This is a genomic window from Micromonospora sp. NPDC005163, from assembly GCF_053599835.1.
The window spans coordinates 1-110,396 of sequence record NZ_JBSFYP010000006.1 but is presented as its reverse complement, the minus strand read 5'-3'; the positions used below and the strand labels follow the sequence as shown (position 1 = coordinate 110,396).

The 110,396-nt window shown below is 71.9% G+C and carries 109 protein-coding genes, 1 tRNA gene, 4 pseudogenes and 1 riboswitch (1 of these 115 running past the window's edge); of the genes and pseudogenes, 38 read left to right on the top strand and 76 right to left on the bottom strand.

Annotated features, from left to right (window positions below; genetic code table 11):
• From ACWD6N_RS07385 to paaA, 21 genes are all read right to left on the bottom strand, one after another.
• Positions 1-539, bottom strand: partial view of an NADH-quinone oxidoreductase subunit J gene (locus ACWD6N_RS07385; RefSeq protein ID WP_354967328.1) — the 5' portion only. 232 nt of this gene lie to the left of the window's left edge; the window shows 539 of its 771 coding nt (coding positions 1-539); it begins with the start codon at positions 537-539; its stop codon lies off the left edge, out of view.
• Positions 536-1,177: an NADH-quinone oxidoreductase subunit NuoI gene (gene nuoI / locus ACWD6N_RS07380; protein WP_121655456.1), complete on the bottom strand. Its 642-nt coding sequence runs from the start codon at positions 1,175-1,177 to the stop codon at positions 536-538. The genes ACWD6N_RS07385 and nuoI overlap by 4 nt, the downstream gene beginning before the upstream one ends.
• A gap of 1 nt (position 1,178) precedes the next feature.
• Complete coding sequence (gene nuoH, locus ACWD6N_RS07375; RefSeq protein ID WP_354967327.1) at positions 1,179-2,531, bottom strand: NADH-quinone oxidoreductase subunit NuoH; 1,353 nt, start codon at positions 2,529-2,531, stop codon at positions 1,179-1,181.
• A complete protein-coding gene (locus ACWD6N_RS07370) occupies positions 2,528-5,035 on the bottom strand; it encodes an NADH-quinone oxidoreductase subunit G (RefSeq protein ID WP_354967326.1) in 2,508 nt (835 codons plus the stop codon). Before ACWD6N_RS07370 ends, nuoH begins: the two co-directional genes overlap by 4 nt.
• Positions 5,035-6,351, bottom strand: a complete 1,317-nt coding sequence (gene nuoF, locus ACWD6N_RS07365; protein WP_354967325.1) for an NADH-quinone oxidoreductase subunit NuoF — start codon at positions 6,349-6,351, stop codon at positions 5,035-5,037. The genes ACWD6N_RS07370 and nuoF overlap by 1 nt, the downstream gene beginning before the upstream one ends.
• Positions 6,348-7,373, bottom strand: coding sequence for an NADH-quinone oxidoreductase subunit NuoE (nuoE, locus tag ACWD6N_RS07360; RefSeq protein ID WP_354967324.1), 1,026 nt, complete (start codon positions 7,371-7,373; stop codon positions 6,348-6,350). The genes nuoF and nuoE overlap by 4 nt, the downstream gene beginning before the upstream one ends.
• A complete protein-coding gene (locus ACWD6N_RS07355; protein WP_354967323.1) occupies positions 7,370-8,695 on the bottom strand; it encodes an NADH-quinone oxidoreductase subunit D in 1,326 nt (441 codons plus the stop codon). The genes nuoE and ACWD6N_RS07355 overlap by 4 nt, the downstream gene beginning before the upstream one ends.
• Positions 8,692-9,429 (bottom strand): NADH-quinone oxidoreductase subunit C, encoded by a 738-nt coding sequence (locus ACWD6N_RS07350; RefSeq protein WP_354967322.1) that lies wholly within the window; start codon positions 9,427-9,429, stop codon positions 8,692-8,694. The genes ACWD6N_RS07355 and ACWD6N_RS07350 overlap by 4 nt, the downstream gene beginning before the upstream one ends.
• The gene (locus tag ACWD6N_RS07345) at positions 9,426-10,103 is read right to left on the bottom strand and encodes a NuoB/complex I 20 kDa subunit family protein (RefSeq protein ID WP_145785918.1); all 678 of its coding nucleotides are present in this window, start codon (positions 10,101-10,103) and stop codon (positions 9,426-9,428) included. Before ACWD6N_RS07345 ends, ACWD6N_RS07350 begins: the two co-directional genes overlap by 4 nt.
• Positions 10,104-10,117: 14 nt before the next feature.
• Positions 10,118-10,483, bottom strand: a complete 366-nt coding sequence (locus ACWD6N_RS07340; RefSeq protein WP_074316036.1) for an NADH-quinone oxidoreductase subunit A — start codon at positions 10,481-10,483, stop codon at positions 10,118-10,120.
• A 134-nt stretch (positions 10,484-10,617) separates the two neighbouring features.
• The gene (locus ACWD6N_RS07335) at positions 10,618-11,895 is read right to left on the bottom strand and encodes a geranylgeranyl reductase family protein (RefSeq protein ID WP_354967321.1); all 1,278 of its coding nucleotides are present in this window, start codon (positions 11,893-11,895) and stop codon (positions 10,618-10,620) included.
• A gap of 139 nt (positions 11,896-12,034) precedes the next feature.
• Positions 12,035-12,259: a hypothetical protein gene (locus ACWD6N_RS07330; protein WP_089018103.1), complete on the bottom strand. Its 225-nt coding sequence runs from the start codon at positions 12,257-12,259 to the stop codon at positions 12,035-12,037.
• 94 nt (positions 12,260-12,353) lie between these two features.
• Positions 12,354-13,064: a demethylmenaquinone methyltransferase gene (locus tag ACWD6N_RS07325; RefSeq protein ID WP_354967320.1), complete on the bottom strand. Its 711-nt coding sequence runs from the start codon at positions 13,062-13,064 to the stop codon at positions 12,354-12,356.
• A gap of 114 nt (positions 13,065-13,178) precedes the next feature.
• Positions 13,179-14,462, bottom strand: a complete 1,284-nt coding sequence (locus ACWD6N_RS07320) for an LPXTG cell wall anchor domain-containing protein (RefSeq protein WP_354967319.1) — start codon at positions 14,460-14,462, stop codon at positions 13,179-13,181.
• A 475-nt stretch (positions 14,463-14,937) separates the two neighbouring features.
• On the bottom strand, positions 14,938-16,128 hold the full coding sequence (mqnC, locus tag ACWD6N_RS07315) for a cyclic dehypoxanthinyl futalosine synthase (protein ID WP_354967318.1): 1,191 nt from the start codon (positions 16,126-16,128) through the stop codon (positions 14,938-14,940).
• Positions 16,129-16,150: 22 nt separating this feature from the next.
• On the bottom strand, positions 16,151-16,291 hold the full coding sequence (locus tag ACWD6N_RS07310; protein WP_354967317.1) for a hypothetical protein: 141 nt from the start codon (positions 16,289-16,291) through the stop codon (positions 16,151-16,153).
• Positions 16,288-17,397, bottom strand: a complete 1,110-nt coding sequence (paaE, locus tag ACWD6N_RS07305; RefSeq protein ID WP_354967316.1) for a 1,2-phenylacetyl-CoA epoxidase subunit PaaE — start codon at positions 17,395-17,397, stop codon at positions 16,288-16,290. Before paaE ends, ACWD6N_RS07310 begins: the two co-directional genes overlap by 4 nt.
• A complete protein-coding gene (gene paaD / locus ACWD6N_RS07300; protein ID WP_354967315.1) occupies positions 17,394-17,870 on the bottom strand; it encodes a 1,2-phenylacetyl-CoA epoxidase subunit PaaD in 477 nt (158 codons plus the stop codon). Before paaD ends, paaE begins: the two co-directional genes overlap by 4 nt.
• Positions 17,867-18,592 (bottom strand): 1,2-phenylacetyl-CoA epoxidase subunit PaaC, encoded by a 726-nt coding sequence (paaC, locus tag ACWD6N_RS07295; RefSeq protein ID WP_354967314.1) that lies wholly within the window; start codon positions 18,590-18,592, stop codon positions 17,867-17,869. Before paaC ends, paaD begins: the two co-directional genes overlap by 4 nt.
• A 73-nt stretch (positions 18,593-18,665) precedes the next feature.
• Positions 18,666-18,953, bottom strand: a complete 288-nt coding sequence (gene paaB, locus ACWD6N_RS07290; RefSeq protein WP_354967313.1) for a 1,2-phenylacetyl-CoA epoxidase subunit PaaB — start codon at positions 18,951-18,953, stop codon at positions 18,666-18,668.
• The gene (gene paaA / locus ACWD6N_RS07285; RefSeq protein ID WP_354967312.1) at positions 18,950-20,017 is read right to left on the bottom strand and encodes a 1,2-phenylacetyl-CoA epoxidase subunit PaaA; all 1,068 of its coding nucleotides are present in this window, start codon (positions 20,015-20,017) and stop codon (positions 18,950-18,952) included. The genes paaB and paaA overlap by 4 nt, the downstream gene beginning before the upstream one ends.
• A gap of 374 nt (positions 20,018-20,391) precedes the next feature.
• Between paaA and ACWD6N_RS07280 the strand changes: the two genes are divergently transcribed.
• Together ACWD6N_RS07280 and ACWD6N_RS07275 are read left to right on the top strand one after the other, a co-directional pair.
• The gene (locus ACWD6N_RS07280) at positions 20,392-21,378 is read left to right on the top strand and encodes a serine hydrolase (protein WP_354967311.1); all 987 of its coding nucleotides are present in this window, start codon (positions 20,392-20,394) and stop codon (positions 21,376-21,378) included.
• The gene (locus tag ACWD6N_RS07275; RefSeq protein WP_354967310.1) at positions 21,378-22,340 is read left to right on the top strand and encodes a serine hydrolase; all 963 of its coding nucleotides are present in this window, start codon (positions 21,378-21,380) and stop codon (positions 22,338-22,340) included. The genes ACWD6N_RS07280 and ACWD6N_RS07275 overlap by 1 nt, the downstream gene beginning before the upstream one ends.
• Before the next feature lie 84 nt (positions 22,341-22,424).
• Here the strand turns inward: ACWD6N_RS07275 and ACWD6N_RS07270 are convergent, their stop codons facing one another.
• From ACWD6N_RS07270 to ACWD6N_RS07260, 3 genes are read right to left on the bottom strand one after another with little or no spacing between them, the layout of a single operon-like run.
• On the bottom strand, positions 22,425-23,276 hold the full coding sequence (locus ACWD6N_RS07270) for a menaquinone biosynthetic enzyme MqnA/MqnD family protein (RefSeq protein WP_354967309.1): 852 nt from the start codon (positions 23,274-23,276) through the stop codon (positions 22,425-22,427).
• Entirely contained in the window at positions 23,228-24,601 is a 1,374-nt protein-coding gene (locus ACWD6N_RS07265; RefSeq protein ID WP_354967308.1) for an MFS transporter, read from the bottom strand. Before ACWD6N_RS07265 ends, ACWD6N_RS07270 begins: the two co-directional genes overlap by 49 nt.
• Positions 24,602-24,642: 41 nt before the next feature.
• Complete coding sequence (locus ACWD6N_RS07260; RefSeq protein ID WP_354967307.1) at positions 24,643-25,227, bottom strand: ArsR/SmtB family transcription factor; 585 nt, start codon at positions 25,225-25,227, stop codon at positions 24,643-24,645.
• A 167-nt stretch (positions 25,228-25,394) separates the two neighbouring features.
• On the opposite strand from ACWD6N_RS07260, the gene ACWD6N_RS07255 reads away from it, so the two are divergent.
• From ACWD6N_RS07255 to ACWD6N_RS07245, 3 genes are all read left to right on the top strand, one after another.
• Positions 25,395-26,291: a DUF222 domain-containing protein gene (locus tag ACWD6N_RS07255; RefSeq protein ID WP_354967306.1), complete on the top strand. Its 897-nt coding sequence runs from the start codon at positions 25,395-25,397 to the stop codon at positions 26,289-26,291.
• Positions 26,213-26,554 (top strand): HNH endonuclease signature motif containing protein, encoded by a 342-nt coding sequence (locus ACWD6N_RS07250; RefSeq protein WP_354967305.1) that lies wholly within the window; start codon positions 26,213-26,215, stop codon positions 26,552-26,554. Before ACWD6N_RS07255 ends, ACWD6N_RS07250 begins: the two co-directional genes overlap by 79 nt.
• Positions 26,555-27,038: 484 nt before the next feature.
• Positions 27,039-29,282 (top strand): HelD family protein, encoded by a 2,244-nt coding sequence (locus ACWD6N_RS07245; RefSeq protein WP_354967304.1) that lies wholly within the window; start codon positions 27,039-27,041, stop codon positions 29,280-29,282.
• Here ACWD6N_RS07245 and ACWD6N_RS07240 read toward each other — a convergent pair.
• Genes ACWD6N_RS07240 through ACWD6N_RS07225 form a run of 4 tightly spaced genes read right to left on the bottom strand, consistent with a single transcriptional unit; the run spans position 29,262 to position 31,555 of the window.
• Positions 29,262-29,867: a hypothetical protein gene (locus tag ACWD6N_RS07240; protein ID WP_387328467.1), complete on the bottom strand. Its 606-nt coding sequence runs from the start codon at positions 29,865-29,867 to the stop codon at positions 29,262-29,264. The two genes, ACWD6N_RS07245 and ACWD6N_RS07240, sit on opposite strands and share 21 nt — an antisense overlap.
• A gap of 4 nt (positions 29,868-29,871) precedes the next feature.
• Positions 29,872-30,219, bottom strand: coding sequence for a YbaB/EbfC family nucleoid-associated protein (locus tag ACWD6N_RS07235; RefSeq protein WP_354967302.1), 348 nt, complete (start codon positions 30,217-30,219; stop codon positions 29,872-29,874).
• Positions 30,220-30,230: 11 nt separating this feature from the next.
• On the bottom strand, positions 30,231-31,157 hold the full coding sequence (locus tag ACWD6N_RS07230; protein WP_354967301.1) for a WXG100 family type VII secretion target: 927 nt from the start codon (positions 31,155-31,157) through the stop codon (positions 30,231-30,233).
• Positions 31,154-31,555, bottom strand: coding sequence for a type VII secretion target (locus tag ACWD6N_RS07225; protein ID WP_354967300.1), 402 nt, complete (start codon positions 31,553-31,555; stop codon positions 31,154-31,156). Before ACWD6N_RS07225 ends, ACWD6N_RS07230 begins: the two co-directional genes overlap by 4 nt.
• 133 nt (positions 31,556-31,688) lie before the next feature.
• Between ACWD6N_RS07225 and ACWD6N_RS07220 the strand changes: the two genes are divergently transcribed.
• The 5 genes from ACWD6N_RS07220 (at position 31,689) to ACWD6N_RS07200 (ending at position 35,201) form a co-directional block, all read left to right on the top strand.
• The gene (locus ACWD6N_RS07220; RefSeq protein WP_354967299.1) at positions 31,689-32,327 is read left to right on the top strand and encodes a transporter; all 639 of its coding nucleotides are present in this window, start codon (positions 31,689-31,691) and stop codon (positions 32,325-32,327) included.
• On the top strand, positions 32,324-32,635 hold the full coding sequence (locus ACWD6N_RS07215) for a transcriptional regulator (protein ID WP_354967298.1): 312 nt from the start codon (positions 32,324-32,326) through the stop codon (positions 32,633-32,635). The genes ACWD6N_RS07220 and ACWD6N_RS07215 overlap by 4 nt, the downstream gene beginning before the upstream one ends.
• Positions 32,632-33,582: an ABC transporter ATP-binding protein gene (locus ACWD6N_RS07210; protein WP_354967297.1), complete on the top strand. Its 951-nt coding sequence runs from the start codon at positions 32,632-32,634 to the stop codon at positions 33,580-33,582. The genes ACWD6N_RS07215 and ACWD6N_RS07210 overlap by 4 nt, the downstream gene beginning before the upstream one ends.
• Before the next feature lie 14 nt (positions 33,583-33,596).
• Entirely contained in the window at positions 33,597-34,334 is a 738-nt protein-coding gene (locus ACWD6N_RS07205; RefSeq protein ID WP_354967296.1) for an ABC transporter permease, read from the top strand.
• A gap of 93 nt (positions 34,335-34,427) precedes the next feature.
• Entirely contained in the window at positions 34,428-35,201 is a 774-nt protein-coding gene (locus ACWD6N_RS07200) for a VOC family protein (protein WP_354967295.1), read from the top strand.
• A 10-nt stretch (positions 35,202-35,211) separates the two neighbouring features.
• Here the strand turns inward: ACWD6N_RS07200 and ACWD6N_RS07195 are convergent, their stop codons facing one another.
• The 4 genes from ACWD6N_RS07195 to ACWD6N_RS07180 all read right to left on the bottom strand — a co-directional run bounded on the left by ACWD6N_RS07195 (position 35,212) and on the right by ACWD6N_RS07180 (position 40,401).
• Positions 35,212-36,027, bottom strand: a complete 816-nt coding sequence (locus ACWD6N_RS07195) for an ABC transporter ATP-binding protein (RefSeq protein WP_450004533.1) — start codon at positions 36,025-36,027, stop codon at positions 35,212-35,214.
• Entirely contained in the window at positions 36,024-37,121 is a 1,098-nt protein-coding gene (locus tag ACWD6N_RS07190) for a FecCD family ABC transporter permease (RefSeq protein ID WP_354967366.1), read from the bottom strand. The genes ACWD6N_RS07195 and ACWD6N_RS07190 overlap by 4 nt, the downstream gene beginning before the upstream one ends.
• Before the next feature lie 91 nt (positions 37,122-37,212).
• Positions 37,213-38,148, bottom strand: coding sequence for an ABC transporter substrate-binding protein (locus ACWD6N_RS07185; RefSeq protein ID WP_354967294.1), 936 nt, complete (start codon positions 38,146-38,148; stop codon positions 37,213-37,215).
• A 111-nt stretch (positions 38,149-38,259) separates the two neighbouring features.
• A riboswitch (cobalamin riboswitch) is annotated at positions 38,260-38,325 on the bottom strand.
• A gap of 198 nt (positions 38,326-38,523) precedes the next feature.
• On the bottom strand, positions 38,524-40,401 hold the full coding sequence (locus ACWD6N_RS07180) for a M14 family zinc carboxypeptidase (protein WP_354967293.1): 1,878 nt from the start codon (positions 40,399-40,401) through the stop codon (positions 38,524-38,526).
• Positions 40,402-40,612: 211 nt separating this feature from the next.
• Here ACWD6N_RS07180 and ACWD6N_RS07175 point away from each other — a divergent pair, with 211 nt between their 5' ends.
• The gene (locus ACWD6N_RS07175; RefSeq protein ID WP_354967292.1) at positions 40,613-41,968 is read left to right on the top strand and encodes a C39 family peptidase; all 1,356 of its coding nucleotides are present in this window, start codon (positions 40,613-40,615) and stop codon (positions 41,966-41,968) included.
• Positions 41,969-42,030: 62 nt separating this feature from the next.
• Here ACWD6N_RS07175 and ACWD6N_RS07170 read toward each other — a convergent pair whose 3' ends face one another.
• The 3 genes from ACWD6N_RS07170 to mqnE all read right to left on the bottom strand — a co-directional run bounded on the left by ACWD6N_RS07170 (position 42,031) and on the right by mqnE (position 44,022).
• The gene (locus ACWD6N_RS07170; RefSeq protein ID WP_354967365.1) at positions 42,031-42,321 is read right to left on the bottom strand and encodes a DUF4229 domain-containing protein; all 291 of its coding nucleotides are present in this window, start codon (positions 42,319-42,321) and stop codon (positions 42,031-42,033) included.
• A 70-nt stretch (positions 42,322-42,391) separates the two neighbouring features.
• Positions 42,392-42,829: a hypothetical protein gene (locus ACWD6N_RS07165; RefSeq protein WP_354967291.1), complete on the bottom strand. Its 438-nt coding sequence runs from the start codon at positions 42,827-42,829 to the stop codon at positions 42,392-42,394.
• Between the two features lie 23 nt (positions 42,830-42,852).
• On the bottom strand, positions 42,853-44,022 hold the full coding sequence (gene mqnE, locus ACWD6N_RS07160; protein ID WP_354967290.1) for an aminofutalosine synthase MqnE: 1,170 nt from the start codon (positions 44,020-44,022) through the stop codon (positions 42,853-42,855).
• A gap of 235 nt (positions 44,023-44,257) precedes the next feature.
• Here mqnE and ACWD6N_RS07155 point away from each other — a divergent pair, with 235 nt between their 5' ends.
• From ACWD6N_RS07155 to ACWD6N_RS07140, 4 genes are all read left to right on the top strand, one after another.
• On the top strand, positions 44,258-45,838 hold the full coding sequence (locus tag ACWD6N_RS07155; RefSeq protein ID WP_354967289.1) for a C40 family peptidase: 1,581 nt from the start codon (positions 44,258-44,260) through the stop codon (positions 45,836-45,838).
• 114 nt (positions 45,839-45,952) lie between these two features.
• Positions 45,953-47,497 carry a hypothetical protein gene (locus ACWD6N_RS07150; RefSeq protein ID WP_354967288.1) on the top strand — a complete coding sequence of 515 codons (1,545 nt, stop codon included), beginning with the start codon at positions 45,953-45,955 and terminating at the stop codon, positions 47,495-47,497.
• A 196-nt stretch (positions 47,498-47,693) separates the two neighbouring features.
• A complete protein-coding gene (locus tag ACWD6N_RS07145; RefSeq protein ID WP_387328483.1) occupies positions 47,694-49,724 on the top strand; it encodes a DEAD/DEAH box helicase in 2,031 nt (676 codons plus the stop codon).
• A gap of 106 nt (positions 49,725-49,830) precedes the next feature.
• Positions 49,831-50,451: a putative glycolipid-binding domain-containing protein gene (locus ACWD6N_RS07140; RefSeq protein ID WP_354967363.1), complete on the top strand. Its 621-nt coding sequence runs from the start codon at positions 49,831-49,833 to the stop codon at positions 50,449-50,451.
• 41 nt (positions 50,452-50,492) lie between these two features.
• Here ACWD6N_RS07140 and ACWD6N_RS07135 read toward each other — a convergent pair whose 3' ends face one another.
• The 3 genes from ACWD6N_RS07135 to ACWD6N_RS07125 all read right to left on the bottom strand — a co-directional run bounded on the left by ACWD6N_RS07135 (position 50,493) and on the right by ACWD6N_RS07125 (position 53,160).
• Positions 50,493-51,584 carry an L-cysteine desulfhydrase Cds1 gene (locus tag ACWD6N_RS07135; RefSeq protein ID WP_354967287.1) on the bottom strand — a complete coding sequence of 364 codons (1,092 nt, stop codon included), beginning with the start codon at positions 51,582-51,584 and terminating at the stop codon, positions 50,493-50,495.
• A 31-nt stretch (positions 51,585-51,615) separates the two neighbouring features.
• On the bottom strand, positions 51,616-52,446 hold the full coding sequence (locus ACWD6N_RS07130; protein ID WP_354967286.1) for an SDR family NAD(P)-dependent oxidoreductase: 831 nt from the start codon (positions 52,444-52,446) through the stop codon (positions 51,616-51,618).
• 255 nt (positions 52,447-52,701) lie between these two features.
• Positions 52,702-53,160 carry an Lrp/AsnC family transcriptional regulator gene (locus ACWD6N_RS07125; protein ID WP_354967285.1) on the bottom strand — a complete coding sequence of 153 codons (459 nt, stop codon included), beginning with the start codon at positions 53,158-53,160 and terminating at the stop codon, positions 52,702-52,704.
• Between the two features lie 269 nt (positions 53,161-53,429).
• Between ACWD6N_RS07125 and ACWD6N_RS07120 the strand changes: the two genes are divergently transcribed.
• Entirely contained in the window at positions 53,430-53,696 is a 267-nt protein-coding gene (locus tag ACWD6N_RS07120) for a BldC family transcriptional regulator (RefSeq protein WP_007454516.1), read from the top strand.
• 101 nt (positions 53,697-53,797) lie between these two features.
• Here ACWD6N_RS07120 and ACWD6N_RS07115 read toward each other — a convergent pair whose 3' ends face one another.
• On the bottom strand, positions 53,798-54,427 hold the full coding sequence (locus ACWD6N_RS07115) for a UbiX family flavin prenyltransferase (protein ID WP_354967284.1): 630 nt from the start codon (positions 54,425-54,427) through the stop codon (positions 53,798-53,800).
• A gap of 162 nt (positions 54,428-54,589) precedes the next feature.
• Between ACWD6N_RS07115 and ACWD6N_RS07110 the strand changes: the two genes are divergently transcribed.
• Entirely contained in the window at positions 54,590-55,552 is a 963-nt protein-coding gene (locus tag ACWD6N_RS07110; RefSeq protein ID WP_354967283.1) for a terpene synthase family protein, read from the top strand.
• On the opposite strand, the gene mqnP is transcribed toward ACWD6N_RS07110, so the two are convergent.
• The 3 genes from mqnP to ACWD6N_RS07095 form a co-directional block, all read right to left on the bottom strand.
• The gene (gene mqnP, locus ACWD6N_RS07105; protein WP_354967282.1) at positions 55,549-56,460 is read right to left on the bottom strand and encodes a menaquinone biosynthesis prenyltransferase MqnP; all 912 of its coding nucleotides are present in this window, start codon (positions 56,458-56,460) and stop codon (positions 55,549-55,551) included. The genes ACWD6N_RS07110 and mqnP overlap by 4 nt on opposite strands.
• The gene (locus ACWD6N_RS07100) at positions 56,460-57,920 is read right to left on the bottom strand and encodes a menaquinone biosynthesis decarboxylase (protein WP_354967281.1); all 1,461 of its coding nucleotides are present in this window, start codon (positions 57,918-57,920) and stop codon (positions 56,460-56,462) included. Before ACWD6N_RS07100 ends, mqnP begins: the two co-directional genes overlap by 1 nt.
• Before the next feature lie 192 nt (positions 57,921-58,112).
• On the bottom strand, positions 58,113-58,667 hold the full coding sequence (locus ACWD6N_RS07095) for a carboxymuconolactone decarboxylase family protein (protein WP_354967280.1): 555 nt from the start codon (positions 58,665-58,667) through the stop codon (positions 58,113-58,115).
• 89 nt (positions 58,668-58,756) lie between these two features.
• Between ACWD6N_RS07095 and ACWD6N_RS07090 the strand changes: the two genes are divergently transcribed.
• The gene (locus tag ACWD6N_RS07090; RefSeq protein ID WP_354967279.1) at positions 58,757-59,233 is read left to right on the top strand and encodes a MarR family winged helix-turn-helix transcriptional regulator; all 477 of its coding nucleotides are present in this window, start codon (positions 58,757-58,759) and stop codon (positions 59,231-59,233) included.
• 58 nt (positions 59,234-59,291) lie between these two features.
• On the top strand, positions 59,292-59,501 hold the full coding sequence (locus ACWD6N_RS07085; protein WP_354967278.1) for a hypothetical protein: 210 nt from the start codon (positions 59,292-59,294) through the stop codon (positions 59,499-59,501).
• Here ACWD6N_RS07085 and ccsB read toward each other — a convergent pair.
• The 6 genes from ccsB to hemL all read right to left on the bottom strand — a co-directional run bounded on the left by ccsB (position 59,467) and on the right by hemL (position 65,568).
• Positions 59,467-60,441, bottom strand: a complete 975-nt coding sequence (gene ccsB / locus ACWD6N_RS07080; RefSeq protein ID WP_354967277.1) for a c-type cytochrome biogenesis protein CcsB — start codon at positions 60,439-60,441, stop codon at positions 59,467-59,469. The two genes, ACWD6N_RS07085 and ccsB, sit on opposite strands and share 35 nt — an antisense overlap.
• Entirely contained in the window at positions 60,441-62,084 is a 1,644-nt protein-coding gene (gene resB / locus ACWD6N_RS07075; protein WP_354967276.1) for a cytochrome c biogenesis protein ResB, read from the bottom strand. The genes ccsB and resB overlap by 1 nt, the downstream gene beginning before the upstream one ends.
• A complete protein-coding gene (locus ACWD6N_RS07070; protein ID WP_354967275.1) occupies positions 62,084-62,953 on the bottom strand; it encodes a cytochrome c biogenesis CcdA family protein in 870 nt (289 codons plus the stop codon). The genes resB and ACWD6N_RS07070 overlap by 1 nt, the downstream gene beginning before the upstream one ends.
• Positions 62,953-63,519, bottom strand: a complete 567-nt coding sequence (locus ACWD6N_RS07065) for a TlpA family protein disulfide reductase (RefSeq protein WP_354967274.1) — start codon at positions 63,517-63,519, stop codon at positions 62,953-62,955. The genes ACWD6N_RS07070 and ACWD6N_RS07065 overlap by 1 nt, the downstream gene beginning before the upstream one ends.
• Positions 63,519-64,166 (bottom strand): histidine phosphatase family protein, encoded by a 648-nt coding sequence (locus tag ACWD6N_RS07060; protein WP_354967273.1) that lies wholly within the window; start codon positions 64,164-64,166, stop codon positions 63,519-63,521. The genes ACWD6N_RS07065 and ACWD6N_RS07060 overlap by 1 nt, the downstream gene beginning before the upstream one ends.
• A gap of 64 nt (positions 64,167-64,230) precedes the next feature.
• Positions 64,231-65,568, bottom strand: coding sequence for a glutamate-1-semialdehyde 2,1-aminomutase (gene hemL / locus ACWD6N_RS07055; RefSeq protein WP_354967272.1), 1,338 nt, complete (start codon positions 65,566-65,568; stop codon positions 64,231-64,233).
• Between the two features lie 163 nt (positions 65,569-65,731).
• Between hemL and ACWD6N_RS07050 the strand changes: the two genes are divergently transcribed.
• Positions 65,732-66,067, top strand: coding sequence for an STAS domain-containing protein (locus ACWD6N_RS07050; protein WP_053652159.1), 336 nt, complete (start codon positions 65,732-65,734; stop codon positions 66,065-66,067).
• A 112-nt stretch (positions 66,068-66,179) separates the two neighbouring features.
• On the opposite strand, the gene ACWD6N_RS07045 is transcribed toward ACWD6N_RS07050, so the two are convergent.
• Positions 66,180-67,793: an ABC transporter permease gene (locus ACWD6N_RS07045; RefSeq protein WP_354967271.1), complete on the bottom strand. Its 1,614-nt coding sequence runs from the start codon at positions 67,791-67,793 to the stop codon at positions 66,180-66,182.
• Entirely contained in the window at positions 67,790-68,689 is a 900-nt protein-coding gene (locus ACWD6N_RS07040) for an ABC transporter ATP-binding protein (RefSeq protein WP_354967270.1), read from the bottom strand. The genes ACWD6N_RS07045 and ACWD6N_RS07040 overlap by 4 nt, the downstream gene beginning before the upstream one ends.
• A 91-nt stretch (positions 68,690-68,780) precedes the next feature.
• Here ACWD6N_RS07040 and ACWD6N_RS07035 point away from each other — a divergent pair, with 91 nt between their 5' ends.
• Positions 68,781-69,275 (top strand): GbsR/MarR family transcriptional regulator, encoded by a 495-nt coding sequence (locus ACWD6N_RS07035; protein ID WP_354967269.1) that lies wholly within the window; start codon positions 68,781-68,783, stop codon positions 69,273-69,275.
• 9 nt (positions 69,276-69,284) lie between these two features.
• On the opposite strand, the gene ACWD6N_RS07030 is transcribed toward ACWD6N_RS07035, so the two are convergent.
• Both ACWD6N_RS07030 and ACWD6N_RS07025 read right to left on the bottom strand, forming a co-directional pair.
• Complete coding sequence (locus tag ACWD6N_RS07030) at positions 69,285-69,839, bottom strand: response regulator (protein WP_354967268.1); 555 nt, start codon at positions 69,837-69,839, stop codon at positions 69,285-69,287.
• On the bottom strand, positions 69,836-74,203 hold the full coding sequence (locus ACWD6N_RS07025; protein ID WP_354967267.1) for a HAMP domain-containing protein: 4,368 nt from the start codon (positions 74,201-74,203) through the stop codon (positions 69,836-69,838). Before ACWD6N_RS07025 ends, ACWD6N_RS07030 begins: the two co-directional genes overlap by 4 nt.
• A 333-nt stretch (positions 74,204-74,536) precedes the next feature.
• Here ACWD6N_RS07025 and ACWD6N_RS07020 point away from each other — a divergent pair, with 333 nt between their 5' ends.
• Positions 74,537-76,612, top strand: a complete 2,076-nt coding sequence (locus ACWD6N_RS07020; protein WP_387328501.1) for a SpoIIE family protein phosphatase — start codon at positions 74,537-74,539, stop codon at positions 76,610-76,612.
• 83 nt (positions 76,613-76,695) lie between these two features.
• Here the strand turns inward: ACWD6N_RS07020 and ACWD6N_RS07015 are convergent, their stop codons facing one another.
• The gene (locus ACWD6N_RS07015) at positions 76,696-78,054 is read right to left on the bottom strand and encodes an FAD-binding oxidoreductase (protein ID WP_354967265.1); all 1,359 of its coding nucleotides are present in this window, start codon (positions 78,052-78,054) and stop codon (positions 76,696-76,698) included.
• Between the two features lie 96 nt (positions 78,055-78,150).
• Here ACWD6N_RS07015 and ACWD6N_RS07010 point away from each other — a divergent pair, with 96 nt between their 5' ends.
• Positions 78,151-80,253: a S9 family peptidase gene (locus tag ACWD6N_RS07010; RefSeq protein WP_354967264.1), complete on the top strand. Its 2,103-nt coding sequence runs from the start codon at positions 78,151-78,153 to the stop codon at positions 80,251-80,253.
• Between the two features lie 13 nt (positions 80,254-80,266).
• Positions 80,267-80,437: a hypothetical protein gene (locus tag ACWD6N_RS07005; protein ID WP_354967263.1), complete on the top strand. Its 171-nt coding sequence runs from the start codon at positions 80,267-80,269 to the stop codon at positions 80,435-80,437.
• Positions 80,438-80,495: 58 nt separating this feature from the next.
• Here the strand turns inward: ACWD6N_RS07005 and ACWD6N_RS07000 are convergent, their stop codons facing one another.
• The 5 genes from ACWD6N_RS07000 to ACWD6N_RS06980 all read right to left on the bottom strand — a co-directional run bounded on the left by ACWD6N_RS07000 (position 80,496) and on the right by ACWD6N_RS06980 (position 84,875).
• Positions 80,496-82,619 carry a bifunctional polysaccharide deacetylase/glycosyltransferase family 2 protein gene (locus ACWD6N_RS07000; RefSeq protein WP_354967262.1) on the bottom strand — a complete coding sequence of 708 codons (2,124 nt, stop codon included), beginning with the start codon at positions 82,617-82,619 and terminating at the stop codon, positions 80,496-80,498.
• A 2-nt stretch (positions 82,620-82,621) separates the two neighbouring features.
• Complete coding sequence (locus tag ACWD6N_RS06995; protein ID WP_354967261.1) at positions 82,622-83,050, bottom strand: superantigen-like protein SSL4; 429 nt, start codon at positions 83,048-83,050, stop codon at positions 82,622-82,624.
• 179 nt (positions 83,051-83,229) lie between these two features.
• Positions 83,230-83,730 (bottom strand): ABC transporter permease, encoded by a 501-nt coding sequence (locus ACWD6N_RS06990; RefSeq protein ID WP_354967260.1) that lies wholly within the window; start codon positions 83,728-83,730, stop codon positions 83,230-83,232.
• Positions 83,731-83,820: 90 nt separating this feature from the next.
• Positions 83,821-84,114, bottom strand: coding sequence for a hypothetical protein (locus tag ACWD6N_RS06985; protein ID WP_450004532.1), 294 nt, complete (start codon positions 84,112-84,114; stop codon positions 83,821-83,823).
• A gap of 182 nt (positions 84,115-84,296) precedes the next feature.
• A complete protein-coding gene (locus tag ACWD6N_RS06980) occupies positions 84,297-84,875 on the bottom strand; it encodes a TIGR03086 family metal-binding protein (protein ID WP_387328507.1) in 579 nt (192 codons plus the stop codon).
• A gap of 31 nt (positions 84,876-84,906) precedes the next feature.
• Between ACWD6N_RS06980 and ACWD6N_RS06975 the strand changes: the two genes are divergently transcribed.
• Positions 84,907-85,704, top strand: a complete 798-nt coding sequence (locus ACWD6N_RS06975) for an AraC family transcriptional regulator (protein ID WP_354967257.1) — start codon at positions 84,907-84,909, stop codon at positions 85,702-85,704.
• 28 nt (positions 85,705-85,732) lie between these two features.
• Here ACWD6N_RS06975 and ACWD6N_RS06970 read toward each other — a convergent pair whose 3' ends face one another.
• From ACWD6N_RS06970 to ACWD6N_RS06945, 6 genes are read right to left on the bottom strand one after another with little or no spacing between them, the layout of a single operon-like run.
• A complete protein-coding gene (locus tag ACWD6N_RS06970; protein ID WP_354967256.1) occupies positions 85,733-87,271 on the bottom strand; it encodes a SpoIIE family protein phosphatase in 1,539 nt (512 codons plus the stop codon).
• Positions 87,272-87,273: 2 nt separating this feature from the next.
• Positions 87,274-88,635, bottom strand: a complete 1,362-nt coding sequence (locus ACWD6N_RS06965; RefSeq protein WP_354967255.1) for a sensor histidine kinase — start codon at positions 88,633-88,635, stop codon at positions 87,274-87,276.
• Positions 88,632-89,645, bottom strand: coding sequence for a SpoIIE family protein phosphatase (locus tag ACWD6N_RS06960; RefSeq protein ID WP_354967254.1), 1,014 nt, complete (start codon positions 89,643-89,645; stop codon positions 88,632-88,634). Before ACWD6N_RS06960 ends, ACWD6N_RS06965 begins: the two co-directional genes overlap by 4 nt.
• Positions 89,642-90,061, bottom strand: coding sequence for an ATP-binding protein (locus ACWD6N_RS06955; protein WP_354967253.1), 420 nt, complete (start codon positions 90,059-90,061; stop codon positions 89,642-89,644). Before ACWD6N_RS06955 ends, ACWD6N_RS06960 begins: the two co-directional genes overlap by 4 nt.
• On the bottom strand, positions 90,058-90,468 hold the full coding sequence (locus tag ACWD6N_RS06950; RefSeq protein WP_354967252.1) for an STAS domain-containing protein: 411 nt from the start codon (positions 90,466-90,468) through the stop codon (positions 90,058-90,060). Before ACWD6N_RS06950 ends, ACWD6N_RS06955 begins: the two co-directional genes overlap by 4 nt.
• Positions 90,468-91,328 (bottom strand): STAS domain-containing protein, encoded by an 861-nt coding sequence (locus ACWD6N_RS06945; protein ID WP_354967251.1) that lies wholly within the window; start codon positions 91,326-91,328, stop codon positions 90,468-90,470. The genes ACWD6N_RS06950 and ACWD6N_RS06945 overlap by 1 nt, the downstream gene beginning before the upstream one ends.
• Before the next feature lie 165 nt (positions 91,329-91,493).
• On the opposite strand from ACWD6N_RS06945, the gene ACWD6N_RS06940 reads away from it, so the two are divergent.
• Positions 91,494-91,850 carry an STAS domain-containing protein gene (locus ACWD6N_RS06940; RefSeq protein ID WP_354967250.1) on the top strand — a complete coding sequence of 119 codons (357 nt, stop codon included), beginning with the start codon at positions 91,494-91,496 and terminating at the stop codon, positions 91,848-91,850.
• A gap of 13 nt (positions 91,851-91,863) precedes the next feature.
• Here ACWD6N_RS06940 and ACWD6N_RS06935 read toward each other — a convergent pair whose 3' ends face one another.
• Complete coding sequence (locus ACWD6N_RS06935; protein ID WP_387328514.1) at positions 91,864-93,138, bottom strand: MFS transporter; 1,275 nt, start codon at positions 93,136-93,138, stop codon at positions 91,864-91,866.
• A gap of 50 nt (positions 93,139-93,188) precedes the next feature.
• On the opposite strand from ACWD6N_RS06935, the gene ACWD6N_RS06930 reads away from it, so the two are divergent.
• From ACWD6N_RS06930 to ACWD6N_RS06915, 4 genes are all read left to right on the top strand, one after another.
• Positions 93,189-93,881 carry a FadR/GntR family transcriptional regulator gene (locus tag ACWD6N_RS06930; RefSeq protein WP_354967249.1) on the top strand — a complete coding sequence of 231 codons (693 nt, stop codon included), beginning with the start codon at positions 93,189-93,191 and terminating at the stop codon, positions 93,879-93,881.
• A gap of 39 nt (positions 93,882-93,920) precedes the next feature.
• Positions 93,921-94,382, top strand: a complete 462-nt coding sequence (gene mscL, locus ACWD6N_RS06925; protein ID WP_354967248.1) for a large conductance mechanosensitive channel protein MscL — start codon at positions 93,921-93,923, stop codon at positions 94,380-94,382.
• Between the two features lie 79 nt (positions 94,383-94,461).
• Complete coding sequence (locus ACWD6N_RS06920; protein ID WP_089018164.1) at positions 94,462-94,713, top strand: hypothetical protein; 252 nt, start codon at positions 94,462-94,464, stop codon at positions 94,711-94,713.
• An 84-nt stretch (positions 94,714-94,797) separates the two neighbouring features.
• Positions 94,798-95,169: a hypothetical protein gene (locus ACWD6N_RS06915; RefSeq protein WP_354967247.1), complete on the top strand. Its 372-nt coding sequence runs from the start codon at positions 94,798-94,800 to the stop codon at positions 95,167-95,169.
• Between the two features lie 95 nt (positions 95,170-95,264).
• Here the strand turns inward: ACWD6N_RS06915 and ACWD6N_RS06910 are convergent.
• Positions 95,265-96,335, bottom strand: a pseudogene (locus tag ACWD6N_RS06910) (benzoate/H(+) symporter BenE family transporter); the annotation flags it as partial.
• Between the two features lie 54 nt (positions 96,336-96,389).
• On the opposite strand from ACWD6N_RS06910, the gene ACWD6N_RS06905 reads away from it, so the two are divergent.
• From ACWD6N_RS06905 to ACWD6N_RS06890, 4 genes are all read left to right on the top strand, one after another.
• Complete coding sequence (locus tag ACWD6N_RS06905) at positions 96,390-96,953, top strand: helix-turn-helix domain-containing protein (protein WP_354967246.1); 564 nt, start codon at positions 96,390-96,392, stop codon at positions 96,951-96,953.
• A gap of 103 nt (positions 96,954-97,056) precedes the next feature.
• Positions 97,057-97,776 carry a PP2C family protein-serine/threonine phosphatase gene (locus tag ACWD6N_RS06900; protein WP_354967245.1) on the top strand — a complete coding sequence of 240 codons (720 nt, stop codon included), beginning with the start codon at positions 97,057-97,059 and terminating at the stop codon, positions 97,774-97,776.
• A gap of 53 nt (positions 97,777-97,829) precedes the next feature.
• Positions 97,830-99,020 (top strand): GNAT family N-acetyltransferase, encoded by a 1,191-nt coding sequence (locus ACWD6N_RS06895; protein ID WP_354967244.1) that lies wholly within the window; start codon positions 97,830-97,832, stop codon positions 99,018-99,020.
• 83 nt (positions 99,021-99,103) lie between these two features.
• Positions 99,104-100,306, top strand: a complete 1,203-nt coding sequence (locus ACWD6N_RS06890; protein ID WP_354967361.1) for a hypothetical protein — start codon at positions 99,104-99,106, stop codon at positions 100,304-100,306.
• 2 nt (positions 100,307-100,308) lie between these two features.
• Here the strand turns inward: ACWD6N_RS06890 and ACWD6N_RS06885 are convergent, their stop codons facing one another.
• Both ACWD6N_RS06885 and ACWD6N_RS06880 read right to left on the bottom strand, forming a co-directional pair.
• Positions 100,309-101,391: an NAD-dependent epimerase/dehydratase family protein gene (locus ACWD6N_RS06885; RefSeq protein ID WP_354967243.1), complete on the bottom strand. Its 1,083-nt coding sequence runs from the start codon at positions 101,389-101,391 to the stop codon at positions 100,309-100,311.
• Between the two features lie 82 nt (positions 101,392-101,473).
• Complete coding sequence (locus tag ACWD6N_RS06880; RefSeq protein WP_354967242.1) at positions 101,474-101,776, bottom strand: hypothetical protein; 303 nt, start codon at positions 101,774-101,776, stop codon at positions 101,474-101,476.
• A 115-nt stretch (positions 101,777-101,891) separates the two neighbouring features.
• On the opposite strand from ACWD6N_RS06880, the gene ACWD6N_RS06875 reads away from it, so the two are divergent.
• Positions 101,892-101,963 (top strand) — tRNA-Lys (locus tag ACWD6N_RS06875).
• Between the two features lie 84 nt (positions 101,964-102,047).
• Here the strand turns inward: ACWD6N_RS06875 and ACWD6N_RS06870 are convergent.
• The 4 genes and pseudogenes from ACWD6N_RS06870 to ACWD6N_RS06855 form a co-directional block, all read right to left on the bottom strand.
• A pseudogene (locus ACWD6N_RS06870) lies at positions 102,048-103,267 on the bottom strand (tyrosine-type recombinase/integrase).
• The gene (locus ACWD6N_RS06865; protein ID WP_354967241.1) at positions 103,267-103,464 is read right to left on the bottom strand and encodes an excisionase family DNA-binding protein; all 198 of its coding nucleotides are present in this window, start codon (positions 103,462-103,464) and stop codon (positions 103,267-103,269) included. The pseudogene ACWD6N_RS06870 and the gene ACWD6N_RS06865 overlap by 1 nt, the downstream one beginning before the upstream one ends.
• Positions 103,461-103,832: pseudogene (locus tag ACWD6N_RS06860) on the bottom strand (replication initiator); the annotation flags it as partial. The gene ACWD6N_RS06865 and the pseudogene ACWD6N_RS06860, both read right to left, overlap by 4 nt.
• On the bottom strand, positions 103,828-105,075 hold the full coding sequence (locus ACWD6N_RS06855) for a low temperature requirement protein A (RefSeq protein WP_354967239.1): 1,248 nt from the start codon (positions 105,073-105,075) through the stop codon (positions 103,828-103,830). The gene ACWD6N_RS06855 and the pseudogene ACWD6N_RS06860, both read right to left, overlap by 5 nt.
• Before the next feature lie 973 nt (positions 105,076-106,048).
• Between ACWD6N_RS06855 and ACWD6N_RS06850 the strand changes: the two genes are divergently transcribed.
• The gene (locus tag ACWD6N_RS06850) at positions 106,049-106,528 is read left to right on the top strand and encodes a pectate lyase family protein (RefSeq protein ID WP_354967238.1); all 480 of its coding nucleotides are present in this window, start codon (positions 106,049-106,051) and stop codon (positions 106,526-106,528) included.
• Positions 106,529-106,670: 142 nt separating this feature from the next.
• On the opposite strand, the gene ACWD6N_RS06845 is transcribed toward ACWD6N_RS06850, so the two are convergent.
• The gene (locus tag ACWD6N_RS06845) at positions 106,671-107,621 is read right to left on the bottom strand and encodes an AraC family transcriptional regulator (protein ID WP_354967237.1); all 951 of its coding nucleotides are present in this window, start codon (positions 107,619-107,621) and stop codon (positions 106,671-106,673) included.
• 96 nt (positions 107,622-107,717) lie between these two features.
• Between ACWD6N_RS06845 and ACWD6N_RS06840 the strand changes: the two genes are divergently transcribed.
• Complete coding sequence (locus ACWD6N_RS06840) at positions 107,718-108,572, top strand: NAD(P)H-binding protein (RefSeq protein ID WP_354967236.1); 855 nt, start codon at positions 107,718-107,720, stop codon at positions 108,570-108,572.
• A gap of 5 nt (positions 108,573-108,577) precedes the next feature.
• Positions 108,578-109,078 (top strand): anthrone oxygenase family protein, encoded by a 501-nt coding sequence (locus ACWD6N_RS06835; RefSeq protein WP_354967235.1) that lies wholly within the window; start codon positions 108,578-108,580, stop codon positions 109,076-109,078.
• 5 nt (positions 109,079-109,083) lie between these two features.
• Here the strand turns inward: ACWD6N_RS06835 and ACWD6N_RS06830 are convergent, their stop codons facing one another.
• The 3 genes and pseudogenes from ACWD6N_RS06830 to ACWD6N_RS06820 all read right to left on the bottom strand — a co-directional run.
• On the bottom strand, positions 109,084-109,284 hold the full coding sequence (locus tag ACWD6N_RS06830; protein ID WP_354967234.1) for a hypothetical protein: 201 nt from the start codon (positions 109,282-109,284) through the stop codon (positions 109,084-109,086).
• Between the two features lie 62 nt (positions 109,285-109,346).
• Positions 109,347-109,751 (bottom strand): hypothetical protein, encoded by a 405-nt coding sequence (locus ACWD6N_RS06825; protein ID WP_354967233.1) that lies wholly within the window; start codon positions 109,749-109,751, stop codon positions 109,347-109,349.
• 459 nt (positions 109,752-110,210) lie between these two features.
• Positions 110,211-110,396, bottom strand: a pseudogene (locus ACWD6N_RS06820) (IS110 family transposase); the annotation flags it as partial.

The window sequence follows — 110,396 nt, the reverse complement described above, 5'->3', positions numbered from 1 at the left end:
ACGTGCGCCAGCACCATGGCGCCGACCGCGGCGGTGATCAGCAGCGCCGAGGTCAGCTCGAACGCGAAGACGTACTTGGTGAACAGCAGCCGGGCGATGCCTTGCACGTTCCCCTCCGCGTTGGCCTGCTCCAGGCCGACCGCGGTGGTCTGGTCCAGCGCCTGGTAGAGGCCGCTGCCGATCAGGCCGGCGAAGCCCAGCCCAAGCACGATCGCGGCGACCCGCTGGCCGCGCAGCGTCTCGATCAGTGAGTCCGAGGAGTCCCGCCCGACCAGCATCAGCACGAACAGGAAGAGCATCATGATCGCGCCGGTGTAGACGATGATCTGCACCATGCCGATGAACGGACCGGCCTGGAGCACGTAGAACACGCCCAGACAGAGCATGGTCAGCACCAGCCAGAGCGCCGAGTGCACGGCGTTGCGCGCCGCCACCATGCCGATCGCCCCGATCAGCGCCAGCGGGGCGAGGATCCAGAAGGTGACCGCCTCGCCGCCGGGCACCGAACCCGCCGCGGCGAGCACCGTCTCCGTTGTCATGCTCCGTCTCCCTTGCCCGCGCCGGCTCGCTGGGCCGCCTGCTCGGCGCCCGGGAACGTCACGCCGGGGTGCTCCTCGACCTGGTAGCGGCCGGGGCCCATCGGGGACGTCTCGGCCCCGGCGGAGGTGCCCGGGTTGTCCAACGCGCCCACGTAGTAGTCCTTCTCGCTGTCGCCCAGACGCATCGGGTGCGGCGGCTGCTCCATGCCTTCGAGCAGCGGCGCGAGCAGCTGCTCCTTGGTGAAGATCAGATCCTGCCGGTTGTCCCGGGCCAGCTCGTACTCGTTGCTCATGGTGAGCGAACGGGTCGGGCAGGCCTCGATGCACAGCCCGCAGAAGATGCACCGGGCGTAGTTGATCTGGTAGACGCTGGCGTACCGCTCGCCCGGCGAGAAACGCTGCTCGTCGGTGTTGTCGCCACCCTCGACGAAGATCGCGTCCGCCGGGCAGGCCCAGGCGCACAGCTCACAGCCGATGCACTTCTCCAGCCCGTCCGGGTGCCGGTTGAGGATGTGCCGCCCGTGATAGCGCGGCGCCGACACCGGCGGCTTGAACGGGTAGTCGGTGGTGACGACCTTCCTGAACATGTGCGAGAAGGTGACCCCGAAGCCCTTGAACGTTCCGGTGATCGTGCCCACGTCACACCTCCCTGGAGTCCGAGCCGGTGGCGATGTTGGCCGGCTCCCGCTCGGCGACCACGCGCGTGATACGCGGGCTCGGTGGTACCTGAAGATCCATCGGTGGCAGCGGGAAGCTCCCGTACGGGCGGCTGTCCACCTGTTCCTGAGTCGTCGGCTTCGGCTGCGGTCGGCGGCTGGGCCAGAACAGCGTGGCGATCAGCAGGATGCCGGCCGGGATGCCGACCGCGATCATCTTGCCGCGCGCGTCCCAGTCCTCGATGGAACGCAGGCCCGACAGGACCAGGATCCAGACCAGGTTGATCGGCAGCAGCACCTTCCAGCCGAAGCGCATGAACTGGTCGTACCGCAGCCGAGGCAGCGTGCCGCGCAGCCACACGAAGACGAAGACCAGCGCGATCACCTTGCCGAAGAACCAGAGCATCGGCCACCAACCGGAGTTGGCGCCCTCCCAGATGGTGATCGGCCACGGCGCACGCCAACCGCCGAGGAACAGCGTGGTGGTGACCGCGGACATGGTCACCATCGCGACGTACTCGCTGAGCATGAAGAGCGCGAACTTCAGCGAGCTGTATTCCGTCATGAAGCCGGCGACCAGCTCCGACTCGGCCTCGGGCAGGTCGAACGGCGCCCGGTTGGTCTCACCCACGGTGGCGATGAAGAAGATGATGAAGCTGGGCAGCAGCAGGATCGCGTACCAGCCCGGCGCCGGGATCTGCTGGCCGAAGATGGACAGCTGGGTGCCGTGGCCCTGGGCGGCGACGATCCCACTGGTGCTCATCGTGCCGGCGGTCATGAACACCGCCACGATGGAGAGCCCCATGGCGACCTCGTAGGAGATCATCTGGGCGCTCGACCGCAGGCCGCCGAGGAGCGGGTACGTCGAGCCGGAGGCCCACCCGCCCAGCACGATGCCGTAGACGCCCATCGAGGAGCAGGCCAGCAGCAACAGCACCGCCACCGGCACGTCGGTGACCTGCAGCGGCGTGTGGTGGCCGAAGATGCTCACCATCGGGCCGAACGGCACCACCGCCAGCGCGGTGACCGCGCAGATCACCGAGATGGTCGGGGCGAAAAAGTAGACGACCTTGTCGGCCGCCTTCGGCAGGATGTCCTCCTTGAAGGCCATCTTCAAACCGTCGGCGAGGGTCTGCAGCAGGCCGAACGGGCCGACCTGGTTGGGGCCGGGCCGCACCTGCATGTAGCCCACCACGCGCCGCTCGAACCAGACGCCGAGCAGGGTGGCCACCAGACCGAAGGCGAACGCGAAGACGATCTTGATGAGAACCAGCCACCACGGATCCCGACCGAAGTCGGCCAGCGTCGGGTCCTGGGCCAGGTAAGACGGGCTCACTGGTTACCCCCAGCGTTGAGGAGCGGACCCGGGAGACCGGCCTCGTCCGCCGCCACCCGCCCGGCCGGGACGGCCGCGCTCGGTGCGGGGACGGAGATCCGCACGACCGCGCCGGACGTCGCCCCAAGGCTGCGTCGCACGGTCGAACCCGGTGAGTTGGTCGGCAGCCAGACCACGTCGTCCGGCATCTCGGTGAGCTCCGCCGGCAGGGTCAGCGCCCCCCGGTCGGTGCCCACCGTGACCGGGTCGCCATCGGCGACCCCGAGCGCCTCGGCGGTGCCCTTGCCCAGCCGGACCACCGGCGGGCGGGCGGTGCCGGCGAGGTGCTCGTCGCCGTCGGTCAGGGTGCCCAGGTCGACAAGCTGGTGCCAGGTGGCCAGCACGGCCTCCCCGGCGCCCGGGCGCGGCGCCGTACCCGGCGCCACCGACGGCGGCGCCGGCCGCTGGGTGCGGGTCGCCGGCAGCGTGCCCAGCTCGCGGCGCACGCTCGGCACGTCCGCGGTGCCGAGCCGCACGTCGAGCAGCGCGGCCAGCGCGTCGAGCACCCGGCCGTCGGTCATCGCCGCGGTCTGCAGCACCGCCTCGAACGGACGAAGCCGACCCTCCCAGTCCAGGAAGCTGCCGGCCTTCTCGACCACCGGGGCGATCGGGAGCACCACGTTGGCCCGCCGGGTCACCGCGCTGCCGCGCAGTTCCAGGCTGACCAGGAACGGCACCGCGTCCAGGGCGGTCTCGGCGAGCCGCGGGTCGGCCAGGTCGGCCGGGTCGACCCCGCCGACCACCAGCGCGCCCAGCTGCCCGTTCGCCGCAGCCGCCAGGATCTGATCGGTGTCCCGACCGGCCTGGCTCGGGATCACCCCGGCCGGGATGTCCCACGCCTCGCCCAGCTCGGCGCGGGCGGCCGGCTCGGTGACCAGCCGTCCACCGGGGAGCAGGTTGGGCAGGCAGCCCGCGTCGACCGCGCCGCGGTCACCCGCGCGCCGCGGCACCCAGACCAACTTCGCGCCGGTACGCCGAGCCACGTCCGCCGCGGCGGAGAGCCCGCCCGGCACAGTGGCCAGCCGCTCGCCGACGATCAGGATCGCGCCCGGCGCGCTCAGCGCCTCGGCGACCGTGGCGTGCTCGGCGAGCACGCTCGCCTCCTCGCCCGGCACCACCCGGGCCAGCTTGGCACCAAGCTTCTCCAGGCCGCGGGTGGCGAACGGCGCCAGCGCGTACACCGTCAGGGTCTTCTTCAGGTACGCCTTGCGCAGCCGCAGGAAGAGGATCGGGCACTCCTCCTCCGGCTCCAGGCCGACCAGCACCACCGCCGGCGCGTTATCCACGTCGGTGTAGGTGACGTCGGTGACCCCGGCGACCGAGCTGGCCAGGAAGTCGGACTCCTCGCGGGAGACCGGTCGGGCCCGGAAGTCGATGTCGTTGGTGTTCAGCGCGACCCGGGCGAACTTCGCGTACGCGTAGGCGTCCTCGACGGTCAGCCGACCGCCGGTGAGCACCGCCGTGCCCTGCCCGCTCTCGCGGGCCGCGTGCAGCCCCTCGGCGGCCACCGTGAGCGCCTCACTCCAGGAGGCCTCGCGCAGCTCGCCGGTGCGCTCGTCGCGGACCAGCGGGGTGGTCAGCCGGTCGGTGGCCCGGGCGTACTGGAAGCCCCACCGGCCCTTGTCGCAGTTCCACTCCTCGTTCACCGCCGGCTCGTCGCCCGCCAGCCGGCGCAGCACCTTGCCGCGCCGCCAGTCGGTGCGCTGCCCGCAGCCCGCCGAGCAGTGCTCGCAGACGCTCGGGCTGGAGACCAGGTCGAACGGCCGGGCACGGAACCGGTACTGGGCACCGGTCAGCGCGCCCACCGGGCAGATCTGCACGGTGTTGCCGGAGAAGTAGGAGTTGAACGGCACGTCACCCGCGTCGCCCTCCTCGCCGTACGCGTCGTCCCGGTAGATGTTGATCTCCTCGGTGGACGACCGGCCCATCAGGTCGATGAACTTGTCGCCGGCGATCTCCTCGGAGAACCGGGTGCAGCGCTGGCAGAGCACGCAACGCTCGCGGTCCAGCAGCACCTGGCTGCTGATCGCCATCGGCTTCTCGTACTCCCGCTTGTGCTCGTGGAAGCGGGAGTCGGTGCGGCCGGTGGACATCGCCTGGTTCTGCAGGGGGCACTCGCCGCCCTTGTCACACATCGGGCAGTCCAGGGGGTGGTTGAGGAGCAGCAGCTCCATCACCCCCTCCTGCGCCTTCTTGGCCACCGGGGAGGTGAGCTGGGTGCGGACCACCATGCCGTCGGCGACTGCCTGTGTGCAGGAGGCGACCGGCTTGCGCTGCCCCTCCACCTCGACCAGGCACTGCCGACACGCGCCGGCCGGTGCCAGCAGCGGGTGGTCGCAGAACCGGGGGATCTCGGTGCCCATCTGCTCGGCGACCCGGATCAGCAGTGTCCCCTTGGGGGCGGTGACCTCGACGCCGTCGATGGTGAGGGTGACCGTGTCGGTCTGCTTGGCTACGTCCGTCATCAGTGAGCTCCAACCAGCTGCTTGTCGGAGAGCTTCGGCGCGGTCCGTCCCTCGATGTAGTCGAGGTAGTCCTGCTTGAAGTACTTCAGTGACGAGGTCACCGGGCTGGTCGCGCCGTCACCCAGGCCGCAGAACGAGCGGCCGAGGATGTTGTCGCAGGTGTCCAGCAGGGTGTCCAGGTCCTCGTGGGTGCCCTGGCCGGCGAGGATCCGCCGGTAGACCCGGACCATCCAGTAGTTGCCCTCCCGGCACGGGGTGCACTTGCCGCACGACTCGTGGTGGTAGAACTCCAGCCACCGGTAGGTCGCGTAGACCGGGCAGTCCTGGTCGGAGAAGATCTGGGTGGCCGTGGTGCCGAGGATCGACCCGGCCGCCGCCACCCCCTCGAAGTCCAGCGGCACGTCCAGATGCTCGGCGGCGAGCAGCGGGGTGGACGAACCGCCCGGGGTCCAGAACCTCAGGTTGTGCCCGGGCTGCATCCCGCCGGCCAGCTCCAGCAGCTCGCGCAGCGTGACGCCCATCGAGCACTCGTACTGGCCGGGGTTGGCGATCCGGCCGGAGAGCGAGTAGATCATCGGCCCGGACGACTTCTCGGTGCCCATGGTCTTCCACCAGTCGGCCCCGCCGAGCACGATCGGCGGCACGCTGGCGATGGTGCCGACGTTGTTCACCACCGTCGGGCTGGCGTACAGGCCGTGGGTGGCCGGGAACGGCGGGCGCAGCCGGGGCTGGCCCCGGAACCCCTCCAGCGAGTCCAGCAGCGCCGTCTCCTCGCCGCAGATGTACGCCCCGGCGCCCGAGTGCACCACCAGCTCCAGGTCGTAGCCGCTGCCCAGGATGTTGCGGCCGAGGTAGCCCTTGTCGTACGCCTCCTGGACCGCGTTGCGCAGCCGGCGCGCGGCGTGCACCGCCTCGCCCCGGATGTAGATGTAGGCGCGGTTGGCCCGGATCGCGTACGAAGCGATGATCACGCCCTCGACCAGGGAGTGCGGGTCGTGGGTCATCAGCGGCAGGTCCTTGCAGGTGCCCGGCTCGCCCTCGTCGGCGTTGACCACCAGGTAGTGCGGCTTGCCGTCGCCCTGCGGGATGAAGCCCCACTTGAGACCGGTGGGGAAGCCCGCGCCGCCCCGGCCACGCAGCCCGGAGTCCTTGATGAGCTGGATCAGGTCGTCCGGGTGGGCCTTGAGCGCCTTGCGCAGCGCAGCGTAGCCGTCCAGCTGCTCGTACGTGCCGATCCGCCAGGCGTCCGGCGACAGCCAGCGCTTGGTCAGCACCGGCGTCAGCTTGGCCAGCGTCTCCGGGCGGGGAGTGGTCACTTCTGGGCCCCCGTTTCGCTCGCGACGGTGGAGGTCGCGCCATCGGCGCTCGCCGACGCTTCGTTGAGGTTGCGCTCCTGCGCGCCGGTGGAGTCACCGGCGGGCTTGCCGTCACCGGCCGGCGCGTTGGTCGCCACACCGGCGGCCTCCGCCTCCTGCGCGTCGCGCGGGGTCGGCGGGGAGGTCTCCGCCGGCTGGCCGGCGCCGGCGTTGCCGGGCGTACCCGTCGGAGCGGACGCCCCGTCGCCACCCTTCACCGGGCTGACCTGCGGGGCGGGCGCCTCAACCGGCGTCGCGGCGGCCTCGGCCGCCTTCGCCTTGGCGGCCGCATTGTCCGCCTCCGCCTTGCTGCGGATCGGGGTGTTCGGGTCGAAGCCCGGCACCGAGACGCCGTGCTGCTGCGCCAGCCGCAACCCGCGCAGGGTGGGCTCGCCCGGCCCGCCGTCGGCGACCGCGCCGTCCCGCTCGTCGGCGAAACCGGCGAGCTGGACCGCCATCTCCTTGAGCGTGCAGAGCCGGGCGCCGCGGGTCGGCATCGGCCGGCCGCCGGCGCGCAGCTCATCGACCACGCCGACCGCGGTGGACGAGTCCACGCCGTCGAAGAAGTCGTAGTTGACGGTCATCACCGGGCCGTAATCGCAGGCCGCCAGGCACTCGGCGTGCTCCAGGGTGATCTTCCCGTCGGCGGTGGTCTCGTCGTGCCCGACACCGAGGTGCTCGGCGAGGGTGTCGTAGACCTCCTGGCCGCCGAGCACGTTGCACATCGTGTTGGTGCAGACGCTGACCAGGAAGTCGCCGGTCGGCTTGCGCTTGTACATGGTGTAGAAGGTGGCTACCGCGCCGACCTGGGCCTTGTTCAGCCCGAGCACCTCGGCGCAGAACGCGACACCGGCCGGAGAGACGTACCCCTCCTCCGACTGGACCAGGTGCAGCAGCGGCAGCAGCGCTGAGCGGGACCGGTCCGCCGGGTAGCGGGCGATGATCTCGCGCGCCCGCTCGCGCGTCGTGTCAGTGAAAGTCATCGGTCACAACCACCCATCACGGGGTCCAGCGAGGCGCCGCCGGCGATCACGTCGGCGATCAGGCCGCCCTCGGCCATCGCCGGGAGGGCCTGGAGGTTGACGAAGCTCGGTTCCCGGTAGTGCACCCGGTACGGCCGGGTGCCACCGTCGGAGACCGCGTGCACGCCCAACTCGCCGCGGGGCGACTCGATGCCGACGTACACCTGGCCCGGCGGGACCCGGAAGCCCTCGGTGACCAGCTTGAAGTGGTGGATCAGCGACTCCATCGACTGACCCATGATCTTCGCGACGTGCTCCAGCGAGTTGCCCATGCCGTCGACGCCGATGGCCAACTGCGCCGGCCAGGCGATCTTGCGGTCGGCGACCATCACCGGGCCCGGCCGGAGCCGGTCCAGCGCCTGCTCGACCAGCTTCATCGACTCCCGGATCTCGGCGAGCCGGACCAGGTAGCGGCCCCACACGTCGCCGTCGGGGTGGGTCGGCACGTCGAACTCGTACGTCTCGTAACCGCAGTACGGCATGGTCTTACGCAGGTCCCAGGCCAACCCGGCGGAACGCAGCACAGGCCCGGTGATGCCGAGCGCCACGCAGCCGGTCACGTCCAGCACCGCGACGTTCTGCGTCCGCTCGGTCCAGATCGGCTGGCCGGAGAGGAGGTCCTCGTACTCCTTGAGCTTCTTCGGCATCATCTTCAGGAACTCGCGGATCTTGACGATCGCCTCGTCCGGCACGTCCTGCGCCACGCCGCCCGGACGGACGTACGCGTGGTTCATCCGCAGGCCGGTGATGGTCTCGAAGATGTCGAGGATGTACTCCCGCTCGCGGAAGCCGTAGAGCATGATCGAGATCGCGCCCAGCTCCATGCCGGTCGTCGCCAGCCAGACCAGGTGCGACGAGATCCGGTTGAGCTCCATCATCAGCACGCGGATGGTGGTGGCGCGCTCGGTGATGTCGTCGGTGATGCCGAGCAGCTTCTCGACCGCCAGCGCGTAACCCGTCTCGTTGAAGATCGGCGCGAGGTAGTCCATCCGGGTCACGAACGTCGAGCCCTGGACCCAGTTGCGGTATTCGAGGTTCTTCTCGATGCCGGTGTGCAGGTAGCCGACGACCGAGCGGGCCTCGCGGACCGTCTCGCCCTCCAGCTCCAGGATCAGCCGCAGCACCCCGTGCGTGGACGGGTGCTGCGGACCCATGTTGACGATGATCCGCTCGTCGTTGATCGGGTCGGTGCTCGAGACGACCGAGTCCCAGTCCCCACCGGTGACGGTGAAGACCCTGCCCTCGGTGGTCTCGCGTTCGGTCGCGTAGTTCGACGTGGTCACTGGTAGGACCTCCTCCGGTCCGGCGGCGGGATCTCAGCGCCCTTGTACTCGACCGCCACGCCACCGAGCGGGTAGTCCTTGCGCTGCGGGTGGCCCTCCCAGTCGTCCGGCATGAGGATGCGGGTCAGGTTGGGGTGGCCGTCGAAGACGATGCCGAACATGTCGTACGCCTCCCGCTCCTGCCAGTCGGCGGTCGGGTAGATCGCCGTCACGCTGGGCAGGTGCGGGCTCTCCACGGAGACGGCGGCCTCCAGGCGGACCCGACGCCGGTAGGTCATCGAGGTGAGCAGGTAGACCACGTGCAGCCGGCGCTCGTCGGCGCCGAGGTAGTCCACGCCGGACACCGAGGAGCACAGCTCGAAGCGCAGCGCCAGATCGTCCCGCATCACCTGGCAGACCTCGGCGATGCGCTCCGGGCGTACGTGCAGGGTCAGCTCACCCCGGTCGACCACGACCTTCTCGATCGCGTCGCCGAAGGCCGGGTAGGCCTCCTCCAGCGCGTCGCGGACCTCGTCGAAATAGCCACCGTACGGCCGGGCGGCCTCCTCGATCGGCTCGCGCTGGCGGACCAGGCCGCCGTAGCCGGACACGTCGCCGGTGCCCTGGTTGCCGAACATCCCGCGGCCCGCCGGGCTGGCTGGCGGGTATTCGGCGGGGGCGGTGCTGCTGGCACCGGCCGGGGTGACCGGTACCGGCACGCCGCCGTCGTTGGGCTTGTCGGTGGGTGACGTCATTTGGGGCCTACCTGCGGGTGGAGGTGGTTCTGCGCGTTCATCCAGTTCTCGATTCGCAGCTGCTCCTCGCGCCCCTCGCGGACCGCCCGGGTCCACTCGGCACGCCGGGCCTTGTCGTTGCGGTACGAGGACGGCATGGAGCCGTAGGGCACGACCGGGACGTCGCCACGCTCCTGGCGGGCCGCCAGCATCTTGCGGCCGTTCGGGCCCAGCGGCTCGTACATGATCTTCTCGCGGAGCTTGAGGATCGCGTCGATCAGCATCTCCGGCCGGGGCGGGCAGCCGGGCAGGTACATGTCGACCGGTACGACGTGGTCGACGCCCTGCACGATCGCGTAGTTGTTGAACATGCCGCCGCTGCTGGCGCAGACGCCCATGGAGAGCACCCAGCGGGGCTCGGCCATCTGGTCGTAGATCTGGCGCAGCACCGGCGCCATCTTCTGACTCACCCGGCCGGCCACGATCATCAGGTCGGCCTGCCGGGGCGAGGCCCGGAAGACCTCCATACCCCAGCGGCCCATGTCGTAGTGCGGACCACCGGCGGCCATCATCTCGATGGCGCAGCAGGCCAGGCCGAAGGTGGCGCCCCACACGGACGACTTCCGGGACCAGTTGACCAGCTTCTCCACCGAGGTGAGCAGGACGCCGGCGGGAAGCTTCTCCTCGATGCCCATCTGACGTTCCTTCCTCAGTCCCAGTCCAGGCCGCCGCGCCGCCACACATAGGCGTACGCGACGAAGACCGCGACGATGAACAGGACCATCTCCACGAAGCCGAAGATCGGCAGAGCGTCGAACGAGACCGCCCAGGGGTAGAGGAAGATGATCTCGATGTCGAAGACGATGAAGAGCATCGCCGTCAGGTAGAACTTGATCGGGAACCGCCCGCCGCCGACCGGCTGGGGGCTGGGCTCGATGCCGCACTCGTAAGCCTCGAGTTTGGCCTTGTTGTAACGACGGGGACCGGCAAAGCGGGCGGCGCCAACGGAGAACAGCGAAAACGCCGCGGCGAGGGCAAACAGCCCGATGATCGGTGCGTAAGGCGAGAGCGTCATCGTTTTCTCCTGCTCGTCCTTCCCTGCCCTCGGTGCTTGACGAAAATCACACTATTCACGTCCCTCGCGGTGGCTGCCGGCGGGGGTCGATCTCTGTCCGGTCCGGGGCTGTGACCAGCACCGACACGGTCCATCTAGGCCGCTGGCGCTACCTTCGTCATCGCGTTGATGACCCGGTCCATCGCGTCCCCGCCACGCGGGTCGGTCAGGTTGGCCAGCAGCTTGAGTACGAAGCGCATCAGCGTCGGATGCGGCATTCCGTGCTTGGTGGCGATCCGCATGATTTCCGGACGACCGATCAGCTTCACGAAGATGCCGCCCAGCCGGTAGTAGCCACCGAGCCGCGCCTTCAGCTCGTTCGGGTACGCCATCAGCGCCCGCTCCCGCTCCGGGCCGGCGGGCCGCGCGAGGGCCTGCAACGCGACCTCCGCGGCCAGCTCGCCGGACTCCATGGCGTAGGCGATGCCCTCCCCGTTGAACGGGTTGACCATGCCGCCGGAGTCGCCGACCAGCAGCACGCCACGGGTGTAGTGCGGCACCCGGTTGAAGCCCATCGGCAGCGCGGCGCCGAGGATCGGGCCGTCGGCGTTGGCCTCGTCGGTCATTCCCCAGTCGACGGGCGTGTTCGCCAGCCAGTCGGTGAGCAGCCGGCGGTAGTTGGTCTTGCCGAACGCGGAGGACGAGTTGAGCACGCCGAGGCCGACGTTGACCCGCCCGTCACCGAGCCCGAAGATCCAGCCGTACCCGGGCAGCAGGTTGTCGCCGCTGTCCTTGCTGCGCAGCTCCAGCCAGGACTCCAGGTAGTTGTCGTCGTGCTTGACCGGGGAGCGGTAGTAGCGCCGGACGGCCACGCCGATCGGCCGGTCCTCCCGCTTGGCCAGCCCGAGAGCGAGCGGGAACCGGCCGGAGACCCCGTCCGCCGCCACGACCAGCGGCGCGTGGAAGGTGGCGGGCTCCTTGCCCGGGCCCACCTCGGCCTCGACGCCGGTCACCCGGCCGTCGCCGTCGAGCACCGGGCCGAGCACGTTGACGTTGGTCCGCAGCTTGGCGCCGGCGGCCACCGCCCGCTGGGCGAGCAGGTCGTCGAAGTCGAGTCTGGTGCGTACCAGCCCGTAGTTGGGGAAGCTGGCCAGCTCCGGCCAGTCCAGTTCCAGGCGCACCCCGCCGCCGATCACCCGCAAGCCCCGGTTGTGCAGCCAGCCGGCCTCGGGCGAGGTGTCCACGCCCATCCGGACGAGCTGGCGCACCGCGCGCGGGGTCAGCCCATCGCCGCAGACCTTCTCCCGGGGGAACTCGGTCTTCTCCAGCAGCAGCACCCGTACGCCGTGCCGCGCCAAGTGGTAAGCCGTCGCCGATCCACCGGGACCGGCGCCCACGACGATGACGTCGGCATCGTGTTCCACCGCGGTCATCCGCGCCTCCTCCCGCACGCTCGTGAAATGCTTCACAAGCCAGACGGGACGAGTGTATGACCGGCGTCATACCTGCCCAGGATCAGGGGTACCTAACTCGCAGATGTGACAGTCAACGACCGTCCACAGCAGGCAGGTGTCAGGCCGGACTGGGCGCGTCCAGGCCCGCGTCGACCCGGATGGTCTCCGGCAGGTGCTCGCGTAGCGCGCCGCCGGCCGCCCGGTCCAGCGCGGCCAACACCTCGGCGACGACCTGCCGGACGTCCGCCGGATCAGCGCCCGCCAGCGCGCGCAACTGCGCGATGAGTTCGGCCGCGTCGTCGTCGGTGGCGGCCACCGGGTCCGCCGGCTCTGCTCGGGTCATGCGGACGAGCGTACGACGCAAAGTGGACTAAAGACTGATATTCACGAAACCGGAATATCGTCGGTGTCGGTGTCGGTCGACGGCGCGGGCCGGACTACTCGCGGATGCCCCGGTGCAGGGCGACCACGCCGCCGGTCAGGTTGCGCCACGCCACCCGTCCCCAGCCCGCCGCCGCGACCCGCCCGGCCAGCGCGGCCTGGTCCGGCCAGGCCCGGATCGACTCGGCGAGGTAGACGTACGCCTCGGGGTTGCTGGACACCGTGCGGGCCACCACCGGCAGCGACCGCATCAGGTACGACAGGTAGACCGTCCGGAAGGCGGGGTTGACCGGGGTGCTGAACTCGCAGACCACCAGCCGCCCACCGGGCCGGGTCACCCGGGCCAACTCACGCAGGGCCGCGTCGGTGTCGTTGACGTTGCGCAGCGCGAAGGAGATGGTCACCGCGTCGAAGCTGGCGTCGGCGAACGGCAGCCGCAGCGCGTCTCCCGCCAGCAACGGCACCTCGGGCCGGGCCCGCTTGCCGGCATGCAGCATGCCGAGGGACAGGTCCGCACCGACCGCGTACGCCCCGGACTGCGCCAACTCCCGGGTCGAGACACCGGTGCCGGCGCCCACGTCCAGCACCCGCTCGCCCGGTCGCAGCCCGAGCGCCGCCCGGGTGGACCGACGCCAGGAGCGGTCCTGGCCGAAGGAGAGCACCGTGTTGGTCAGGTCGTATCGCTCGGCTACGCCGTCGAACATCGCGGCGACCTCGTGCGGCTGCTTGTCCAGGCTGGCGCGCTGGCCCTGCGGGGTACGGCTCACCCCTCCACTCTGCCAGCCGTCCGCCGCCCGACGGTCGCTGGGTGGCGCGGCAGGGATCCCGGCACACGAAAAGGGCGGGGTGGTCACCCACCCCGCCCGCACGTCGTGCCAGCGTCAGTCGGTCGACTTCTCGTCACCCGGGGCGACCAGGACGACCTTGCGCCGGCGGGAGAGCACCAGCAGCGCCCCGCCCGCGAGCAGGATCATGCCGCCGATGCCGCCGATCAGGCCGACCTGCACACCGGTCACCGGCAGCCCGCCGTCGTCGTCGCCACCACCGCCACCGCCACCCGCGCCCGGCGACGTGGTCGCGCCCGGGGTCGTCGTGCCGCCCGGGGTCGGCGTCGCCGTCACCGTGGGCGTGGAGGTCGCGGTGAGAGTCGGTGTCGGGGTCGGGGTAGGCTGCACGGTCAGGTCGACGAACACGTCGAACTGCGCGATGTTGTCCCCGTGGTCAGTTTCGGTGAACGCCCGGCGCTGCGCGCTGGTCGCCACCTGCGGCTGCTCCTCAGGGCTGCCCTGAGCGGCGTCCAGGCCGGCGGCGAAGAGGAACCCGGGCCGGAGCACCGGCTCGGTCACGTCCGCGCCGATCCGCACCCGCACCCGCACATCGGCGGTGTAGAACTGACCCGGCTTCAGCACCACGCCGGAGTCCTCGCAGTACGCGTTCGCCAGACCGTTCAGCGGCTGCTCCACGCAACCCTCCGGCAGCTCAGCGAAGGTGACGCCCGCCGGCAGCGTGAAGCCGTACGCCAGGCCGGTGGCCTTGCGGCTCCCGTCGTTGTAGACCGCCCAGTCCAGCGGGGCGGTCTCGCCAGGCCGGACCGACGTGCGACCGGCCTCGCCCGTCTCGTCACCGTCCACCACCACGTCGGCGTAGACGTCCTGCACCCAGGTGGTCAGGTCGTAGCCGGGCTTGGCCACGGTGATCTCATGCTCGACGGTGTTGTCGTCGGTGAAGGGATCGGCGGTGGCCGAGCTGACGGTGACCACCAGCGTGCCGGCCGCGCCGCGACCACCCGTCGAGAACAGCGGGATGCCGAAGTCCTCGGTGGTGCCGGCAGCCAGGTCGCCGAGGAGGCAGCTGAAGGTGGTGCCGGCGACCTCGCAGCCGTCCCAGGCGAGCACACCGACCTTGCGGTCCTTCAGGCCCTTGGTCTCAACGGTAACCCGGACGTCCTTGGCGTCGACCGTGCTCCTGGTGTTGTCCACCTGAAACTTGAACGGCTTGGCCTTGGCTTCCTTGACGCCCTTCGCCAACTCGTAGCTGAGCGGCACCAGGGCCAGGTCGGCCTGGTCGGCGGCCTGGGCCGGGGCGGCCACGGTGGCCAGGCCACCGGCCGCGAGCAGGGCCACGACGCCCGCGCGGGCCAGGGCCGAGCGGTGGAACGGTGTCATCGGTCCCCCGGGGATAGGGAAGAAAGAATGGTTGCGGAACGAGCGGACGTTATCGAAGGTCGATCTTCCGCGCCAGCCGGCGGGGCCGCTTTCATCCGTCCGGTCGGGAGGGAGCAGACGGTACGGGCGGAATGGTCACCCATCCCGCCCGTACCGCTGTGCGTTATGTGAACGGCCCGCACGGGCCGATGGAGGACTGTCTCGCGCCGTCGCTCGACCCGCACCATCAGACCACCCGCCACCAGCACGGTCGTGCCGATTCCACTGATCCGCCCATCGACGGTGCCGGCGGTCGCCGGTGTGGATCGTGCACGGTGACGAAGGGTATGAGGCGGCACGCTAGCCGCGCACGATCAACTCCACCACCCCTGACCGGCAGCTTGGCCGCCGCAGCGACCGGGACCACCCGGACCGCCGAGGCGGCCGGGCGGGAGCATGAGCCACGCTCAGCCGAACGGCCGGGCCTCGACCAGGATCAGTTGACCTCGACCAGCGGCAGGGAACGGCCGGCGCCGCCGCCGGGCAGCGCGATCGAGGAGAAGTGCGAGACCACCCGGTCGTCGGTCGGGTCGTCGGCCGGCGTGTGGTGCACGGCGAGCCGGTTGTAGAGGGTGTCCCGCTGCGCGGGAATCCGGTCCGCCGAGCGGATCATCCCGATCAGCTCGTGCAGGTTGGAGCGGTGCCGCGCTCCGGCCGAGGAGATGACGTTCTCCTCCAGCATGATCGAGCCGAGGTCGTCGACGCCCATGTGCAGCGCGAGCTGCCCGACGTCCTTGCCGGTGGTCAGCCAGGACGCCTGCAGGTGCGGCACGGTCTCGAAGAAGAGCCGGGCCACCGCGACCAACCGCAGGTATTCCAGCGTGGTCGCCTGGGTGCGGCCCTTGAGGTGGTTGTTCTCCGGCTGGTACGTCCATGGAATGAAGGACCGGAACCCGCGGGTGCGGTCCTGCACGTCGCGGATCATGCGCAGGTGCTCGATCCGCTCCGCGTGCGTCTCGCCGGTGCCCATCATCATCGTGGCGGTCGACTCGATGCCCTGCCGGTGGGCCAGCTCCATGACCTCCAGCCAGCGCTCACCCGACTCCTTGAGCGGCGCGATGGCCTTGCGGGGCCGCTCGGGCAGCATCTCCGCGCCGGCGCCGGCGATCGAGTCGAGGCCGGCGGCCTTGATCCGGGCGATGGCCTCGTCCAGGCTCACCCCGGAGACCTTGGCCATGTGCAGGATCTCGCTCGGCCCGATGGAGTGGATGACCAGCTGCGGGTACGCCTGCTTGACCGAGGCGAACAGCTCCTCGTAGTACTCGACGCCGTAGTCCGGGTGGTGCCCGCCCTGGAGCATCACCTGGGTCGCGCCCAGCTCGACCGCCTCACCGCAGCGGCGCAGGATCTCCTCGGTCGGGTGCGTCCACCCCTCAGCGTGCTTCGGCGCACGGTAGAACGCGCAGAACTTGCACGCCGTCACGCAGACGTTCGTGTAGTTGATGTTGCGGTCGATCAGGTACGTGACGACGTTGTCCGGGTAGCGCCGCCGGCGCACCGCGTCCGCCGCCTCGCCCAGCGGGTGGAAGGGCGCCTCGGTGTAGAGCAGCAGCGCCTCCTCGGGCGTGATCCGCCCGCCGTCCGCGCCACGCTGCAAGATGTCGTCGATCTCCCGGCTCACCGTCACACCCCGAGCCTACGTCGCCCGTTCACGGGCCGACACGCCCCTCCAGCTCCGGTGACGAGCGCCCCAGCGCCGGCCTGCGCAGCAGCGGGTCGTTGAATGCCCCGGCCGCGGCCCGGACGTTGGGGTCGATCTCCACGCGGAACAGGCGGGACAGCATCCTCACGCGTCGTAGTCGACCGTGAGCCTGTCGGTGGTCGGGCTGGACTGGCAGGTCAGGACGTAGCCGGCGGCCAGCTCGTCGGGCTCCAGGGCGTAGTTGCGGGCCATCGTGACCGCGCCGTCGACGACCTTCGCCTTGCAGGTCGAGCAGACACCGCCCTTGCAGGCGTACGGCAGCTCGCCGCGCACCTTCAGCGCGGCGTCCAGCACCCGCTCCTCGCGGCCCATCGTGAAACTCGACGACCGGCCGTCCAGCACGATCGTGACCTCGGCCCCGGCGCCCGCCTGGTCCGTGGGGCGGCGCACCGGCTCCGGTGGCGCGTCGACGTGGAACAGCTCGGTGTGCACCGACGACTCCGGCAGCCCGAGCTCGGCCAGCACGGCCCGGACGTCGACCACCATGCCGTACGGCCCGCAGAGGAACCACTCCTCGATGGCGTAGCCCGGCACGATCGTGCCCAGCAACCGGCCCAACCGCTCGGTGTCGATCCGCCCGGAGAGCAGCGGTGACTCGCCCTGCTCCCGGGAGAGCACGTGCACCAGGTGCAGCCGGGTGGGATACCGGTCCTTCAGGTCCGCCAACTCCTCGGCGAACATCACCGTGTTCGCCGTGCGGTTGCCGTACACCAGGGTGAAGGTGCTGGCCGGCTCGACGGCCAGGGCGGTCGCGACCAGCGCGAGCACCGGGGTGATGCCGGAGCCGGCGACGACCGCGCCGTAGTGCCGCACACGGTCCGGTGCGAAGGCCGTGGTGAAGGTGCCCAGCGGCGGCAGCACCTCGACGGTGTCGCCATGGCGCAGCGCGCCGCAGGCGAACGCCGAGAAGGCGCCTCCGGGGACCTCCCGCACCCCGATCCGCAGCCGGCCGTGCCGGGCCAGGTCGTCCGGTGTGGAGCAGATGGAGTACGAGCGGCGCACGTCCGTGCCGTCCTCGGTCACCCGTCGCACGGTGAGGTGCTGACCCGCGCGGAACGCGAAGGTCTCCCGCAACTCCTCTGGTACGGCGAAGGTGACCGCCACGGCGTCGTCGGTGAGCCGGTCGACGGCGGCGACGGGCAGCGGGTGGAAGACCGGCCGGCGGCGGACCGGCCGGGTGATGGTGACTGTCACAGCGCCTTCAGGTGGTCGAAGGGTTCGGAGCAGGAGCGGCAGCGCCACAGCGCCTTGCACGCGGTGGAGCCGAACCGGCTGACCTGCTCGGTCTCTGGTGAGCCGCAGTGCGGGCAGCGGACCGCGAGGGTCAGCGGCACCACGCCGGCGGCGGGCACCGGGGCCGGCGGGGCGATCCCGGCGGCGGCGAGCTTCGCCCGCCCGCTGTCGGAGATCCAGTCGGTGCTCCACGATGGGCTGTAGACCGTGCGGACCTCGGCGTCCGGGTGACCGGCGAGCGCCAACGCGCGGCGGATGTCGGCCCGGATCACGTCCATCGCCGGGCAGCCGGTGTACGTCGGGGTGATGGTGACGACGACCCGCCCGCTGCCCGGATCCTTCTCGACCGCGCGCAGGATGCCCAGCTCGTCGATGGTGATCACCCGAATCTCCGGGTCCACCACGCTCGCCGCGGCCGACCTCGCGTCGCTCACCACTTAGCTCCGGGGTGTGCCCGGTGCAGCACCTGCATCTCGGCGAGCAGGTACGACAGGTGCTCGGTGTGCACGCCCGTCCGCCCGCCGGCCGGCGCCCAGCGGCCCTCGGGCCGGGTGAGCGTCGCCTCGGCCAGCACCGGGCCGACGGTGTCGTCGAACGCCGACCGCAAGGTGGCCGGGTCGACCGGCGTCTCCGGATCAGCGGCGAACAGCTCGTGGGTGTACGGCCAGACCTGGTCGACGGCCGCCTGCATCCGACGGTGCGACTCCTCGGTGCCGTCGCCGAGCCGCTTCACCCACAACGCGCCGTGGTCCAGGTGGTACGCCGACTCCTTGCGCGCCTTGGCGCCGATCGCGGCCAGCCGCTCGTCCCGGCACCCGGCCAGCGCGGTGTACAGCGGTAGCTGGTACGCCGCCAGGAAGAACAGCTTCGCCATGGTCACCGCGAAGTCGCCGTTCGGTAGCTCGACCAGGAGCGCGTTGCGGAACTCGCGGTCGTCGCGCAGGTACGCCAGCGCGTCCTCGTCCCGGCCGGCGCCCTCCAGCTCGCCCGCGTACGACAGCAGCAGGCGGGCTGCGCCGAGCTGGTCGAGGGCGATGTTCGCCAGCGCGATGTCCTCTTCCATCTCCGGCGCGCGAGTGGTCCATTCGGCCAGCCGTTGCGCGGCGATCAACGCGTCGTCGCCGAGGGCGAGGGTGAAGTCGACGGGGCCGTTCACGCCGCCACCTCGCTTCGCTCGGCGGCGCAACGCGCCGCGCCGCTGAGCTGACTGGTTCGCTCGCTCCGCCCGCTCACAGGTGGGCCACCCCGTCCGGCACCTCGTAGAAGGTGGGGTGGCGGTAGACCTTGTCGGCGGCGGGGTCGAAGAAGGCGTCCTTCTCGTCCGGGCTGGACGCGGTGATGGCGCTGGCCGGCACCACCCAGATCGACACGCCCTCCTGCCGCCGGGTGTAGAGATCCCGGGCGTTGCGCAGGGCCAGCTCGGCGTCGGGGGCGTGCAGGCTGCCGACGTGGGTGTGCGACAGCCCGCGCCGGGCCCGCACGAAGACCTCCCACAACGGGGTGTTCTCGGTACTCACGCCGCCACCTTCTCCCTCTGTCCAGCCCGCTTGGCGGCGTACGCCGCGGCGGCCTCGCGCACCCAGGCGCCCTCGGCGTGCGCGGCCCGCCGGCGCGTCATCCGCTCCCGGTTGCACGGCCCGTCGCCGGAGATCACCCGCATCAACTCGTCGTAGTCCGGCTGCGTGTAGTCGTACGCCTGCCGCTCCTCGTTCCAGCGCAGGTCCGCGTCGGGGATGCGGAGCCGCAGGACCTCCGCCTGCTGGACGCACATGTCCACGAAGCGCTGGCGCAGATCGTCGTTGGAGAAGCGCTTGATCTTCCAGGCCATCGACTGCGTGGAGTGCGTGGAGTTGCCGTCCGGCGGACCGAACATGGCCAGCGACGGGTACCACCAGCGGTCCACCGCGTCCTGGGCCATCGCCTGCTGGGCCGGGGTGCCGTGCGACAGGGTGTGCAGGATCTCGTAGCCCTGGCGCTGGTGGAACGACTCCTCCTTGCAGACCCGGATCATCGCCCGCGCGTACGGGCCGTAGGAGCAGCGGCACAGGGGCACCTGGTTGACGATCGCCGCGCCGTCCACGAGCCAGCCGATCGCGCCCATGTCAGCCCAGGTCAGCGTGGGGTAATTGAAGATCGAGCTGTACTTCTGCCGCCCGTCGAGCAGCAGCCGGACCAGCTCGTCCCGGCTGATGCCGAGGGTCTCGGCGGCGGCGTAGAGGTAGAGGCCGTGGCCCGCCTCGTCCTGCACCTTGGCCAGCAGGATCGCCTTGCGCTTGAGCGAGGGCGCCCGGCTGATCCAGTTCCCCTCCGGCTGCATGCCGATGATCTCGGAGTGGGCGTGCTGGGCGATCTGCCGGATCAACGTCTTGCGGTACGCGTCCGGCATCCAGTCCCGCGGCTCGATCTTCTGCTCCGCGTCGACCACCGCGGTGAAGTACGCCGCCAGGTCCTCGTCCGGCGCGGGGCCGCCGCGCCGCTGCCGCGCGGCTGCGGCGCGTAGCTCCGCCTCGGCCGCCTCGACCTCGCCGAGCAGGCCGCCGCCGGTTGCGTCGTCCGGGGCGGAGAAGTCATTGCCATACATGAGGACAAGTGTTACAGCTTGCGCCCCGATGCACCAGGGGGTGTAACAGGAAACCCGAGTCACGTTCGGTCACTCCTGGGCGCTTCCTTCTTTACCCAGGGCGACCGCGTCGGCTATGACTTGGCTCACTCGGCAAAGGTGAATCCGCCTAGAAGCCTCATACCGGCGCGACATCCCACCTTTATCGCGCTTTGCCAGGTGTCGGGCTCTGGCGGTCGGCCGGTCCGGACGTACACTTCTGCCGGTCACACGATCGGCTGCCCAGAATCGCCGTCTCCACAGAGGCCACCTCCCCCGGCCTCGGCGATCGCACCGGTCGCCCCGGACAACAAGCCGGTCTCCCCCGGCCCTGACATCTGGAGCTCACCCAACTCATGCGATCCCGCGTGATCATGGTGTTCGCCGTCGTGGCGGTCCTGCTCGGTGGCGTCCTGCTGGTCCCCGCCGCGTACGCCCGGCTCGCCGGCGACGGCAGCGGTGGAGGCGGAGGCGGCGCCGGGAGCGTCGCCGCGCCCGCACCGACCCCACCGCCACCACCCACACTCGCCGCTGGCCCGGTGTCGGTGGCCTTCAAGGGCGAGTTCTTCTCGTGGGCGTTGCTGGACCGGCAGACCGGCAAGATCTCCGGATCGTCGAACATGACCGCGACCAGCTCCACCGAATCGATGATCAAGGCCTGGATCGTCTCCGACTATCTGCGGCAGCTCAAGGACAAGGAGCCGACCGCGTCGCTGAAGGAGGCGGCCCGGCTCGCGATCATCGACAGCAACGACACCGCGGCCAACAAGGTCCATGCCGCTGCGGGCGGCTCGTACAAGGCGTCGAAGAGCAGCAAACCCGACGCGGTGATCCAGCGTGCGATCACGATCTGCGGGCTGACCGACACCAAGCGCGGCAACGTCGAGCCCTACACCGGCTACTGGAGCTTCACCCGGATGTCCCCGCGCGACGCGGTCCGGCTCGGCGACTGCATCGCCGACGGCAAGGCCGCCGGCCCGAAGTGGACCAAGTGGGTGCTGGATCAGATGAGCAAGGTCCGGGGCACCACCGCGAAAAAGGACCAGAAGAGCGAGTACGGCGGTGGCCGCTGGGGCATCATCAACGGCCTGCCAAAGTCGATCACCGCCCAGGGTCCGGTCAGCATCAAGAACGGCTGGACGCCGATCAACTACGACGGCAACTGGCACGTCAACTGCCTCGCGGTCAACGGCAAGTGGAGCCTCGCGGTGATGCTGCGCTACCCGATCAAGAGCGGGCTGGACTACGGCGCGCAGGTCTGCGCCAGCGTGGCCACCCAGCTCGTCACCCCGCAGCCCGGCGCCGCGCTCAAGGTGCCGCAGCAGCCGGTCGGGAAGCTCTGATGGCCGGCAACCGTCGGGCCGAGCGTCGCGGCGGTCGCGAGGCGTCCCCGCTGCGGATGATCGCGATCGCGGTCGTCCTGATCGGGCTGGTCCTGGTGTCGCTGCGGCTGCTGCCCGGGTCGCCCTTCGAGTCGGCTGCCGCCGTCCGGTGGGGCGACGCCGGAACGACCAGCGACCGGTCCACCGGCGGGGCCACCAACCGCAGCGCCCGTCAGCCGGCCATGCCGCCGAGCGCCAGTCCCAGCCCGTCCCTGGAGCCGCTGCCGTTCCAGGCCAAGGACCTCAAGCTCGACATCGAGGGCTGGTACTCCTGGAGCGTGCTCGACCGTCGGACCGGAAAGATCATCGGCTCCAAGAACATGGACGAGACCAGCACCACCGCTTCGATGATCAAGTCGTGGATCGTCGCCGACTACCTGCGCCGCACGGCCGACGCCGGCGACACCCCGAGCGACGCGAAGCTCGCCGACGCGACACGGATCATCCGGGACAGCGACAACACCCGCGCCGAGCAGTTCTACAACTCGGTCGGCCGCGCCGCCTCGATCCGGCGGCTGCTCACCATGTGCAAGCTAACCGACAGCAGCGTCGCCCCCGATGGCGGCTGGAGCCGCACGGCGCTCTCCCCTCGGGACACCGCCCGGCTGGGCAACTGCATCGCCGACGGCACCGCCGCCGGACCGAAGTGGACCAAGTGGCTGCTCAACGAGATGCGGCTGGTGCGCGGCGCCGGTGACTTCGGCATCCGCAAGGCGTTCCCAGCGGCGGAGCGGAAGCAGATCGCCATCAAGAACGGGTGGATCGACCGGACCAGGGAGCAGGAGATGCACATCAACTGCCTGGCCATCGGCGACACCTGGACGATGGGCGTGATGGTCAAGTACCCGATCGGCATGGGCTACGACTACGGCATGAAGAACTGCGAGAAGATCACCGAGGCCCTGCTCCGCCCCGGCGTCTGACCCACGCTCCACGGCCGCGCCTGGCGGGCCAGGCCGCTCGGCGCGAAACCGGGGGCTCAGCCCGCTCGGCGCGGATCCGGCGGCTCAGCCCGCGAAGAACTCCGGGCCGCCTTCCGGCAGCGCCGGGACCTCGCCGAGCGCGGCAGCCCGCCGGGCGAACTCCCGCAGACCGGCGACCTGCCGGTCACCCAGCGAGAAGTCCAGGGTCCGGAAGTACGTGGCCAGCGTCGCGGCGTCGAACGTCTCCCAGCGGGCCGCCGCTTCCGCAACCTGGTCCAGCTCGGCCAGGCAGAGGTCACGCGAGCGCAGGAACGCCTCGTGCACCTCCTTGACCAGCCCCGGGTGAGCGGCGGCGAAGTCGCGTCGGACCGCCCAGACCGCGAAGACCATCGGCAGGCCGCTCCACTCCCGCCAAGCCTGCCCGAGGTCGGTCACCGTGAGCCCCCGGCTCGGCGCCTCGTAGAGCGCCCGCAGCGCCACGTCACCGATCAGCACCCCGGCATCGGCCTCCAGCAGCATCTGGGTCAGGTCCGGCGGGCAGCGGAAGTAGTCGGGCCGGACGTTGTACCGCTCGGCGAGCAGCAGCTGGGCCAGCAGCACCCCGGTCCGTGAGGTGGAGCCGAGCGCCACCCGGGCGCCGTCCAGCTCACCGAGGGGGCGGGTGGAGACCATGTTGACCGAGAGCACCGGCCCGTCGCTGCCCACCGCCAGGCCCGGCAGGAGCAGCAGCTCGTCCGCGTGCCGCAGGTACTCCACCAGCGAGATCGGGCCGATGTCCAGGTCACCGGCGACCAGGGCGGCGTTCAACTGGTCCGGCGTTTCCTTGTGCAGATCCACGTCGAGCAGGGCACCGGAGCGCATCAGACCCCAGTAGATCGGAAGGCAGTTCAGGAACTGGATGTGCCCGACCCGGGGACGTGCGATGCGCTCAGCCATGATCCGACCGTATCCCTGGTCGGCGGCTCCGGCTCGGCGGGTCCGCCCGGAGTGGCCAACCCCGCATCCGGCCCGGTCCACCGCTGGTGCCGCGGTCCGCCCGGGTCGTTCGGCGACGGCCGGCGTACCACCCGCGCGACGACCGGCACGAAGGCCAGCACCACCAGCAGTCCGGCCCCGCCGGCCGCGGCGATCAGTGGCCGGGGCGGGACGACCGTGAGCAGCGCGCCGCCGACCAGAAAGCCGGTCATCGAGCCTCCCTGCACCGCCGCGCCGTAACTGGCGTACGCCCGGGCCCGCATCGCCTCCGGCACCCGCCGAGCGGTGAGCAGGTTGGCGAAGACGTTCTCGCCCCCGTTGGCCGCGCCCCCCACCAGCCAGAGCGGCACCAGCAGGCTCGCCGCCGGCACCACTGCGGCGAGCAGCACCATCAGGCTGCACCCGGCCAGCGTGAGCAGCACCCCACGGACCAGGGCGCCGTCGTCGTCCAGCCGGCGGGCGAGCCGGGCGGCGAGCCAGCCACCGGGCAGCATCCCCGCCATCCAGGCGGCGCTGACCAGGCCGTACGTGGTCGGCGACCCGTTCAGGGTCTCCCGGATGAAGAAAACCTCGATCACGTTGATGCCGCCGATCGCCGCGATCACCACTGCGGTGCTCACCACCATGACGAGCATCAGCGGGTCCCGGCGCAGCCGCCAGGCGGGGGCCGTACCGCGTGGGTTGGCCGGGGTGACCACCGCGGTGGTCCGCCGACCACCGCGCCGCGTCCGCAGCAGCAGACCGGCGACCACCAGTGCCAGGTAGGTCGCGGCGTCGAGCAGCAGCGGTACGCGGGTGCCGAACTGCCCCACCAGCAGCCCGGCCAGCACCGGGCCGCCGAGCGCACCGAGGGAGACGGCGGTCTGACTGATCGCGCCCGCCCGTGGCAGGTCACCCGGGCGGACCATCGCCGGCAGCAGCGCCGCCAGGCACGGCTGGGTCACCGCCAGCCCGCAGGCGAGCAGTGCGACGAGCCCCACCACCAGAACCGGTTGGTCGACGAGGGCGAGCAGTGCACAGATCGCGGCCTGGGCCAGCCCGACGGTCACCAGCAGGGTGCGGCTGTCCACCCGGTCGGCGAGCCGGCCGGCGAGTGGGGCGAGCACCACCAGGGGCAGGGTGGCGGCGAGCAGCAGCCCTGACACGGCGAGCCCGCCGGCGCCGGCGCCCTGCAGCGCCAGCGCGAGCGCGGTGGCGGCGAGGAAGTCACCGCAGATCGTGGTGCCGCGCGCGGTGGCGGCGAGCCACACGTCCGACCAGCGCGACTCGTCAGATGTGAAGGCCATACTTCGAAAATAATCCTTCACATCTGGTCGACGCAACCCCGCTACGCCAGCGGCACCACCCGGTACTGCACGGAGACGGCGCGGGCCCCCGGCGGCGGGTCGGCCCGGCCCCGTCGAAGGCGGTACGGCCTGAACAGCGCCACGACCGCCTCGTTCAGCTCGGCCAACTCCTCGGCGGTGAGCAGCAGGAGCGTGTCGTTGAACAGCGCCGTGTCGTACCACTCGGCGGGCTCGTCCCCGGCGCGCCGCAGCCAGTCCCGGGTCCGCTCCATGGCCCGGACCGCGTGCGCCTCCACCAGCGCCTGTTCGGCGGCGCGCGCCTCGGGCCCGGCCTCGCGGCCCGCGTCGACCATCCAACTCGGACTGGGCGTGCGCCACACCCGCTCCCGGGCGTCCCCCCGGCTCGGCGCCTGCTCCACCAGGCCGAACTTCGCCAGCGCCCGCAGGTGGTAACTGGTCGCGCTCGGTGACAGCCCGGCGATCTCGGCGCACTCGGTGGCGGTCCCACCACCCTCACGGCTGCTCAGATACTCCATGATCGCGATCCGGGCCGGGTGGGCCAGCGCCCGCATCACCTGCGGGTCACTGATCATCATCCAACGCGGCTCGGGGCGGGCCTCGGTCATACCCCCATGATCCCGGCCGCAGGCGCCAGCCGCCATCACCCCCGCAGGCCGCGCAGAGCGCGCCCGCGTCGTCGGCGTTCTGCCGCCTCCAGAGCGCGGGTCAGAGCGGCGCAGCGGCATTGCGCCAGATCAGGGAAAGTGTCGTACACCTGTTCCATTTTCGCTTCATGTTGAGGGCGTTGGCGCAGGCGGGCGGAGCCGTCGACGACTGCGCCGAGGCCGCCCCGTGGACGCTCTCCGACGCCGAGTTGCTCGCGTCGCTCGACGCGACGCACACGGTCGCGCAGCGGCTGGCCACCGTCCAGCTCGGGCTGGTGCGCGAGCTGGACGCCCGCGGCCTTGCGGTCGCCCAGGGCGCCTCGTCCACCGCAGTCTGGCTTCGGGAGCGGCTCCGACTCTCCGGTCGATCCGCCCGCCAGCTGGTCCAGCTCGCCGCCACCGTCGACGCCGCGCCGTCCGCGGTGCGCGACGCCCTGCTCACCGGTGCCATCACCGTCGAGCAGGGCCGGGTGGTGGCGGAGACGATCGGGGACCTTCCGGTCGAGGCGGGGCCGGAGGTAACCGACAAGGCCACCCAGCTGCTCATCGCGTGGGCCGACCGGTTCGACCCGGCCATCCTGAGCCGTCTCGGGGCCCGTGTCCTCAGCCACGTCGCGCCGGACCTGGCCGACCAGGCAGAGCTGGCAGCGCTCGAGAGGGCCGCCGAGCGGGCCGAGGCCGGCCGGCACGTCACCCTCTCCGAGCAACAGGACGGGCAGGTACGCCTGAGCGGCAGCCTCGACACCGAGACCGCGAGCCTGCTGCGCGAGGCGATCGATCCGCTGTGCGCCCCGGCAGGCGCGCACGACGACCGCAGCCCCGGTCAACGCCGGGCGGACGCGCTCGGCGAGATCTGCCGGTTGGCGCTGCGCACCTGGAGACCGGGGCGTGCCTCACGCCAGCGTCGGTCCGTCGCCTCGCCTGCGACGCCTCCGTGCTGCCCGCCGTGTTGGGCGGCAACAGCCAGGTCCTGGACGTCGGGCGTCAGCGGCGGCTCTTCACCGGGCCCCTGCGCCGCGCACTGATACTGCGGGATGGCGGCTGCGCCTTTCCCGGCTGCGACCGACCACCCCGATGGTGCGACGGCCACCACGTCCAACACTGGGCCGACGGCGGCGCGACGGCGCTGGGCAACGCCGTCCTGCTCTGCGGCTACCATCACCGCCTCCTCCATCAGGGCGACTGGACGGTCCGCATCGCGGCGGACGGCCAGCCGGACTTCCTCCCGCCCCGCTGGCTCGACCCGCTCCGCACCCCGCGCCGCAACCTCTACCACCGGCGCTGCTGACACGAAAGGCAATGCCTTCGCGCCAGAGGGCTCCGGCAGTACGCCGCGCCGGGCCACATCGCCGCGCCTCCGCATCGCTGCGCCCCCAAGCGGCGCGCCCGCAGCGGCGCGCCCGCAGCGCCGCACTTCCCCCACGCCGCGTCGCGGCGCCCCGACCGGCGCGCCCCAGCGCCGCGCCTCCCTCAACGCCGCATCGCCGCGCCCCAGCGGCGCGCTCCCAGCGCCGTACCTCCCCAACGCCGCGTCGCCGCGCCCCCAACACCGCGTCGCCGCGACCTCAGCGACGCCGCCGCGGCGCCACGCCGTCTCTATCGGGTGGTCGCGTCGGTAATTCGGTAGAAGCGTCGGGCGCGGAAGCGTAGAGTTGCAGGCCGCTTGACGGCCGAGGTGAGCTGCACCGGAACGGACGTCCCCGCGCCGGGCGGCCGGCCATCCGCCCCCGGACACGCGAGCGCGCAGCAGATGTGAACGATGGGACGTCAGCATGCCCGCACTCGACCTCGACACCCACCTCGACACGGATCTCGCCGCCGAGCGCGCGCACCTCGCCACCTCGCGGGAGGCGCTACGGCGGATGCGGGAGCGGGCCGAGGCCCTCTTCGCCACCGGGGACCAGGTGGCCGGCGACGCCTACGCGGCAGAGACGCTCGGCCGCACGTTGTCCCGTCGGGTGGCCGAACTGGCCGACGATCCGACAACGCCGCTCTTCTTCGGCCGCCTCGACTTCTCCGGAACCACGGACAGCGGGACCGGCGACGACGCCTCGGGCACGGGCACCAGCGCCGGGTCGGGCACGACCAGGGCCACCGGCACAACCGGTGCGGACACCACCGGCGCGGCAGGCACGAGCCGCGCGGACACCGCCGGCCGCACAGGCACAACCGGCGCCGACACCACCGCCGGGGAGGCCAGCAGCGGCAGCGGCGATCATGACGGGCGGCGGTACCACGTGGGGCGGCGGCATGTCAGCGACGAGCTGGGCGAGCCGTTGGTGCTGGACTGGCGGGCGCCGGTCTCCCGGTCGTTCTACCGGGCCAGCGCGCGGGATCCGCAGGGGGTGGCGGTCCGGCGCCGGTTCGGGTTCAGCAACGGAGTGCTGACCAGCTTCGAGGACGAGCGACTGGACCGGGGCGAGGAGCTGGGCACGACCAGCCGGATCCTCACCGCCGAGATCGAGCGGCCGCGCGTCGGGCCGATGCGGGACATTGTCGCCACCATCCAGCCGGAGCAGGACGAGCTGGTCCGGGCCGATCTGGCCGACTCGATCTGCGTGCAGGGCGCGCCGGGCACCGGGAAGACGGCGGTTGGCCTGCACCGGGCCGCGTACCTGCTCTACGTGCACCGGGAGCGGTTGCGACGCGCGGGTGTGCTGATCGTCGGACCGAACCGGGCGTTCCTGTCGTACATCGCGGCGGTGCTGCCGGCACTCGGCGAGGTTGAGGTCGAGCAGGCCACCATGGAGGAGTTGATCTCGCGGGTGCCGGTCCGGGCGGTCGAGTCGCCGGCGGTCGCCGCGCTCAAGCACGACGTTCGGATGGCCAGCGTGCTGCATCGCGCGGTGCAGGCACAGATCGGCACGCCGACCGACTCGATCACCGTGTCGGACGGCTCGTTCCGGTGGCGGATCGGGCTGGAGCCGCTGCACCGGATCGTCGAGGAGACCCGCCGGGAGGGGCTGCCGTACGGCACCGGCCGGGAGCGGGTCCGGGCGCGGGTGGTGAGCCTGCTGCAACGGCAGGCCGAGGCGCGGCGGGCGGAGTCGCCCAGCGACGCCTGGCTGCGCCGGATGGGTCGATGCCGACCGGTGACCGATCTCCTGGACGCGGTCTGGCCGGCGCTCACCCCCGAGGGCCTCGTACACGGCCTGCTGGCCGACCCGGCGCGGCTCGCCACCGCGGCGGACGGGCTGCTCAGCGACACCGAGCAGGCGCTGCTGACCTGGGCGAAGCCGGCCCGTACGGCGAAGGCGACCCGCTGGACCGCGGCCGACGCGGTGCTGATCGATGAGGCGACCGGGTTGCTGGAACGGCCCTCCGGGTTCGGGCACGTGGTGGTGGACGAGGCGCAGGACCTCTCGCCGATGCAGTGCCGGGCCATCGCCCGGCGCAGCGAGCACGGCTCGGTCACGCTGCTCGGCGACCTCGCGCAGGGCACCTCGCCGTGGTCGGCGACGAACTGGCGGGAGTCGCTGGCCCACCTGGGCAAGCCGGACGCGGTGGTGGTCCCGCTGACGGTCGGCTTCCGGGTGCCCGCCGCGGTGGTCGCGTTCGCCAACCGGCTGCTGCCGGCGCTCGCGGTGGACGTACCCCCGGCCGAGTCGCTGCGCCGCGACGGCGGCCTGGACGTGCGTACGGTGACCGACCTGACCGCCGCGACGGTGGCCGAGGTGCGCGCGGCGCTCGCGCACGACGGCTCGGTCGGTGTGATCGCCGCGGACGACGCGGTCGACGGGCTGCGCGCGGCGCTGGCCGCCGCCGGCGTCCCGACCGCCACAGCCGACGACGTGGCCGACGCGGAGCGGGTCACCGTGGTGCCCGCGACGCTGGTCAAGGGCCTGGAGTACGACCACGTGGTGGTGGTCGAGCCGGCCGCGATCGTCGCGGCCGAGGCGCGCGGGCTGCACCGGCTGTACGTGGTGCTGACCCGGGCGGTGTCCCGGCTCGCGGTGTTGCACCGCGAGCCGCTGCCCGCGCCGCTGCTGACCTGGTCAGCGACCGGAGAGGGCTGAGGCGATCTCGCGCAGCGGCTTGCCGGGCTCGGCGATCGGCACCGTGAAGGCCAACCACGAGCCGTCGGTGAACTCCACCCGGAGCCGCTTCGTGTTGAGCCGGTGCCAACCCACCCGGGCGTCGACCACCGCGGCCCGGGGCGCCGACCAGACGACCCGGGTGTCGGCCACCGCCTGCTCGTCGTCGGCCCGGCTCGACCAGAGCTTCACCGGCCCGGACGCGCACACGAGCAACCGCCGGTCGGTGACGGCGAGGACCGTGTCGTGGAGCATGACCGCCGGGGGCACCGGTCGCCGCGAGTGTTGCAGCGTCGAGGCGAACGAGCCGGGGACGCCCCGGCCGGCCACCCCGTGGGTGATGCGGTCGACGATCCGGTCCCCCGCCGGGAAGGACACCAGCGGCGAGATCAGGTTGAGCAGCACCGAGGAGACCCCGCCGCCGGCGCGGGAGGGCTCCGGCTGCTCCGTGGTCGGCGGGTCGGCCGGCAGGACACCGTGGGCGACCTCCGTCTTCGCGACGGCGAGCACCTGTTCGCCCGGCTCGACCAGCTGGGTCAGCCGTTCCTGGTAGCTGATGTCCGCCATCGGCTCAGTATCGGTCCGGGCGGTCGCCGGCCGGCCGTCCGGCGCCGGGCGCGTCGCCGATCACCTCGCCCACCAGGTCGCGGACCCGGGCGGCGGCCGCCTGCTGGGCCCGGCTGGCGGCGGCGGTGAACTCCTCGGCGAGGGTGTACGAGTCGAGGCGCATCGCCCGCGCGTCGATCTCCGACGAGACGATCGTGCCGTCCGCGGCGGCGGTGACCCGGACCAGACCGGAGTCGCTCACCCCCTCGGCGTTGCTCTGCTCGATCTCGGTCATCTTGCTGGCCAACTCGCGCTGCCAGCCGTCCAGGTTGCGGGCCAGCGCCTCGATGCGGTCCAAACCGGGAAAGGTCATGTCGGTCCCTCTCAGGTCAGGATGGAGTCGAAGATATTTTGCACGCCCTTGGTGTACGGGCCCAGATCCTCGCGGTACGTGCCGTCCACCAGGTAGTTGCGGTCCTTGGTGCCGTCCGAGATGTCGTGCAGCCCGACTCCGGTGTCCAGCAGGGCGCCGCCGATGCCGGGGATGTTCACCGGGGACGTGTGGTTGATCAGGAACTTGCCCGGGAAGAGCGTCTTGAACTTCTCGATCTGGAACGCCCTGGCCTCGGCCGACCAGCCGGACTTGTTCCACGCCCGGTACGCCTTTTTCGCCTTGCGGATCTCCAGCACCGCCCGGCGGTACTTCATCAGCAGCTCGGCGACCTTCTGCATCTTGGTGGCCAACTTCGTCAGGATCTCGGCGAACCGCGCCACGATCTTGACCATCCGGCCGACGGTGGTGGCGAGCCGGGCCAGCACCCGGACGACCGTCGCCGCGAGCGAGATGCCGGCGCTGAGCGCCGCCGCCACCGCCGCGATGATCACCTCGGTGAGGAACCAGAGCAGGAACTCCAGGATCAGCTCGACCAGCAGGTTGAACGCGTCGACCGCCGCGTTGGCCGCGTCGACCAGCACCTCCTTGGTGCCGTCCAGCCCTTGGGCCAGTTCCTCGATCGCCTCCTCCACCGAGGCCATCGAGGCGTGGAAACTCTCGGCTGCGTCGCCCGTCCAGGCACCGCGGAGCCGGGCCCGGTCCTGGACCTGCTCGCCGGCGATCTCGCGGACCGCCGCACCGGTGGTCAGGCAGAGTTGGGCGGCGTTCATCAGGTCGTCCGGCTCGCCGGCAACGAGTTCGAGGAGTTGCTCGAAGGGCCAGAGCACCGCGTTGGACAGTGGCTTGAACGGGTCGGGGGTGCCCGACACGATCTGCTCGAAGTAGGTCTTGTTGCGCTGCAACGCCTCGGTGCTCACGCGGACACCTGCCCGGTCGGGCCGCCGGCGCCAGCGCCGGGGGACAACGGGCCGGGCGCGATGACGTCGGGAGCGGCCGGCCGGCCGGGCACGAACATGTCGGTGTTGGCCACGTCGGTGCCGGTGTAGGCGTCGGCGGTGTCGCGGAGACCTTCGGCGATGTCCGCCATCACCTCGGCGCCGTCGGCCAGCCCCTGAAGGCACGCCTCGAACTGCTCGGCGTACGTCGCCGCGAGACCGAACGACGCCGGCATCACCCCGAAGGCGTGCCGCGGGACGTGCCCGTCGCCGAATGAGCGGTGCAGCTCGCGAAAGCGGGCCGCCCGGTCGGTGGAGGACGCGGCGAACGCGGTCAAGGCCTCCGGCTGGACCTCCAGCTCGCTACTCGGGCTCGACACGGACCCTCCCCTGTGTCCTGTGCGACGGGTCAGCCGCACAGTTCTCCACCATAGGCACTCCGCGCGGGCGCCGGTGCCCCGGGCGACAGCAGCGAGAACCGGCCCATTGACTTTGCAGCGTAAAGTACTTTGCGTGGAACCCGACGACGACCTGCCACCCCCCGCCGCCGCGGCGGCGCTTCAACTGATCCGCGAGCAGCGGGGGGCGACCGCACGCCGACTCGAACCGGACGCCCGGCTCCTCTACTGGCCGTGGGGCGTCGCCTGGCTGGTCGGCTTCGGGCTGCTCTTCCTGCGCTTCTCCCCCGACGGTCGGATGCTGGTCCGGATGCCCGACTGGCTGCCCGTGACCGTGCTCTTCCTCCTGTTGGTGGTCGCCGCGCTGATCCAGGCGGTGGTTGGCGCACGGGCGTACGGGCAGGTGACCGGGGACTCGTCCCGGCGCGGGCTCTGGTACGGCTGCTCCTGGGCCCTGGGTTCGTTGAGCGTGTACGCGGCGGTCGGCCGGGTCGTCGACCACCTGCCGCACGACCTGGGGGCCCTGCTCTGGTCGGCGACCGCCGTCGCGCTGACCGGTGCGCTGCACATGGCCGGCGGGGCCATCTGGCTGGACCGGAACCTGTTCCGGCTGGGTGTCTGGATCAGCCTGATCAACGTCATCGGCACGTTCGCGGGCCCGGGCTGGCACGCGCTGGTGATCGCGGTGGCCGGCGGTGGCGGAATCCTGGTCGCCGGGACGGTCGGGCGGCTGCGACAGCGGCACCGCCAGTGACCGAGCTGGATCCGGTGATCCACGCGCAGGCCCGGCTGCGTGTGGTCGCGAGCCTCTCCGCACTCGGTGACGGCGACCGGATCGCCTTCCCCCGGTTGCAGGAGCTGCTCGCGATGACCGCCGGCAACCTCTCCGTGCACCTGCGCAAGCTCGAGGACGCCGGCTACGTCGAGATCAGCAAGACCCATCGCGGACGCACCCCGGCCACCCTGATCCGGCTCAGCCGGCGGGGCCGGCTGGCGTTCGAGGAGTACACCGAGACCATCCGCACCCTGCTCGACCCCACCTTGTCGAAGGAGCAGTCATGATCCTCGCCCGCGCCGACCAGGCCAGCCGCCGGTACGGCGACGTCCTCGCCCTCGACCGCGTCGACCTCGACGTCCGGGCCGGTGAGCTGGTCGGCCTGCTCGGCCCGAACGGCGCCGGCAAGAGCACCCTGATGAACCTGCTGGTCGGTCTGCGCCGACCCAGCTCCGGGCGGGTCGAGCTGTTCGGCGGCGACCCCCGCGACCCGGCGTCCCGGCGACAGATCGGGGTCACCCCGCAGGAGACCGGCCTACCCGGGACGCTGCGCGTCGGTGAGGTCGTCGACTTCGTCTCCGCGCACTACCCGGACCCGGTGCCCCGGGGAGAACTGCTCGACCGCTTCGGCCTGGGTGACCTCGCCCGACGACAGACCGGTGGCCTCTCCGGTGGGCAGCGCCGCCGGCTCGCGGTGGCGCTGGCGTTCGTCGGCCGGCCCCGACTGGTGCTGCTCGACGAGCCGACCACCGGCCTGGACGTGGCCGCCCGGCACACCCTGTGGGACGCGATCCGGGCGTTCCACACCGACGGCGGGACCGTCCTGTTGAGCAGCCACTACCTGGAGGAGGTGGAGGCGCTGGCCCGCCGGGTCGTGGTGATCGGGCAGGGCCGGGTGCTCGCCGACGACACCGTGGACGCGGTGCGCGGCATCGTCGGCGTACGCCGGGTCAGCCTGGTCGCCGACGACCTGCCCGAGCTGCCCGGCGTGGTCCGCACCGAACGGATCGACGGCCGGCTGCACCTGCTCACCACCGACGCCGACCAGTTGGTCCGGGCGCTGGTCACCGCTGGGACCGCCTTCGCCGACCTGGAGGTCCGGCCCACCTCGCTGGAGGAGGCGTTCCTGGCCATCACCAACGGGAGCGAGCCCGCCACCGGGACAGAGCCCACCGGCGGCAAGCCCGCGCAGCCCGCCACCGCCGCCGCCGGCAGCCGACCGACCACCGCCTGAGGAGGCGAATCACCGTGCAGCTCGCCCTGGTTCACGCCCGCTACCAGCTCCTGGAGATCATCCGAATCCCGGTGGCGGTCTTCGGCAGCGCCTTCTTCCCGGCCGCCGCGATGATCTTCTTCGTGGTGCCGTTCGCCGGCGACGACCCGGTCGGTGCCACCTTCGCCACCGCGTCGATGGTCACCTTCTCGGTGATGAGCGCCAACATCTTCCAGTACGGCGTCGGTGTCGCCGAGGACCGCGACCAGCCGTGGAATCCGTACACCCGGACCCTGCCGGCCGGGCCGGCACCCCGGTTCGCCGGCCGGGTGCTGGCCGGCCTGGCGCTGACGTACCTCTCGCTGATCCCGGTCGCGGTGATCGGCGCGACGCTAACCGCGGCCCAGATCACCCCGGCGGCGTTCCTGCTGGCCGTCGTCACCGTGGCCGTCATCTCGGTCCCGTTCACGCTGATGGGGCTCGCCATCGGCTACTCGCTGCCGAGCAAGGCGGCGATCGTGGTGGCGCAGGTCGTCTTCCTGCCGCTCGCGTTCGGCGGCGGACTGCTCTCCGCACCGGGGGAAGCACCCGGGTTCATCGAGACGATCGCGCCGTTCCTGCCCACCCGGGGGGCCGCCGAGCTGATGTGGGCCGCGGTGGGCGACTACCAGATCGAGCCGCTGTCAGTGATCATGCTCGGCGTCTGGGTGGTGCTGCTCGCCACGCTCGCGGGCTGGGCGTACCGGCGGGACGAGGGTCGCCGGTTCAGCTGACGATTCGTCCGTTTCCGCCCCGGGCCGCGGCCGGACGGTGCCAGGATTCCGGCAGGGGGCCGTCGTGGCCGCCGGGCCGAGAGGGGTCTTGACGTGAGCACCGTCCCGCCGGGTACGCCCTGCTGGGCCGACCTGGCCACCCCGGACCTGACCGACGCGCGGCGCTTCTATCCCGAGCTGTTCGGGTGGACCGGCCGGGTGACACCGGAGCCGGAGGCGGGCGGGTACACCATCTTCCAGCTCGACGGGCGGTCGGTGGCCGGAGCCGGGCCGCCGGCGATCCCGGACCAGGTGCCGATCTGGTCGACGTACCTCGCCACGGACGACGCGGAACTGGTCGCCGGTCGGGTCGAACGCGCGGGTGGACAGGTCGTGGTGCCGCCGTTCGAGGTCTTCGACCGGGGCCGGATGGCGGTCTTCGCCGACCCGGCGGGCGCCACGTTCAGCGTCTGGCAACCGCTGGCGATGCCTGGCGCCGAGGTGTTCAACGTGCCGGGCGCGATGAGCTGGACGGAGCTGGTCACCCCGGACCCGGAGGGCGCGAAGGTCTTCTACGAGCTGGTGTTCGGCTGGCAGCCGGACGACCAACCCGTCGGCGGGATGACGTACACCGGGTGGCGGCTCGGTACGCAGATCGTCGCCGGGATGATGCCGCCGTTCGCCGACGACTTCCCGGCCGACCTGCCGGCGTACTGGACGGTGTACTTCGCGGTGGCCGACGCGGACGCCGCCGCGGCCCGCGCCGCCGAGCTCGGTGGGACCATCCTGGTGCCGCCCCGGGACAACCCGGCGGGCCGGTTCGCCGCCCTGCGCGACCCCCAGGGGGCCCTCTTCTCCGTCATCGACCTCGGCCCGGACGGGGACTGACCGTCCGGGCTCAGCGGGGGCGGACGGGGACGACGAGCGGCCCGTGCGCGCCGGGCACGACCCGGACGCTGGCCCGGTAGTGGGTGGCGAGCAGGTGTTCGGTCAGCACCTCGTGCGGGCTCCCGACGGCCACCACCCGCCCGTCGGCGATCAGCACCATCCGGTCGGCGTACTCGCCGGCCAGGGAGAGGTCGTGCATGGTGGCGAGCACGGTCAGGCCGTGCTCGCGGCGCAACTGGTCGACCAGCTCCAGCACCTCCTGCTGGTGGCCGATGTCCAGCGCGCTGGTCGGCTCGTCGAGCAGCAGCAGCGTCGCGCCCTGGGCCAGCGCCCGGGCGAGGAAGACCCGCTGCCGTTCACCACCGGAGAGGGTGGCCAGCTCCCGGCGTTGGAAGCCGGTGAGGTCCAACCGGTCGAGCACGTCGTGCACGGCGGCCACGTCCGCGGCGGACTCCCGGCCCAGTGGCGGGATGTAGGGGGTACGCCCGAGCAGCACGTAGTCCAGCACCGACATCCCGGGCGGCACCACCGGGGACTGGGCCACCGTGGCCACCACCCGGGCCCGGTCGCGGCGGCGCAGCGCGGCGCTCGGCGTACCGAACAGGGAGATCGCCCCCGGCGCGGGCAGCAACCCGCCGACGGCGCGCAGCAAGGTCGACTTGCCGGCGCCGTTCGGGCCGATCACGGTGACCCACTCGCCGGCGGCGACGGTGAGGTCGACGCCGGTGAGGATCGGTGTGCCGCCCAGGCTGACGTGCAGCCCCCGCACCTCGACCGCCGGCGCGCGGGCCGCGTCTTCCGGGCCGGCGGCGGGTTCGGGGATCACGTGAGCACCCGGCGGGCGGTACGCAGCACGAGCACGAAGAACGGGCCGCCGAGCAGGGCGGTGACCACCCCGATCGGAATCTCGGCCGGAGCGGCGGCGGTGCGGGCCACCACGTCCGTCAGCGCCAGGAACGCGGCGCCGAACAGCAACGACAGCGGCAGGATCACGCGGTAGCTCGCCCCGGCGAGCAACCGGACGGTGTGCGGCACGATGATGCCGACGAAGCCGATCAGGCCGGTCGCGGAGACCGCCGCGGCGGTGCCCAGCGAGGCGGCCGCGATCAGCAGGTAGCGGGAACGCTGCGGGTGCAGACCGAGGCTCCTCGCCTCGTCGTCGCCGACCGCGAGGACGTCCAGCTCGCGGCGGTGCAGCAGCACCACCACGGTGGTCAGCACGGCGTACGGCAACACCAGCAGCACATCGTGCCAGCCGGCGGTGGCCAGCCGGCCGAGCAGCCAGGAGTAGACCGGCTGGATGCTGTCGGAGTGCCGTTGCAGCAGGTACGTCTGCCCGGCGGAGAGGAACGCGGAGACCGCCACCCCGGCCAGGATCAGCATCGCCGGTGACCGGCTCCGCCCACCGGCGCCGCCGAGAAGGTAGGTCATCGTCACGGCGAGCAGCGAGCCGGCGAACGCGGCCAGCGGGATGGTCAGCGGCAGGCCGGTGATCGCGCCCTGCCGGCCGACGCCGCCGAGGGCGATCACCGCGGTGACCGCGAGCCCCGAGCCGGCTGCCACGCCGAGCAGGTACGGGTCGGCCAGCGGGTTGCGGAACACCCCCTGGTAGCAGCCGCCGGCCAGGGCGAGCAGGCCGCCGACGAGCAGGCCCAGCACCACCCGGGGAAGCCGCAGCTCGGTGACGATGGCGATCTCCCGCTCGGTCAGCCCGCTCTCCAGGTGCACCCCGGGTATCAGGTTGAGCAGCTCGGCGGCGACGCTGCCCGGCGGCAGGCTGATCGGGCCGAGCGACACCCCGGCGACCAGCGCGAGGAGCACCGCGACCACGCCGGCGGCCAGCCAGCGCTTGCGCAGCCCGGCGGGCCGCGACGCGGGTGGCGTCGCGGCCGGCCGGGTGGGTGGCGCCGGGGTGGCCACCAGCGGCTCCCCGGTCACCGAGCCTTCTTCCGTTCGTGACCGCGAGGCTCGCAACCCCGGTTCACTCCTCGCGCTCACCGACGGACGACGGTCACGCGGGCACCTTGGCGACCGCGTCGATGATGACCCGGAGCAGGTCCACGACCCGCGGGCCCCAGCGCGAGGCGATGTCGTCATCCAGCGCGACCACCTGGTTGTTCTTCACCGCGCTCAGCCCGGCCCAGCCGCTGCGCGCCCGGACCGAGTCGGCGTTCTGCTGGCAGCACTTGGAGTCGGCCAGGAAGACGAAGTCCGGGTTGGCCTTGACGATGAACTCCTGGGACAGCTGCGGGTAACCGCCGCTCTTGCCGTCCGCGTCGGCCGGATCCGCGATGTTGGCCAGACCGACCTGGCTGTAGAGCGAGCCCATGAAGGTCTTGCTGGTCACGCTGTACAGCTCCGGGCCCAGCTCGTGGTAGTAGGTGAGCTTCTCGGCGCGCTGCGGCAGGTCCTTGACCAGCTTGGCGATGTCGTCCTTCATCCGGCCGGCGACGTCGGTCGCCTGGTCGGCGTGGCCGGTCAGCGTGCCCAGCTCGGCGATCTGCCGGTACGAGTCGTCCAGGGTGACCGCCGCGGGGGTGAGGTAGACCGGGATCTTCAGCTTGCCGAGCTGGTCGACGATCTTGTTGGTGTCGTTCGCGAGCACCACCAGGTCGGGGCCCTTACCGGCGATCGCCTCGGCGTTGGGCTGGAAGCCGGACAGGTCGCTCTTGGGCGCGTCGGCCGGATAGTTGGACTGGTCGTCGACCGCGCTCACCTGCGGGCCGGCGCCGATGGCGAAGAGCATCTCGGTGGCGGTGGGCGAGAGCGAGAGGATCTTCTCGGGGCGCTTGTCGAGCGTGAGCGAGCCGACCGTCACCGGGTAGCTGGCGGCCGCGGAGCTGCCGCTCGCGGTCGGCTCGTCGGCGGTCTTCTCCGCGCACGCGCCCAGGGCGAGTGCGGCGACCGCGAGGGTCGCGGCGAAGAGCCGGGGGGTACGTCTGAACATGGGACCTCCTGTCGGTCGAGGAGTGTGGTGCTTCGCCGACAGGGACTTTCGTACGCCCGCCCACGAGGCGCCCTTCCTCGAGAGCGCGTGTCGCGACCGATCCGCAGGCGACCTGGCTCGTCCCCGCCGTCAGGACGGGGCATCACAGTTGCGGGACAGCGCCGGTTTCGCACCGGCTTCGCTGCGGAGTGGTCGCTAAGACGGTAGCGCACCGCCTGGACGTGCCGGATCGATCAAGGGCCAATCGCCGCGTGTCGATCACCTTGGCCCCGGGAAGGTGGGGCGAGATGACCGACCGACGGCGATATGTCGCGCATCGCGGGGGTCAGAAACGGGTGGTGGGGCCCCGCAGGGGCGGAACGGGGCCCCATCCGATCAGGAGGCGCTGATGGTGACGTTGTCCACAGCCGCCTCCACGAGGCTGGCGCCGGAGGCGTCCGCCACCTCGATGAGGATGCGCACCGACTGGCCGGCGTACGGGGTGAGGTTGAGGTTCGCCACCGCCCAGCTGCCGTTGCGGTTGCTCGCCGCGCCGGCCTGGGTGAGCAGCGCCGTGGTGCCACCGTTGTGCACCACGCTCACCCGCAGGTAGTCCGCCGACGAGGCGTTCGAGCCGTGCGCCAGGTACCAGGCCAGCGAGAGGGTCAGCGTGCCGGTCGACGGCAGCGTCACCGCCGGGGACCGGGCGCTGGTCACCCCGCCGTCGACGTCGTGGTCACCCGCCGCCGAACCGGCGAGCCGACCGGTGACCAGGTCGTTGGCGCCGGCGTACGGGGTGAGCTGCTTGGCCCCGGAGGAGGTGGTCGCCTGGGCGGCACCCCGTTCCCAGGCCCCGAGGGTCGCGGTGTCGGTGCCGGACGGGTTGATGGTCCAGCCGGTCGCGGTCTCGAAGGTGTCCGACCAGACCGTGGTGCCGCCACCACCGCCGCAGTACTGCGCCTGCTTGCCGATCGCCCGGTACGGGCAGTCGGCGTACTCGCTGAGCATCAGCACCGCCTCCCGGTTGCGGGAGGTCTGTGCGGGGATCACCTCGTCGGGCGGGTAGAAACCACCGCCGCCGGACGATCCTGGATACATCTCGAAGGTGTACGCCCAGATGCCGTGGGTGGCCCACATCCAGTCGATGCTGTCCCCGTCGGTGATGTAGAGGTCGCTGGACTGCTCCGGGGTGTAGTTGTTGGTGGCCGCCATCTGCTGGCCGATGGTGGCGAAGGTGTTGTACTGGTCGGCGCTCATCCCCGGCCCGGTGTTCGCGGTCGTGTAGCCGTACGGCCAGAGCACCAGCTGCGAGTAGGTGTGGAAGTCGATGTTGGCCTTGATCTGCTGCGTTCCGCCGACGACCCGGCTGTTGACGAAGTTGCGCAGTGCCTGCGTCTCGGGCGCGGAGAACGCCGACGGTCCACGGTAGGTCTCGGACGAGGTGGAGCCGGACGAGCCGCCGCAGCAACCCCAGTTGTAGGACCAGTTGCGGTTCAGGTCGGTGCCGACGTTGGAGGAGCCGCTGTTGGGCTGCCGGTTCTTGCGCCAGGACCGGTACGACCCGGTGGCGATGTCGTACTCGCTACCGTCCGGGTTGACCGTCGGCACGATCCAGATCTCCCGGCCGTTGACGATGTTGGTGATCCGGGAGTCGGAGCCGTAGCTGTCGGTGAAGAGGTTGAGCAGGTAGATCGCCATCTCGACGGTCAGGTGCTCGCGGGCGTGCTGCTGGGCGTTGAAGAGGAGTTCCGGCTCGCTCTCGTCGGTGCCCACGTTGTCGGAGATCTTCACGGCCATCAGGTCGCGGCCCTCGTACGACGAACCAATGCTGATCTTGCGGGCGATCGCCGGATGGTCGGCGACGACCTGGTTCACGACGGCGGTCAGTTCCGCGTAGTCGTGGTAGTTGGAGTCGGCGGGCGGGAAGGCCAGTGTGCCCATCTCTCCGGCGCCGCGCTCGGCGTTCGGCGGCGGGGCGAGCGGTTCGAGTCGGAAGCCGAGCTTGCCGATCTCGGCGGCCTCACCCGCGGTGGCCGAGACGTGCAGCACGCCGTGTTCGGAGTAGTCGATGGCGGCCCCGGTGCGGGCCACCGCATTGCGGTCGGCGACGGTCCGGGGGCCGAGCACCCGGTAGCCGGCGGCGGCCGGCTCGGCGGTCCGGTCCGGCGCCGGCCGCGCGAAGACCGGCCCGGTGGCGACGGTGACGATTCCCAGCCCGGTGACGACGGCGAGCACCAGGACGCGGCGGAGAGGGATGGGCGTGCGGAGGGCCATGGACTACCTCCTCGAAGGGCGGGAGAACCCGCTCGGTGGAGGACACTTCACCACCTGTCACATGGTCATATCAATATCCGTCGCTGCCTCTTGCATCCCAGGCGGATCATCGCGGCGGCAATGATTTTCCATCCGTCGACATCTGGCGAAACTTCCTTCCGGCGGCGACACTGACCAGCAACGATGTCCCTCTCGACACCGCGGAGCCCCCATGGCCAGATCCCGTTTACGCACGGCCGCCCTCGCCGGCGTCACCGCGCTCGCCCTGCTCACCACCGTCGCACCCGCGGCAGCCGCCGCACCACTCACCGGCGGCCGACCGCCCGCAACCGCCCACGACGAGCAGATCACCTTCCAGGACTGGTCCGGGCCCGCCGACTGGCACCGGGGCAGCCGGGCCGGCACCCGCGTGGTGCCCGGCGCCCGATCGGGCGTCACGCTGGCCCGCCCGGCCGGCACCACCGAGTACGCCGACCCGCACACCGGCGTCACCCGCAGCTGGGAGTACGGCACCTGGACCTCCCCGGTGACCCGGGTCGGCTTCGACGCCACCGAGCTGATCGCGTCCTGGAACGCCGAGACCCCCGCCGGCACCTGGATCCAGGTGGAGATGCAGGGCAGCTACACCAGCGGTGACCAGACCCCGTGGTACGTCATGGGCCGCTGGGCGTCCGGCGACAGTGACATCAGGAGGACCAGCGTCAACCGGCAGGGCGACCCCTGGTCGACGATCTGGACCGACACCTTCAGCATCGACGACGCCGCCGTCGGGGTGCTGCTGCGGTCGTACCAGCTGCGACTGACCCTCTACCGGGCGCCCGGGCAGACCGCCGCGCCGGTGGTCCGGATGCTCGGCACGATGAGCTCGACCGTGCCGGACCGCTTCACCGTCACGCCGAGCGCCGGGCACATCGCCTGGGGCCGCGAGCTGCCGGTGCCGCGCTACTCGCAGAACGTGCACTCCGGGCACTACCCCGAGTACGACGGCGGTGGTGAGGCGTGGTGCTCCCCCACCTCGACCGAGATGGTGGTCGAGTACTGGGGACGCCGGCCGTCCGCGGCCGACACCTCCTGGGTGGACCCGACCTACCCCGACCCGACGGTCAACCACGCCGCCCGGATGACCTACGACTACACGTACGACGGCGCGGGCAACTGGCCGTTCAACACCGCGTACGCGGCCAGCTTCCCCGGCCTGGAGGGGCGGGTGACCCGACTGCACTCACTGGACGAGCTGGAGCGTTTCATCGCCGCAGGCATTCCGGTGGTGACCAGTCAGTCCTTCCTCGCCAGCGAGCTGGACGGGGCGAACTACGGCACCTCCGGGCACCTGTTCGTGGTGGTCGGCTTCACCGCCGACGGCGACGTGATCGTCAACGACCCGGCCTCGTCCAGCAACGACGTGGTGCGCAACGTCTACAAGCGTGCCCAGTTCGAGCAGATCTGGCTGCGGACCAAGCGGGTCAACGCCACCGGCGGCGTCTCCGGCGGCTCGGGCGGCGTCGCATACCTCATCAAGCCGACGAGCAAGCCCTGGCCGAAGGTCTCGGGCTCCACCAACTGGTAGAGCGTGGTTGATCATGAAGTTATTGCCCGGCCGATCGGCGTGTCGGAGCAATAACTTCATGATCAACGCGGGGGCTGGTCGGTGGGGGGTTGGTCGGTGGAGGGGGGCTGGTCGTCGCCGGCCAGGGCCGAGCGGAGGCGTTCCTTCTCCGCTCGGCGGCGCTCGGTCGCGCCGGCCATCTCCTCGGCCATCTCCTCCCGCCAGCCGCGCAGCAGGAAGAAGGAGAGCGCGGCCGAGAAGGCCAGCGCCAGGATCAGCTTCAGGAACACGCTCATGTCGATCAGCCAGAGGCCCGCCAGCACGGCGACGAACAGCCCGATCCGACCCAGCGTGTACTTGACCGCCGCGCTCACCCGCACCACTCCGTTCTCCGTCACCCGCCGGTGCCGGCGGAAGGTCGATCCGCCCGGCGGGCGGTCGGGGTCAGCCGGTCCGGCGGGCCAGCCAGCGGACGCCCGGGAACCAGACCGCCGCGTACGCCACGGTGAACGCCGCCGCCGCCAACGTTCCGGACAGCAGCGGCGGCAACCCGGCGCCCAGACCGGCGATCAGCAGCCCCGCGAACACCCCGACGGCGGCGGCGACCAGTGCCGCCACCACCCGGGCCGCGCCGAACTCCCAGGCCCGGAAATCGTCCCAGAACAGCCACGCCGGCAGGATCACCGCCAGCCAACCGTTGGTGTGCCCGAAGTCGCCGGCGCCCATCGAGGCGAACGCCCAGTCGAACAGCACGAGCGCCAGCGCACCGATGACCAGGCCGGCCAGGCACACCCCGAGCAGATCGCCGAGGGTACGGACGCGTCCCTCGGCGTCCCGTCGGGGGAAGCCGCCCTGCCGCTCCGGTCCTCGTTGCTCAGTCATCGACTGCGAGGGTACGTGGCGGTTCAGGCCCACACCTGCTGCGGCTCGGCGCGCCGCTCGGCCAGCGACGGGGCCTTGTCGTACTCCCGGACCACGTTGTAGCGGGTGTCCCGCTCGACCGGCTGGAAGCCGGCGTCCCAGATCAGGTGCAGCAGGTCGTCGCGGTGCATGGTGTTCGGGGTGCCGTACGAGTCGGCGTCGTGGGTGATCTTGTATTCGACCACCGAGCCGTCCAGGTCGTCCACGCCGAAGTTCAGCGAGAGCTGGGCCACCGAGAGCCCGTGCATCACCCAGAAGTTCTTCACGTGCGGCACGTTGTCGAAGAGCAGCCGGGAGACGGCGAACGTCTTCAACGACTCGGCCGGCGAGGCCATCGTGGTGCGCGCCTGGATCTTGTTACGGATCTTGCCGTCCGCCGAGTCCACGAAGTCGTGCTGGTATCGCAGCGGGATGAAGACCGCGAAGCCGTTGGTCTCGTCCTGCAGCTCGCGCAGCCGCAGCACGTGGTCGACCCGGTGCCGGGGCTCCTCGATGTGGCCGTACAACATGGTCGCCGGGGTCTTCATGCCCTTGCTGTGCGCCAGGGCGTGGATGCGCGACCAGTCCTCCCAGTGGCAGGCGTGGTCGACGATGTGCTGGCGGACCTCCCAGTCGAAGATCTCCGCGCCACCACCGGTCAGCGACTCCAGGCCGGCGTCCATCAGCTCGTCGAGGATCTCGTCGGCGCTCAGGCCGCTGATCTTCTCGAACCACTGCACCTCGGTCGCCGTGAAGCACTTGAGCTTGACGTTGGGCAGCGCCGCCTTCAGCTCACGCAGCACCTTCGGGTAGTAACGCCAGGGCAGCGTCGGGTGCAGGCCGTTGACGATGTGCAGCTCGGTGAGCTGCTCGTCCTCCATCTCCTTGGCCTTGCGGACCGCCTCGTCGATGCGCATCGTGTACGCGTCCTTCTCGCCCGGCTTGCGCTGGAACGAGCAGTACGCACAGGACGCCGAACAGACGTTGGTCAGGTTGAGGTGCCGGTTGACGTTGAACATCACCCGGTCGCCGTTGAGCTCGGTGCGCTTGTGGTGCGCCAGCCGCCCCAGCCAGGCCAGGTCGTCGCTGTCGTAGAGGGCGACCCCGTCCTCACGGGTCAGCCGCTCACCGGCGTACACCTTCGCTTCGAGCTCACGCTTGAGTCCGGCGTCCATGGCACGTCCCTTCCACCTGCGGTCCCGGTCGAGCGTACGTCGGGACGCCGACCGGCCCGGCGGCACGGTCGGCGACAGCGACCGACTTCACCAGACTCTCAGCCTCCCGTAACCCGGCGATGCATCGACATCACTGCCCGCGTGCGGTAAGACAGGGTGGGGCGGAACACACACTGGTACCGTCCCGACGGCCGCGCCACCGAGCGCGGCGACGGGCAGCGGGACGGGGAGCGGAATGGTCGACAGCGGGCGCGGGCGACGGCAGCGACGACGGAGCCCGGTGATCTCGCCGGTGCTGCGTCCGAAGCTCTGGGCCGCCCTGCTCGGCGCGATCGCCGCCGCCGTGCTCGCCACCCCCGCGTACGCCGAGCCCGGGGTGCCCACCACGGTGCCGGACACCGGCTCGCGCCCGGCGGTGGTCGGCGCGCTCCAACTGCCCGGTGGCGCACCCGTCGCCGGTGTCCCGGTCCCGCCGGTGATGAACGTCGGCAACGGCCCGCTGGCCGCCCAGATCGCCGCCGGCGAGACCCAGGTCGGCGCCCTCGGCGAGGCACTGCTGCTGAGCCAGCAGAAACGCGCGGACGCGCAGGCCCAGCTCGAGGCGGCCGGCAAGGCGCTGGCGACCGCGCAGGACGATCTCCTCCGGGCGCAGCAGGCGGCCGACGTCGCCGCCTCGGACGCGTTCAAGGCGGCCGCCGCGCTACCGCCCGGCGACCTGGCCGACGACATCCAGGGGTTGAGCCGGCTCCAGCGGATCGCCCGTGGCGAGAAGGTCGAGCGCGGCACCACCGGGGTGGCCGGGGAGCTTTCCCGGGCCCGCAGCGGCGAGCAGTCCGCCTACCAGGCGCACACCACGGCCAAGACCCAGCTCGACGCCGCCGAGGCGGAGTTCGCCGTCGGGGAGAAGGCGCTGCGCGCGGCCGAGGCCAGCCTCCTCAAGCTGCGCCGCGACAACGCCGCGCAGCTCATCGAGATCGAGCGCCAGCAGGAGGCCGCCGAGCAGCAGCTCGGTGCCGGCTACCTCGTCGGCCAGAACGTCAGCGGGATGGCGGCGCACCCGCGGGCGCTGGCCGCGGTCCGGTACGCCCTCGCCCAGCTCGGCGACCCGTACGAGTGGTCGGAGGAGGGGCCCGACACGTTCGACTGCTCCGGTCTGATGTGGGCGGCGTACCGGTCGCCCGGCGCCGACTACTTCCAGCTGCCCCGGGTCTCCCGGGACCAGTACGCCGCCACCCGCTCGCGGACGGTGCCGCAGACCGCGCTGCTCCCCGGCGACCTGCTCTTCTTCGCCTCCGGCAGCAGCTGGACCACGATCCACCACGTCGCCATGTACATCGGCAACGGCAAGATGGTGCAGGCGCCCACCACCGGCGACGTCGTCAAGGTCTCGGTCGTCCGCTGGTCCCGGCTGTACGCCGCCACCCGGGTGATCGGCGCGGTGCCGGCCCCGACCGTGCCGGTCCCGACGCCCAGCGCGCCGACCAGCCCGACGCCGACGCCCACCACGAAGCCGACACCCACCACCAAGCCCACGCCGACCACCAAGCCCACGCCGACCACCAAGCCCACGCCGACCACCAAGCCGACGCCGACCGGATCGGCCACCCCGACGCCCACCGGCACCCCGACCCCGACCCCGACCGGCAGCACCTCGCCGAGCACCTCGCCGAGCGAGACGCCGACGACGCCGCCACCGCCACCGACCAGTGCGCCGGCCACCTCGACCCCGGCCGGCTCGCCGTCGGCGAGCCGGAGCGGGGTGTCCAGCGACAGCCCGACCCCGAGCACGACGGGCAGCCCGAGCACCGGAAGCTGAGGCGCCACAATCGGCTCCGGCTGTCCGCTCGGGGCGATCTGTGGCACCGTGACATCCAGGCACATCCGGCCCGGTGTCACGGGTCCGGGTGCGAGCGTGGCACGGAGGGCGGAGATGGCCGAGCAGAGTGATCCGGCGGAGAAGGCCGCCCCCGTCGCGGTCGACCAGCCGGGACCGGGAACAACTGACCCGGCACCCAGCGCCGACACCGTCAGTGCCGCCGTCGAGACCCCCGCCGACGGTGACGTCGGTGCCGCCGACGATTCCGCCGGCACCGACGCTCCCGCCAGCTCCGCCGACGCGGACGGGGGGCAGCCGGCGCCCGATGAGGCTGACCCGGCCGCCGCTCCGGTACGCGCCCGCGCCAGTGTCGTCACCGCCGCCGCGGCGCCGGATGACCTCCCGGCCAGCGCGCCGGTGAGCGCGACCACCTACCGGGCGACCGGATCGGCCAACCCGACCGGCGGGTCTCTGCCCGGGCAGCGGGACGGCTCGAGCGCCCCGGCCCGGGCCAGCGCCACGGTGTCCGCCAACAGCCGCGTCACGGCCGGCGCGGTGGGCACCCCGGATTCCCGGCCAAGCGCTCCCGCCGTCTACCGCTCCGCTCCGGTGAGCCCCGAGCCGCCCCAACCGGCGCAGCCTCCGGAGCCCGTCCAGCCGCCCACGCCTCCGACCCCGGAGCCGACCCCCGCACCACCGGGCCCGACCCCGCCGCCCGAGCCCGAGCCAGCGCCGAGCCCTGGGCCGTACCCGCCCGGTCCGGTGCCGACCCCGCCACCGGGGCCCCGGCCCACGCCGCCACTGCCGCCCATCCCGGGCCCACCCACACCGCCGCCGGCTCCGGTGCCGCCGGTTCCGGGCCCACCCGCACCACCCGTTCCGGGCCCACCGGCACCGCCACCCGGCCCGCCGGTGCCCGGGCCACCCCCGCAGCCCGGCCCGATGCCGGCACCGCCCTTCCCGCCGCCGCCCGCGACGCCCGGCGGGCCGCCGGCCGTGCGAGCCACCGCGTCGGTCTCCGCGCCGCCGGCCAGCCCCACCGGGTGGGCCACCGCGTCGCCCGCCGATCCCGCCGGGCGCGGCTCCACGGCGGTCTACGGCTCGTCGTCCGGCCCGGGCGTGCGGGCCTCCGCGTCGCCGGCCGGTTGGTCGGCCTCAGCGGTTGCCGCGCAGCCCACCCAGGGCGGCGGTGGATGGACCGGGGCGCCGGTCTCGGCCCCGCCGGTGGTGCCCGCGCCGGCGCTGCCCAGTTGGCCGCCGTCCACCGCGGGCGGTGTCCCGTCGGGCGGAAACGACACCGGCGGCTCCCGGGGGTCCAACCCGGCGGGCGTGCCGGCTGGGCGGGGCGCGGCGGCCGCTCGCAGCGGGCGGTACGACGGCGGCTCCGATCTGGCCGGCACCGTCTACGGCGGCGGGGAGCAGCCCGGCTACACCACGATCGCGCTGCCGGCCAGCGCCGTGGAGAATTCCGGCTCCCTGACCGGGCACATCCTGGCTCAGGGCTGGGCCGACACCCCGGCCGAACGGTCTTCCAGCACCGCCCGGGTGGTGATCGTCCTGGCCGCCGCACTGGGGCTGCTGGTGGCGATCAGCGTGCTGGTGGTCCTGCTCGCCAACGACGCCCTGGACGGCCTGGTGGGCAACGTGCTCAACGGCTGAGCCGACGATCGGGTCGATGGTGAGTCCGCCCACTACGGTCGGGCAACCGGCTGGCGGCTCCGCCGGACCGCCGTACACTGGTCGAGATCACTGACCCGGCGCGCGTGATGCGCGCCCATGGGCGATCTTGCGGGCGATCCGGCGGCACAGCCGCGGCAGGCCATCGCGAAGATGCGCCCCGCTCGAAAGGCATTTGTTGACCACCTCTGCTGACCCCAGCATCGTTCCGTCCGTTTTCGATTCCGCCCCGGCGGCGGTCGACGCCGCCCTGGAGACGCCCGACGCCGCCCCGACGGAGGTCGCCGAGCCCGTCGACTTCGCCGCGCTCGGCCTGCCCGAGCCGCTGGTCCGCGCACTGGCGCGGCAGGGCATCACCACCCCGTTCGAGATCCAGCGGGCCACCGTTCCGGACGCGCTCGCCGGCCGGGACGTGCTCGGCCGCGGGCAGACCGGGTCGGGCAAGACGCTCGCGTTCGGCCTGCCCCTGCTGGCCCGGGTCGCCGCCGGCCAGCCGGCCCGGCCGATGCGGCCGCGCGCCCTGGTCCTGGTCCCGACCCGGGAGTTGGCCATGCAGGTCAACGACGCCCTGCTGCCGCTGGGCAAGGCGATCAACGTGTTCCTGAAGACCGCCGTCGGCGGAGTGCCGTACGACCGTCAGATCGACGCGCTGCGGCGCGGCGTGGAGATCATCGTGGCGACCCCGGGCCGGCTCGGCGACCTGATCGAGCGGGGCATCTGCCAGCTCGACGACGTCGAGGTGACGGTGCTCGACGAGGCCGACCAGATGGCCGACATGGGCTTCCTGCCCGAGGTGACCGAACTGCTGGCGAAGACGCCCGCGAACGGTCAGCGGCTGCTCTTCTCGGCCACCCTGGACGGCGACGTCGACGCGCTGGTCAAGCGGTTCATGACCGATCCGGTGACGCATTCCACCGCGCCGTCCACCGCCTCGGTGTCCACCATGGACCACCACATGCTGCTGATCCCGCCGCACGAGAAGTTCCCGGTGACGGCCTCGATCGCCGCCCGGGACGGCCGGACCATGGTCTTCGCCCGGACCCAGCTCGGCGTCGACCGACTGGTCGAGCAGCTCGCCGCTGTCGGCGTACGGGCCGGTGGCCTGCACGGCGGCAAGACCCAGCGGATGCGCACCAAGACGCTGGCCGAGTTCCGCGAGGGCCGGATGAACGTGCTGGTCGCCACCGACGTGGCGGCTCGGGGCATCCACGTCGACGGGGTCACCCTGGTGCTGCACGTCGACCCGCCGAAGGACCCCAAGGACTACCTGCACCGCGCCGGGCGCACCGCCCGTGCCGGCGAGTCGGGCGCGGTCGCCACGCTGGTGCTGCCCAAGCAGCGCCGTACCACCCTGGCGATGCTCGAGAAGGCTGGCGTCGCGCCGGCCGAGAGCCGGGTCCGCCTCGGGGACCCGGCGCTTGCCGAGCTGATCGGCGCCCGTGAGCCCAGCGGCGTCCCGGTCCGCGTGGAGGCGGAGCCCCGGGGCTACGGTGACCGCTCCGGCGGCCCCCGCCGGTTCGGTGACCGGCCGGGCGGCGACCGCCGCTACGGCGACCGTCCCCAGGGTGAGCGCCGCTACGGCGACCGCCCGACCGGCGAGCGCCGCTTCGGCGACCGCCCGCAGGGTGAGCGGCGCTACGGCGACCGTCCGCAAGGCGACCGGCAGTACGGCGACCGCCCGACCGGTGAGCGGCGCTACAGCGACCGCCCCCAGGGCGACCGGCAGTACGGCGACCGGCCGACCGGTGAGCGGCGCTTCGGCGACCGCCCCCAGGGCGACCGGCAGTACGGCGACCGCCCGACCGGCGAGCGCCGGTACGCCGATCGGGATGCCCGGGGTTACGGCGACCGGCCGCAGGGTGAGCGCCGTTTCGGCGACCGCCCGCAGTTCGGCGACCGGGACGGCCGGGGCGACCGCCCGACCGGCGAGCGGCGCTACGGCGACCGCCCGCAGGGCGAGCGGCGCTACGGGGACCGGGACGAGCGCGCCTCCGGCGACCGCCGTTTCGGCGACCGGCAGCAGGGCGAGCGGCCCGCCGACGAGCGCCGGTTCGGGGACCGACCGGCCGGGGAGCGGCGCTTCGCGGACCGGGACGCTCGGGGTGGTTTCCGCCCGGAGAGCCGCGGTCAGGGCGACCGGCAGCGCGACGACCGGCAGCGCGATGACCGGCGTGGCTTCGGCGGGCGCCCGCCGGCCCGTACCCACTGATCCACTGATTCACTGAACGCCGCCGCGGAGCCCACGCTCCGCGGCGGCGTTCGCGCATGCCCTGCCGATGTCGGCTCGGTCGCGTAACGTCCGGCTCATGCCGACCATGCCGAAGTCGATCTTCTGGTCCCGGACGGACACCGCCGGCAGTGAGCAGGTCGTGCTCGACGACGGGCACGGGTTGGCGGCCCGGGGCACCCTGCTCGCCGTGGACCCGATCCCCTGGACCGTCCGCTACCAGCTGACCACCGCACCTGACTGGAGCACCAGCCGGGTCGAGGTCGAGGCGGAGGGGTCGGGCTGGCTGCGCAGAGTCACGCTGGAACGGGCCGCGGACCGGTGGCGGGTGACGACCGCCGAGCAGGGCAACCTGGACGCGGCACTCGTCGCGGCCGGTCATCCCCCGGCCGGTCTGCCGGGCACCGACGACCCGGATCGGCTGGCCGACGCGCTCGACGTGGACCTGAGCGGGTCCCCGCTGTTCAACACCCTCCCGGTCCATCGGCTCGGGCTGGCCGCTCAGCCGGCCGACCTGCCGCACCGGATCACCGCGGCGTGGGTGCTGCTGCCCGGTCTGGAGGTGGTGGCGGCCGAGCAGATCTACACCGGGCTCGGGCCGGGCCGGGTGCGGTTCGCCAGCGGCACCTTCACCGCCGACATCGATCTGGACGCCGACGGGTACGTGGTGCGCTACCCCGGGCTCGCCGAACGGATCGACCCGCGCTGAGTGCGCCGGGCTCAGGCGGGCCGGGTTCAGGCGAGCTGGGCTCAGGCGGGCCAGGCGCCACTGGTCAGGAAGCGGTCGATGGTGGCCGCGTGCGGTGCGAGGTCGTGGCCCTTCGCGGCCACCCAGTCGTCGGAGTAGTAGGTGTCGGCGTACCGGTCGCCGGCGTCACAGATCAGGGTGACCACGGAGCCGGTCCGGCCCTCGGCGAGCATCCCGGCGATGAGGCCGAACGCCCCCCACAGGTTGGTGCCGGTGGAGCCACCCACCCGGCGACCGAGCACCGCCGAGCCGGCCCGCATGGCGGCCAACGACGCCGCGTCCGGCACCTGGACCATCCGGTCCACCACCGCGGGCAGGAAGGACGCCTCCACGGTGGGACGGCCGATCCCCTCGATCCGGGATCCCTTCCCGGTACGCACGGACCAGTCGGCGGCCAGCCAGGCCGGATAGAACGCGGAGTTCTCCGGGTCCACCACGCAGAGCTTGGTGGCCAGCCGGCGGTACCGGACGTACCGGCCGATTGTCGCGCTGGTGCCCCCGGTGCCGGCGCCCACCACGACCCAGGCCGGGATCGGGTGCCGCTCCAGTCTCAGCTGTGCGTAGATCGACTCGGCGATGTTGTTGTTGCCCCGCCAGTCGGTGGCCCGCTCGGCGTAGGTGAACTGGTCCATGAAGTGACCGCCGGAATCCTCGGCCAGCCAGCGGGCCTCGACCACCACGCTCGCCGGGTCGTCCACCAGGTGGCAACGGCCGCCCTGGAACTCGATCTGCGCGATCTTCTCCGGCGAGGTGGAGGCGGGCATCACCGCGATGAACGGCAGCCCGAGCATCCGGGCGAAGTACGCCTCGGAGACCGCCGTGGAGCCGGACGACGCCTCGACGATCGTGGTGCGCGGCCCGATCCAGCCGTTGCAGAGCCCGTAGAGAAAGAGCGAGCGGGCCAGCCGGTGCTTCAGTGAGCCGGTCGGGTGCACCGACTCGTCCTTGAGGTAGAGGTCGATCCCCCACTCCCGCGGCAGCGGGAACGGCAGCAGGTGAGTGTCGGCCGAGCGGTTCGCGTCCGCCTCGACGGCGGCGATCGCCTCGGTCACCCAGGTCCGGCTGGCCTCGTCGCACCGGTCGAGATGAGTCACGTCGGCAAAGTAGCAAGCGGTCCTGAGGAGGTCAGCGCCGGTCCGCCGACGTGACCCGGCGGAGCTGACGGCGCTGGCCGGCCCGGCCGACCGCCCGGACCAGCGGGGTCAGCCCGATGGCCAGTCGAGGCAGGGCGTCCAGCAGCCGGACCTGCGCTCCCCGCCAACGGGGCAGGCTGACCACCGGGCGCGGCCGGCGGGCCAGTCGGGCCGCCCGGGCGGCCACCCGCTGCGGGGTCAGCATGGAACCGGTGAACGACGCCAGCGCACCGGGGTCGTCCAGCCGGTCGTGCAGCATCGGGGTCCAGATGCCGTCCGGGCAGAGGCAGGAGACGTGTACCTGCCGATATCCGGCCATCCGCAGGTCGGACAGGGTGCCGAGGCTGAACGCCAGCAGCGCGTGCTTACTGGCCGCGTACACCGTCTCGCCGGGCGCGGCGACCAGCCCGGCCAGCGAGACGACGTTCAGCACGTGGCCGTGCCCCTGCCCGCGCATCACCCCGAGCGCGGCGAGGGTGCCGTTCATCGCGCCGAGCGCGTTCACGTCGAGCACCCGACGGCGGGTCCGTCCGTCGTGCTCCCAGGCGGGGCCGGTGACCAGGATGCCGGCGTTGTTGACCCAGAGGCCGAGGCCACCCCGGCTGGCTGCCGTCGCGGCGATCTCGGCGCAGGCTGCCTCGTCCCGGACATCCAGCGCGGCGGACCAGCCGCCGAGCGGCGCGGCCGCGACGGCGACCGCAGCCGGGTCGACGTCGGTGAGCAGCACCGACCAACCGTCGGCGTGCAGCGCGGCGGCAATGGCGCGGCCCAGGCCGCCGGCGGCCCCGGTCACCACGGCCGCTCCACGTCCCAGCGGGGTCATCGGCGCACGCTACCGCCGTCCGCCGGTACGGCACCAGGGCCGACCGGCCCTCGGCCGCGGCGGGTACGGCGCCGATCGGCCCTCGGCAGCGGCCGGTACGGCGCGGGGGCGGTCTCCTTTGCTCTGCTTCAGCGGACGCACCACAGAACGGCCCGCACTGGTGCGTGGGTGTAAGCAGAGCAAAGGACGCACATGAGGAGTGGTCGCCGATCCCCCTGGCGCTCGGGTGCGAGGCCGGGCCCCACCGCCGCGGTGTCAGGCGGCCGGTGGGCCGACCGACTGGGGGCGGTTCTCCCATTTGGTGGAGAGTGCGATCGCGGTACGGGTGGAGGCGACCCCGGGCGTCCGGTTCAGCCGCACGATCAGCTGCTCCAGCTCGGCGATCGTGCCGACCCGCGCCTTGAGCAGGAAGGACTCCACCCCCGCCATGAAGTAGCAGGACTCGATCTCGGGCAGCACCCGGAGCGACTCGAGCATGTCGTCGCTGTCCGCGCCGGAGTCCTCGACGATGCCGATCAGCGCGGTGACACCCAGCCCGATCGCCTCCGGCTCCACGTCCGCGCGGTAGCCGCGGATCACGCCGCTGTTCTCCAGCTTGCCGACCCGCTCGTGCACGGCCGGGGCAGAGAGGCCAACCTGCCGGGCGAGCTCGGCGTACGAGAGGCGGGCGTTTCCACGCAGCAGGTCGACGAGGCTCAGGTCGATGGCGTCCACGGAGAGTGACCTTATCCCGTTGGGCGTAACGCGACGCCTTCGGTATCCGTTGCACACAGCAGTGAGTAACTGTTCACAAACAGACGGTCAGGGCAGGGGTTGCACCAGTACCATTTACTAACTTCCCACTCAGTGCATTTTTCGCGTTTGGCGGACAGGCCAGGTCCCTGGTGCTGTAATTACCATACGTCCCTCATGACGGCTCTGGGCTCGCACCAGCCGGGGGCAGTGTGTTCAGCCAGGGGCTTCGTCGACGCGAGGAGGGGGCTGTGGACACTGGAGATCGCCTGCTGACACCGGGTGAGGTCGCCGCGCTGTTTCGGGTGGACCCGAAGACTGTGACGAGATGGGCGGCGGCCGGCCGGATAGGAAGCATCCGGACTCCAGGCGGGCATCGCCGGTTTCGGGAATCCGAGGTGCGAGCCCTGCTTGAGGGGGAGGGCATGCTGGACGAGGTGGACGAGGTCGGAAAGCCACGCAACGTGGGCCCGGCCGCCTCTACCGGGCCGGGTCCGGCCAACGCCGGCATGTACTGAACTGGTGCGGACAACGCTACGCGGACCGGGCAGCAGTCCGGTCCGCGTCCCGCTACGGTCACCCGTCGTACGCGTGACCGGGCGGGGTTGAGCAGACAGGCTCAGCTTCGGGCCGCCCCGAGCTGGCCGGACCACCGTCGGAACAGGGTGTGCGGGACGCCGAGCGCGTCCAGCACTTTGCCGGCCACGAAGTCGACCAACTGCTGCGCGCTGGCCGCCGCACCCGCGCCGTAGAAGCCGGGGCTGGCCGGCAGCACCACCGCGCCGGCGTCGTGCAACGCGATCAGGTGCTCAAGGTGACTGCGGGTCACCGGCGTCTCCCGAGGTGCCACCACCACCGGCCGGCGCTCCTTGAGGTTGACCTCGGCGGCACGCTGCAACAGGTCCTTGGAGAGCCCGATGGCGACCCCCGCGCACGCCGCCGTGCTGGCCGGCACCACCGCCATTCCGCGTACCCGGTAGGAACCGCTGCTCGGACCGGCCGCCAGGTCTCCCGCCGGCCAGTGCCGCACGTCCGCGCCGGTCACGTCCCGGCCGAGCCAGGCGGCGAGGTCCTCGGCCCAGTGCGCGTCGCGGAACGGCCGGCCGGTCTCGTCGAGCAGCGTGAGCCGCGCCGCCCGGGAGACGATCAGGTCCACCGGTTCGCCCGCGTCGAGCAGCCCGCCGAGCACGGCCGCCGCGTACGGCGTACCGGAGGCCCCGGAGACACCGACCACCCATGGTTCCCGCATGCCCCCAGCCTGCCTGGTGGGGTTCGTGCGCTGGTGGGCACCCCCGGGATCGGCCTCCGGGTGGCTCGCCCGAGATGTCCGGGCGGGCGCCTGCGTGTCCCGCGGACCTGGCATGCTGCCGGTGGCCATTCGCACCGGCAGCAGATCGCACAGGAGGCATCGGTGACGACCGGCGAGGTCCTCTGGACGCTGCGCGCCGAATGTCCGATCCCGGCCCGGCTCTCGCCGCACGCCGACCGGGTGCACGAGTGGCTGCTCCGCCTGTTGCCCGAGCTGGGCCTGCCGCTGGACGACGCCGCGCTGCGCCGGCTGAGCCGGGGAGCCTTCGCCCGGTACGCCGGCCGGCTCTACCCGGACGCCACCGAGGCCGACCTGCGGAGCCTGACCGCGCTGTTCACCTGGTTCTTCCTGGTCGACGACGCCTGCGACGGGCCGGGCCGGCTCGCTCCGGAGCAGATCCGCGCGCTGCGCAACGGCACCTTGGCGCTGCTGCACGACGGTCCCCGGGCACGACACGCCGGGTTGACCGGTCCGCTGCGGCGGCTGCTGGTGCTGGCCTGGCGGGAGCCGCGCCGCCGGATGCCGGCCCGGTGGCGGCTGCGCTTCGCCGACGCGGTGGCCCAGCACCTCGACGGGACCCGGCGGGAGGCGGCCAACAAGGAGGCGGGTCGCCGACCCGGCGTCATCGAGTACGTCGAGCTGCGGCGGGCCACGTCGGCGGCGGACGTGTCGTACCCGCTGGTGGAGTTCGTCACCGGCCGGCCGCTGCCCGACCCGGTCTACCACCACCCGCTGCTGCGCCGGGTCGCCCGCACCGGCAACGACCTGCTCTCCTGGTACAACGACCTCGCATCGCTGGACCGGGACCGGGCCACCGCGGGCGGGCACAACCTGGTGCTTGCCATGCAGGACGAGCAGGGCCTGTCGCCGGCGGAGGCGGTGGACCGGGTGGCCGAGCGCTGGCGGGAGTCGATGCGGCGCTTCGTCGCGCTGCGTGCCACGGTGCCGTCGTTCGGCCCGGCGCTGGACGAGGCGGTCACCGACCACCTCGACGGGGTCGCGTACGCGGTGCGCGGCACCATCGACTGGACGCTGGAGAGCGCCCGCTACCCCACCAGCGCCTAGGGCCGAAGGTCGAGCCGGATCACCAGGTCGAGCAGGGCGAAGGCGAACAGCGCGATGCCGACGAAGCCGTTCGCGGTGAAGAACGCCCGGTTGACCTTGCTCAGGTCGGTCGGGGTGACCACCAGGTGCTGGTAGGCGAACGCGACCGCGGTGAGCGCCAGGCCGACCCACCAGAGCCAGCCGAACCCGACCACCGCCCCGAACCAGACGAAGAGCCCGAACGTCACCACGTGCGCCACGGTGGAGGCGTGCAGCGCGAAGCGCCGGCCGTACCGGGCGGGCACGCTGTGCACCCCGATCCGCCGGTCCACCGCGTCGTCCTGGCAGGCGTAGATCAGGTCGAAGCCACCGATCCACAGCCCGACCGCCGCGCCGAGCAGCCAGGCCGGCCAGGAGCCGTCCAGGGTGCCGGTGACGGCCAGCCAGGCGCCGACCGGGCCGACCGCCTGGGCGACCGCGAGGATCGCGTGCGGCCAGTTGGTGAACCGCTTGCCGTACGGGTAGACCACCAGCGGCACCACGGCGAGCGGCGCCAGCACCAGGCAGAGCGGGTTGAGCAGAGCGGCGGCGGAGAGGAAGACCACCAGCGCGACGACCGCGCCGGTCCAGGCCGTGCGCACGCTCACCGCGCCGGTGACCAGCTCCCGCGCGGCGGTACGCGGGTTCCGCGCGTCGATCCGCCGGTCGAGGATCCGGTTGGCGGCCATCGCGAACGTCCGCGCCCCGACCATCGCCACGGTGATCAGCAGCAGGTCCACCCAGCGCACCCGGCCGCCGTTGACCTGCATCGCGGTCAGCGCCGACAGGTACGCGAACGGCAGCGCGAAGACCGAGTGTTCGATGGCGACGAGTTTGAGGAACGACTTGATTCGGCCCGGCCGTTCGGCCGGCGCGTCGAGGACCGCCATCAGATGCCGTACTCCTTCCAGCGCTTGTCGACCAGGGCGGTGACCTCCGGCGACATGCTCATCTCCTCCGGCCAACCGCGGGTGTAACCCTCGGTGGGGAGCTTGCGGGTCGCGTCAACGCCCACCTTGCCGCCCCAGAACTGCTGGTACGACGAGTGGTCGAGGTGATCGACCGGGCCCTCGGTGAGCAGCAGGTCGCGCGCGTAGTCGACGTTGCCGAAGGCGCGGAAGGCGACCTCGTTGTAGTCGTGCACGTCGCAGTCCTCGTCGACGATCACGATCAGCTTGGTCAGCGACATCAGGTGCGCGCCCCAGATCGCGTTCATCACCTTCTGCGCGTGCTTCGGGTAGCGCTTGCGGATCGACACGATCGCGCAGTTGTGGAAGACGCCGGCGGCCGGCAGGTCGTAGTCCACGATGTCCGGGATCAGCAGCTTGAGCAGCGGCTGGAAGATCCGCTCGGTGGCCTTGCCGAGGGCGTGGTCCTCCTGCGGCGGCTTGGAGGTGACGATCGAGTGGTAGACCGGCTTGCGCTGCATGGTCATCGCCTCGATGTGCAGCACCGGGAACGGCTCGACCGGCGTGTAGAAGCCGGTGTGGTCGCCGAACGGGCCCTCGGGCAGCCGCTCGCCCGGCTCCAGGTAGCCCTCCAGCACGATCTGCGCGTGGGCCGGCACCTGCAGCGGCACGGTGAGGCAGTCGACCATCTCCACCCGCTCGCCGCGCAGGAACCCGGCGAACAGGTACTCGTCGATGTCGCCGGGCAGCGGCGCGCTGGCCGCGTACGAGACGACCGGGTCGCAGCCGATCGCGACCGCGACCGGCAGGCGCTGCCCGAGCCGCTCGGCGACCGCGTGGTGGGCGGTGGAGTCCTTGTGGATCTGCCAGTGCATGCCCAGGGTGTTGCGGCCGTGCTGCTGGAGCCGGTACAGCCCGAGGTTGCGCTTGCCGGTCTCCGGGTGCTTGGTGTGGGTGAGGCCGTAGTTGTGGAAGATCCCGCCGTCGCCGGGCCACACCTGGAGCCCGGGCAGCCGGTTCAGGTCGACGTCCTCACCCCGGTAGACGACCTCCTGGCAGGGCGCGGTCTTCACCTTGCGCGGCGGCACCGACTTGAGCTGCATGACCTTGCCCAGGCCCTCGCGGATGCCGGACCAGCCCACCGGCAGCTCCGGCTTGATCAGCGCGCCGATCCGGGCCCCGATCTCGTCCAGCGAGTCGACGCCGAGCGCCATGGCCATCCGCTTCTCGGTGCCGAACAGGTTGATCGCCACCGGCATCTCGCCCCGGGTGGGGCGCTCGAACAGCAGCGCCGGTCCGCCGGCCCGGACCGTGCGGGTGACCACCTCGCTGATCTCCAGGGTCGGGTCGACCGGGACGTCGACCCGGCGCAGTTCGCCCGCGCGCTCCAGGGCCGCGAGGAAGTCCTTGAGGTCGGTGTACGGGAAGCCACGAGCCGCCATGCCCGCCAGTCTCCCGCACCGCGTCCCGCGCGGACGAAGCCGGGTGCTGTGACGCTCGCAATGGCCCGGGACCGGTCCCGACGCGCGCCTAGATCCACTCGACTTCCGGGAAGTCGGGGTGTCCCGCAGCGTTCGACAGACCGACTTCCCAGACGTCGTGTTGATCAACGGGCGCGGACGGCGGGTGGCGGCTCAGGCGGCGGGCGTCCAGGCATGGGCGGCCAACGGCGGGTCGAGCGGCGCGCGGGTGAGCCGGTTGGCGAAGGCGGAGATGGTGTACGCACCGACGCCGAGCACCACGTCCAACGCGTGCCGTGGTTGGTAGCCGGCGGAGAGGAAGTCGTCCAACTCGTCGTCGGGCACCGCGCCCCGGTGGTCGAGCACGGCCAGCGTGAATCGGCGCAGTGCCTCCAGCCGTGGCTCGGCCAGCGCCGTGCGGGCGCGCAGCGCGGTGATCAGCTCGGTGCTCGCGCCGAGCTGGGTGAGCTTGCCGGTGTGCAGGGAGACGCAGACGTGGCACTCGTGGGTGGTCGAGACGGTCAGGATGACCACCTCCCGCTCCAAGGGTGTGAGGGCGGTCTGTTCGAAGCCCGCGCTCGCGGTGAAGAAGCCGGCGAGCAGTTGTGGCGACCCGGCCATCAGCCCCACCGGGGTCGGCAGCCAGCCGAGGCGGCGGCGTACTCCCTCGACGGTCGGGCGGGCGGCGGCGGGCGCGGTGTCGACGGTGTGGGCGGTGAAGACGGACATGGTTACCTGCTCTCGCAGCGTGGGTGTCGGCGACGCGTCCGGTAGGATGGTCAACGTGGTTGACGAAATAGTAAACGAGGTTGTCGAAGATGGCAACGGCTGATCCGGGACGGCCGGGCTTCCTGCTGCCCCTGCTGCTGTTGGCCGGCTTCCGTACGCTCATCGACGACCTGCACGCCGAGTTGGCCCGCGAGGGGCATCCGGAGCTGCGACCACTGCATGGGTTCGTGCTCCAGGCCGTCGGCCCCGACGGCACCACCGCCAGCGAGCTGGGGCAGCGGCTGGGCGTCTCGAAGCAGGCGGCCGGCAAGACGGTGGACCGGCTGGTCGCCCTCGGCTACCTGGAGCGGGCCGACGACCCGCGGGACGCCCGGCGCAAGCTGGTCCGGATGACCGAGCGCGGGCACGACGGGTTACGACGCTCGGCGGTCATCTTCGACCAGCTCCGGCAGCGATGGGCGGACACGCTCGGCCCGGAGCGGGTCACCGCCATTGAGGACGACCTGCGCAGCGTCACCCCCGCGAACTGGTTCCGCCTCGACGTGCCCGGCTGGTTCGGCGCCTGACCGCGGGAAATGTCACCGGCTCTGGCGCCCCGACCCCGCGGGGGCGGAGCCTGAGGGCATGTCGGACGCGTACATCGTCGGGGACCCGGACGGACTCTCACCCCTGTTGGCCGAGCTGCGCGACGCGGTCGCCCGGGAGCTGCACGCGCAGCTCGCGCTGCGCGCGGAACGCATCGAACTGGCCGACGTGCCGGAGGTGGCCTACCAGGTCACCCTGCGAATCGACGAGCTGCTCAGTCGAGGCCGCCGTACGAGTGCAGGCCGGTGAAGAAGATGTTCACGCCGAACAGGTTCATCAGCATGGTGAGGAAGCCGAGCACCGCCAGCCAGGTGGCCACGTTGCGCTTGACGCTGGGCGTGGCCCGGGCGTGCAGGTAGCCCGCGTACACCACCCAGGAGATGAACGCCCAGGTCTCCTTCGGGTCCCAGCCCCACGGCCGTCCCCAGGCCGCCTCGGCCCAGACCGCCCCGGCGATCACCGCGAAGGTGAAGATCGGGAAGGCGAAGGCATGCAGCGCGAAGGTCAGCCGCTCCAGGCTGACCGCACCCGGCAGACGCTTGGCCAGGGTGTACGGGAAGCTCCGCTTGCCCTGCTCGTACCCGGCGCGCATCAGGTAGCCGACCGCCGGCACCACGCCGAGCAGGAAGATGCCCGACGAGAAGACGATCGTCGAGACGTGGATGACGAACCAGTACGAGTTGAGCGCCGGCACCAGCGGCACGATCGGCACGTACAGCACCAGCTCGGCGGTGGCCACCAGCAGCACCATCACCAGGGTGAGGAACAGCCCGAGCTTGCGCAGCGACGGGCGCTTCCAGAGCACCACCAGCCAGGCCGCGACCCCGATGAACGTCACCGTGAGCACGAACTCGTACATGTTGCCCCAGGGCATCCGGTCGGCCGCGAGGCCCCGCGTGACCAGCGCCGCCAGGTGCAGCGCGGCCGCGAGCCCGGTGGCCCCGACCGCGATCAGTCCGGCGATCCGGGCACGCCGCGCCGAGCGGTCCACCACGGCCGACGGCGGGACCGGCGCGGGCGACGCGGGTACGCCGCCGCCCCCGACGCCGGCGCCCACCAGCTCGCGGGCGGGAGCCGCGGCGACCCGGGCGCGAGTGTTGCCGAGTGCGTACTCCACGGCATGGCAGATCATCGCGACCAGGTACGCCAGGATCGCGAAGGTCACCAGATTGTCGGAGAGTGCGGACATCACTCGGTCCCTTCTCGCACGCCGGCCCGGTCACTGGAGTCAGCACCCGTGCCCGGTCGCTCATCACCGCGGACCGCGGCGACGAGCTGGGCGAACTCGTCGGCGAACCCTGGATAGTCGGTGCGCGGCAACCCGCCGACCTCCATCAAACTACTACCGCCCGTCGGAGATCCTTCCGCGGGGTCGGCCGGCATCACCCGGAAGAACACCCGGCGGCGCCGCCCGAACAGCGACCCCATCAGCCCCACCAGCAGGAAACCGCAGCTGATCAGCAGCATCGTCGAGCCGGGGTCGTGCCGCACGGAGAGGGTCACGTACCGCTCGGTGCCCAGGAACTCGACCTTGCTGCCGTCGTCCAACGTCCAGGTCTCGCCCTTGCGGAGCAGCTTGGTGCCGACCTCCTTGACCTTGCCGGTCCGCACCTGCCGCTGGTCGAGCTGGTAGATCGAGCCGGGGATGCCGGCGTCCAGGCCGAGGTTGCCCCGGTAGGCGACCAGGTTGAGCGCCGGGTTGCGCTCGGTCGGGTACTCCGAGCGGGCGAACGGTGCCTGCTGCGGGGCCGTGGGCAGGTAGATGCCGGTGAACGCCATCTGCTCGTCCGGCGCGCGCTGCCCGGTCCGCGGGTCGACGTTCGCGTCCGGGAAGGCCGCCAGCCCCTCGCCGGTCAGGCCCATGTCGCCGGTGGTCAGGAACGGCTCGTCGCTGACCTGGGAGCGGCCGAACCGGTCGGTGTAGCGGATGACCGGGGCGTACCCGTGGCCCAGCAGGTAGACGTTCGCGTCGTTCAACCGCAGTGGTGAGTTCACCGAGAAGTCCGCGCTGCGGGTCGGCTCGTCGGGGCCGTCGACGGTCACCCGGGCGTTGAAGAACTCCGGCTGGCCGGAGGCCAGGAACCGGGCCTGGAAGTCGTCCAGCCGCAGGCAGAAGCGGGGCAGGTCCTCGCTGTCGACCCGAGGGCCGAGCTTCGTCTCGGCGTACTGCTGCCGGGTGTTGCAGAAGGCGTTGTCCGTGCCCGCCACCAGCAGCCGGTTGCCGCTCCAGCCGTACCACGAGCCGAGCGCGACGCCGATCAGCACGGCGATCAGCGAGGTGTGGAACAGCAGGTTGCCGGTCTCCTTGAGATAGCCCTTCTCGGCGGAGACCTCGTCGCCGCGCACCTCCACCCGCCACCGCCGCTTGCGCAGCACCTCGGCGATGGCCGCCGCGCCACCCGCCGGGGCGGGCAGCAGCGCGTGCTGCGGCAACCGCTTCATCCGCTTCGGCACGGCCGGCGGCCGGGACCGCAGCGCCCGGACGTGGTCGCGCAGGCGGGGCGTGATGCAGCCGATCAGCGAGGTGAACAGCAGCAGGTAGATCGCGGAGAACCAGACCGAGCCGAAGACCTCGAACGCGCCGATCCGGTCCAGCCGGGGGGCCAGATCCGGGTGGTCGGTAAAGTACTGGTTGACCTTCTCCGGGCTGATCCCGCGCTGCGGCAGCACCGAGCCGGGGATGGCGGCGACCGCGAGCAGGAAGAGCAGGATCAGCGCCGTACGCATGCTGGTCAACTGCCGCCACGAGTTGCGCAGCAGCGCCAGCAGCCGGTTGGGGCGGCGCCGGGGCGCCGGGGCCGCGGTCTCCGGCCGGTCGTCCACGACCGTCATCAGATGCTCACCTCGCCCACCCCGACGGTGGTCTGCAACCAGATCACGAAGCTCTGCCATCCGCCGGTGACCAGCGCCAGGCCGATCAGGATGAGCAGGGCGCCGCCGACCCGGGTGACCCAGCGGCTGTTGCGCCGGACGGCGCGGAAGACCCCGAGCAGGCGCTGGAAACCCAGCCCGAAGACGACGAACGGTATCCCCAGCCCGAGGCAGTACGCCACGGCGAGCACCACGGCGCGGTCGCTCTGCCCGCTCGCGGTGGCCATGCCCATCACCGCGCCGAGCGTGGGGCCGGTGCAGGGCACCCAGCTGAGCGCGAAGACCGCGCCGAAGACCGGTGCGCCGAGCAGCCCTGCGGACGGCAGCCGGGAGATCCGGAACTCCCGTTGCAGGGCCGGGATCATCCCGAGGTAGCCCAGCCCGAGCACGATGATCAGCACGCCGATCACGATCTCCAGCTGGCGCTCGTAGTCGAAGAAGACCCGACCGATGCTCGCGAACAGGATCGCGGTGGCCACGAAGACGACGGTGAAGCCGGCGATGAAGAGCAGCGTTCCCGCGAGCACCCGGCCCTTGACGGCACCGGCCCGTGCGATCCGCTCCCTTACCGCGACACCCCCGCCGTCGCCGTCGCGTGCCTCCGCAGCGTTAAGAGGGGGCCCTTCCTCTACCGCAGGCGTTAATAAGGTGCCCTTCCTTGCACTGCCTTCGAGGTCGGAGCCGGCGAGGCCGGTGACGTACGAGAGGTAGCCGGGGACCAGCGGGAGCACGCATGGGGAGAGGAAGCTGACCAGGCCGGCGAGCGCCGCGGCGCCGATGGCGAGCAGCAGCGGCCCGCTCAGGGCCAACTCCCGGAAGGTCTCGCCCATCAGTTCGGCGCCGGTTTCTCGGCCGCGATCCGTTCGACGATCGGTTGCAGGCCCTCCTGCTTGACCGCCGCCCGGATCACCGTGGCGATCCGGCCCTCCCGGTCCAGCACCACCGTCGCCGGGATGCTGTTCGGCGGAATGTCCAGGGCGAGCGCCAGCTTGCTCGGCGGGTCGAACAGGCTCGGATAGGTGACCCGGCCCTCCTCGAACGCCTTGGCCTTGTCCCGCTGGTCCTGCACGTTGATGCCGAGGAAGTTCACCCCGGAGCCCTTGGTGGCCTGGTAGGTCGCTTCCAGGTCGTCCGCCTCCGCGCGGCACGGCGCGCACCAGGAACCCCAGAAGTTGACCACCACGACCTGGCCGCGGGCCTCGCTGACGTCGTAGCTGCCGCCGGTGAGCAGTTCACCGGCGAGCGTCGGAGGTGCCGAACGCTGGTCCGGAGCGCACTCGATGACCCCGTCGGAGGTGGTCGTGCAGGTCTTCTCCCGGCCCTGCGACGTGCAGCCGACCAGCGCCACCGCGGCGACGGTGGCGAGCAGGCCGGCGGTCCACCTCCGGGCGTTCATCAGGCGCCCTTGGCCGTCCGGGCGGTCGCGGAGAGGGCGATCAGGTGCGCTGCCGGCTCGCTGTAGCCGATGCCCACCACCTTCGCGCCGTCGAAGTGGAACGACGTGAGGCTGGCCAGCCCGCACTGCCGCCTGCGCGGGTCGTGCCAGAGCCGCTTGCGCTCGACGTACCGGCGCAGCGTCCAGATCGGGAGCTGGTGCGAGACCAGCACCGCCTCGCGTCCCTCGGCGGCGACCCGGGCGGCGTGCACGGCGGCGAACATCCGCTCCGCGATGACCCGGTACGCCTCGCCCCAGGACGGGGTCACCGGGTCGCGCAGCACCCACCAGTTGCGCGGGTCGCGGAACGACCCGTCGCCCGGCGACACCTTCTTGCCCTCGAACCAGTTGGCGCTCTCGATCAGCCGCTCGTCCACCCCGACCGGCAGCCCGAACTGGGCGGCGATCGGCTCGGCGGTCTGCTGTGCGCGCTCCAGCGGGCTGGCCACCACGTGCACGATCTCCCGCTCGGCCAGCCCCTGCGCGGCGGCCTTGGCCATCTGCACACCCAGCTCGGAGAGGCGGAAACCGGGCAGCCGGCCGTAGAGGATCTGGTCGGGGTTGTGCACCTCGCCGTGCCGAAGCACGTGGACCACCGTCTTGCTCACTGCTGCGCCCCCCTCGTTCGCGACTGCGGGGCTCGCAAAACCGGCTCACTCCTCGCGCTCACCGCTACCCCCCGTGACCCGCCGCTGCCGCCGCGTTGGCCGCCGTCGGCAGCGCGGCGGCGATCTGCTCCAGAGCGGCGTCGTCGATCGCCGCCGACACGAACCACGACTCGAACGCGCTTGGCGGCAGGTAGACGCCGGCGGCGAGCATCGCGTGGAAGAACGCCTTGAACGCCGGCACCTGCTGCGTGCGGGCGCTGTCGTAGTCGACCACGTCGGCGTCGGTGAAGAAGATGGAGAACATGCTGCCCGCGTACGACAGTCGGTGCGGGACCCCGGCGGCGGCCAGCGCGTCGGCGGCCAGCTTGCCCACGACGGCGGCGGTCTGGTCGAGGCGGCGGTACAGCTCGTCGTCGGCCAGCCGCAGGGTGGCCAGGCCGGCGGCGCAGGCCAGCGGGTTACCGGAGAGCGTGCCGGCCTGGTAGACCGGGCCGGCCGGGGCGAGCCGCGCCATGATCTCGGCGCGCCCGCCGAACGCGGCGGCGGGCAGCCCGCCACCCATGACCTTGCCGTACGTCCACAGGTCGGCGTCGGACGGGTCGAGGCCGTGCCAGCCGGCGCGGGACACCCGGAACCCGGTCATCACCTCGTCCACCACGAGCAGCGCGCCGTGCGCGTGCGCGATCCGGGCGAGCTGCTGGTTGAAGCCGTCGCGGGGGGCGACCACACCCATGTTGCCGGCGGCGGCCTCGGTGATCACCGCGGCGATGTGCGGACCCTCGGCGGCGAAGGCCTCCTCGACCGCCCTGATGTCGTTGTACGGCAGCACGATCGTCTCGCTGGCCGCCGCGCCGGTGACGCCGGGCGAGTCGGGCAGGCCCAGGGTGGCCACGCCGGAGCCGGCGGACGCGAGCAGCGCGTCGACGTGCCCGTGGTAGCAGCCGGCGAACTTAACGATCTTGGAGCGGCCGGTGAAGCCGCGGGCCAGCCGGATCGCCGACATGGTCGCCTCGGTGCCGGAGTTGACCAGGCGTACCTGCTCCACCGGCGTCCGGTCGACGATCTCGGCGGCCAGTTCCACCTCAGCCGGGGTGGGGGTGCCGAAGCTGGTGCCCAGAGCGGCGGCGGCCTGCACGGCGTCCACCACCTCCGGGTGCGCGTGCCCGAGGATCAGCGGACCCCAGGAGCAGACCAGGTCCACGTAGCGGCGGCCGTCGGCGTCGTGCAGCCAGGGACCCTCGCCTCGAACCATGAAGCGGGGGGTGCCGCCGACCGCCTGGAAGGCGCGCACAGGGGAGTTCACCCCGCCTGGCACGATGGCGCGGGCGCGGTGGAACAGGGCCTCGGAGGCCGGAGCGTCGGCCGGGTAGCGGCCGGATCCGGCGGAGAAGGTGTCGGTCACGATGCCGCCATTGTGTCAGCGGCGGACGGCCAATCAGCAGCCACCCCGGGCTGGGGTTACCGGGCTCACCCGCCTCCGGCCCCCGGCCGCGGCGCCGACACGGGACGGCGGTGGCTGTCGGCCTCGACAGGCCGGGTCGTCCGGATCGCGCTAGGCTGACCGGGTGGATCGCGCCGAACTGTCCATCACGCTCCACCGGACGGGCGACGAAGCCGTGCTGCGCCTGGCCGGTGAGATCGACATGCTCACGGCCGCGCAGCTCTCCACCGTGGTCAACGAGGTGCTGGCCGACCCGCCCCCGCGGATCGTGCTCGACCTGGGTGGCGTCACCTTCTGCGACTCGCAGGGCCTGGGCACCCTGGTCGTGCTCAGCCGCAAGGCCAGCCATGCCCAGAGCCTGCTGATGCTGACCCACGTGGGCGACTTCCTGATCCGCGTCCTGGACATCACCGGCCTCCGCAGCGCCCTGATGATCCGCAACGACCAGCCCGCGGGCTGACCCCTCCCCCTCCCCGCCGGCCCGCGCCTCCCCTGTTGATCATGAAGTTATTGCCACTTCCTGTCCCATTTGTCGGCAATAACCTCATGATCAACGCCTTGGATCGGGCCGGTCAGGGGGTGGGGACGTCCCGGGTTTGGAAGGTTTTCAGGGCTGCCGCGGTCAGGGCGGCTGTCACGGCGGCCAGGGCGACCAGCGGGGTGACGGTCCAGTCGGGGCCGAGGACCTGTGGGGTGTGGGTGAACGGGGAGAGGTCCAGCGCCCATTGGTCCAGCTCCAGCACCGCACCGAGCTGACCGAGCAGCAGGCAGCCGGCGAGCACCGCCCAGGCGCCCGTGGAGAACCGGGGCAGCCAGCCGACCAGCAACGCCGCCAGCCCGGCCAGCACCCAGGCCGCCGGCACCTGGGCCAGGCCGGCACCGAGCAGCCGGGGCAGCTCGCCCCCGACGTCGCCCACGCTGAGGCCGTATGCCAGCCCGGTGGCGAGCCCGGTCACGGAGAGCACCACCGCCGGGCCGAGCAGGGCGAAGAGCAGGTGCGCCGCCAGCCAGCGGGTCCGGCTCACCGCCGTGGCGAGCAGCGGTTCAGCCCGCCCGGCGGTCTCCTCCGCCCGCGCCCGCAGCGCGGCCTGGATGCCGTACCCGGCGGCGGCCAGCGCGGTCAGGCTCAACGTCCCACCGAGGTACGCCTCCGCGAGCGCGGAGGTGCCACCCAACCGTGCCAGGATCTCGGCGACCTGCTGATTGCCCTGCACCGCGTCGCCGGCGGCATCCGCCGCGCCGCCGAGCACCAGGCCGAGCAGCCCGAACCCGACGGTCCAGCCGAGCAACTGGCCCCGATGCAGCCGCCAGGCCAGGCCGAACGGGCCCGCCAGCCGCGGCCCCGCGGTCGCCGGGCCGAGCTGGGGCGGGAACACCCCGGCGCCGAGGTCGCGGCGCACCGAGACGGGGTACGCGACGAGCGCGACCACCGCACTGAACAGCACCGGCAGCAGCAGCACCCACCAGCGCTCGTCGGCGAAGGCCCGAACCCGGGCCGACCAGCCCAGCGGGGAGAGCCAGCTCAGCCACTCCGCGCTCCCGCCGGTGCCGCCGGAACCCCCCGCGTCGCCGGCCAGCCGCAGCACGAAGGCCAGCCCGAGCGCGGCCAGGCCGATCCCGCGCGCCCCGGTCGCGCTCTCGGTGAGCTGCGCGGCCAGCCCGCCGAGCGTGGCGAAGACGATGCCGGTGAGCGCCAGCCCGGCGCCGAAGAGCAGCGAGCCGGCACCGGGCAGGCCTGCGGCGACCAGGCTGCCGGCGGTGAGCAGGCCGAGAAGCAGGTTCGCGGCGTACGTCACCAGCAGCGCGGCGGTCAGCCCGGCGTACCGGCCCAGCACCGTGGCGCCGAGCAGCTCGCGCCGGCCGGCCTCCTCTTCCGTCCGGGTGTGCCGGACCACGGTGAGCACGCTGACCAGTGCGGCGATCAACGCCAGCAGGCCGGCCCGCTGGACGGTGAGCGCGCCGACGCTGTCGCCGTACACCGGGCCGAGCAGGGCGACGATCGACGGGTTGCTCGCCGTACCGGCCAGGTACGTGGCCCGCTCGGCGGCGGTCGGGTACAGCTCGGCGTACGTGCCGGCGTAGCTGGCCGGCAGCACGGCCAGCAGCAGGATCCAGATCGGCAGCACGACCCGGTCCCGGCGCAGGATCAGTCGCACCAGGTGCCTCGTGCCGGTGAACGCGCTCATGAGCGCACCGCCGGCTCGGCCTGGTAGTGCCGCAGGAACAGTTCCTCCAGCGTCGGCGGCTGGCTGACCAGGCTGCGTACGCCGATCTCGGTGAGTCGGCGCAGGGCGGCGTCCAGCGCGCCGTTCTCCACGTCGAAGCGCACCCGGGGCCCGTCCACGCGCAGGTCGTGCACGCCGGCCAGCTTCCCCAGCCCGTCGACCGGGCCGGTCAGCTCGGCTTCGATCGAGGTTCGTCGCAGGTGGCGCAGGTCGGTCAGGGTGCCCGTCTCGACGTCCCGACCGTTGCGGATGATCGTCACCCGGTCGCAGAGCGCCTCCACCTCGGCCAGGATGTGGCTGGAGAGCAGCACGGTGCGGCCGTCGGCCTTCGCCCGGTGGACCCAGTGCTGGAAGACCTCCTCCATCAGCGGGTCCAGGCCGGAGGTCGGCTCGTCCAGGATGAGCAGTTCGGCGTCCGAGGCGAGGGCGGCCACCAGGCCGACCTTCTGCCTGTTGCCCTTGGAGTACGCCCGGCCCTTCTTGCGCGGGTCCAGCTCGAACGAGTCGAGCAGCTCGGCCCGGCGGGCCGGGTCGAGACCGCCGCGCATCCGGCCGAGCAGGTCGATGACCTCCCCGCCGGAGAGGTTGGGCCAGAGCGTCACGTCGCCCGGCACGTACGCCAGCCGGCGGTGCAGGGCCACCGCGTCGCGCCACGGGTCACCACCGAGCAGTCGGACGGCCCCCGCGTCCGCCCGCAGCAGGCCGAGCAGCGCTCGGATGGTGGTCGATTTGCCGGCGCCGTTCGGGCCGAGGAAGCCGTGCACCTCGCCGGCGCGGACGGTCAGGTCGAGACCGTCGAGCGCCCGGGTCCGGCCGAAGGTCTTGACCAGGCCGGACACCTCAATGGGAGTTTCCATGTATCGGAAGCTACACTCGTTTCACAAAGTTGTGAAGACTGTGAGATCCGGGGCACCATCGGGGCCACACGAGCAGGCAGGAGAGATCGTCATGGCAGCCACCGACGGCCACGACCCGGTGCACCTATTCGTCGAGCGGATGGCGTTGACCTTCGCCGAGGTCGGTTCTCCGCGGATGGCCGCCCGGGTGCTGTTCACCGTGATGAGCTCGGACGACCCGTTGACCGCCGCCGAGATCGGCGAGCGGCTCGGAGTGAGCGCGGCGGCGGTCAGCGGTGCGGTCCGCTACCTCACCCAGTTCAGCATGCTGGTCCGCGAACCGGTCCCGAGGTCCCGCCGGGATCGCTACCGGATGCCGGACAACCCCTGGTACGAGGCGACCATCACCAAGACCGGGATCTACAAGGCGTTCATCGACGTCGCCGAGTCCGGGGTGGCCGCCCTCGGGCCAGACACGCCGGCCGGCGAACGAGTGGCCGAGATGCGCGACTTCTTCCTCTTCGTGCAAGAGGAAATCGACTCGCTGGGCGAGCGCTGGCGGGCCCGGCGCGCCGCCACCGGCCACATCCGGCCCGGCGAGGCCTGAGCGTCCCGGTCAGGAGGTGTTGCCCCAGCGGGCCTGCTCGAGCAGCCGCACCGCACGGTCCCGGCTCTCCGGCTCGTCGGAGCGGAGCAGCGTGGTCGCCTCGTCGACCGCGTCGGTGAGCCGCCGCCACTGCGTGTCGCGCTCCCGCACCAGGTCCGACTGGGCGGCCAACTGCCGGGTCTTCACCCACAGCTCGACGAAGACCGACACCTTGGCCCGCAGCACCCACGGATCGAACGGCTTGGTCAGGTAGTCCACCGCGCCCACCTGGTACCCGCGCAGGGCGAGCTGCGCGTCCCGGTCAGCGGCGGTGAGGAAGATGATCGGCACGTGCCGGGTCCGCTCCCGGCGCTTGATGTGGCTGGCCGTCTCGAAGCCGTCCATGTCCGGCATCTGCGCGTCCAGCAGGATCACCGCGAAGTCGTCCACCAACAGCTGCTTGAGCGCCGCCTCGCCGCTCTCCACCGCCACCGACTGAACCGGCAGGCCCTGGAGGATCGCCTCCAGGGCCATCAGATTTTCCCGCCGGTCGTCCACGAGCAGCGCCTTGGCCATCTGGGTCACGAAGTCTCCTCGGTCCGGCTGCCGCTGATCCAGGACGACATCAACTCGATCAGATCGTCCAGGTCTACCGGCTTGGTGATGTAGTCGCTGCCCCCGGCCGCGAGCGCCGACTCACGGTCGCCCGGCATCGCCTTCGCGGTAAGGAAGACGACCGGAAGGTCGGCGAACCGGTGGTTACGCCGGATCTGGCGGGTGGTCTCGTACCCGTCCTGGTCCGGCATCATGGCGTCCATCAGCACGATGTCCACCTCCGGATGCTCGGCCAGCAGGCGGACGCCGTCCGCCCCGTTGTCCGAGTACAGCACGGTCATCCCGTGCAGCTCCAACGCGCTGGTCAGGGCGAAGACGTTGCGCACGTCGTCGTCCACGATCAGCACGGTCGCGCCGTCCAGCTGTCGGGTGGCCGGCGCCTCCGGCCGCTGCGGCAGCAGCTCCAGCGGCGGCATCAGCAGCGACGACGGCAGGCCGGCACGCTGCGGGGACGGTGGCGCAGGCGCGACCACCGCATCCGGGGCCAGCACGTGCGGCACGAACAGGGTGAAGGTCGACCCCTGCCCCGGCGCCGACGCCACCGTGATCGTGCCGCCGATCAGCCGAGCCAGATCACGGCTGATCGACAGGCCCAGGCCGGTGCCACCGTAACGGCGGCTGGTGGTGCCGTCCGCCTGCTGGAACGCCTCGAAGATGATCGACAGCTTGTCGTCGGAGATGCCGATCCCGGTGTCGATCACGGTGAACGCGATCACCTGCTGGGCGTTGGTCAACGCCGGAACGTCGAACACCACGTTCTCCGCCGCCGGGCCGATCCGCAACGTCACCGCGCCGTTGTCGGTGAACTTCACCGCGTTGGAGAGCAGATTGCGCAGGATCTGCTGCAACCGCTGCGCGTCGGTGACCAGCGCCGGCGGCAGATCCTTGCTCACCCGCACCTGGAAGTCCAGGCCCTTCTCCTCGGCCTCCGGTGCGAACGCCTGCTCCACGTAGCCGCGAATCTCCGCGAACCGGATCTCGGTCGGCTCGACGTCCATCCGCCCTGCCTCGATCTTGGACAGGTCCAGGATGTCGTCGATCAGCCTGAGCAGGTCCGAGCCGGCGCTGTGGATGGTCCGGGCGAACTCGATCTGCTTCGGGTTGAGGTTCTGCTCCGAGTTCTCCGCCAGCAGCCGGGCCAGCAGCAGCAACGAGTTCAGCGGCGTCCGCAGCTCGTGGCTCATGTTGGCCAGGAACTCCGACTTGTACGCCGAGGCCCGGGTGAGCTGCTGCGCCTTCTCCTCCAGGCCGAGCCGGGCCAGCTCGATCTCCCGGTTCTTCGTCTCGATGTTGCCCTTCTGCTCGAAGAGCAGCGTGGCCTTCTCCTCCAGCTCGGCGTTGGTGCGCTGCAACTCCGCGGACTGCTCCTGGAGCTCGTGCGCCAGCCGCTGCGACTGGGCCAGCAGCTCCTCCGTACGCCGGTTGGCCTGGATGGTGTTGACCGCGATGCCGATGGTCAGCACCAGCCGCTCCAGGAACGACAGGTGCAGCTCGGAGAAGGCCGCCACGCTGGCGAACTCGATCACCCCGAGCAGCTCCCCCTCGAACAGCACGGGGAGCACCACCAGATCGGACGGGGGTGTCTCGGCCAGCCCCGAGCGCAGGGTGAGCCGGCTGTTCGGGGAGGCGCTGACCCGGATCGTCCGGCGGGAGAGCGCGGTCTGCCCGACCAGCCCCTCGCCCGGCCCGAAGGTGACGTCGTGCCCCCGCGCCACGTACCCGTAGGAGGAGGTCAACCGCAGCCGCATGCTGCCGTCGGTGTCGTCGGCCAGGAAGAAGGCGCCGAGCTGGGCGTCGACCAGCGGGGTCACCTCGGTCATGATCATGCGGCAGACCTCGCCCAGGTCCCGCTGGCCCTGCAACAGACCGCCGATGCGGGCCAGGTTCGAGTCCAGCCAGCCCTGCTCGGCGTTCTTCTTGGTCGTCTCCCGAAGGGTGACGATCATCTGGTTGATGTTGTCCTTCAGCTCGGCGACCTCGCCCTGCGCCTTGACCGCGATCCGCTGGGTCAGGTCGCCGCGGGTCACCGACGTGGACACCTGCGCGATGGCCCGCAGCTGGGTGGTCAGCGTCGAGGCGAGCTGGTTGACGTTCTCGGTGAGGTCCCGCCAGGTGCCGGAGACACCCTTCACCTGCGCCTGACCGCCCAGCTTGCCCTCGATGCCGACCTCACGGGCCACCCGGGTCACCTCGTCGGCGAACGACGAGAGCTGGTCCACCATCGTGTTGACCGTGGACTTCAGCTCCAGGATCTCGCCCTGCGCGTCCACCGTGATCTTCTGGCTCAGGTCGCCCTTGGCCACGGCAGTGGTCACCGAGGCGATGTTGCGGACCTGGCTGGTCAGGTTCGACGCCATCGAGTTGACGTTGTCGGTCAGGTCCCGCCAGGTGCCGGAGACACCCTTCACCTGCGCCTGACCGCCCAGCTTGCCCTCGGTGCCCACCTCACGGGCCACCCGGGTCACCTCGTCGGCGAACGACGACAACTGGTCCACCATCGTGTTGACCGTGGACTTCAACTCCAGGATCTCGCCCCGAGCGTCCACCGTGATCTTCTGTGACAGGTCACCCTTCGCCACCGCCGTCGAGACCTGGGCGATGTTGCGCACCTGGGCCGTCAGGTTCGACGCCATCGAGTTGACGTTGTCGGTCAGGTCCCGCCAGGTGCCGGCGACCCCGCGTACCTGCGCCTGGCCGCCCAGCTTGCCCTCGGTGCCCACCTCGCGGGCCACCCGGGTCACCTCGTCGGCGAACGACGACAGCTGGTCCACCATCGTGTTGACCGTGGACTTCAACTCCAGGATCTCGCCCCGAGCGTCCACCGTGATCTTCTGGCTCAGGTCGCCCTTCGCGACGGCCGTGGTCACCGAGGCGATGTTGCGGACCTGGCTGGTCAGGTTCGACGCCATCGAGTTCACGTTGTCCGTCAGGTCCCGCCACGTACCGCTGACGCCCTTGACCTGCGCCTGGCCGCCCAGGTTGCCCTCGGTGCCCACCTCGCGCGCGACCCGGGTCACCTCGTCGGCGAACGACGACAACTGGTCCACCATCGTGTTGACCGTGTTCTTCAGCTCCAGGATCTCGCCCTGGGCGTCCACCGTGATCTTCTGCGACAGGTCACCCTTGGCGACCGCCGTGGAGACCTGAGAGATGTTGCGGACCTGGCTGGTCAGGTTGCCGGCCAGCTGGTTGACGTTCTCGGTGAGGTCCCGCCAGGTGCCGGAGACCCCGCGTACCTGGGCCTGACCGCCCAGCTTGCCCTCGATGCCCACCTCGCGGGCCACCCGGGTCACCTCGTCGGCGAACGACGACAGCTGGTCCACCATCGTGTTGACGGTGTCCTTCAGTTCCAGGATCTCGCCCTGCGCCGCCACGGTGATCTTCTGCGACAGGTCGCCCCGCGCCACCGCCGTGGAGACCTGGGCGATGTTGCGGACCTGCGCGGTCAGGTTCGACGCCATCGAGTTGACGCTGTCGGTGAGGTCCTTCCAGGTGCCGGCCACGTTCGGCACCTCGGCCTGGCCGCCCAGCTTGCCCTCGGTGCCCACCTCGCGGGCCACCCGGGTCACCTGCTCGGCGAAGAGCCGCAGCGTGTCGGTGAGGTAGTTCATCGTGGCGGCCAGCTCGGCGACCTCACCGCGCGCGCCGACCGTGATCTTCTGCGACAGGTCGCCCTTGGCCACCGCCGTCGCCACCTGCGAGATCGACCGCACCTGGCCGGTCAGGTTCGACGCCATGGTGTTGACCGAGTCGGTGAGGTCCTTCCAGGTGCCGGCGACGCCCCGGACGTCGGCCTGACCGCCCAGCTTGCCCTCGGTGCCCACCTCACGGGCGACCCGGGTCACCTCGTTCGAGAACGACGACAACTGGTCGACCATCGTGTTGACCGTGCGCCCGATGCGCAGGTACTCACCGCGCAGCGGCCGGCCGTCGATCTCCAGCGCCATGTGCTGCGACAGGTCGCCGTCCGCGACCGCCACGATGACCCGGGCGATCTCCGTGGTCGGCCGGCCCAGGTCGTCGATCAGCGAGTTGATCGCCCGCTGCCCCTCCGCCCAGGACCCGTCCAGCCCCTCGTCGTCCAGACGCTCGGTGAGCCGGCCGTCCCGGCCGACGATCCGGCTGATCCGCCGCAGGTCCAGGTACTGGCGCTCCTGGAGCGAGACCACCTCGTTGAAGGCGTCCGCCACCTCGCCGCCCTTACCGGCGCGGCGGGGAAGCCGGACCTTCAGGTCGCCGCGACGGACCCGCCGCAGCGCCTCGGTCAACTCACCGAGGAGCGCCTCGTGGTCGGCTGCGGACGGATCCGCCACCGACTGCTTCGCCGTGGTCATCATTCCTCGCTCAACTCGGGGGCGCCGGTCCGTGCGGACACGCCGCCACCCATATTGTGCCCGCGCGCGCCGCAGTGCCAGGGTTCGCGACCCGCCGATCAGCTCCTGCTAACCCTCGAATCCGCTCGATGCCGTCGATTCGGAACGGCCGGTCGCGGACCTCGCCCCGGTGCCGAACCCCGCCGCACCGCACCGATCGCGCCTAACCGGTCGACGTTAAGAAGGGGCCCCTGCTCTACCGCAGGCGTTAACAGGGGGCCCTTCCTTCGTGCGAGTTGGCGGCAATGGCCGATCGGGTTGGCACCCGGTAGGGGGACGGTGGAGGATACGGGGGTGTCAGCCGAGGCGGGGCCCGCGACTGCCGGGGCCCGGAGCGGGGCGGTCCGGCGTGTCCGCCTGCCCGCTGACCGGCGCACGCCGGCTGCCGCTCGGGCGGTGGTCCGCTCGGCGCTGGCCGAGGCGCACCTGGACGAGCTGGCCAACGAGGCGCTGCTGCTCACCACGGAGTTGACCACCAACGCCGTCGAGCACGCCCGTACCGAACTGGACATCGAGGTCGTGGCGGACGAGGTCGGGCTGTCCGTGACCGTCTCCGACTTCGCGCCCGGGTCGGGCGATGAGCTGACCGTGGGCACCCGCAACGACGCCACCGAGATCAACGAGGTCTCCGAGCGGGGCCGGGGGCTCCTGCTGGTCGACCACTTCGCCAGCCGCTGGGGCACCACGTACCTGCCCACCGGCAAGGGCGTCTGGTTCCGGCTGGACCGCCCCGGCGTCGACCCGCCGGCCGAGGGCACCGCGGGTGGCGAGTCGATGCCGGGCAGCGCCGGCCCGGGGGCCGCTATCGACAGCTCCGCGCCGAGCGCCAGCGCGATGAGCGAACTCATGCAGACCGCCCCCGACGTGTACGCGGACGATCCGCTGCCTGACTTCGCCACCAACCTGCTCAGCCGGGTGGCCGAAATGGTCGGCGCGGCCGGCGGCATGATCCGCCTGGACCGGGGCGACGGCCAGGGCCGCCAGGTGCTGGCCCGCTTCGGCCGACAGCCCCGCGCCGACACGGAGTTGCTCCGGGTGCCGCTGTCGGTGCACCGCCCGTACGCGGGCGAGCTGGAGCTGGACGCCGCACCGTCGGCGTACGCCCAGCCGCTGGCGGTGCTGACCGCCGAGCGGCTGTCGCTGCACCTTGAGAACGACCGGCTGCGCCGGGCCGACGTCCGCCGGCAGACATGGCTGACGTTCCTGGCCGAGGCGAGCGAGTTGTTGGCCCAGTCGCTGGACGTCGAGCTGACCATGGCGCTGATTCCGCAGCTGGTGGTGCCGCGGCTCGGCCAGTGGTGTGCGGTGCACACCACCGACGAGTGGGGCCGGCTGCGGCTGGCGGCGGCCAGCCACGCGGACGAGTCGGTGCTGCCGCAGCTGCACAAGGTGCTGGCCGAGACGGGTCCGGACTCGATCCAGGCCCGCCTGCGCGAGGCGTCCCGCAGCGCGGGGCAGATCCCGCTCGGCGGGCCGATGGAGGGTTTCGCGGTCCCGTTGATCGCACGTGGGCAGCGGCTCGGCACCCTGACGGTGGGGCGGCACCAGCGGCACCGGCACGACCCGGACGAGGTGTCGGTGCTGGAGGACGTGGCCCGGCGCTCCGCTCTGGCCATCGAGAACGCGCGGATCCACGCCGAACGCCGCCGGGTGGCGCAGACGCTCCAGCAGTCGCTTCTGCCGCCGGTGCTGCCCGTGGTTGACGGGATCGGCTTCGCCGCCGAGTACGTCCCGACCGGCTACGACGCCGAGGTGGGCGGCGACTTCTACGACGTGGTGCCGATGCTCGACGGCCGCTGGCTGGTGGTGATCGGGGACGTCTCGGGCAAGGGCGTCCAGGCGGCTGCGGTGACCGGGCTGGTCCGGGATGTGATCCGGGTGCTGGTCGGCGACGGCAAGCCGTTGCCGGAGGCGCTGGCGCGACTCAACGAGACGTTGGTCGAGCGGGGCGGCGGCCGGTACTGCACGTTGGCCCTGGCGGCGGTCGGGCCGGGCGACGGCGACGGGCTGGACGTCTCGCTGCACCTGGCCGGGCACGACCGGCCGGTGCTGCTGGCCGCGGGTGGCGGCGCCGGTTTCGTGGGCGCCGGGGGCACCGCGCTGGGCCTGCTCGACACGATCACCTCGCCGACGGCGGAGATCACGCTCGCCCCGGGCGACGCCCTGGTCTTCTACACCGACGGGGTCACCGAGCGGCGGCGCGGCCGGGAGTTGTTCGGCACCGACCGGCTGCGGGACGCGGCCGCGCCACTGGCCGGATACTCGGCCGACGTGGTGGCCGCCCGGCTGCGCGCCGCCGCGATCAACTTCTCGGTCGAGCCGCCTCGGGACGACATCGCGATCCTGGTGCTCCGCAACGACGCGGTCTGAGACCGCACCCGGTCATCCCGCCGCCGCTCGACACGCACCGGCGGTGGCTGGACCCACGGCCGACCACAGCGGGCGCGCTCGTGTCACAGGCCGCCGGGGAGGCGGCCGGGGGCGAGCCGGTGTTCCGGGTCGAGATGCTCCTTGGCGGCCCGCAGCCGGGCCAGGCCGGCCAGCTCGCCCCAGAGGTCGACGGCCTGCCGCACCGGCGCGGGGGCGGACACCACCACGCAGCGACCCTGCCGGGCCAGCAGCACGCCCCGGACGGCGGCCAGGATGGACGCCACCCGGTCGGGGGCGAGCGCGCCGGGCAGCGCCGCGTGCACCACACCCAGCCCGGCGGAGCCTCGCACCGGCACCGGGGCGCCGGCCGCGTCGCGCAGCGCATAGACAGCGGCGTGCAGGTCGCTGATCGGCACCTCCAGGCGCAGCGCCGTGTCGCCGGGCGCGAACGGGTACCGGCGCCACCAGGGCGGCGCGGAGTGCGCGACGGTCGCCTCCCCGTGCAGCAGGCCGACCAGGCGCTCGGCGCGCTCCGTGACATCGGCCCGGCCACCCTCGAGCAGCACCACCAGGTTGCCCGCCCGGGACGGGGCACCGGATCGGCCGGACATCGACGGGTGGCGCTCCCGGGCGGTCGTCGCCGGATGCCCGGGCGGGTACGGCGTGCGCGGCCTGGGCGCCCCGGCCGGCAGGTCCAGCTCGATGGCCGCCGGCTCCAGCCGGGCGGCGAGGATCGTCCGGACCAGGTCGTGCACCTCCAGGGGCGTCCACACGGGCCGGGACACCCAGAGCCGGCTGGCTGGCACGGGCTGCACCCGCAGGCTCGCCGAGACCAGCACGCCGAGCGCTCCCTGCGAGCCGCAGAGCAGCCGGGCCAGGTCGAGCCCGGGTGCGCCACCGCCGGCGCTGACCAGCTCGCCGTCGGCTCCCAGGTAGCGGACGCCGAGGAGTTGGTCGCAGGGGCTGCCGTGGCGGTGCCGCAGCGGGCCGGCCTCACCGGCGGCGAGCACCCCGCCGAGCGTCGCCCCGGGTGACGGGGCGTCCATCGCCAACCGTTGCCCGGTGCGCTCCAGAGTGGCCTGCACCGCCCGCAGCGGGGTGCCGGCACCGACCTCGGCGACCGGCGCGCCGACCGGCTCGTGACCGATGCCGGCCAGCCGGCCGGTGTCGAGCATGATGTCGACCTGCGCGGGTGTCGCACCCCAGTCGATCTTCGTGCCGGCGCCCCGTGGCACCACCGCCAGGTTGTGCGTGGCGGCCAGCCGCAGCACCTCGGCCGCGGCGTGCGGGCCGCCGGGCACCGCCACCCAACGCGCCGGCCGACCGGCCACCTCGTCGGCCGGACCGGCGAGCCGGGCGAACGGCGGACCGCAGATCGCCGCCAACCGTCGGGTGATCTCGAGGGCTCCGGACCGGCCGAGGGAACTCGCTGCTGCAGCCATGTCGGTCATCGTACATGTGTTCGAATGCCGTGGTGGCGACTATCGGGATGCCGCTGGTCCGGCGCGCGGAGCGGGCCGGCCGGTAACGTGGCCGCCGTGACCACCGAGACTGCCCCGCCCACGGCGAAGCGGGTGCCCGCCGAGCGCACCCACCACGGCGACACCGTCGTCGACGAGTACGCCTGGCTCGCCGCCAAGGACGACCCGGAGACGCTCGCCTACCTGACCGCCGAGAACGCGTACACCGAGGAGCGCACGGCGCACCTGGCCGAGCTGCGCGCGGACCTGTACGAGGAGATCCGGCAGCGCACCCGGGAGACCGACCTGACCGTGCCGACCCGCAAGGGCGGGCACTGGTACTACACCCGGACGGTGGAGGGGCAGCAGTACGGGGTGCACTGCCGGCGCGCGGTCCGGGACTCCGAGACCGACCCACCGGTCAGTGCGGACGGCGCGCCGCTGGACGGTGAGGAGGTGCTGCTCGACGGCAACCTGCTGGCCGAGGGGCACGACTTCTTCTCGCTGGGCGCCTTCGACGTCAGCCCGGACGGGCGCTGGCTGGCCTACTCCACCGACTTCTCCGGCGACGAGCGGTTCACGCTGCGGGTGAAGGACCTGACCACCGGCGAACTGCTCCCGGACGAGATCCCCGGCACCTTCTACGGCACGGCCTGGTCGACGGACGCCTCCGTGCTGTTCTACGTGACGGTGGACGACGCCTGGCGGCCGAACCGGGTCTGGCGGCACACCCTCGGCTCGGCTGCCGCCGACGACGTGGTGGTCCACCAGGAGGACGACGAGCGGTTCTGGGTGGGCGTGGAGCTGACCCGGTCGGAGAAGTTCATCCTGATCGACATCCACAGCAAAGTCACCAGCGAGGTGCTGGTGATCCCGGCGGCCAACCCGACCGGCGCGCCGGCCGTGATCGCGCCGCGGCGGCAGGGCGTCGAGTACACGGTGGAGCACCACGGCCACCGCTTCCTGATCATGCACAACGACGGCGCGGAGGACTTCGCGTTGGCGTTCACCTCGGCGGACGTTCCCGGCGACTGGGTGCCGCTGATCGAACACCGCCCCGGCACCCGGCTGGAGGCCGTGGACGCCTTCGCGAACCACCTGGTGGTGTCACTGCGTACCGACGGGCTCACCGGGCTGCGGGTGCTACCGGTCGGCAGCGGCGACGAGTACGACATCGACTTCCCCGAGCCGCTGTACAGCGTCGGGCTGGACGCCAACCCGGAGTACCGCACCGGGCAGGTCCGGCTGCGCTACTCCTCGCTGGTCACCCCGGACTCGGTGTACGACTACGACCTGGTCACCCGGCAGATGGTGCTGCGCAGGCAGAAGCCGGTGCTGCCCGGGCCGGACGGGCGGCCGTACGACCCGGCCGAGTACGAGCAGCACCGCGACTGGGCGCTGGCCGACGACGGCACCCGGGTGCCGATCTCGCTGGTCTGCCGGGTCGGCACGCCCCGGGACGGCTCGGCCCCCTGCGAGCTGTACGGCTACGGCTCGTACGAGGCCAGCATGGACCCGTGGTTCTCGGTGGCCCGACTGTCGCTGCTGGACCGGGGTGTGGTCTTCGCGGTGGCGCACACCCGGGGTGGTGGCGAGCTGGGCCGGCGCTGGTACGACCAGGGCAAGCTGCTGGCCAAGAAGAACACCTTCACCGACTTCGTCGCCTGCGCCCGACACCTGGTCAAGGCCGGCTGGACGGCCAGCGACCGGCTGGTCGCCCGGGGCGCCTCGGCCGGGGGCCTGTTGATGGGCGCGGTGGCCAACCTCGCCCCGGACGCGTTCACCGGGATCGTCGCGCAGGTGCCGTTCGTGGACGCCCTCACCTCGATCCTCGACCCGTCGCTGCCGCTGACCGTCACCGAGTGGGAGGAGTGGGGCAACCCCCTCGACGACCCCGAGGTGTACGCGTACATGAAGTCCTACACGCCGTACGAGAACGTGGCGCCGGTGGACTACCCGGCGATCCTCGCGGTGACCAGCCTCAACGACACGCGGGTGCTCTACTCGGAGCCGGCGAAGTGGATCGCCCGGTTGCGGGCGGTCGCCCCGGGCGGCGACTACCTGCTCAAGACCGAGATGGGCGCGGGGCACGGCGGCCCGAGCGGCCGCTACGACGCCTGGCGCGAGGAGGCGTTCATCAACGCCTGGATCCTGGACCGCCTCGGCCGCGCCGGACGGTGATCGGGGGGCGGCCATGACCGACGAGGACGAGGCGGGGACCGCTGCGCCGCCGGGTGCGGCCCGGCGCGCATCCGCCTGGATGATCCTCGCGGTGGTGGCCGCCGCCCTGCTCGTCTGCTGCTGCTCCGCTGCCGTCGGCCTGCTGATCTCCTGGTCCGCGGGCCTCTTCCACGCCCCGACCTGACCGGCGGACCAGGAGATCAGCAGGCCGGTCAGGTCCGGGGACCGGCAGTGCCGGCCGGTCAGCGGCGACCGGCGCCGACCAGCGCCGCGGCCTCGCCGGTACGCACCATCCGCTGCCAGCGCAGCCTGTTGCCGATCAGCGCGGTGACCACCGACTGCACCACCACCAGGTACATCAGCTGCCGGTAGACCAACTGTTGGAACGGCAGCGCCCACAGTGGCCCGTACCGCTCCCGGTCCAGGTGCAGCGCGTAGCCGGCGGTGGCCGCCTGGAGCAACAGCAGCCCGGCCCAGGCCAGGGCGAGGGTCGACCAGGGCAGGAAGAGCAGGCCGTAGACGGCGAACACGTCGACCGCCGGCGCGGTCAGCGGCAGCACGATCTGGAAGACCATGAGGTACGGCAGCCCGCGCTGCCCGAGCTTGCCGCCGGCACCCGACTCGCGCAGCGCGTGCCGGTGCTTCCACATCGCCTGCATCGTGCCGTAGCACCAGCGGTAGCGCTGTCGCCACAGCTGGCGCAGCGACGAGGGGGCCTCGGTCCAGGCGATGGCCGACTCCTCATAGATCACCCGCCACCCGGCCCTGAGCACCTGCATGGTCAGGTCGGTGTCCTCGGCCAGCGTGTCCGCCGGCACCCCGCCTACCCGCAGCAGCACCTCCCGGCGGAACGCACCGATCGCGCCGGGGATGGTCGGCATGCACTCCAGCACGTCGTACATCCGCCGGTCGAGGTTGAAGCCGATCACGTACTCGAGGTGCTGCCACCGGCCGAGCAGCCGGCGCCGGTTGGCGACCTTGGTGTTGCCGCTGATCGCGCCGACCGACGGGTCGGCGAAGCCCTGCACCAGCCGGTGCACGGTGTCCGGCTGAAACACGGTGTCGCCGTCCACCAGCACCAGCAGGTTCGCCCGGGCGGCCCGGATGCCGGTGTTCAGCGCCGCCGGCTTGCCGGCGTTGGCCTGCTTAATCACGCGTACCCCGCGCAGCCGCATCCGCTCGACGATGTCGGCGGTGCCGTCGTCCGATCCGTCGTCCACCACGATCACCTCCAGCGCCGGGTACCCGCTGGCGACCAGGGAACGGACCGTGGCGGCGATGTTCGCCGCCTCGTTGTACGCGGGAACGATCACCGACACCGGGGCGCGTACCTCTGCCCGGCCCGGCCGCTGCCGGCGGACCCGGCGCACGTGCCGTTGGGCGCAGAAGACCTGCACCGCCAGACGCGCCACGCCGAGCACCAGGGCGACGGCGAGCAGCAGGTTCATCGCACCAGCCGACCAGCGGGCACCGGTCTGGGTCCAGCGCAGTGCGGCGCCACTCAACCGCGTGCCACCGCCTGCCGGAACCATCGACGGCGAGGCGTCGATGCCGGTGGAGACGGTGGTGAACCGGTAGCCCTGGCCGGTCAGGGTGGGCAGCAGTCGGTCCAGCGCAGCCACCGTCTGCGCCCGGTCGCCGCCCCCGTCGTGCATCAGCACCACGGCGCCCTGCCCCCGCTTCGGAGTGGCCGCCTGCACGATCTCGTCGATACCTGGGCGTTGCCAATCCCTGGTGTCCCGGTCGGCGAGCACCGCGACGTGCCCGGTCCCAGCGGCGGCGCGCAGCGCGGCGTACTCGGGCCCGGTCAGCGCGGTCGGCACCGAGGAGAACGGTGGCCGGAGCAGGGTGGTCTCCTGGCCGGTCGCCGCGGCGATCGCCTTACGGGTCAGTGACAGCTCCAGGTCACGCCGCCACGCCGGCACGGCGGCGAGGTTGGCGTGGGTGAAGGTGTGCGACCCGATCTCGTGGCCCTCGGCGAGGATCCGCCGAACCAGCTCCGGATGCTCGTTGACGCGGGCCCCGACCACGAAGAAGGTCGCGTGTGCGCCGTGCCGGCGCAGCACGTCGAGCACCTGCGGGGTCCAGCGCGGGTCCGGCCCGTCGTCGAAGGTCAGCGCGATTGTCCGGTCCGGCAGGGCTCGGCTGACTGGCTCCGCCCGATCCAGCCGCAATACCGGGCCGCCCGAGCCGACCCGGGCCGGTACGCCGGCCGTGACGGAACCATCGGCGGCGGGGGCACCGGAGCCACCGGCGATACCGGTCACCACGCCGTTGACGGTGAGCGCCGCGAGCAGCAGAAGCAGTCCGAGCAGAAGAAGTAGCCAGTGTGCCCGCGGATCGCGCCGGGCCACGTGTCGCGCCATCGTCACTGCGGCTTACCGGGCGGCCTGCTCGGCCTCGCGGTGTTGCGATGCTCGTCGCCCCGGCCCGGCTGGTCGGTGGCGGATGGGGGCACGCTGGCCGTGGCCGGCGGGCCGGAGCGCCGGGGGCCGGCGGTCGGGGTGGGGCTGGGCAGAGAGGCCGATGTGCCGGTCACCGGAGAGGGCGACGGCGGATCGGCGACCTGCGGCTGGTTGATCCCGTCCACGCCGGCCTCCACCGGTAGCGGTGCACGAGGGTCGTCGGACCAGCCGGGCAGCGGCACCGAGGTGTCCAGGAAGAGCCCGGCGGCGATAAGCCCGAGGCTGGTGAGCAGGCCGAGAGCCATCGCGGCCCCGGCGATGACGGTCAGGCGGCGACGCCGGCCGGTCCCATCGACGAACACCGGCGGAGCGCCGCCCGGTTGATTGTGCATCTGCCGAACTCCCACCCTTACCGCGCCGCGAACCGTCCGGTCCGGCGCCGGAAACCCGATGGTCCGGGTCTCTGGTGCAGACAGCGGCACCGCTACCTGGGGCGTTACATCCGCTCAGGTCGTACGCAGCTCCTCCACGGCGGTGCTGGCGCGCAGGAAGAGCAGCCCGACACCGACCGTCACCAGCACTGCAGCCAAGGCGCCACCGCCCAGCCAGGCCAACTGTTCGAGCGGTACCTCCGGAATCCGCTCGGCCCGGCGGTCTCCACGACCCGGACGTACTGCTGGCGGGTCACCGGATCGTCGCAGAGAGCCGCGGTGGCGTCGCAGATCTCCGCCGACGACATGCCCGTCGTCGCCTTCGGGAAGAGCCCGCGGCCGAGCAGCGTGCCCACGCCGAGGGCGAGCACGATCGCCGGCACGGCGGGAGCCAGCGCCTGCCAGGCGACGGAGCGGCTCAGGGTGGCCCGCGGTACGCCGGTGGCGACCAGGGCGGCGTACGCCCGGCGGCGGGACACGACCCCCTCCACCAGCGCGACGATCAGCCCTCCGGCGGCGATCAGCACGGCCAGCGCGACCGCCGAGTCGACCAGATCCATCGTGGACAGATAGAACGAGTCGGCGCCCGTGTCGACACCGTCGCGCAGGCTCTGCTCCCGGTCGAGTGCGTCCTGCGCCACGAAGTAGGCGCGCGGCGCGGCCGCGCCGGACCCGACGAGCGTTTCCTTTTCGGATTCACCGCGCGAGCAGCACGCGATCCAGAGATCTGACTACCGCGTCTGCCACGTCGCGTTGAAAGCGACGTGCCCGTTGTCGCATTTGGCAAAAGACGACCAGGTGCCAACGCCCATCCAGGCGCCGTAACGGTCGTAGTCCGGGGCCCACAGCTTGTCACAACGCGTCTTTGCCCTGAACTCTCCGGTGCCGCCGCTGCAGTATGCGCCGGAGCCGTAACCGACGGCGGTCGCCGAACAGCCGGTCGGTGCGGCCTGGGCCGACCCTGACACGCCGACGAGAACGGATGCCGTAGCGGCAACCGCAAGCAAGAAAGCCCGCTTCTTCATCGCGCCTTACCCCCGTAATTGAGACCCTCGTATCAAGCAGTCATGGGAATTTATCCCATCGATAATTGTCAGTCAACACAGCTGATTGCGGACCAACGTCGACAAATACCTTGAGATGCGCTCCGGCCCGGCGCCCGGGAACACCGTGCGGCCAGGACATCCTCAAGACCGCCGGAGAATGCTCACGAGATGGAGGGCCAGGTGGGGGTGCGGCCGGTGTGGGCCAGGAGGTGGTGCAGGTTCTTGGGGTCCTGGGTGGTGGGGGTCGGGGTGGGGTCGGCGAAGACGCCCATCTTGCGGGCGGTCGGGCCCAACTGCTCGACCAGGCCGTGCAGCTCGGCCACCGCCTCGGGGGCCGGCTCGTACGCCTGGCCGGTGGCGACGGCGAGGTCCCAGCCGTGCACGGTCAGGTCCAGCAGCGCCATGCCACCGACGACGGTCTGCGGCATGCCCATGCCGGGCGACAAGCCCTCCAGGGTGGACGGGTCCGACCAGGCGGCGATCAGCCGGCCGGTCTCCGTCTCGAACCGGTCCCGCCAGCCGTCGGCCAGGTGGTCGGGCTTCTCGGACCACTCCACCGGCCGCTTCACCGCCAGTTCCTGGAAGTTCACCACCACCTCGAACAGATGGTTGAGCAGGTCCCGGACCAGGTAGTCGCGGCACGGCGTGGGCAGGTCGAGCTGATCGTCGGCGATGCCGCGCACAACGTCGACGGTTCGCGGCGCGGCAGCCGCCAGCAGATCGCTAGTGTGAGTGGCCATAGGGCCAGCGTATGAGGGTGGTCTTGAAAAAATGCGACAGCGACCGCGTGGCGACAGCCGGGGCATCCTGGACCCGGGCCGGTTGCTGCGCGAGGTTCACTTCCGGCGGCGCCTGCCGGCGGAGTCGCTACGCCCGTGGGTCGAGCACTACTGGCTGATCGACTGGGCGTTGAGCGCACCGTTCGAGCAGCGGGTCGTCCCGCACCCGGCGGTCAACGTGGTGTTCCGGCGCGACGGCGACGGGCCGGAGGCCGGTGAGGTGGCCGGGGTGGGCCGCAACCTGTTCCGAATCACCCTCACCGGCACCGGCCGGGTCTGCGGGGTCCAGTTCCGGCCCGGTGGCTTCCACCCGTTCTGGCGACGGCCGGTCGCCGAGCTGACCGGCCGCCGGCTGCCGCTGCCCGCCGGCCGGCTCGCCCCGCCCGACGACCCGGTGTGCGCGGGCACCGACGATGAGCGCTGCCGCGCGCTGGACGCCCTGCTCACCGCCTGGGCGCCCGAGCCGGACCCGGCGGTCGAGGAGGCCGTCCGGCTGGCCGAGGCGATCCGGACCGACCGGACGGTGCTGCGGGTCGACCACTTCGCCGCGCGCCACGACCTCCCGGTCCGCCGGCTGCAACGGCTGTTCACGGAATACGTGGGGGTCGGCCCGAAGTGGGTGATCCGCCGTTACCGCCTCCAGGAGGCCGTCGAGCAGGCCGCCGGAGGCCCGCTGAACTGGGCGGGCCTCGCCGCCGACCTCGGCTACAGCGACCAGGCGCACCTGGTCCGTGACTTCACGGCCGTCGCTGGGGTGTCACCGGCCGCGTACGCCCGATCGGTCCACTGAGTGCTCGGCGGGCCGGGCTGCCGCCGGTTCAGTGCCGGCGCAGCACGATCACGGCCACGTCGTCCTGGATCTCCGGTGGGGCCAGCTCCACCAGCAGCCGGGTGCAGAACCGCTCCAGGTCGGCGTCCACCGTCCTGGACGACGCGGCGAGCGCGGCCAGCCCCTCGTCGATGGTGGCGTCCCGACGCTCGATCAGCCCGTCGGTGTAGAACACCAGCGTGGCTCCGGCCGGCACCACGAACTCCAGGTCGGCCGGACGGGGGGCGCGGACGCCGAGCAGCGGCGCCGAGTGCTGCACGAACTCGACCTTGCCGTCCAGGCTGAGCACCGGCGGCAGGTGACCGGCGCTGGCCAGCCGGACCCGCCCGGTCGGCGGGTGCAGCAGCAGCACGCAGAGGGTGGCCAGCTCGTTCGGCAGCAGGGTCCGCATCAGCTCGTTGACCCGGTGCAGGATCTCGCCGGGCTGGTGCCCCTCGACCGCGTACGCCCGCACCGCGTGCCGCAGCTCGGCCATAACGGTCGCCGCGTGCAGCGAGTGGCCGGCCACGTCGCCGATCGCCAGCAGCAGGTGGCCGTCGAGCATCACCAGCTCGTAGAAGTCACCGCCCACCTCGGTCTGGGCACTGGCCGGCTCGTAGCGCACCGCCAGGTCCAGCCCGGCCACGTCGGGAAGCCGGCGTGGCAGCAGGCTGCGCTGCAGGGTCACCGCGATCCGGTGCTCCTCGTCGAACGAGCGCTGCGCCTCCACGGCCGCCGCCACGGCCTGCGCGAGTTGCACGAGCACCGGGGTCCGGGCGGTCTGGGTGGCGGTCGGGACCACCACGTACAGCGGGGCGCGGTCCTCCCGCAGCCGGGCGGCGGCCACGGTCACCGAGTCGTCCGCCGGCCAGTCGAGCAGCCCCCAACGCGCCGGCGCCTCCACCCGGACGGTGGAGCCGGTGGGCACTCCGGCGTCGTCGACGACCCACGGCACCACGGTGGCCTCGGCGCCGGGCCCCGTGCAGATCCCGGCGAGACAGTCGCCGTCGAACGTCTCGGCGATCACCGCCGCCGGGCTCTTGAAGATCTGCGCGGCGCCCGCTGCGGCGGCCTCCAGCAGCCGGGTGAAGGTCGGCGCGGCGTGCACCGCCACCGTCGTGTCGGCCAGCCCGAGCAGCCGCTCGGCGAGCAGCTCGGCGCGCTGCCGGGCCCGGTAGTAGCGCAGCACCGCCCGGGTGGTGGCGATCAGCTCCTCCGGCTCGATCGGCTCGGTCAGGTAGGCGTCCGCGCCCCGGGTCAGCCCCTGGGCGCGGTCGGCGACGTCCACGGCGTGCGCGGACACATGGATCACCGGCATCGCCGGGTGCGCCGCCTTGATCCGTTCGCAGACCTCGTAGCCACTCACGTCGGGCAGCCGGACGTCGAGCACCACCAGGTCGATCCGGTCCACCTCGACCCGCGCCAGCGCCTCGGCGCCGTTCTCCGCCTCCAGCACGGTGAACCCGGCCCGGGTCAGCCAGCTGACCAGCAGGTAACGCTTTGTCCGACTGTCATCGACCACCAGAACGGTCGCCGGCCCGCCGTCCACCGTCACACTCCGCCCACGGGCAGGGAAACTGTGAACGTGCTGCCCCGGCCCGGCTCGCTGGTTAACTCCAGCGTCCCGCCGAGCAGTGTCACCAGCCGCCGGGCGTACGGCAGGCCGAGGCCGGTGCCGCCGACCCGGGTCGCACCCGGCACCTGGTAGAACTCCTCGAAGATCCGATCGTGCAGCTCGGGGGCGATGCCCGGGCCGGTGTCGCTGACCGTGAAGTTCCACCGGTCGTCCCGCTGCTCGGCCCGCAGTCGCACCTCACCGTGCTCGGTGAACTTCAACCCGTTGTGCAGCAGGTTGCGCAGCACCTGGCCGAGCAGCACCTCGTCGGTACGCAGCACGGCCGGGGCGGGCGGCTCCTCGACCACCAGCTCCACCTCCGGCCGGGTGGCCAGCGCGCGCAGCGTGCCCCGCAGCTGGCCGAAGACCGGGCGCAGGTCCACCTCGGCCCAGTCCGGCTCGATCCGGCCGGACTCCGCCTTGGCCAGGTCGAGCAGCTCGTTGACCAGCGTGAGCAGGTCCGCCGCCGAGGAGCGGATCAGGTCGACCTGGCGAGCCTGCTCGGCGGTGAGCGGGTCGGAGAAGGAGTCGGTGAGCAGCCGCCCCAACCCGATGATCGCGGTGACCGGAGCGCGCAGCTCGTGGCTCACATTGGCCAGGAACCGGCTCTTGGACTCGCTCGCCGCGCGCAGCTGGGCCGACTTCTCGTCCAGCTCGGCGTAGAGGGCGACCACGCCCCGGTTGGTCTCCTCCAGCTCCTCGGTCAGCTGGTTGTAGAGCGCCAGCACGCCCCGGTTGGTCTCGGCCAGCTCCTCGTTCAGCACTGCCAGTTCGTCGCGTTGGCTGCGTACCTCGTCGAGCGCCGCGATGAGCTGCCCGTTCTGCACGGTCAGCTCGTCCAGCGCGCTGGCCGGCGCGGTACGGCCGAGTTCAGCGCGGAACTCGGCGAGCCGCTCCGGGGTTGGCGTCGGCGCGTTGGCCGGGACTCGTCGGGACATCCTCACGACCGTAGCCCCCTGGACGCTCGACACGCTCAGCGTGTCGACCAGCCGGGACACCGCGCCGGACTGCGGCTCGTACCGGCCGTCCGGCAGTGGGGCCGCCGGAGCCAGGTCGGCGCGGAGGTGGAACCGGCCGTCGACACCCGCGTCGACGTGGAAGGAGACGTCCGCTCCCCCGACCGCGTGGAGCAGGTCCCGGGCCACCTCGCTGAGCGCGGTGGCGATCCGGATCTGGTCCTGGTGTTCCAGGCCGACCACCGCGGCCACCTCACGGCCCCGCTGGCGGATCACGAAGATGTCCTGCTCGACCCGCAGCGCCATCTGCAGCAGCGGCTGCGCGGTCGGCTCCCCGGTCATGCCCAGGACCTCGCGACCAGCACGCAGGCGTCGTCGCGCCGTACGCCGGCGTCGCGCAGCAGGGTCGCCGCCATCACCAGCGGGGACCGCTCGGCCAGGCCCGGGTAGTCGGTCAACCGCCAGCGGTCGACCACTCCGTCGCTGTGCATCACCAGCCGGGCGCCCGGGCCGAACGGGTAGTCGTACCCCCGGATCGTCGGCCGCTGGTGCCCGGCGATGCCGGGCAGCGACACCAGCCCCCGGCGCTGACCGTCGCCCTCGACCACCACGCCGGTGATGTTGCCCAGCCCGGCGTAGTGCAGCAACCCGGCCTCCGGCGCCAGCTCGGCGACCGCCAGCGCCGCACCGCGGGTGTACGACATGGACCGGTGCAGATGGCTGACGACCGTTGCCGGCGGGCCGGCCGGCGCGTCGCGGAACGCGGCCAGCGCCGCCTCGGTGGCGGCGGCGGCCAGCGGGCCGTGCCCCAGGCCGTCGCTGACCAGCACCTGGTGCCGGCCGTCGGCGACCCGGACGGCGTACCCGTCACCGCAGACCGTCTCGCCGGTCAGCGGACGGGTGAGGGCACCAGCCCAGGACGGCTGGGCCGGCTCGGCGGGCCAGACCTGCACGGCGAGGACGGTGCCCCGGCCGGGCAGCGAGTATCCGTCGAACCAGCTCGCCTGCCGGACGATGGCCCCGAGTCCGATGCCGAGCGTGCCGGCGGTGGAGTGCCCGTCCTGGGAGGAGACGCTCAGGTCGGCCATGCCGGGCCCGGAGTCGATGGCCACCAGCTCCACGCCGGCCTGCCCGGCGCGGCGTACCGGCCGGAGCAGCAGGACACCGTCCTCGGCGTGCTTGACCAGGTTGCTGGTCAGCTCCGCGGCGACGATGGCCAGGTCGGCGATGCGCGGCTGGCCCAGCTCCACCTGCTCGCCGAGGCGCTCGGCGGCACGCCGGACGGAGCTGGCCGTGCTGCCGGCCTCCACCCGGAACCAGACGCCGCTGTCGGTGACCGGGTCCCCGTTCACCGCGACCACTTGGTGACCGAGATGCGGGTGCCGGTCTCCGCCGACGTCTCGATCTGGAACTCGTCGACGAGTCGCCGGGCGCCGCTGAGACCGAGACCGAGCCCGCCGCCCGTGGTGTAGCCGTCGGTGAAGGCCAGGTCGAGGTCGGGGATGCCGGGCCCGGAGTCGACGAAGACGATCCGGACCCCGCGGCGCCGTCCGTTGTCCACGGTCGTCACCTCCACCGTGCCGCCGCCGCCGTACACCAGGGTGTTGCGGGCCAGCTCGCTCGCCGCGGTGACCACCTTGGTCTGGTCGACCAGGGAGAGCTTGACGGCCACCGCCACGGCGCGGACCAGCTGCCGGACGCGCACCACGTCCTCGTCACTCCGGATCGCCTGCGCCTGCGGGTGACCCAGGTCGAGGCCCGCGGTCACGGCGTGGCCGTCTCGGCGTCCGGATCGTCGTCGAGCTGGTAGTCGAGCTCATCGGCGCGGGCCGCCGCGACCAGCTCCATGCCGCGCTCGACGTTCAGCGCGGTACGGATGCCGTTCAGCGACAGCCCGAGTTCGACCAGGGTGATGGCGACCGCGGGGCGCATCCCGACCACCACCGTCTCCGCGTCGAGCACCTTGGAGATCGACGCGATGGTGGAGAGCATCCGCCCGACGAAGGAGTCGACGATGTCCAGCGCGGTGATGTCGATGATCACGCCGTGGCAGCCGGTGGCGACGATCCGCTCGGCGAGGTCCTCCTGGAGCTGGACCGCGGTCTGGTCGGACATGTCGAGCTGGATGGAGACGAGCAGGATGTCACCGATCTTGAGGATCGGCACGCGCTCCATCAGGCGTCCCGGCGCGGCTGGCGGCGGGCGGTCTCCACCCCGTTGAGTCGCAGCACGTGGCGCAGCGCGTCGGCGAGGCTCGCCTTGGTGGCGATGTCACCGAACTCGATCCCGAGCGCGACGATGGTCTGCGCGATCTGCGGACGGATGCCGGAGATGATGCAGTCGGCGCCCATCAGACGAGCGGCCACCACGGTCTTCAGGATGTGCTGGGCGACCTGGGTGTCAACCGCCGGGACGCCGGTGATGTCGATGATCGCGTACGGGGAGCCGGTGTCGACCAGGGTCTGCAGCAGCCGCTCCATGACCACCTGGGCCCGGGCCGAGTCCAGGGTGCCGACCAGCGGGACGGCGACCACGCCCTCCCAGAGCTTGACCACCGGCGTGGAGAGCTCGAGCAGCTGCTCGGCCTGGTCGGCGATCAGGCTCTCCCGGGTGCGGACGAAGCTCTCGAAGGTGAACAGCCCCAGCTCGTCGACCAGACCGGAGAAGGCGACGTAGTCGCGCAGCGCGTTGTCGCCGCCGGCCTCCTCCACGAGCCCGACCAGCACCTCCTTGAGCGCGAAGACGCTGATCGCGGTCTCGGTGGCGGAGAAGCCCTGCCGGGCCCGGCCACGGGACAGGTCGGAGAGCGCGGCGCGCAGCTCGGCGGCGTTGTCGGCGGACAGGTCGATCGCGCCGTGCTCGCCGGCGGCGACGAGGGCGCTGTGCAGATCCTGGACCTGCCGGCGCAGCTCAGCCTGACTCAACCGGCCGCGCAGCGAACGGGCGACGATCTCGGTCCACCGCTGCGTGACCCGCTCGGCGTGTCCGCCGAGCAGCGCGGCGAGCCGACCACTTTCCTCGGCGCTCAACGCCATTGCGAAACCCCCCTCGACCTGGACCGGGCGGGCTCTATCACCGGGGGCTGCTGCACTACTTGCCCCGCAGCAATGGAATGACGATGGTCACCGGATCCCGGCTCCCGTTCTGCGTGTGACCCCCATCGTGGGATACCGTTCCCCCGATAACAGGAGGTCTGGCGAATGTCCTTGACGGTGCACACGGAACAGCGCGGCGACGTGGTCGTCGTGTCGGTCGCGGGCGAGTTGGACATGGCGACCGCACCCCAGTTGCAGGACCAGATCACCGACCTGCTCGACAAGGGCCGCAACCGGCTGGTGTTCGATCTGGCGGAGGTCTCGTTCTGCGACTCGACCGGTCTGTCGGTCTTCGTCCGCGCCAAGAACAGCTGCGACGAGGCCGGCGGCGTGGTGCGGCTGGCCGCCCCGCAGCGGGGGGTGCTGCGCATCCTCGAGGTGAGCGGTCTGGTCGAGGTGCTGCAGACCTACCCGACGGTGGATCAGGCCGTCGCCGGCGACCCGACGCCGGCCTCCTCCTGACCGCTGCCGCTCCTCACTCGTCCTCGACGTAGCGGGGACGGGCGATCGCCATGCCCGCCGCCGTCTGCACGGCGAGCGCGACCAGCAGGAACCCGATCGGCGCGGTCCAGGCGCCGGTGACCTCGTAGAGGATGCCGACCAGCAGCGGGCCGAGGGCGGCGATCACGTACCCGGTGCTCTGCGCGAACGCGGACAGCGCGACGGTCCCCTCGGCGGTCCGTGCGCGCAGGCCGATGGTGGTCAGGATCATCGGGAAGGCGCCCTGGCCGATCGCCAGCAGGATCACCCAGAGCACGGCAGCGCCGTGCGGGGCCAGCGCCAGCCCGAGGTAGGCCAGCGCCGACGCGGTGGTCAGCCCGAGCACCAGCGGGCGCAGCGTCGCCAGGCGGCCGGCCACGGTGGGCATCAGCAGCGCGATCGGCACGCCGAGCGCGGTCACCCCGGCGAGCAGCAGCCCCGCCGACTCGGGCTGGTAGCCGGCGTCCCGGAACAGCTGGGCGAGCCAGCCCATGATCGCGTACCCGCTGAGCGACTGGGCGCCGAAGTAGAGGGCCATCGCCCAGCCCAGGCGCGTCCGCGCCGGCCGGACCCGCGCCGCCGGGGCGACGGCCGCCGTCGGGGTCGCCCGCCGCGCGGACGCCCGGGTCCGCAGCGCCAGCGGCACCCACGGGAGTACGGCCACCGCGGCCATCGCGGCCCAGATGCCGAGCCCGGCCCGCCAGGACCCGAAGGCGTGCGCGATCGGCACCGCGGAGGCGGCGGCCACCGTCGTGCCCGCGGTCAGTGCCATCGTGTACGCCCCGGTGACCAGGCCGGTGCGGTGCGGGAAGTGCTGCTTGACCAGCATCGGCAGCAGGATGTTCGCGACCGCGATGCCGGCCAGCGCCAACGCGCTGGTGAGCAGGAAGACCCAGGTCGAGTCGGTGGTGACCCGGAGCACCTGACCGGCGACGAGGGCGAGCATGGCGACCACCAGGATCCGGGCCGGCGCCACCCGGCGGACCAGCCACGGGGTGAGCGCGCCGAGGCCGGCGAACGCGATGGTCGGCAGGGTGGTGACCAGGCCGGCGGTGGTTCCGGAGAGCCCCAGCCCGTCGCGGACCTCGTCGAGTAGGGCGCCGAGGCTGGTCACCGCGGCGCGCAGGTTGAGCGCGACCAGCAGCATCCCGACCAGCACGAGCGCGCCGCCGGTCGCCGGGTGGGTCCGGCGGCCCGCGCCGGGGTCGCTCGCCAGGGCGGGATCGACGGGGGCGGGCGGCGCCGGAGCGGCGGTCGGTGGCGGGGTCATGACCTCTAACCTACAATCATGGGATGAATTCGGGACCGGTGATGTAACCAGTGCCACCGTCGGTCGATTCCTCCTCCGCGCCGCCCGTGCCGCCCCGCGGCCATCGGGTCCGGCAGACCACTGAGCAGCTCCGGGCCCGGATCCTGGGCGGCGAGTGGCCGGTCGGCGGGCGCATCCCCACCGAGCCACAGCTGGTCGCCGCGCTGGGCGTCGGGCGCAACACGGTCCGCGAGGCGGTCCGCGCCCTGGTGCACGCCGGGGTGCTGGAGTGCCGGCAGGGCTCCGGCACGTACGTGGTGTCCACCGACGAGCTGGCGCCGGTCGTGGCCCGCCGGCTCGGCGACGACCGGATGACCGAGGTGATCGAGGTACGGCGCGCCTTCGAGGTGGAGGCCGCCCGGCTCGCCGCGCTGCGGCGTACCCCGGAGGACATGGCGGCGCTCGACGGCGCGCTCGCCGAGCGCGAGGCGGCCTGGCGCGGCGGCCGGGTGGACGTGTTCGTCGAGGCGGACGCGGCGCTGCACACCGCGGTGGTCGCCGCCGCGCACAACGCCATGCTCGCCGAGCTGTACGCCTCGGTCGGCACCGCCCTGCGCAGCACGGTCGCCCAGGCGATGGGGGACGCGCTCACCCCCGAGCGCTACGTCGACCACACCCGGCTGGTCGAGGCGATCCGGGCCGGCGACCCGGGGCGGGCAGCGATCGAAGCCGGCGCTTTTCTGGAGCCCGCCGGAGGGGCATAGGTTGTGCCGGACGGAAAACCGGACACCTCGGGAGTACGGATGCTCAAGGGCTTCAAAGACTTCATCATGCGCGGCAACGTCATCGACCTGGCGGTCGGTGTCGTCATCGGCGCCGCGTTCACGGGCGTGGTCACCGCTCTCACGAACTCGTTCCTCAAGCCGATCATCAAGCTGGTCGGCGGCGGGGAAGACCAGTTCGCTGGCCAGTGGGAGATCAGCAAGGGCAACTTCATGGACTGGGCGGGGTTCATCAACGCCCTGATTACCTTCCTGCTCACCGCGGCGGTGCTCTACTTCTTCGTGGTGTTCCCGATGAACAAGCTCGCCGAGCGGCGGCAGCGGGGCGAGGAGCCGCCACCGGCGGCGCCGAGCGAGGAGATCAAGCTGCTCACCGAGATCCGGGACGCGCTGCTCTCCGCCGGTCACGCCACCCCTGGCCAGCAGCGCGGTGCGCTCGACGACGTGCTGGGCCGCCGCACGGAGCCGCCGGCGCCGCGCTGACCGACGGATGCACATCGGCCCCTGTGGGATTCCCGCAGGGGCCGCACCTTCTCGTACGTGTGTTCGATAGAGTCCGCCCATGGAGCAGCGGAAGCACTGGTGGAACGGGAAATGGGGGCGGCTGGCCCGGCGGGACGTCTTCCTCCGGGTGGACGCCGACCGGTGGCACGTCGAGCAGCGGGCCGGCGGCGCCGAGGGCATCTCCCGGTTCTACGAGTACGGCAGTGCGGACGAGGCCGAGGAGACGGTCCGGGCGCTGCTCGACGGCCCGGACACCTGGCGCGAGCTGTCCCCGCGCCCGCCGGGCGGCTGGACCCTCCCCAACAGCTGAACGGGCGGGAGCGGCCGGCTGACTGAGCGTCGGGCGGGGCGGCGACGGCGTTTAGCGGCGTACCGCCCCGGGAACCGCGATGGGATGGATCAGCAGGACGAGCAGCAGGCGACCATCTCGCGGATCACCACCGGGATGCCGGTGATCGACCCCGCCGGCGCCGAGGTCGGCACGGTGGATCTCGTCCAGCGGGGCGACCCGTACGCGGTGACCGTCCAGACACCGGCCACCGACCCGGGCAGCAGCCTGGACGAGCTGATCGAGGCCACCGCGGTCGAGGAGCCCGACGTGCCGGCCGATCTGGCGGCACGGCTGCTGCACAGCGGCTACCTGAAGGTCTCCACCGAGTTGGTGGACGCCGGCGCGGTGTACGTCCCGGCCGACCGGATCGCCGCCGTCTCGGACGGCCGGGTGCGCCTCGCGGTCGGCGTGGCCGACCTGCCCGCCGAGGAGTGAGTCCCCGCCTGATCCCCTGCGCGGCGGAAGAGCAGCAGCATCAGGCAGCCGGCGACCAGACCCCAGAACGCGCCGCCCACACCGAGCAGCGTCACCCCGGAGGCGGTCACCACGAAGGTGACCACGGCGGCCTCCCGGGTCGCCGGGTCGGTCACCGCCGAGGCGAGCGCGGTGGCCAGCGCGCCCAGCAGCGCCAGCCCGGCGACCGCCTCGATGAGGATCGGCGGGGCGACCGCGACCAGCGCGGTGGCGACGCCGGCACCCAGCCCGAGCACGGCCAGGCCGACGCCGGCGGTTACCGAGGCGACCCACCGGCGCTCCGGGTCCGGGTGCGCGTCGGGGCCGGCGGCCAACGCGGCGGTGATGGCCGCGAGGTTCACCGCGTGCCCGCCGGCCGGGACGGCCAGCAGGCTGGCCAGACCGGTGGCCCGCAGCGCGGCGCCGAACGGTGGGCGGTAGCCGTAGCCGACCAGCACCGCCATGCCGGGCACGTTCTGCGCCGCCATGGTGACCAGGAACAGCGGGAGGGCGAGCCCGACCAGCGCGGACGCGTTCCAGGCCGGCGCGGTCAGGGCGACCGACGGGGTCAGTGCGGCACCGGTCAGGCCCGCCGGCGGCGCGGTCAGCGCGATCGCCGCCACCGCCACCAGCAGCGCGCCGGGTACCGCCCAGCGGCGGGCGTACCGGTGCAGCAGCAGCCAGCCGACCACCACCGGGCCGGCCACCGTGGGCAGCTCGACCAGCGCGCGGACCGGCGCGGTGCACAGCGGCAGCAGCACCCCGGCGAGCATCGCGCCGGCCACCGGCTTCGGGATGGCCGCCACCGCCCGACCGAGTGGCGGGAACAGTCCGGCCGCCACGATCAGCAGGCCGGAGACGAGGAAGGCGCCCACCGCGACCGGCCACCCGCCCGGCGGTGACCCGGTCGCCACCAGCAGTGCCGCGCCCGGCGTCGACCAGGCGACGCTCATCGGCATCCGGTACCGCCAGCCGAGCCAGGCGGCGGCCAGCCCGGACGCCACGCAGAGGGCGAGCAGGCCGGAGGCCGCCTGCGCGTCCGACGCGCCGGCTGCCCGGAGGCCGGCCAGCACGACGGTGAACGAGCTGGCGAAGCCGACCAGGGCGGTCACCACCCCGGCCAGCAGCGGTTGCACCCGTCCGGCCATCCCAACCTCCCACTGTTCCGTTTACGGAACGACAGCGTGTAGCACGATAGCCGGGTGCCGCACCGACCACCAGCCCGCCGTCCGGGCCTCGACGTGGATCCCGCCGTCGTCGGCCGCCGGGTCCGCGCCCTGCGCGAGGAGCGGGGGATCTCGCTGTCCACACTCGCCCGACTCGCCGGCGTCGGGAAGGCCACCCTCTCCGGCCTGGAGCACGGCACCCGCAACCCGACCCTGGAGACGCTCTGGGCGGTCACCGCGCAGCTCGGCGTACCGCTGACCGCAGTGCTGGCCGAGCCGGCCGCCGCGCCCACCACCGTGCACGGCACCGCGGTCAGCGCCACCCTGCTGGAGGTGTTCACCGACGCCGACGCGACCTACGAGCTGTACCGGATGCGGGTCGCGCCCGGGCCGGGGCAGCTCTCCCCCGCCCACCAGCCGGGGGTCACCGAGCACATCACCGTCTTCGCCGGAGTGTTGCGCGCCGGCCCGGCCGACGCGCCGCTGACCGCACCGGCCGGCGGTCACATCCGCTGGGTCTCCGACGTGCCGCACAGCTACACGGCGGTGGGTGACGAGGAGGTCGCGGCCAGCCTGCTGCTGCGCTATCCACGCCGCTGAGCCACGGCCCGGTGGGCCCGAACGTGCACATCGGCAGCATTTCTCGACCCTTCGCAGTAGTGCGTAGAGACGAAGACGGGGTGTTCTTGGCAAGCTTGACCCCATGACGCTGATCCTCCGCTCGGTCATCCTCAACGACATCGGCCTGATCCGGACCAACAACGAGGACTCCGCCCTCGCCGGTGACCGCCTGATCGCAGTCGCCGACGGCATGGGCGGGCTGCCCGCGGGCGAGGTGGCGAGCGAGATCGTGATCCGGATCCTGGACGAGCTGGCCCCACCCACCGACTCCGACGGGGCCGCCGACGCCCTGCGCGCCGTCGTCAGCACCGCCAACCAGCGCATCCACGCCGCCATCACGGTCGACCCGACCCGCGAGGGGATGGGCACCACGCTCACCGCGGCGCTGCTGGCCGGCGAGACGCTGGTGCTGGCCCAGGTCGGCGACTCCCGCTGCTACCTGCTGCGCGACGGGGAGCTGACCCAGCTCACCCGGGACGACACCTTCGTCCAGTCGCTGGTCGACCAGGGCTCGCTCTCCCCCGAGCAGGCCCGGCACCACCCTCAGCGGTCCCTGGTGACCCGGGCCGTGCAGGGCGCCGACACCCCACCGGCGATCGGCGTGCTGACCGTGGTCCCCGGCGACCGGCTGCTGCTGTGCAGCGACGGGCTCTCCGACTACGTCGAGGACGAAGCCATCGGCGCGACGCTGGGCATGTACACCGACCGCCAGCAGTGCGGCGAGCAACTGGTGAAGCTCGCCCACCACGCCGGCGCACCGGACAACGTCACCGTCGTCGTCTCCGACGTCGGCACCCGTTGACGGATTCACCCAATCCGGTTGCGGCCGATGTCGGAGCCGGTTGGGATGGGTCGATGACCATCCGCCGGGTGACCGACGACGACCGTCTCACCACCAGCTTCCCGCTGGCCGCATACGCCTTCGAGTCGTCGCCGCTCGGCGCCGCCCGGATTCAGGAGTTCCGCGACTACCTGCCCTACCACGAGGGCAACCGGACGCTGATCGCCGAGGAGAACGGCGACACGCTGGCCGCCGTCACGGCCATCCCGATGCGGCAGAACCTGCGCGGGATGGTGCTGCCGATGGCCGGCGTCGCCGGGGTGGCCACCCATCCACTGGCCCGCCGCCAGGGGCACGTCCGGACGCTGCTGCACCAACTCCTCGACGAGATGCGCGACGAGGGGCACGCGCTCAGTGCGCTCTACCCGTTCCGGCCCAGCTTCTACGCCCGGTTCGGCTACGTCGGGTTGCCCAAGCCGCGCAGGGCCACCTTCACCCCGGCGAACCTGGGGTCGCTGCTCCGCGCGGACCTGCCCGGCGAGGTGGGCTGGGAGCGCATCGCCGCCGGCTATCCGGCGTGGCGCGCCTTTACCGAGCGCTGCCTCCACGAGCGGCACGGGTTCTCGACCTTCCCGGACTACCGGGCCGTCGGGCTGCGCGACCGGGACGAGTACTGGCTGGTCACCGCCCGGGTGGCCGGCGAGGTCACCGGCGCGGTGACCTACCGGATCGACGAGCACGGCGGCACGCTGCACGGCAACGAACTGCTGGTCACCGACCCGCTCGCGCGGACGCTGCTGTTGCAGTTCTTCGCCCGGCACGTCGACCAGGTCGAGCGGATCACCGTCCAGGTCCCGCCGGACGAGTTGCCGGAGCTGTGGTTGACCGACCTGGACGTGCACGTCGAGGCGCGAACGGTCGTGCCGAGCTCGTCCGCCCCGATGGCCCGGGTGCTGTCGCTGGACGCGTTGCGAGGGCTGCCCGCCGGGCCCGGCCGGGTACGGATCGAGCTGACCGGGGACCGCTGGTTGGCCGGCACCCACCTGCTGGACGGCACGACCGGTGCGCTGGAGCTGGTCGCCGACACCGCCGGCAGCGCGCCGACCGCCACGCTCACGGCCGCCGGGCTCTCCGCCCTGGCGTACGGGGTGCTGGATCCGGCGGAGCTGCCGTTGCGGGGGTTGGGCGAGGTGCCGGCGGACGCCGCCGCGGAGCTGCGGAGCATCTTCCCGCGCGGAGTGCCGTACCTCTTCGCCGACTTCTGACCCCCCCAGCCTTAGCCACGGGTTAAACCCGCATGGCGAATTCGCTCCCGCGCCGTCGCGGCTCCTAGCATCACGGGGTGCGCATGACGTCGCTTGTCGCCCTGCTCGTCCTCGGTGTCGCCACCGCGACCCTGCCCGCCTGCGCGCCCGACGACCCGGCTCCGGCCGCCTCGCAGCCCAGCCCGTCGGCCGAGCCGGAGGCGCTGGCCACCGGCGAGCAGGGCGTCGCCCCGGCGGCCCGGGACGGCCTCGGTGGCCCGGGGGCCAGCCCGAGCCCGAAGCCGGCCGGCAAGGCGCTCGCGGCCGGCAACCCGAACGGCAACGCCACCGTGCCGGCCGAGGCACGGGCGGTGGACACCTCGAAGTCGACCCGGACCATCGGCTCCGGCACCCCGGCGAGCTGCACCTCCGCGGCGGTGGTGAAGGCCGTCGCCGCCGGCGGCATCATCACGTTCAACTGCGGGCCGGCCCCGGTGACGATCAAGATGGCCGCCACCGCGAAGGTCCGCAACGCCAACGGGCCGAAGGTGGTGCTGGACGGCGGCGGCAGGGTGACGCTGAGCGGCCAGGGGAAGCGCCGCATCCTCTACATGAACACCTGCGACGAGGCCCAGGGCTGGACCACATCGCACTGCCAGAACCAGGACCATCCGCAGCTGACCGTGCAGAACCTGACCTTCGCCGACGGCAACTCGACCGGGGACAAGGTCGAGGGCGGCGGCGGTGGGGCGATCTTCGTACGCGGCGGGCGGCTCAAGGTGGTCAACTCGCGGTTCGTCCGCAACCGCTGCGACCGGACCGGCCCCGACCTGGGCGGCGCGGCCATCCGGGTGCTCAGCCAGTACGAGAACAAGCCGGTGTACGTGGTTGGCAGCACCTTCGGCGGCTCCGCCGGCCAGGGCGGCTCCTGCTCCAACGGGGGCGCGCTGAGCAGCATCGGCGTCTCCTGGGTGGTGCTGAACAGCGTGCTCAGCCACAACGAGGCGATCGGTAGCGGCGCCAACCCGGCCAAGTCCGGCACGCCCGGCGGCGGCAGCGGCGGCGCGATCTACTGCGACGGCAACGAGTTCACCGTGCGGATCGCCGGCACCATCATCGAGAACAACAAGGCCAACGAGGGCGGCGGCGCGATCTTCTTCGTCAGCAACAACCGCACCGGCACCATGACGATCGAGAAGTCCACCCTGCGCCGCAATCCGAGCGCCAAGTTCGAAACCCGCGGCTTCCCCGGCATCTTCTTCCTCGGCGCCCGCAACCCCACCGTGAGCGGCTCGAAACTGAGCTGACCTCAGTACGGGTTGCCCTGGCCGGCGGCGCGGGCGCGGAGCAGACCGCCCGGCCGGCCGGGCAGGTTCGACGCGCCGGACAGCGGCGGGCTGGTGGTGTGGTCACCGCCGGCCATCCCGGCAAAAAGTTCCTTGAGCGCGGTGAGCGAACTGATCTTGGGATGCCAGTCCAGCTCCGTCTCCGCCCGCTCGCTGGACATCAGCGGCGCGTTCAGGCCCAGCTCGACCCAGCCCGCGTCCACGGGTTGCAGCCGCGCCCGCCAGGTCAGCGCCGCCGCCACCCGCAGCACCGGCGCGGCGACGGGCACCGTCCAGCCATGGAAGTGCCGGGCCACCAGCTCCGGGGTGAGCACCGGGTCCGCGGCGACGTTGAAGGCGCCGCGCGCGTCACCCAGCACCGCCCTGGCGTACGCGTCAGCCACGTCGTCGGCGTGCACCGCCTGCATCCGCAGCCGGCGGTGGGTGGGCACCAGCGGGATCCGGCCGAAGCGCAGCAGCCGCACCGGCGCCAGCGGGCCGAGAAAATAGCGGGTGATCTCCGCGCCGGCGTCCCGCTGGAAGATCAGCCCGGGTCGCAGCCGAACCACCCGCAGCGTCGGGTGGTCCTGCTCGATCCCGTCCAGCAGCGCCTCCACCTCCGCCTTGTTCTCGCTGTACGACGAGCCGGGCACCCCGGTCGCCGGCCAGCGCTCACTCACCGGGTGGTCCTTCGGGCCGGGAGCGTACGTCCCGACCGAGGAGGCGTACACCAGCGCCGGCACGCCCACCCGGACCAGCGCGTCGAAGACCGCCCGGCTGCCGTCGACGTTGGTGCGGCGCAGCACCCGCTGGTCGTGACTGGGCTGGATCTGCCAGGCCAGATGCACCACCGCGTCCGCGCCGGCGAACACCTCAGCGAGCTGCCCGACCGCCCCGGGAGAGCCGATGTCGCAGGAGTGCCACTCCACCTGGTCGTACGGCTCGCCAGCCTCCGGGCCGGGCAGCCGCCGAGCCACCCCCACCAGCTCCACGCCCCGCTCCCGGCGCAGCCGCCGCAGCAGCGCCGTACCGACGTTGCCGCTCGCCCCCACCACCACGATCCGCATGTCCGACCCCGTACCCGCCCAGCCGCCCGCCAACCGCCCGGCCCGGCGCGGCGCGGCGCGGCGCGGTTTGATCGACTCGGGATCAAGGGCGGGGCGAGTCCCGGACCCAGCCGTGCTTCTCCTTTCCCCGCCGCCCGGCCGTCGCCGCGAGACAGCGAGGGCAGATCCAACCGATCGGGTCGGCCTCGGTGAGCACGTCGGTGCCCGAGTAGTCGAAGCGCACGTGCGGAAAGCGCCGCAGACGGGTCCGGCTGAGCGCCAACCCGCAGACGGTCTGGTTCTGGCCGGGCAGCCAGGCGTGCACTTCCCCGCCCGGCCCACGTACGCCGTCCGGCCCGACCTCCTCGCCGGACGCCGCCACCGCCGGGGTGCCGCTCAGTTTCATGCCCGGTCTGGTTCCCCACCCGCCCGCACCCATGCAACGTGCGGCAGGCAGGCATCGACCGACCGGCCGGAAGCCGAGAGTCGTCGGCGGGCACCGTCCGGTAACCTGAGCGCGCGGGCCGCTAGCTCAATGGCAGAGCTGTGGACTTTTAATCCATAGGTTCAGGGTTCGAGTCCCTGGCGGCCCACTCCTCCGCAGGTCAGCGGCCCTTTCGAGGGCCGCTGGAGCCGCGATCTTGGCTGGTACAGCGGCGAAGTACAGCAGTAGCGCCTTACCGGTCCAGCGCGCTGCCGAGCCGCTTGAGGGCGTCACGGGTGGCCGCCGAGGAGACCACCGTGTAGATCTCCATGGTGATGGCGAACTGCGCGTGCCGGAGGATCTGCATCGCCACCCGGGGGTGCACGTCCAGGTCGGCCAGGAGTGACGCGCAGGTCCGCCGGGCGTCCCGGACGGTGATCCGTCGGACCCCGGCCGCGTCGCAACGCCGGTCACAGAAGCGGTTCACGTTGCGCGGCTCGACCGGGCGGCCGTAGCGGGTGGTGAAGATGAGGTCCGACGGCTGCCAGGCCGAGCCGGCGGCGTCCCGGGAGGCGTTCTGGGCGGCACAGCGGCGGCCGAGCGCCACGGTGCAGACGTCCGGCAGCGGCAGGGTGGCGTCCGAGGCGGCCGTCTTAGTCTCCCGGTGCAGCAGTTCGGCACCGACCCGCTGGAGCTGCCGATCGATGGTCAACTCCCCCGCGTCGAGGTCGACATCAGCCCAGGTGAGCCCCAAAATCTCGCCCTTGGGCAGACCGAGCACCAGGACCAGGACGTACGCGGCGTAGAGCGGGTCGTCGTCGGCGCGGGCCGACTCCAGAAACCGCCGAGCCTCGTCGCTCGTCCATGCCTTCCGCTTCCGCTTCCGTACCGGGGGCAGCTTCACCAGGGAGGCGACGTTGCGGGTGATCAGCCCTTCGGTGATCGCCTGGGACAGCAGCGTCCGGAGCACGGTTCGCAGGTGCGTGACGCTGGTTGCCGAGGGCAGGTCCTGGCAGCAGCGGCCGAGGGCACAGCAGCGACGTTGGGCAGGCTTGCGCCGCTCGTCCTTGCCCTGGGCGCAGCACTGGCAGGTCCGCCCGACCTCGTTGATCCACGTCTGGACATCGCTGACCCGGAGCTTGTCGAGGCGCTTCCGGCCCAGCCCCGGCACGAGGTAGAGCCGGACCACCACCTCGTAGGTCACGTAGCTGCCCGGGGCGAGGTTCGGCTTGACGATCTCGCGCAGCCAGTAGCCGGCGTACTCCCCACCGTCGGGGAGCGGGTCGCCACAGGGCCGGCCTTGGCCTGCCCGTGCAACTTGATCCACTTGTCGTGGACCTCCTCGCGGGTCTTGCCGTAGACCCACTTCCGGCCCCGCTTGCCGTCCGGCTTCTCGACCCAGACGTACGCGGCGAAGCCGTTCCGGTACGGGAAGATCGAGCCTTCGCCGTTGGCACGAGCGCGTGCGGGCATCAGGCAGCCTCCCGGCGTTCGACCCGTTCGCGGATGTAGTCGTCGACCCATTCGGGGAGGATGCGGCGGTACTTGCCGTCCTTGATGGAGCGCGGCTCGCCGGTGGCGATCTTCATCTTGACCTTGGACAGACCGAAGCCGAGCAGGACGGCGACCTCGGCGGGCGAGTACCAGCGCGGGGTGAGGTCTCGGCTCATGCGGCGGCCCCGACGAGCCATGCAGCGTGGGCGACTTCTTCCCGGCCGACGCGTCGGCTCTCTCGTCGCTGTCTGGCGGCGGTGTTGGCAAGCAGGGCGTCACCGTCGCTAAGCCAGCCGGACCCGATGTAGGTGAGGGTGCCGCCGGTGATGGCATTGGTGGTGTCGTCGTCTCCGGTGCGGCGGTAGGTGGCTCGGGTACCTGGAAGCAGGCCGAAGGTGACGGAGTAGCGGCGGGCCTTGGTGACGAAGTGACCGCCAAGGCCGAGCATGTGTGCCCAGCGCCGCAGGCCGGCGTAGGCGTTGGATTCGGTGTCAAGGTGGGCTTGACGGTCTCCGGCCGTTGCGGCGCCGTTGGCGGCCTTACGGCGGCATGCTTTCGCCTGTCGCGATAGATTGTCCGCCTGTCGGCGCCACAATGGCCGGGTGTCGGTGCATGCGGACCGTATCTGAGATGGCGGTGCCGAGAAGGGCCGCGGTGGTGGCGCTTGCCACTGCCAACGGCGACAGTGGAAGCATCCCCGGTGCCTTGGCGGCCAGTATGAGCACTGCCGGTGCGATGGCGACCAGTAGAAGCATTGCAGAAATCAGCCGACCTGCGTGTACGCGGGCGAAGACGGCGCGTTCGAAGGCGGCACGCCCGAGCAGAAACAGCGCGGGCCCGCCGAGAATGACGACGACCCAGGCCGGTTCTGTATGTCCCGTTGGATGGATGATGGTGAGGTCCTGGCCCACAGCGGTGACCACGACTCCGGCCACCATGATTACGTGTGATTGTGATACCGCTCGGGCCAGCCGGACCGGCGCGCGGGCCTTTGCGGCAGCTGCGTCCATGAACTCACCGGCCCGGTAGATATAGATCCGCCACAACAGCACCGTGATCAGGAATGCCACCGCGAACGCCGCGTTGCGGTGGGCCTCGAAGTCGCCGGCGCCGTGTGCGACTCCCGCGATCAGGATCAACTCGCCGAGCGCGACGGTGAACAACTGCCGATAGCGTTCAGCCAGATGCTCGCTTGTGTTGACAACCAACGACGTGGTCATGCGGCCGAGCCCGGGTACGGGGAAACCGATCCTGGTGGCGGTGTATTCCAGGACTACCGCGGCCGCCCACAGCGCTAGGCGTCCTGTGCCTTGTGCGAATGCCCCCGTAATCCACGGCACGGCGGATATCCCGTACCAGATCAGCGTCAGACTGGCGTCGCGGCGATGCACCTCTTGACCGCCTATGGCGATGATCAAGAAAAGATTGCGGCCGATGTGGATTGCGATGTACGTGCCGGCGAAGAGTAGCCCTCGCTCGCCGAACGCGTCGGCCATGGCGGCGGCAAGCACCAGGCTGCCCACCATGGTGGCGAAGATCAGCAGTTCGATCGACGGCTTCATAGGATCGAACACGTCGCACATAGCCGCGGTAAGGCTCCAGATAGAGAATACCGCTAGCAGCAATACCATTGTTTGTACGGCGCCGATCCAGCTGAGGTGCTCTCCCAGTTCGCGCGACAGCCGGGTAAGCGTGAACACAAACGCCAGGTCGAAGAAGAGTTCCAGGAACGTCGCACGTTGCGACGTCCCTTCAGTGCGTAGCACCTTGGCCCGCGCCGTCGTCATCGGACTGTACTCCTATAGATTTATTTCAGTCTAACGTTGACGCGTGCCACATCCCATGCTCGGTTATGCGGATAACCCATCCCTCTACCGCTGGCCACCATCCCTGACGAGGCATGCATGGCGCCGTGTTCACTTCCCGCCGATTGATGCTTTCCAGCGCTCGACGCCGCATGCGCCGTGCCAAACGTCCGTTCTAGGTAGTAGCCTCTATTTTGAGGTATCTTAACTAGTAAAAGACTGACTCGGGACGTGATCCAACGACGGGCCGGAGTTACCGCCCGGTGGGCCGCCGACCCTTTTGCGCGGGCGGCCCGTGCTGGGAAGCTGTTCTCGGCGATGCTGCATGGGCAGGCCGTGGTCATCCGCCCAGACCCGCGTCCCGGATACCACCACCGAGGTCACCCAGGTCGACGCCCCACCGGACGTGGTGGACCTACCGGGGCGGTGGTTACTGGCGACGCCGCGCACGCGCAGACCGACACCGCCGACCTATGTCTGCCGCGGCGACGGCGGCTACGTGTTCACCGACAAGGGCAATCAGCCGTCGCTGTTCGCCGAACAGTTCCGACACGGACACCGAACGCCCTGCTTGTCATGCCTGCCACTACTGCCCGCCGATAGGCAACGACGGGTGCGCCTCCGGCGGGGCCTCGGGCACTCCGGGATGGCTGGGAGAGGGAGCCGGCAGGGTGCGTGGCGGCATGGCGGACAAGATCATCAGGTACAGATCCACTACAACTGAGAGCAATCAACGGCGACAAGCGTTAGCAAACATCGGCAGGTCACGCCCTGCTCACAGCGTCGATGGGTCTGATTGATGACGTTCTCTCGCTACGCCGGGTGTAAGGGGTTCAAATCCCCTCAGCTCCACCCCAGGTCAAAGGCCGTTTCCGCTAGTCGGAGACGGCCTTTTTCGATCTTGTACAGCAGCAAGGAACAGCAGCTCACAGGAACTGCTCGCCGAGCCGGGTGGGTGCCGTCTCGGATCGACTGCAACGACCTGTCCGACGGCTACGACAGGCTGCTCGACATCAAGCGCGAGTCGGACTTCATCATGGTGTCGTGGAACCACTTCCACCACCACAGCAAGTCGGCCCTGGTCGGCCACTCGGACAACTACCCGGCCGACCTCGGCAAGCTGCGGGTGACGTACCACCACAACTTCTTCGACGGCACCGACCAACGACACCCCCGGGTGCGTTTCGCCGACCTGGTGCACGTCCTGAACAACTACTACCGAAACGCCCTCTACGGGATCGCCTCCACGAGAACGCCGGCGTGCTGGTGGAGGGGAACTACTTCGAGAACGTGGCCCACCCGAGCTACGTCGGTTACGACAAGAGCGGCCCCGGCCGGCTGGTCGAGCGCAACAACAGGTACGTCAACTCGGCACTCCGCAGACTGCCGGCACCGTGGTCGAGCCGCGCACCTACTACCCGTACACGGTCGATGATCCCGGCACCGCCCCGGCGAGGGTCACGGCCGGTGTGGGCGTCGGCAGGATCGGTCTCTAGACCGCCGCCGACGCGGCCGACCGGGTCCGGGGCGACGACACCGTCGCCCCGGACCCAGTGACCGCCGGAGGGCGAGCGGGTTCAGACCGCCGCCAACCCCTCCACGTGGATCCGGTGTTCGGCCGGGCTGACCCCGCGTACCCGCTTGAACGCGGCGCTGAGCGCGAACGGACTGCCGTAGCCGACCCGGCGGGCCACCGCGCTGATGGTGGCGTCCGGCTCTCTCAGCAGATCGGCCGCCAGGGCGAGTCGCCAACCGGTGAGGTACGCCATCGGCGACTCACCGACAAGCTCGGTGAACCGGCGGGCCAGCGCGGCCCGGGACACCCCGGTACGGGCGGCGAGCGTCGCCACTGTCCAGGGGTGGGCCGGTTGGTCGTGCAGCAGTCGCAGCGCCAGGCCCACCACCGGATCGCCGTGTGCCCGGTACCAGGTCGCGGCCGCCGCCTCCGGACGGGAGAACCAGGCCCGTAGTACGGCGATGAGCAGCAGGTCCAGCAACCGGTCGAGGACCACCTCCTGGCCCGGCTCGTCCTTGTCCATCTCGTCGGCGAGCAACGGGACCAGCGGGCTGTTCCACGCCTCATCCGGCAGCACCAGCAGCGCCGGCAGCACCCGCAGCAGGCGCTGGCTCACCTCCCCGTGGAACTGGTAGGTGCCGCTGAGCAGCACGGCCGAGCCGTCCAGCCGCTCGCCCCAGGTGCGTACGCCCAGGTCCATCACGGCGCATAACTCTTCCCCGGCCGGAGTGGTGCTGCGCTCGCCGGGGTGAATCACCGCCTGCGGCGGAGTGCCCGGATCGTCGGCGATCGTGTACGGCTCCGGACCCCGGATGACCGCCACATCGCCGGGGCGAAGCCGGACGGGGGCGCCGGTGTCCGGCACCACCCACGCGTCACCACGGAGCACGGACACCAGGGTGAGTGGTGCGCGATCCTGGATCCGTACCGACCACGGCGGGTCGAACACCGATCGGAGCAGGAACGCGCCGCGCGCTCTCGGCCCGTCCAACAGCCCCGCCAGTGCGTCCACACGCCCCAAGCTAGAAGAACCCTGGTGAGACGCCCAGACATGGAGCCGAGCGTCTCACTCATTCCCGGTCAGGCCCCGCCCGGCTTGACTAGTGACATGAGAGAGAACGTGCACGAACAGCCCATCCTGGTCCTCGGCGGCACCGGCAAGACTGGTCGTCGCGTGGTGGACCGCCTCACCGCCCTCGGCCGTCCGGTACGGGTCGGTTCCCGCTCCGGCGAGCCACGGTTCGACTGGACCGACCAGAGCACCTGGGCCGGCGTGCTGGAAGGGGTCGGGTCGGTGTACCTGGTGTACTACCCGGACCTGGCCGCACCGGACGCCCCCGCCACAATCCGCGCGTTCGTCGAGCAGGCGGTGGCCGGCGGCGTCGAGCGGATTGTCCTGCTCTCCGGCCGGGGCGAGGAGGCGGCTCAGCTCTGCGAGCAGGTGGTACAGCGATCCGGCGCGAAGTGGACGATCCTGCGGGCGAGCTGGTTCAGCCAGAACTTTAGCGAGGATTTCCTGGTGGACTCGGTGCGCGGCGACGAGATCGTGCTCCCGGCCGGCGACGTCGGGGAGCCCTTCGTCGACGCCGACGACATCGCCGAGATCGCGGTCGCGGCGCTGACCGAGGCGGGCCACGTGGGTCAGCTCTACGAACTGACCGGGCCCCGGCTGCTCACCTTCGCCGAGGCGACCGCCGAGATCGCCAAGGCGGTCGGGCGACCGATCACCTACCAGTCGGTCTCCCCACAGGAGTACGCCGAGGTAATGGCGCGTTACCAGGTGCCCGCCGAGCTGGTGGCCGTCCTGACAGACCTGTTCGGCAAGGTCCTGGACGGGCGCAACGCCCACCTGACCGACGGTGTGCGACGCGCTCTGGGCCGCCGGCCCCGGGACTTCGCGGACTATGCGCGGGACGCCGCCGCCACCGGCGTCTGGGCGACCGAACAGCCGGATCGGGGCTGATCGTCATGAGTACGCTGGCAGCCTGGTCGGCGGCGGTGACCCTGGCGGTGACCGGTCTGATCGCAGGGGTCTACTACGCCTTCTCCGTGTCCGTGATGCCCGGGTTGAACGCGACCGACGCCGGCACCGCGATCCGGGCCATGACGAGCATCAACCAGAAGATCCAGAATCCGCTCTTCTTCGTCACCTTCTTCGGTCCCATCCTCGCGGCTACGATCACCGGCGTACTGCTGCTGATCCTCGGCCACCGTCCGGCGGCGCTGCTGTTCTTCCTGGCCGGGGCCGCGTACCTGGTGGGCGCGTTCATCCCGACGGTGACCCTCAACGTGCCGATGAACGATGCGCTCGACGCGACCGGTGTGCCGACCGACCCGGCGGAGGCGGCGCGGATCTGGGCGGACTACGCCTCTCGCTGGACCTGGTGGAACACCGTGCGCGCCGGGGCGAGCGTGGTAAGCCTGCTGCTTGCCGGATTCGGCGTCTACCTCTGGGGCAGCCAGCGGTGACCACGTCACCCCGGCGGCGCACGGATCGGGGCATGCCCAGCGGATCGGTCAACCGGGCCTGCGGCCTCGACCAGGATCCGCTGGGCGTGCGCGACGAAGGGCCCGTCGGTCTGGATCCGCTCGTGCAGGGCGGCGAGCTGGTCGCGGTACCGCTCGACGGTGAAGTCGGGCACGATCCAGACCACCTTCCGCAGGAAGTGGACCACGGCACCGATGTCGTGGAAGACGGGCCGGCATCGACCGGGCCGGCGGGCCACACCGGTCGGCCTCAGTGTCGGGTGTCGCGGCCGTGCAGCCAAGGCGCGATGACCACAGTGGGCAGGGCGAGAAAAATGGCGATTAGATGGGCGGCCCAAGCCCATGGAGCGAGGCTGGCCCCGTCCATCCCTGCGTGGTCGATGAGAAGCGCCCAACCGCACGGGATGAATAGCAATCCCATCGCGACGGCACCCACCCATAGCAAAGCCAGTGAACGACGGATAGTGGCTGTCATCAAAACGACCGTCACCGCGGCCGGTACGCCCAACAACGCGCTCGCCTGGCTCCAGTCGATACCCTGAGGGGCGGAGGTTCCAACACGAAGATCGGCGTCAGCTAAGGCCCAGCTCCAACCGGCCGCGATGTTGGCGAGGCTGAGAAACGAACCTGCCCACATGAACCAGACAGCTCTCACGGCGGCAGCATAGTCATCGCGTCACATGCCCTTCGGTGACCAACTGAGTGACGACCGGTGCGGACGCCAGCGGACAAGGGCGGACGATAGCGGACCGTTGCGGCAGGCCACGGGCCACGAAGCCGCAGCTCACGTGGAAGTGTTGGTTGCCTGGGGGTCAAGGGGTCGACAAGGACCAGGTCCAGGCCGTCACCAGGCCGTCGGAGGCCGATCGTCAGCGACCAACGACGACCACTGGTGACGACGTCTGCCCTGATTGCAAGGCGTGACCTGCCCGATCACCAGGCCGGCCGGGTCCTTCTTACCTGTAGTTGGTGAATTGAGGGGATGCTGCCGACAGCATCGCTGCGCAAGGGCCGAGGCCGAATAGGACGCGGACGCGATCGGGCATAAGGCAGTGCGTGCCCGCCCGAGGCTGGGCGGGGAACTCCCGGGGCGGTAGGCATGAGTAGCCCTGTGTCAAGCGGCAGAGGCGAGAAGGGCCTGCAGAGCTCGGTGGCGGGTGGGGTCGTAGGCGACGCCGTCTTGCCAGCAGCGCCAGATCACGTGTAGCCAGGCGCGGGCGAGGATTCGCGTGGCGTGGGGGTGGTCGTGGCCCCGAGCCCGGGCCCGCCGGTAGAGGTCGGCGGCCCAGGGGTTGGCGTG

What these genes read in the sequence shown, in the direction of transcription:
- ACWD6N_RS07005 (WP_354967263.1), top strand. Translation starts at nt 80,267, where the DNA reads ATGACCGACGAGGACGAGGCGGGGACCGCTGCGCCGCCGGGTGCGGCC.
- ACWD6N_RS06880 (WP_354967242.1), bottom strand. Translation starts at nt 101,776, where the DNA reads ATGAAACTGAGCGGCACCCCGGCGGTGGCGGCGTCCGGCGAGGAGGTC.
- ACWD6N_RS07180 (WP_354967293.1), bottom strand. Translation starts at nt 40,401, where the DNA reads ATGGCCCTCCGCACGCCCATCCCTCTCCGCCGCGTCCTGGTGCTCGCC.
- ACWD6N_RS07000 (WP_354967262.1), bottom strand. Translation starts at nt 82,619, where the DNA reads ATGGCGCGACACGTGGCCCGGCGCGATCCGCGGGCACACTGGCTACTT.
- ACWD6N_RS07140 (WP_354967363.1), top strand. Translation starts at nt 49,831, where the DNA reads ATGCCGAAGTCGATCTTCTGGTCCCGGACGGACACCGCCGGCAGTGAG.
- ACWD6N_RS06920 (WP_089018164.1), top strand. Translation starts at nt 94,462, where the DNA reads ATGGAGCAGCGGAAGCACTGGTGGAACGGGAAATGGGGGCGGCTGGCC.
- ACWD6N_RS07275 (WP_354967310.1), top strand. Translation starts at nt 21,378, where the DNA reads ATGGCCGGCAACCGTCGGGCCGAGCGTCGCGGCGGTCGCGAGGCGTCC.
- ACWD6N_RS06885 (WP_354967243.1), bottom strand. Translation starts at nt 101,391, where the DNA reads ATGCGGATCGTGGTGGTGGGGGCGAGCGGCAACGTCGGTACGGCGCTG.
- ACWD6N_RS06890 (WP_354967361.1), top strand. Translation starts at nt 99,104, where the DNA reads ATGACGTCGCTTGTCGCCCTGCTCGTCCTCGGTGTCGCCACCGCGACC.
- ACWD6N_RS06985 (WP_450004532.1), bottom strand. Translation starts at nt 84,114, where the DNA reads ATGAAGAAGCGGGCTTTCTTGCTTGCGGTTGCCGCTACGGCATCCGTT.
- mscL (WP_354967248.1), top strand. Translation starts at nt 93,921, where the DNA reads ATGCTCAAGGGCTTCAAAGACTTCATCATGCGCGGCAACGTCATCGAC.
- ACWD6N_RS06995 (WP_354967261.1), bottom strand. Translation starts at nt 83,050, where the DNA reads ATGCACAATCAACCGGGCGGCGCTCCGCCGGTGTTCGTCGATGGGACC.
- ACWD6N_RS07340 (WP_074316036.1), bottom strand. Translation starts at nt 10,483, where the DNA reads ATGACGCTCTCGCCTTACGCACCGATCATCGGGCTGTTTGCCCTCGCC.
- mqnP (WP_354967282.1), bottom strand. Translation starts at nt 56,460, where the DNA reads ATGGCGGTCCTCGACGCGCCGGCCGAACGGCCGGGCCGAATCAAGTCG.
- ACWD6N_RS07015 (WP_354967265.1), bottom strand. Translation starts at nt 78,054, where the DNA reads ATGGCTGCAGCAGCGAGTTCCCTCGGCCGGTCCGGAGCCCTCGAGATC.
- ACWD6N_RS07040 (WP_354967270.1), bottom strand. Translation starts at nt 68,689, where the DNA reads ATGGAAACTCCCATTGAGGTGTCCGGCCTGGTCAAGACCTTCGGCCGG.
- ACWD6N_RS07165 (WP_354967291.1), bottom strand. Translation starts at nt 42,829, where the DNA reads ATGACTGAGCAACGAGGACCGGAGCGGCAGGGCGGCTTCCCCCGACGG.
- ACWD6N_RS07025 (WP_354967267.1), bottom strand. Translation starts at nt 74,203, where the DNA reads ATGACCACGGCGAAGCAGTCGGTGGCGGATCCGTCCGCAGCCGACCAC.
- ACWD6N_RS06950 (WP_354967252.1), bottom strand. Translation starts at nt 90,468, where the DNA reads ATGGAGCGCGTGCCGATCCTCAAGATCGGTGACATCCTGCTCGTCTCC.
- ACWD6N_RS06965 (WP_354967255.1), bottom strand. Translation starts at nt 88,635, where the DNA reads ATGACCGGGGAGCCGACCGCGCAGCCGCTGCTGCAGATGGCGCTGCGG.
- nuoE (WP_354967324.1), bottom strand. Translation starts at nt 7,373, where the DNA reads ATGACTTTCACTGACACGACGCGCGAGCGGGCGCGCGAGATCATCGCC.
- ACWD6N_RS07320 (WP_354967319.1), bottom strand. Translation starts at nt 14,462, where the DNA reads ATGACACCGTTCCACCGCTCGGCCCTGGCCCGCGCGGGCGTCGTGGCC.
- ACWD6N_RS07235 (WP_354967302.1), bottom strand. Translation starts at nt 30,219, where the DNA reads ATGACCTTTCCCGGTTTGGACCGCATCGAGGCGCTGGCCCGCAACCTG.
- ACWD6N_RS06840 (WP_354967236.1), top strand. Translation starts at nt 107,718, where the DNA reads ATGAGAGAGAACGTGCACGAACAGCCCATCCTGGTCCTCGGCGGCACC.
- ACWD6N_RS07245 (WP_354967304.1), top strand. Translation starts at nt 27,039, where the DNA reads ATGCCCGCACTCGACCTCGACACCCACCTCGACACGGATCTCGCCGCC.
- paaA (WP_354967312.1), bottom strand. Translation starts at nt 20,017, where the DNA reads ATGTATGGCAATGACTTCTCCGCCCCGGACGACGCAACCGGCGGCGGC.
- ACWD6N_RS07345 (WP_145785918.1), bottom strand. Translation starts at nt 10,103, where the DNA reads ATGGGCATCGAGGAGAAGCTTCCCGCCGGCGTCCTGCTCACCTCGGTG.
- ACWD6N_RS07090 (WP_354967279.1), top strand. Translation starts at nt 58,757, where the DNA reads ATGGCAACGGCTGATCCGGGACGGCCGGGCTTCCTGCTGCCCCTGCTG.
- ACWD6N_RS06940 (WP_354967250.1), top strand. Translation starts at nt 91,494, where the DNA reads ATGTCCTTGACGGTGCACACGGAACAGCGCGGCGACGTGGTCGTCGTG.
- ACWD6N_RS07095 (WP_354967280.1), bottom strand. Translation starts at nt 58,667, where the DNA reads ATGTCCGTCTTCACCGCCCACACCGTCGACACCGCGCCCGCCGCCGCC.
- ACWD6N_RS07265 (WP_354967308.1), bottom strand. Translation starts at nt 24,601, where the DNA reads ATGGCCTTCACATCTGACGAGTCGCGCTGGTCGGACGTGTGGCTCGCC.
- ACWD6N_RS06900 (WP_354967245.1), top strand. Translation starts at nt 97,057, where the DNA reads ATGACGCTGATCCTCCGCTCGGTCATCCTCAACGACATCGGCCTGATC.
- mqnE (WP_354967290.1), bottom strand. Translation starts at nt 44,022, where the DNA reads ATGGACGCCGGACTCAAGCGTGAGCTCGAAGCGAAGGTGTACGCCGGT.
- ACWD6N_RS07070 (WP_354967275.1), bottom strand. Translation starts at nt 62,953, where the DNA reads ATGGGCGAGACCTTCCGGGAGTTGGCCCTGAGCGGGCCGCTGCTGCTC.
- ACWD6N_RS07115 (WP_354967284.1), bottom strand. Translation starts at nt 54,427, where the DNA reads ATGCGGGAACCATGGGTGGTCGGTGTCTCCGGGGCCTCCGGTACGCCG.
- ACWD6N_RS07185 (WP_354967294.1), bottom strand. Translation starts at nt 38,148, where the DNA reads ATGTTCAGACGTACCCCCCGGCTCTTCGCCGCGACCCTCGCGGTCGCC.
- ACWD6N_RS07100 (WP_354967281.1), bottom strand. Translation starts at nt 57,920, where the DNA reads ATGGCGGCTCGTGGCTTCCCGTACACCGACCTCAAGGACTTCCTCGCG.
- ACWD6N_RS07255 (WP_354967306.1), top strand. Translation starts at nt 25,395, where the DNA reads ATGTTGAGGGCGTTGGCGCAGGCGGGCGGAGCCGTCGACGACTGCGCC.
- ACWD6N_RS06915 (WP_354967247.1), top strand. Translation starts at nt 94,798, where the DNA reads ATGGATCAGCAGGACGAGCAGCAGGCGACCATCTCGCGGATCACCACC.
- ACWD6N_RS07270 (WP_354967309.1), bottom strand. Translation starts at nt 23,276, where the DNA reads ATGGCTGAGCGCATCGCACGTCCCCGGGTCGGGCACATCCAGTTCCTG.
- ACWD6N_RS07045 (WP_354967271.1), bottom strand. Translation starts at nt 67,793, where the DNA reads ATGAGCGCGTTCACCGGCACGAGGCACCTGGTGCGACTGATCCTGCGC.
- ACWD6N_RS07035 (WP_354967269.1), top strand. Translation starts at nt 68,781, where the DNA reads ATGGCAGCCACCGACGGCCACGACCCGGTGCACCTATTCGTCGAGCGG.
- ACWD6N_RS07175 (WP_354967292.1), top strand. Translation starts at nt 40,613, where the DNA reads ATGGCCAGATCCCGTTTACGCACGGCCGCCCTCGCCGGCGTCACCGCG.
- ACWD6N_RS06835 (WP_354967235.1), top strand. Translation starts at nt 108,578, where the DNA reads ATGAGTACGCTGGCAGCCTGGTCGGCGGCGGTGACCCTGGCGGTGACC.
- ACWD6N_RS07130 (WP_354967286.1), bottom strand. Translation starts at nt 52,446, where the DNA reads ATGACCCCGCTGGGACGTGGAGCGGCCGTGGTGACCGGGGCCGCCGGC.
- ACWD6N_RS06855 (WP_354967239.1), bottom strand. Translation starts at nt 105,075, where the DNA reads ATGACGACGGCGCGGGCCAAGGTGCTACGCACTGAAGGGACGTCGCAA.
- ACWD6N_RS07085 (WP_354967278.1), top strand. Translation starts at nt 59,292, where the DNA reads ATGTCGGACGCGTACATCGTCGGGGACCCGGACGGACTCTCACCCCTG.
- ACWD6N_RS06935 (WP_387328514.1), bottom strand. Translation starts at nt 93,138, where the DNA reads ATGACCCCGCCACCGACCGCCGCTCCGGCGCCGCCCGCCCCCGTCGAT.
- ACWD6N_RS06945 (WP_354967251.1), bottom strand. Translation starts at nt 91,328, where the DNA reads ATGGCGTTGAGCGCCGAGGAAAGTGGTCGGCTCGCCGCGCTGCTCGGC.
- ACWD6N_RS07150 (WP_354967288.1), top strand. Translation starts at nt 45,953, where the DNA reads ATGGCCGAGCAGAGTGATCCGGCGGAGAAGGCCGCCCCCGTCGCGGTC.
- ACWD6N_RS07260 (WP_354967307.1), bottom strand. Translation starts at nt 25,227, where the DNA reads ATGACCGAGGCCCGCCCCGAGCCGCGTTGGATGATGATCAGTGACCCG.
- ACWD6N_RS07240 (WP_387328467.1), bottom strand. Translation starts at nt 29,867, where the DNA reads ATGGCGGACATCAGCTACCAGGAACGGCTGACCCAGCTGGTCGAGCCG.
- ACWD6N_RS06980 (WP_387328507.1), bottom strand. Translation starts at nt 84,875, where the DNA reads ATGGCCACTCACACTAGCGATCTGCTGGCGGCTGCCGCGCCGCGAACC.
- ACWD6N_RS07065 (WP_354967274.1), bottom strand. Translation starts at nt 63,519, where the DNA reads ATGAACGCCCGGAGGTGGACCGCCGGCCTGCTCGCCACCGTCGCCGCG.
- resB (WP_354967276.1), bottom strand. Translation starts at nt 62,084, where the DNA reads ATGACGGTCGTGGACGACCGGCCGGAGACCGCGGCCCCGGCGCCCCGG.
- ACWD6N_RS07330 (WP_089018103.1), bottom strand. Translation starts at nt 12,259, where the DNA reads ATGACCCGAGCAGAGCCGGCGGACCCGGTGGCCGCCACCGACGACGAC.
- ACWD6N_RS07370 (WP_354967326.1), bottom strand. Translation starts at nt 5,035, where the DNA reads ATGACGGACGTAGCCAAGCAGACCGACACGGTCACCCTCACCATCGAC.
- ACWD6N_RS07280 (WP_354967311.1), top strand. Translation starts at nt 20,392, where the DNA reads ATGCGATCCCGCGTGATCATGGTGTTCGCCGTCGTGGCGGTCCTGCTC.
- ACWD6N_RS06895 (WP_354967244.1), top strand. Translation starts at nt 97,830, where the DNA reads ATGACCATCCGCCGGGTGACCGACGACGACCGTCTCACCACCAGCTTC.
- ACWD6N_RS07155 (WP_354967289.1), top strand. Translation starts at nt 44,258, where the DNA reads ATGGTCGACAGCGGGCGCGGGCGACGGCAGCGACGACGGAGCCCGGTG.
- ACWD6N_RS06865 (WP_354967241.1), bottom strand. Translation starts at nt 103,464, where the DNA reads ATGAGCCGAGACCTCACCCCGCGCTGGTACTCGCCCGCCGAGGTCGCC.
- ccsB (WP_354967277.1), bottom strand. Translation starts at nt 60,441, where the DNA reads ATGTCCGCACTCTCCGACAATCTGGTGACCTTCGCGATCCTGGCGTAC.
- ACWD6N_RS07350 (WP_354967322.1), bottom strand. Translation starts at nt 9,429, where the DNA reads ATGACGTCACCCACCGACAAGCCCAACGACGGCGGCGTGCCGGTACCG.
- ACWD6N_RS06975 (WP_354967257.1), top strand. Translation starts at nt 84,907, where the DNA reads ATGCGACAGCGACCGCGTGGCGACAGCCGGGGCATCCTGGACCCGGGC.
- ACWD6N_RS07335 (WP_354967321.1), bottom strand. Translation starts at nt 11,895, where the DNA reads ATGACCGCGGTGGAACACGATGCCGACGTCATCGTCGTGGGCGCCGGT.
- ACWD6N_RS07210 (WP_354967297.1), top strand. Translation starts at nt 32,632, where the DNA reads ATGATCCTCGCCCGCGCCGACCAGGCCAGCCGCCGGTACGGCGACGTC.